Origin of the sequence: Campylobacter sp. BCW_4321 (assembly GCF_001763075.1) — a bacterium.
In the GTDB taxonomy this organism is placed as follows: Bacteria; Campylobacterota; Campylobacteria; order Campylobacterales; family Campylobacteraceae; genus Campylobacter_D; species Campylobacter_D jejuni.
Window position 1 is genome coordinate 1 of record NZ_MJYA01000066.1, and the last position, 115343, is coordinate 115343.

Here is a 115343-nt window from a genome sequence, read left to right on the forward strand (position 1 = left end):
GGGGGGGGTACATAACATTATTTAAAAAACTTTATAAAATTAAAAAACAACACAAAAAAGAACAAAAAATTTATCAACAAAGCATACAAGTTTTTCCTCAACTCAAATATCCAAGTTTAGAAACATGCAGTGATTATGAGCAAGCTTTAAGATATAAATTTCATTTATCCTATATGCTAGGTGAAGTTTTAATCAAGGCTGATAAAACCTGGTATAAAGGAAGTGGATTTAAACTAAAAAATGATATTGAAAAAGCTAAAAAAGAATTCCAAATTTTTAGAGAAATTTTTAAAGAATTCGATCAGATTAGCTCTAGCATCCTTGAAGGATTGATAGATAATAAACAATTATTTTTAAAAAAATTTCTAAGAATAAAAAATATATTAAAAATTCATCAAGACTATAAAACAATATTAGATAATATCTTTCACAATTTTAATTATTTTATACAAAATTTTGATCTTATAGAAGAATGGTTGTTATCAGATGATTTTAATGAAAGATATAAAAAAGGAAATCATCCTTACCCTTCTTTACTTGATCCTAAGAAACTAAATGATGAAAATGAAAAAATCAATTATCATAACATACCTGCTGAACTTGCATGGGATATGAATTTACCCTTACCTGATGGGTATAAGTTTGTGTTTATGCATGATCCAGGTTCTGGGCATTTAGCAATGGAAAGATTTTTATATGAGTGCAATATTAACCTAATAAGCTACTATTTTAGACAAACTACAAAAGAGATGTATCATGTAATTTACGAACAATCAAAAACAAAAAATGCTTTGGCACTTTATGGAAATTTTTGGATAAAAGGAAATTATTTTTTTGATACTTTATCCTTAAAACCTACATTATATTTAACAAGAGATCCGTTATCCAGAATGAAAGCTTATATTAACCACGCTTATCCAAAAAATGATCGTTTTATTCATAATATTTCACTTGAAGATAATCCTTTAAAAGTTTTAGATTGTGTCTGCTACGCTAATGGTTTAGATATAATTTCTATCCAATTATGTAAAAAATATATTTTTGAAGATCATGAGAAGTTATTTTGGGTTCAAAAACATTTTATACATTTGCTAAATCGATGCAATGTATCTTATATAGATATGGAAGAAATTAATTTAAAAAATGCATTCAATACAATGAAAAAACTTGCAAAAAAATTTAATTTTTCACAACCTGATATAAAAAATTTAATTGTATTCCAGACAAGAATGACTGGTATTTTTGATTTTATACTTCCCAAAACTCTTGATATACCAATTGGTAACAAAAAAATTCAAATTATTATAACTACTAAAAATAGAACTGTGGGAAATTTTATTGATATTACAAACAAAATCTTTGATAAAAAATTAAAAAATAAAAATATAGCTTTATACATCACTCAGAAACACTTTAATAAATTATCTAAAAATCATAAAATATTTAATCAATGTCAAGAATATTTATCTTTGTTTTTAATCGAGTTAGAAAAAAAAGTTGAAAATGAACAAAGTAAAAAAATCAATGAAATGAATATATTGGAATATCTTAAGCAAGATTGTGAATCAAGAATAGAATTAAAGAAAATTCTAGATAAAGAACTAATCCACATCAAACAACATCGTCCAGATATAGTAGCTTCTTGGAAGTATTATCAAGAATTTGAAAAAATGTGTAAGGAGTTAGATGGATAAAATTGTTTGCAAAACTTTTTCTAAAGAATTTGCCTTAGGGATTAAAAAATTATTTTTAAAACTATTATAGTTTTGCAGCTTCATTTTTAATTCATATAATAGATTATCTATATCTAAAACTACAGTTCCAAATCCATCTTTGTTATAGTTAAAATAGCCTTGAGCATAAGTATGTTTTGTAAATAACTCATCTTTATCAAATTGATAATAAATCACAGGCTTTTTTAAAACAGCCATCTCAAAAGCCACACTTGAATAATCCGTTATCATTAAAGATGATTCACAAAAAAGCTTTTGCATACTTATTTCAATAGAAGGTATTATAATATAATTTGGTAAATCAAAACCTTCCACATAAGGTCTAATTTGTGGATGAGGATTAAAAACTATTTTATAATCATATTTTTCATATAATTCTTGTAATTTTTTACTGTATAAAAAAGAACCCCATCTATAAAAATACTCACTTTCATAAAATTTTGGATTAAATCTTCTTTTCATTAATTTTTTACTATAAGAACCTACTATATATTCTCTCCAAGTAGGCATAATAAGAATTTGTTTAGTGTTTATTTTATTGTTTTTAAGTAAAGCATCCCATCTAGGAAATCCTGTTAATTTTACCTCTTTGGGAGTAAATTTATAACGATTAAAATCTCCTACTATAGAATTATACTCATCTTGCATTCCAGTAATAAATAAATCAATTTTTCTTTGATTCAACCAAGAAGATAAATCATCTTTTGTGATCCCATGTTGTAAAAATATGAAATCTTTAGTCTTTAAAGTATTTTCTCCCAAGGCTTCAAAAAAATACCTATCAATATGTGATGAAATGAGTTTATCAGCCTTAAAAACCAAATATTTAAATTTAAAACTTTTTGGATCAACCAATTTAAAACCTTCTTTTTTTAGTCTTTTATAATCATGAGAATTTTTTCTAAGGACAAAGACGATATTTTTCTCAGGATGATTTTTCATAACATAGCGATATAAATGTTCAGCATTATCATCAGCCCTAAAGGGCATATCAGCAAAAAGCCATAATGATTTATTTTTAGCCCTTCTTTTTTTTAACTTTTTAATCTCATAAGAAATATCATAAAAAGTACATCTTTTTTCTTGATAGATTATATCAACCTTTTTATCGTTAATAAAACAAATCATATTTTTAGCATCTATAAAAAATTTAAGCCAAATTCTTCTTTCATAGATAAAAACTCGGTTTAAAAAATCATATTGTCTGATTTTTGAACAAGTGATTTTAGCCAACCTATCATCAAAAAGCATTTTAATTTCATCATTAACATCTGCTGTATAAAATTTAATCAAAATTTCATCATTTTTATCATCCATTTGTTCAATAAAAACTTTATCTATAAGTACTTTTTCTTTTTTAAAACAATGCAAAAATCCCATTTTGTGTAAAAACAAAAAAGAATTGAAATTAAATTTTATTATATTTTCATTATCAATAAAATAACAAATTTGATCAAGTAAATCAAGATATTTATGAATTTTAGCTTGATTTATAAAAGATAATTTTTCAGGATGATTAATCAGTTCTTGCACCTGCCAAAATAATTCATACAAAATAACATTTTGTATGAAAATAGGAATTTTATCTTGCTTTGCTACGAAATTTAAAAGTTCCAAATATCCTTTTTCTAAAATTTCCAAATAGTCAAATTTATTTTCATTTTTTTTATCCAAAGTGGAACTTTTATCAAATCTTTTTCTATAAAAATATCTTGCATTTTTTAAAAATATAGATTTTAGATTTAAATTTTTAAATAAATAAGTATTAATAAATTTTCCATCTTCAAAATTTAAAGTCAAATTTTCATCAAAAAAAGTATCTTTAAGATAATCACATCTTAGAAAACATGATGCAGCTGAAAGTTGAATATTTTCATTTAATTTTATATTATCATAAACACTTTTTTTTCTTTTGAATTTAAAATTTAAAGCATGAGTATCTTTATATAAAATCTTTCTTTTTTCTCTATAAAAAATAATATTTGTAGCCACCATAACTATATTATTTTGTTTTTTTAAAAAACTATCTACCTCATAAAAATAATCCCTATCTAAAAAATCATCAGGGTCAGTAAAGGTTACCCAAGGAATATTTAAATCATTTTCTTTTAAATATTTTAAACCTAAATTCCTCGCACTTGCTTGACCACCATTTTTTTTGTATAAATAGATAATATTTTTTGGGTGTTTATTTTGATATTTTTTAATGATATTAGCTGAATTATCAGTAGAGCCATCATCAACACAAATTAGATAAATATTACTTTTAAAATCCAATCTTTGATTAATTATAGACTTAAAAAAATCATCTAAATATTTTTCCACATTATAAACCGCTGAAACTATGATATATTTATTATAGGCTTTGTATTTTTTAGGTTTAAATTGTTTTAGAAAATTTTCTAAGGAAATTAACAAACTTTTAAAGAAGAAAGATATATTTTTTTTATACTTTGTTTTTAACAACATATCAATTTCTAGCATTTTTAGCTCTCAAATCCTCAAAAAACCCCTTAGGATTAAAAAACAATTTTCTTGCCAAACGATAAAATTTAGTATGTGAAATCATAGCGCCAAGATACTCTAAACCTAAAATTTTCATCAAAAATGAAAAAGGTCTTATACTCTTAAGCTCATACAAATAAGGTTTATAAACAAAAGATCTTAAAGGATAAAAGCTTTTATCATGTTTTTGCGCCATCAGCATTTTTTCTTTATCAATGATGATTTGATAAAAAATCCCATCATGCTCAAAACTATAAACTTCGTTAATCAAATAATAAAGCATTTCATACAAATCACACTTATCATTATTATTTTGGCTTAAAAAATCCAAGATAACTTTTTTTTTATCCTCCTTTAAAGTTAAGAAATATTCTTTCACTTGATAAAGTTTTTGCTCGCTTAAAATTAAATCTTGTTTATAATCTAAATCTAAATTTTTTGCAAAAAACCAAGAATGAGGTAAAATTCCTTTTTGAAAATAAAAAATATCACAATAATCTATACCATCAATTTCTTCTTTTATACTTGCATCCAAAAATATTTTAGTGATTTTTTCTTGTTGTAAAAAATCCAACAAAAGTTCATATTTTAACTCCTTAGCTATAAAAAAATCACTTATATTTTTATAAATGATTTCTCCCACATAAACACTAATATCCTTAAAATCATAATTTTGATCTTTAAAAAGCATTAAAACTTTTTCACCTTTGGCTTTAAAAACTTGCAAAGGTTTTAAATCGTGTTTTTTGATATTTTTTAAATGCTTATAAAAAAGCTGATGATTCTTATCTTTATTTTGCATATAAGCATTTTGATTGGGTTCTATATGATAAAAATGATACATATAAATTCCATAAAAACAAGCCTCATAACCAAGTAATGAAAACCAAGATCTAAAACCTTTAAAGTCAAAAAAATTCCAATTTCTAGCATCATAGCTTAAATTAACAGGCATTTTTTCAAAACTCACACAAGTTTTTAAAATTCTAGCAAAAAGATCAAAATCTTCATAACCATGTCCGATAAAATTTTCATCATTTCCGCCCAATCTTAAAAACTGATGTTTATTTATCACGATACTTGAAGTAGAACTTGGGGAAAAAAATTTTACCCAAGTATTTTTTGCTGTAAATAAATCCTCTTGTATTAAAATATCCCAAAATTTATCATCGTATTGTTTTAATTTTTCATTAGCTTCTTTACTAAGATACACTACGGGTAAAACTATCAAAGCATTGATATTTTGAGAAATATTTTTAATTTGAATTAGTTTTAAAATTTTTTCAAAATTATCCAAAGAAATATAACAATCCACATCCAAAAACAAAAGAACATTTGAATGCGCATAACTTGCTCCTAAATTCCTACATCTTCCTTGAGAAAAAGCTTTTTGATCCATATCTTTAAGATAAATATGATGGTTTGCTTGGATAAAATTTTTAAGCTCGTGATCTTTAGATGAATACCCTTCAACGAAAATAAATTCTATATTCTCATCGCTTTGAAAAGATTTAGCCTTTTTAACAACCCTTTCTTCTATATAAGGACGCTCCTTACTTAAGCCAAAAGGGATAATAACAGATAAAAGAGCCATTAAACATTTCCTATAGCATAAAGTTGGATAATCCCTACAACTTTTTCTTCTTTCCCTACTATAATTTCTTTAATTTTATGTTTTAGCATGATTTCTTCTGCTTCACTTGCCATAGCATCAGCATCGACTACTTTAGGATTAGTGCTCATGATTTCTTTAGCTTTAAAATCAAATCTTGGCTTATCACTTGCCTTTAAAGCACGACGCAAATCTCCATCGGTAATAATGCCAACCAATTTTTCATTTTCAAGCACCACACAAAGCCCTAGCTTTCCACTAGTCATCACATCAACAAGATCATTAAATTCGGTATCAGGATGCACTATAGGAAGGTTACTTGAAACCATAAGATCTTTTACCTTGGTTAAAAGCTTACGTCCCAAACTTCCCCCTGGATGAAAAAGGGCAAAATCATCGGGCTTGAAATTTCTTACCTTCATCAAAGCAGCCGCTAAAGCATCCCCCATAACCAAAGTTGCCGTTGTCGAAGACATAGGAGCAAGCTGTAAAGGACAAGCTTCCTTTTCCACAGCTATATTTAAAAATATATCGCTTTGCTTTACAAGGGTAGAATTTTTTTTACCACACATTACTATAAGTGGAATTTTACGCTTTTTTATGGCTGGAATGATTTTTAAAATTTCTTCAGTTTCTCCTGAATTTGAAATAGCAATTAAAACATCTTCGGAAGTTAACATTCCAAGATCTCCATGCAAAGCCTCTCCTGGATGGATGAAAAAGCTTGGCGTTCCTGTACTTGCTAGAGTAGCTGCTATCTTAGCACCTATATGGCCTGATTTACCCATACCACTGACTATACAACGCCCTTTGGTATTTAGCATCAAATTCACAGCTTGATTAAAATTTTCATCTAAGTTTTTAGTCAAATCCAAAATAGCTTGCGCTTCTTTTTCAAAAACTTCTTTAGCTATTTCAAGAGTATTCATTTTTAAACCTTAAAGATTAAGCACAACATTGGTTGCGATAGCAATTTGATAAAGAATTTGAGTTAACATTGAAAAAATTTGCAAATTCTCACTATCCACTTTTGGCAATACCAACACAGAATCGCCTGGTTTCATATCTATACCGCTATGATATTTTTCAGCTTTTCCATTGCTTCGTATCACCAAAACTTTTGAAGTATCCGCTCTTTCTCCATAACCTCCTGCAAGATTGATATAATATCTTAAATCTTTACCCTTATCATACACAAAAGCCCCAGGTAAAGAAACCTCGCCTTGAACTATGACAAGATTATTCTTACTTGGTACATTAATAGTATCACCATCTTCTAAAATAACCGAATTATAAGATTTTGGATTATCGATGACAATTTGGCCTTTTGGTTGCACTTGCTTAGCTCTTTGGATAAATTCTAAAATCGTTTTTGCTTGTTGAGCTCTTATAGCTGCACCTTGAGATGTAACAGAACTACTAGTTAAAGCTAGAGTTTCAAGCTCTTTAAGCTGAGCATTGATAAGTTCTTTTTGAGTTCTAGCTACACTTTTTCTAAATACTTGCAAAGCTTGCATGTTTGATTGCGGATTAGCTTTGATTAGTTTAGAAATATCTTCTAAAGTCGTTCCTTTACCCACAACCAAAGTTTTTAAACCATTATGCTCACCATTTATACTTATAGTTATATTTTCAGAAACATACTCAGGGCGAAATTCTACCTCATCTCCCGTTCTAAGCAAAACTTTTGAAAATTGCATTTTATTATAAGCACTGACATCAAGTTTATGATCTTCACCATAACTTTTTACGATAGCATTAGTCACGATAGGTTTAGCACCTGATACTCTAGCTAAGTCAGCTAAAGTTTTAATATCATTAGAAAGTTCAAAACGAAAAGGTTTTTGCACATCACCGTTAACAAAAGCGTAATTTTGAACATTTCCCACTAAGATAACATCTCCGCTTCTAAAAGGAAAAAGATCCATTTGCCCCTTTAGTAAAAAATCATATAAATCTATATTTTTTATCACGCTGTTATTGCGCAAAATTTGAATATCTCTAAAACTTCCATATTCTAAATTTATACCCCCTGCTTTATCAAGATACTGTATTACTGAATCCGAACTAAGTCCTTGATAAAGTCCTGGAGCATTAACACTTCCTGTTACAAAAACACTGACATTTTGATAAGCATTCATATCTGCATAAACAAAAACATTGCTTTTATAGATTTTATTAACACGTGCTTTTATAACACTTACAAGAGCACTATTTTTCACACCTAGTAAATTTACGGCTCCTACTTTAGGGATAAAAATATTTCCTTGAGAATCCACCACTAAAACTTGCGAAAACTCAACAGCTCCCCAAATTTTAAGACTGATTTGATCACCAACTGCGATCTTATAATCTGGGTTATAAACTCTTTGATTGTAATTTTTAAAATTTCCATTAAAAAGATGAGCACCAAATACTAAAATTTGATGAATTTTTGTAAGATTATTTTCTTTATTTGCTATATCATAATTTGAGCTTAAATTTTGATCTATACTAGTTGTAATAGAACCTTGATCTTCCGCTGAAATGATTTGTGAAACATCTACAGCTCCAAAACATAAAATACAACTAAAAAATAAAATTAATATTTTTTTCATTTTAATACTTATGCTCCTCTATTATCATTTTAATAAATTTAACAATCCCAAAAATCAAAGATAATACAATAAATGCTGTTAAAATATCATAAATTCTTTCAGGATATTTTGCGCTTTCTGGAATATCTGGACTTTGAATGATAACAAGTTGTTTTATTTTTCTTAATGCTTCTATTCTAGCACTTTCATAAGCTTTTAAAGCTGCTTCATAAGCTTTTTGCGCAAAAGTAGCTTCTATAGTTAAATCCTGAAATTTAGCAGCCAAATCATTAAGCTTTTGAGAAGAATTGTTAGCTGAAATTTTAGATTTTTCCCTTAAAAGTTGTTTTTTGATTGCTTCAATTTCTGCTTTAAGTGCCACTACTTCAGGTGCTGCATCGTTCATATAGCTTTGTAAAGTTAAAAGTTTAGCTTCTTTTTGAGCTAAATTAGCCTCAATTTGCGCAACCAAGCTTGCTTTGGTTTCAGCTTGCTTTAAAGGATTAAAAACTCCATATTTATTTTGAAAAGCAATCAAATCATTTTGTGCTTTTTGATAACGTTCTTTGTATTTTTGTACTTCATTTTCAGCAAAAGCCATTTGTTCCCTAGCTGCTTTATGAGAAATTTCATTGATAAACTTTTCGCTTTCTTGCATAATAGTTTGAGCAATCAAATGAGCTGATTTAGGTGTAAAACCCTCTACTTCAACTTTTAAAAGTTTAGTGGTTTCATCCGTATGAACCTTAACTCTTGCTTGATAGTATTTAAGATAAGATTCTATCGAACTTGAATCCCAAATTTTAAAAGGTAAATCTATATGTTGTTCTTGATAAAGATTTTTAAGTTTGATTTTTTCATCCAAAATCTTTAACATATCACTTGATTCTATATAACCTTTTAGATAATTTAAATCTTCGCTTGCTGTAGAAGTACTACTAAGCAAAGACAAGATTCCACTTGTTTGAACACTTTCTCCACTTGTTGATCTAACATCTAAAATCATCGTGCTTACATATCTTGGTGCTGCAATCAATGTATAATAAATCACAACAAAAATCATTATAAACCAAACAATTTTAAAAGAATCAAATATGCTTAGATCTTTGATTTTTTCTAATAAAGTTTTATTTTCTTCCATTAAGCTTTTCCTTGATATACAGATATTCCTTCATCTATATCATCATAAACCGCAATTTGTCCATTTTTCATATAAATTATTTTATCACACCATTCTTTAATTTCAGCTACATCATGAGATACCATAATCACTTTTGATTTGCTTAATCTTTCCCTATATAATTTCACGCTTTTTTCCCTAAAAGCAGGATCTCCAACAGCCCCTGCTTCATCGATCAAATAATAATCAAAATCAAAAGCCATACTAAGTCCAAAAGCTATCCTAGCACTCATTCCCGAAGAGTAAGTCTTCATAGGCTCATCAAAAAATTTCCCAAGTTCTGCAAAATCTTCTACGAATTTTACTTTTTCTTGAAGTTCTTTACCCTTATATCCATACACTCTAGCTACAAATTTAGCATTATCTCTAGCGGTTAAAGAACCTTGAAAAGCTCCATTTAAACCCAAAGGCCAAGATAATTTTTTATTGGTAATTATCTTACCACTATCAGGAAGCTCTGCTCCACTTAAAAGTCTCATAAGAGTGGACTTACCTGCGCCATTACCTCCCATCAATCCTATACTACAATTTTCAGGGAATTCAAAAGTAAAATTTTTAAAAACATAATGCCTTCCACCGCTAAATAAAGGATAAGATTTAGTTAGATTAATTAGCTTTATCATTCTTTTTTTGCCGCCGTTAAAGCTTGTCTGTTATAGTAATAGACAAAAAGTCCTATAAACAAAACAAGTAAAATCCAAAATATAGCATAAAAATAACTATATTCATCTTGCAAAGGATAATTCTCAAAAAAATTAAATCTTAAAAGCTCCATTATGTGAAGCAAAGGATTATAATAAAATATATCAAGTAAAGGTCTTGGCATAAGCCAAGTAGGAAATATAATCCCAGAGCTCCAATAAAACACTATGCTAAAATAAGCTAATAAAATTCTTAAAGGCTCTACAAAATGCCAAATAATAGCAAAACAAATCCCCAAAGCAAAAGCTGAGCACATAAGTAAAAAAATACAAAATAAAACTCCAAGTAAATGAACAGGAAATACATCAAATCTAAAAAACCATCCCGCAAAAAAAAGCACAGTGATAAAAATCACAAAATAAATACAAAATTCAAGCAAAGTTCTAGCAATAAATACATGTATAGGCTTTACAGGTTTATAAGCAAAAAGAGCCAAATTTGCTTGAGTACCATTCATAAGTTGAGTTACTATACTTCTAAACATAAAATAAGGCATAATACCTGAAGTCAAAAACATAAAAATAGAAATTCCTTCAGGCATAACTTGATGATAATATTCTCTTATGATAGTGACAATTACCGTGATGGCAAGTGTTATTGACATTGGTTCTCCAACTACCCAAAGATAACCCAAATGCCTATTAGCGCCAAATCTAGTTTTTAACTCTCTAAAAAATAAAGCGTGAATTACATTTAACATTTATTTTCTATACCTAACAATTTACATAAAATATAATCATAACTCATTTTTTTAAACAAAACAATAAAAAATTACTTTCTGTAAAATTCAAGCTTTTTACTAAGTCCTAAAGCATTGTTAGTAAATTTAAGCCAAAAAAGCTCTAAGGCATAAATTTTTACACTTTTATCAAACTTAGCAAAGGGAAATTTAGAAAAATAAATTTTCATTTGTTCCTTGTTTGCGATTCTAAACTCGGCCTTAGCTTGCACACCTTTTAAAAAGGCTATTTTATTTTCTTTGGCTATATTAAGTGCTACACTTGAATTTTCACTGGCTAATCTTATGTGCTTAGTATCTTCATGAGAAGCGATAATAAAAGCTAAATTCTTCTCATCAAAAACATAAAAAGCACTAGCTGTATAAACACCTTTTTCATCAATCATAGCCCAAGATAAAAGCTGCTCATTTTTTATAAATTCTAAAATTCTTTCATCCATATTGTAAAAATTATACTAAAATATTTTTAAAAATAACCGATTTTTAATTTAAACTATAAATATAAGGGGAAGAAATGCAAATTGATGTTAGCAAAAACCAAAGTTTTTCGATGGATTATACAACAAAAAGTGGCAAACATTTAGCCCTTTCTATGTATGACAATCAAAACGTAAGTTATGCAAATAATGAAGAAGGTAAAACTCTTAATCTTAAGCGTCAGTATGGCTTTAGCTTTACTTTTGAAGGCTCTAAACTCACACAAAATGATCTTGATGAAATTAAAAATGCTATGAAAGAAGTTGAACCCATGATCAAAGACTTTTTAGCAAATTCTAAAGTCGGAGAGTTAAAGCCAAAAGAAATTATAGAATCAGCTATGCAAATGGCAAATGTTCTACCAACACCAAATGATGTAAACCATCAAAATGCTATTATGAATAATTTTACAAATAAACTCAGTGATTTACTAAAACAAAATCAAACAGATGATAAAGATATCAACACTTCTATGCTTGAAGATAGCAAAAAACTTCTCGATGAAGTTTTAGAACAAATGAAAAAACAACTTGAAAAACAACAAGAAAAAGCCAAGGAAAATCAAGATAAGACAGATGATAGTTTAAATCTTTACGCTTAAATCATATAATATTAAAAATTATCAAGGAGTTTTTAAATGACAAATATCGAAATTTTAGAAAATATGCTCAAACTCCAACAAAAACTCAACGATGAAACCAATGGCTTAAATTGGGAAAATGGCTATACCAAAGAAGGAAAACTGATCAGTTGGAGACGCTGTGTATATATGGAATGTGCAGAACTTATAGACTCTTTTGCATGGAAACATTGGAAAAACATTTCAAGTCCGACAAATTGGGAAAATGTACGCATAGAGATTGTCGATATTTGGCATTTTATCTTAAGTCTTTTACTTGAAGAATATCGCAATAAAAACGGAAATGATTTTAAAATTATAGCCAATGAAGTGATTTCAGTGAGTGTATTTCAGGATTTTTGCAAAGAAGAAGAATATCCTAGCGAAAGCGATATTTATGGTATTTTAAATGATATAGAGCTTATTATCCACAAATGCAGTGGCTTTGGATTTAATCTTGGAGAATTACTTTCAACCTATTTTACCCTAGCTATTAAATGCGGGCTTAATCTTGAAATTCTTTATAAAACCTACATAGGAAAAAATGTTTTAAATATTTTTAGACAAAACAATGGCTACAAAGATGGCAGCTATAAAAAAACTTGGAATGGCAAAGAAGACAATGAAGTTTTAGCTCAAATTTTAGAACAAGAGCTTGATTTTGATACTATTTATAAAAAACTAGAAGAATGCTACAAAAAGGCATAATTTGGATATTTTAAAACTTGCGATCAAAGATTTTTTAAGTCTTAAATTTTTAAAATTTGCCTTAATTCCTTTGATTTTTAGCCTTGTACTGATACTTTTTTTAGGAATACTTGGCTTTTCAGCTTTGCTGGATTATTTTAATTCTTTATTTAGCGTTGGAGAGGATTCGTTTTGGGCGTGGTTTTATGCCCTTCATTTTGTGCAAATTTTAATCACCATCATAAGTTTTTTATTTTCAGGTTTTATTGTTGTTTTTGCTTCGGTTTTTTTAGCCCTTTTTATCACTTCTTTTCTTACCCCTTTTATCGCTAAAGAAATCAACCAAAAATATTACCATTATGATAATACAAACGAAGTTTCAACCCTAAAAACTATCTTTAAATTTTTTAAAATATTTATAAAATTTATAGGGATTTTATTGCTTTGTACCTTGACTTTATTTTTACCTTTTATCAATATTTTTGTATATTATCTTGCCTTTTATTATCTCTTTCACAAACTTTTAATGATTGATATTACAAGCACGATTTTAGACAAAGAAAGTTTTAAAAATTTTCATTCTGATTTTTCGCCTTTAGAGTTTAAATTTAGCACTCTTTGTTTTTATCTACTCTCATCAGTACCACTTTTAGGACTTTTTTTGCAAGTGTTTTTTGTGATTTTTCTCACACATTTAGCCTATCAAAGAATTTTAAAACTAAAAGCTAAGACTTGAAATATCGATTTTATGATTATATAAATAAGCTCTTAAAAGCTTTGGAATTTTAGCTATTCTGCACTCTTCTTTAAAATTTTTAGGTAATTTTTGACAAGTTTCATACTCAAAAACAATAGCTTGTTCGTTTTTATATACAAGTGCTATTTTACCACCTAAAACACAATCACCCTTTAAAAGCTCTTTTCTTTGTGCCGTACTTAAAAGTAAACCTTTCATTTTCACCGCTCTAGCGATCAAGCTTTCATTTTTAGGGCAAATAAGAAGTCCTTGAATTTCTTTGATATTTTCAAAATCATAAAGTTTTTTCCTATCTTCATCAAGATAAAAAAAGCTTCTTTTTAAACCCTGATGAAATTCACTCACAAAGGCATTAGAAAAATTTTTTCTCATATAATTTCTAAAATATTTTTCATTTTCATTACTTTCATCATGAAAATAAAAAATATCTTTTTCTTTTAAAAAAGATGAAATTTCATCTTTACTTATAAAGAGTAAAGGGCGTAACAGTGTATAATTTGAGCGTTTTTCACACTCTTGCATACCTAAAATTTCAGCTAAACCTGCGCCACGAGAAAGTTGCATTAAAAACCATTCAAATTGATCGTTTAAATGATGCGCTAAGATAAGATGATCATAATCTTGCTCAAGACAAATTTTTTCAAAAAAATCATAGCGAAAATCTCTAGCTTTTTTTTCAAAATTACTTTGAAATTTAGGAGCGTGTTTTATAAAAATTTTTTTATGAAATTTCAAAGCAAGTTCTTTAGCTTTTAACTCTTCTAAATCACTATTTTTTCTAGTTTTATAATTTATCATCACAAGATCAAAGTCGATCTTTTCTTGTATTAGAAGATAAAAAAGCGCACTAGAATCACTTCCATAAGAAAAAGCGAGTAAATTTTTACCCCTTTTTAAAAGGGCTAAAATTTCATCTTTAATTTGCATCTACTTTTCTTAAAGCCTTAGCAAGGAGCTTTTTATCAAGGTTTTGTAAAATTTCACATTCATAAATTTGCCCCATTTCTAGATTTCCACATTCGCTTTCATTGATAAGAATTTCCCCATCAATCTCTCTATCCCATCTTAAATCTTTAGCTGCAATGAAAAACTCTCCCTCACTACTTTCTCCCGTGCAAACTACTAAACACTTTTGCCCTACTTCTTTTTCAAAACTTTTTTCTATCACTTTATCAACAATTTTTTCTATGATTTTAAGTCTTTTATTAATCACTTTAAAAGGCACTTGCTCCATATCAAAAGCGGCCGTATCTTCTTCCTTAGAATACGCAAAAACGCTTATCCTATCAAAACCAAAATCTTTAACAAACTCACAAAGCTCTTCAAAATCCGCCTCACTCTCACCTGGATGTCCTACGATAAAGCCCGTGCGTAAAAAACTATTTGGCGCACTTTTCATTAAATTTAGCATTTCTTTAAGTCTTGTGCTATTTGCCCCACGCTTCATGATTTTAAGCATATTATCACTTATGTGCTGCAAAGGCATATCAAAATAATTTACAAAAATTTCAGAAGCTATAATGCGTTTGATCAAAGCTTCACTCGCACTCGTAGGATAAAGATATAAAATTCTAGCCGCTCTTATGCCTTTGATTTTTTCTACCTCATCGATCAAGCGTATAAGCCCATCTTTTTCACCCTTATCAAACAAATAAGAACTCGTATCTTGTGCAATAAAAGAAAAGTCCTTATAACCTCTAGCCACCAAATCTTTAAGCTCAGCTATAATGCTACTTATCTCACGAGATTTTAACTTGCCTTTAAAACTTGGGATGGCACAAAAAGAGCATTTTTGATTACAACCTTCGGCGATTTTTATAAAAGCATGGGAATTTGAACCTGTGATAATACGTTTGGAATTTTCACTTTGCAAATAAGTCGAATTGGAAAATAAATTTGTTTTTTTAAGTATCATTTCATCGATTCTTTCATAATCACCCACACCTGTGAAAAGATCAACCTCAGGAAGTTCTTTCATAAGTTCTTCGCGGTAACGCTGCATCAAACAACCCGTAACCACCAAAAGAGAATCTTTTTTTCTTTGTTCGTGCAAATCTAAAATCGCATTAATACTTTCTTTTTTTGCACTATCGATAAAACCACAGGTATTTACGATTAAAACATCGGCTTTGCTTGGTTCATCGCAAAGCTCATAAGCACTAAGGCGTCCTAGCATGATCTCACTATCGACTAAATTTTTATTACAACCTAAAGACATAAGATAAAGTTTTGACATTTTTTTCCTATATTAAAGTTTTCTTTTGATATAATTTTTGATTTTAAAAATATAATTATAGCAAAGAAATTTTATGGATAATTACGAATTTAGCGAACTTTTAAAAACTTTAAAAAACAAAGTCGGCAACATAGCCTCCATCATCAAGCCTGAAAATATCCAAACAAGGCTTAAAGAAATCGAAGAACTTGAAAATTCTCCTTCTTTTTGGAGTGATGTCAAACAAGCAGGGATCATAGGCAAAGAAAAAACCAAAATCACCAATCTACTTAAAAACTATGAAAATGCTTTTAACACTCTAAATGACGCAAGCGAACTTTTCGATCTAGCCAATAGTGAAAACGATACAGAAACGCTTGAAGCTTTATTTAACGACGCACCAAAACTTGAAGATACCATCACAAGTCTTGAAATTTCCATGCTTTTAAGTGGGGAAAATGATGGTAAAAATGCCATTGTTTCTATTCACCCAGGTGCAGGTGGAACGGAAAGTAATGACTGGGCAAGCATACTTTATAGAATGTATTTAAGATTTTGCGAAAGAGAAGGTTTTAAAGTCGAAACTCTAGACTTTCAAGAAGGCGAAGAAGCAGGGCTTAAAGATGTGAGCTTTTTGGTTAAAGGCGAAAATGCTTATGGTTATTTAAAGGCTGAAAATGGCATTCATCGTTTGGTAAGAACTTCTCCTTTTGATAGTGCAGGACGCCGTCATACAAGCTTTTCAAGTGTTATGGTAAGCCCTGAACTTGATGATGATATAGAAATTGAAATCGAAGAAAAAGACATAAGAATAGATTATTACAGAGCAAGTGGTGCAGGCGGACAACATGTTAATAAAACAGAATCAGCTGTGAGAATCACACATTTTCCAACTGGTATAGTTGTACAATGCCAAAATGACAGAAGTCAGCACAAAAACAAAGCCACTGCTTTTAAAATGCTAAAATCTCGCCTTTATGAGCTTGAACTCATGAAACAACAAGATAGTGCTAATGCTGGAGAAAAAAGCGAGATAGGCTGGGGGCATCAAATCCGCTCTTATGTACTTTTCCCTTATCAGCAAGTCAAAGACAATCGCAGTGGAGAAGCTTTTTCTCAAGTGGATAATATCCTTGATGGAGATATTAAGAAAATGATAGAAGGCGTTTTGATTGCTTTGAAAGCAGAATGATAAAAGGATTAAAATGACTTTCAATCTTACCCATCTAAGACAACTTGAAAGTGAGTCTATTTTCATCATGCGTGAAGTAATATCTGAATTTGAAAAGCCAGCTATGCTTTATAGCATAGGTAAAGATAGTTCAGTGATGCTTCATCTTTTACAAAAAGCTTTTTATCCAGCCACTCCTCCTTTGCCTTTAGTGCATGTAGATACGACTTGGAAATTTAAAGAAATGATAGAATTTCGTAATAAAAGAGCTAAAGAACTCGGTATGGAACTTATCGTTTATACTAATCCAAAAGGCAAAGAAATAAATATATCCCCTTTTATACATGGCTCAAATATGCATACAGATATCATGAAAACTCAAGCTTTAAAGCAAATGCTTGATTTATACGAATTTGATGCTGTTTTTGGAGGAGCTAGACGTGATGAGGAAAAATCACGAGCAAAAGAGAGAATTTATTCCTTCCGTGATGAAAATCACACTTGGGATCCTAAAAATCAACGCCCAGAACTTTGGAATTTATATAATGGACGCCATAAAAAAGGAGAATCCATAAGAATTTTTCCGCTGAGCAATTGGACTGAACTTGATATTTGGCAGTATATATACCTTGAAAATATTCCTATACCAAGTCTTTATCTTGCCAAAAAAAGACCTATAGTTGAATACATGGGAACAAAAATTTTAGTTGATGATGATAGAATGCCAAAAGATTTAGCAAAAAATGCTAAAGAAGAAATGGTAAGATTTAGAACCTTAGGTTGCTATCCTCTAACCGGAGCCATAAATTCAAATGCCACAAGTGTTTTAGATATCATAGAAGAACTGCTTCTAGCTACAACCAGTGAAAGACAGGGAAGACTTATAGATAGTGATGAAGAAGCTAGCATGGAAAAGAAAAAACAACAAGGATATTTTTAATGCAAAGTGTAGAAAATTATCTAAAAGAACATGAAAATAAAGAACTTTGTCGTTTTATCACTTGTGGTAGCGTTGATGATGGAAAATCCACTCTTATAGGAAGATTGCTTTATGATACTAAAGCTCTTTTTAGCGATCAATTAAGCACTCTAGAAAAAGATAGTAAAAAAATGGGGAATGCCGGAGATAAACTTGATTTTGCACTTTTAGTAGATGGGCTTGCAAGCGAAAGAGAACAAGGCATTACCATAGATGTGGCTTATAGATTTTTTACCAGTAATAAACGCAAATTTATTATAGCTGATACACCAGGGCATGAACAATACACTAGAAACATGGCAACAGGAGCAAGTACAGCAGATATTGCTATTATTTTAATTGATGCAAGAAAAGGGGTTTTAAAGCAGACTAAAAGGCATTCTTATATAGTGAGCTTACTTGGTATTAAAAATTTTATCATTGCCATTAACAAAATGGATCTAGTTTCTTACGAAGAAAAAATCTTCAATGATATTTGTAAAGATTATGAAAAAATCATCCCTTATTTGCAAGAAGGTATCCAAACACATTTTATTCCCATTTGTGCTTTAAATGGTGAAAATATCATTCAAAAAAGTAGAAATTTATCTTGGTATAAAGGCGAAACTCTACTTGCACTTTTAGATGAAATTAAAATAAATAAAATCATTCAAAATGATTTTATCATGCCTGTGCAGTATGTTAATCGCCCACATTTAAATTTTCGTAGTTTTTGCGGAAATATAGCAAATGGTTATGTAAAATTACAAGATGAAGTTATAGTCTTGCCTTCTATGCAAAAATCTAAAATTAAAAGTATCATTACAAATGATATTAAAGATTTAAGAGCTTTAGATGAAAATGAAATCATTCCAAGTCAAAATGAAGCTTGTGTTAATATGGCCGTAAGTTTATGTTTAGAAGATGAAATCGATATTTCTAGAGGCGATATTTTGACATCTATCAACCATGATCTTAAAATGAGCAATGCTTTTGAAGCTATGATTATATGGATGAGTCAAAAACAATTAAATCTTAATGAAAATTATCTTATAAAAAGAGCTCATAATCTTTGCAATGTTAAATTTGAAAATATTAACTATAAAAAAGATATCAATACTTTTAAAGAAGAAAATGCCTCAAATTTAATACTTAATGATATTGCAAATTGTACTTTAAAACTAGATAAAAATTTAGCACTTAAAGAGTATAAAGATAATAAAACCTTAGGATCATTTATTATCATCGATAAATATAGCAATGAAACCTTGGCCGCAGGTATGATAATAAAAATTTTAAATTCACAGCAAAGCCAAAGAATTTACACTCAAGCTGAAATAGAATTTAACGCTTTTATAAGAAAAAACTATCCAGAATGGGGGTGTAGAAAAATATGAAAATCATAGTAGGTATCACGCTTTTAATTCTACTTATATTGCTCATACGCAACAAAATAAAGCCTGCTGTTTTATTTGGAAGTTTGGCAGGATTTTACTACGCTTTAGGTTATCTTGATTTTAAAACTTGGATAAGTTCTTATACAAATGATTCTTTAATTTCACTCATGTTACTACTTTTAGTTTCTATCGCTGTTGAAAAAACTATCATTATAGAATGGGCAAGTAAATTTATCATAGGAAAAAATTATAATCTTTCTCTTTTGAGATTAGGTGTAATTACTTGTGCGGTTTCAGCCTTTTTAAACAATACCGCAGTAGTAGCAAGCTTTATGGGTATAGTAAAAAACAATAAATTTCAAGCTCCTTCAAAGCTTTTAATCCCTCTTTCTTATTTTGCCATAGTAGGTGGTGTTATCACTCTTGTGGGAACTTCTACAAATTTAATCATCAATTCCTTTGTGGTGCAAAATGGACTACCAAGTCTTAAAATGTTTGATTTTTTTTATATAGGTATAGCTTTAAGCATAGGAATGATTTTGGTTTTGATGATTTTTAGTAAATTATTGCCCCATTATGAAAATAAAGATAAAAATATAAAAGAACATTTAATCGCTTTAAAAGTTTTAGAAAATAGCTCTTTAATAGGTAAAAGCATAGAAGAGAACAAACTTAGAAATTTAGAGTTTTTATTTTTAGTAGAAATTCAAAGAAACAATCAAAGCATCACCCCCGTTTCACATAATGAAATCATAAATGCAAAAGATACACTTATATTTAGTGGAGATATTTCACAACTTGAAACTCTAAATAAATTTGATGGCTTAAAACTTGCAGATGGTTATGAGTTAAAAGAAAGTAAATTTATCGATGCAATCATTTCTCCAACTTCTAATTTAATTGGAAAAAGCGTAAAAGAAGCTAATTTTAGATCTAAATTTGACGCAGCTATTATTTCTTTACAAAGAGGAGATGTGCATATCAAAAAAATTGGCGAAAGTGTTTTGCAAGCTGGAGATAGAATGATTTTAGCTGTGGGTAAAGATTTTATCCTAAGGGATAATTTGGCTAAAAATTTTTATTTACTTTCAAATATCAAACAAAACGAAAAACTTGATGCTAAAAAAAGCTTATTGACTATAATGGCTTTTTTAAGTGTTATTGTTTTTTCGGCTTTAAATTTTATCTCTTTTACCAAAGCTTTGCTTATTTGTTTGGGCTTTTTACTACTTTGCAAATTTATCAAGCTTGATGAAATAAAAAGGCGTTTTCCTTTTGATATTTTTATCATAGTAGGCTCTTCTTTAGCAATTACTAAAGTACTTGTAGATAGCGGACTTGCCAAAGATTTAGCTCAACTTATCACAGGTTTTTTTGGACATTATGGAGTTTATGGAAGTTTTATAGGAGTTTATCTTTTAACCCTACTTTTAACCGAATTTATTACCAATAACGCTGCTGCGGCCTTAGCTTTCCCTATAGGTTTTGCCACAGCTCAAACCTTGGGAGTAAATCCTTTGCCCTTCATCTTTGCTGTAGCTTATGGTGCTAGTGCTGGGTTTATGATACCACATGGATACCAAACTCATTTAATGGTTAGCTCGCTTTGTGATTACAAAATGACAGATTTTATAAAAATAGGTGCCATTGTTTCTATCGTATATAGTGCTATAGTTCTTATAGGCGTACCTTTAATCTTTAATTTTTAGGATATTTATGGATAAAAATCTTACTTGGCATAACACAAATATCACCAAAGAACAAAGATCAAAACTTAAAAATCAAAAACCTTGTGTACTTTGGCTAACAGGACTTAGTGCAAGTGGAAAATCAACCATTGCCAATGCTTTAGAACAGAAATTACACGAGCTTGGTTTTCATACTTATTTGCTTGATGGAGATAATATTCGCTTGGGTTTAAATAAAGACTTGGGCTTTGATGAAAACTCAAGAGTGGAAAATATAAGACGCATAGCAGAACTTTGCAAACTTTTTGTTGATAGTGGTTTGATTATACTAAGCGCTTTTATCTCGCCCTTTAAAAGCGATAGAGTTTTAGCAAGATCTTTGGTAAAAAAAGATGAATTTATAGAAATTTTCGTAGATACACCTTTAGAACTCTGTGAAAAAAGAGATCCTAAAGGACTTTACAAAAAGGCAAGAAATGGAGAAATAAAAAATTTCACAGGCATAGACAGTCCTTATGAAAAACCTCAAAATCCTGAAATTCATTTGCAAAATTCCAAAGCCAAACTTAATGAAAATGTAGATATAATCTTAGACTATCTTAAAGAAAATGGATATATTGATGCTTGAAAAAATTTATGTAGAAAATAAAAATATTTGAGTAAAAAATTTTTACATAATAAATTTTAAAAATTCTTGTTTGATGGAGTTAAATATTGTTTAAAGATTATCACGATAAATATGGTTGTATCTTTATCCATGTGCCAAAAGTTGCTGGAACAAGTATAGAACGAGTTGTTTTTGAAACAGACAAATGGCTTGTTGGACATGTAAGAGCATTAGACTATATCAATCAAGATAAAAACAAATTTGAAAGTTATTTTTCCTTTGCTTTTGTAAGAAATCCTTTTGACAGAATGGTTTCTGCATTCCATTATCTTAAAAAAGGTGGTGGAAATGATTATGATAAAAATTGGGCAGATGAAACTTTAAAAAACTTTGATACTTTTGAACAATTTGTTTTGGCTTTAAAAAATAAAAATATCAAAGATAAAATTCTATCTTGGCAACATTTTACTCCGCAATATAAATTTATCTGTGATGAAAATAAAAATATTTTAGTTAATTTTATAGGTAAATTAGAAAATATAAATAATGATTTTAAAATAGTTAAAAACGAATTAAATTTTGATAGAAATTTAATTCATTCAAATTCCAGTAAACATGAAATTTTCTCAAATTATTACAATGAAAAAACATACAATATAATAGCAGAGCTTTATAAGGAAGATTTTGCATTATTTGATTATGATTTGGAGTATAAAGAATCTATTTATAAGAATTCAGATGTACAATTCTTATTAAATATGTACAAAGAAAAATTATTTTCAAAAAATAAAGAAATAGAAAAACTTAGATTATCACAATTTAAAAAAATAAAGAAATAAATTCCCAAAATAATATAATCTTACAACAAACTAATCAAATTCATAATTTAAATACAACCTTAGAAAATAAAAATCAATTATTAATTGCAAAACAAAACCTGCTAAATTTCCAAAATCGCTATGGAAAAGCTAAAATAAGAATTCAAAACCAACTTTCTTATAGACTAGGACAAGCTTTGATTTTAAATTCTAAAAGTGTATTGGGTTTTTTATCTTTGCCTTTTATAATATTAAGCATTGTTATTTCACATAAACAAGAACAAAAGGCTTATAAATTTAAAGTAAAGAAAAATCCAAATTTAGCTTTACCTCCTTTAGAAACTTATCATGATTATAATGAAGCTTTAAAAGAAAAAGAATGTTTTACTTATAAATTAGGAGAAGAATTTATTAAGGCTAGTAAAAATTGGTATTGGGGTGGGTATATTAAATTTTGGTTAATTAACATACAAAATTTAAAAAGGAAAAATTAATGAAACTAAAACAATGGCTATTATCACTAGTAAAAAAACTACAAACTAAAAAGAAATATAAGCATATTTTAGAATTGCAATCTAGAATTACAGAACTAGAAAAAATAAATAATATTTTATTAAACAATATGACAACGGGGGGGGGTATAACAGAAAAAATTAAAAAAATTACTCCTAGGCCTTTTTTACACGGTATTAGTTTTCATTTAGCAGAACACTGTAATTTAAATTGTTTTAGTTGCGATAATTTCTCTCAGATAGCTAAAAAAGGCTATTATGAATTAAATCAATTTGAAAAAGATGTGCAAAGAATATTTCACATTACCGAAGGAATGGTAGAACAGTTTTATTTAGCAGGAGGGGAACCTTTGATGAATAAAGATTGTAAAGAATATTTTTATATTTTAAGGAAATATTTTAAAAATAACTCAATTTGGTTAATTACTAATGGAATTTTACTCCCAAAACAAGATAATTCTTTCTGGAAAGCTTTAGAAGAAAATACATCCTAAGACCTACAAAATATCCCTTGAAAATTGACTGGGAAAATATTAAACAAAAATGCAAAGAATATAACATAACACTATCTTTTTTCAATGATGAAAACATAGAAAAAACCAGTTTTAAAACAGCTTTAAATTTAAAAGGCGATAGCGATCCATTCGATAATTTTACAATTTGTCACAGAGCTAATATAAGAATACAAATAAAGGATGGTATAGTATACCCATGTCCTATAGTAGCAAATATCAAATATTTTAATAGCTACTTTAAACAAAATTTGCAAATTTCTAATAGAGATTATCTTGAACTTAAAAAAATTACAAGTTACGATGAAATATTAAACTTTATATCCAAACCTTTGCCATTCTGTAGATATTGTGCCATTTCAAAAATGGATTGTAGACCTTGGTGTCATAGCACAAAAAACATAACAGAATATGCAGTTAACTAAAGATTGTATTATGCAAAATTTCTTCTAAAACTACAGTAGCATAAGAGCCTTTTTGTAAGAAAAACTCTATACAAAAATGAGCTTTTTCTTCATCATAACGCCATTTTAACTCTTCTAAATATCCCCACATAAAGCGTCTTGAACCTTGCATTTTAGCCTTAAACTCCAAAGCATCTTTAAAAATTTCATTTTCTAAATTTAAAGCCAAACCTTCTCCTGTTTCATAAGCCTTAGCACCGATTAAAAGTCCCATAGCACTAATATCTCTTGCTCTAAAACGCTCAAGCTCAGCTCTCAAATCCTCACATAAAAAACACTTTCCAAAAGGATAATGCCCTAAAACCTCGCCTTTTAAAAGTTTAAAAAATTGCTCTTGTTTTTTAAGTTCCTTAGCTTCTTCTTTAGAAATTTTATAAATTTGGATCAATTCTTTTTCGCTAAAATCATTTGCAAAATGTGATAACTCCACTCTTTTACTTAAATAGCGATTAAAAAGCTCACTTTGAAAAGCTGAAATTAAAAACTCTTTCATTTTTACATTTTTCATCTTTTTGCCACGCAAAATTTCAAGCCCTTCTTTATAATTATCCCCAAATTTTCCAAAACGCTGATAACCAAAATAATTCGCAAAACCTTGTTTATCCAAATTCATCAAAGCTTGTTCTAGTTTTAAAACATCACTTGGCATTACTTTTTTTAAGCGTATGAAAAAAGAATTTCCTTTTAAATGCCCTATTCTTAGCTTGTTTTCATGGATAAAAGTTTCTAAAATTTTAAGTTTAGGATGAGAAAAATTTGACAAAAAACTCTCAAATTTTTTAGGCATAGAAAGGTATTGAAAGGTTGATCCTTGCTTGTCTTTAAGCCCTGCATAACCAAAATCTTTTATTTTAACCCCGCTTACTTCGCTTAAAATTTTTAAAGCTTCATTTGTGGTTAAATCTTTTTTATTGATATGTAAAATAAGATGCTCACCCTTACCGCTAAATTCATACAAAGGCTTTTCACGCACTACAAAATCATCGCTATTTTTACTAAAATACGCATTAATAGGACTGTGTTTTAAACTATACAAAGGCTTAAAAATGGTGTTCTCTTCCGCTAAATTCATATTTTCCCTTCACTGCTTTTCCAAAGATATTTAATTTCACGCCGTATTTTTTGGCTATTGTTTCTATATTTTGCCGTTCTTTTTCATCAAAAGCAAATAAAATTTCATATTCTTCTCCGCTATAAAGCGTATAATCATCAAGTTTTTTAAACCAAGAAATACCGCATTTATTTAAGGCTAAAAGTCTTGATAAATCCTTACTTAAACCATCTGAAATATCCATAGCACAAGAAATCAAAGGTGCGATTTCATAAAAAAAACTAGCTCTTAATTTTGGCTTTATAAATACATGGTTTGGTTTTAAAGTGCCCCCATTTTGTAAAATTTCAAGCCCTTTTAAACTTTGCCCTAATTTTCCTGTATAAGCAAGCAAATGTCCCTTTTTTAAACCTTTTCTAAAAACGGCTTTATCGTTAATCTTTGAAATGATAGTAAGACTAATGTCTATTTTATCATTGCTTATAGTATCGCCGCCTATGATTTTTATATTAAATTTCCTAGCTGTTTTTAAAAAACCTTTTTGCAAGGCTTTGATCTCATTTTCGCTTAAATTTTTTGGTAAAGCAAGTCCTAAAAGTGCGTATTTTGGTACAGCATTCATTGAAATAGCATCCGAGATATTGACAAGCATTGCTTTTGTAGCGATTTGCTCTAAGCTAAGCCACTCTCTTTTAAAATGCACATTTTCAAAAAACAAATCCTTGCTAAAACACCAATCATCAATAATAGCTCCATCATCGCCATTTTTTTCATTTAAAAAAGCTTTGATAATAAAATCTTCTTTATTCATAATGCGTGATTTTATAAAATTTCCTTTTAAATTCTAGTGAATTTTAGAAAAATTTTATATAATATAGAAATATTTAAGGAAAAACCATGAAAAAATTAGAATTAAGAATTTTTAGATTTGATAAAACCAAGGATTATGAGGCTTATTATAAACCTTATATTTATGATAATTATGAAAATTTTGCAAGCTTTTATGATTTGCTTTTGCAAGTTCAAGATGATGATATTTATTTTGATTTTGATAAAGATGAAGACACTTACATAGTGGTAAATAAGCAAATCATACCACTTTTTACACCTTTAGAAAAAATAGCAAAAGAATTTGATTTTAATCTTTGTATCGAGCCTTTAAGTACAAAAAGAGCTATTAAAGATCTTATCATCGATAAAAATGATTTTTTAGACAAATACAAATATCTTGAAAAATTTGGCGATGAAGAGGATAAAAAGCTTTATGCAAAATATGATTATTTATATTATGCAAGTGAAATTTTAGACTATCTTCCTGAATATATGGGTGATGGAGTGTTTTATTTGGCCTCAAAAATGATAGAAAAATATCCTGAAAAAAAGATAGAAATTTTAAAAACTCTAGCAGATAAAGAAAAGGGTATTTTTTATCATCTTGAAAGCAAAAATGAAATTTTAGAAACAACGATCAAAAACCTACAAAATGAAATTTTAAATTTAGGGCTTTTTGATAAAAATATTTTACACTTTGATTTACCTAAAACCAATGCTTTTGATAATGAGATCAAAGAACTTAAAGAAATTAAACATAATTTTAAAGATTTCAATATAGCTTTTTATGGTTTTAATGCTTGTGATACTTTAAAATCCAAACTTGAGGCTAAATTTATTTCCTATGAAAACAGTACAAAAAATAATGGCTTTACTTTACTGAATTTAAATCCCACACTAAGCTATAAAATGGCTGCAGATATTGTTTTGGACGCTTATGATAGCGGGGCTGATTTTATGGTAGTAAAAGAAGAAAAGGATTTTTATCTTTTTGATACTTGTGCTAAAAAACTTATGCAAACAAGTGGGAGAGAATTTGAAGACTTTTATATTTTAAGTCGTTTTGAGTTTTTAGCCCTTATCCAAGGTATACAAGCTCCATCATTAAAAAATCACACTTTAAAGGTTAGTTTGATATGAAAATCTCTTTAGAATGTAAAGACCTCATCATAGAAAAAACTTTAGAACTTTTTTTAAAAGATCATTTGGTAATGAAAAAAGATTGTGATTTTATCATTAGCGATGAAAAAATTCACACCGCAAAACCCTTATTTATCATCTCTAAGAACTCTCCATTTTTAAGCGTGCCATTTAGCAAAGAAGCCTTGTTTGAGTCTTTAAATGAATTTGACAATGCTTTAAAAGCAGCAGCTTTACAACTTGCACTTGAACAAAAAAGACTGCTTGAAGAAAAAATTGACGCTATTGCTTTGGAATTTAAAAAAGATTATGAAAATAAAATCGATCTTGCCATAAAAGATCTTAAAAACAAACTCGTAAAAGCACTTAATGATGAATGATGAATTTATAAGCGTTAAAGACTTTTTTAATCACAATGAAAAAAGAAAAAAATTTCTTCAAAAACAAGAAATTAGTTCCCCTAAAGAAAAAATAAAAAAAGTCAAAGAAACAAAGCTTTATACAAATATAGAAAGTGGTAAATACAAAGGGAAAAAACTACTTTTACCTAGTCTTACAACAACAAGAAGTACTAAAAGCATAGTAAAAAGTTGTGTTTTTAATGTAATAAGGGAAGATTTAAGAGATAAAATTTTCATTGAAGCCTTTGGTGGAAGTGCTTTAATGGCGGCTGAAGCACTAAGTAATTATGCTTTAAAAGCTTATGCTATAGAACTTGATGTAAAAGCCTATAAAATTGCTTTAGAAAATGCTAAAAATATAGATCCAAATTTAGAAGTTATCCATGCAAATACTTTTGAAATTTTACCCAAACTCATAGAAAATTCAAAAAATAAAATCATCTTATATCTTGATCCACCTTTTGATATTAGGGAAGGTTTTAGCGATATTTATGAAAAAATTTATCATTTTTTAGAAAATTTAGATTTAAAGGCTTTAAATTTAATCATTTTTGAACACCACTCAACCATAAAAACTCCCGAAAAAATCCAAAATTTTCAAAAAGTCAAAGAAAAGAAATTTGGATCAACTAGCTTAAGCTTTTACGCTTCTTAACTTACTTGGAACACTTCTTGCTTGATCTATCATCAACAATAGATTAAAGGAAGAATCCATGAGAGTTTTAACGATATTTTTACTCTTTATGACAAGCATTTTTGCAGTACAAATCAAGGATGTAGCAAACACTGTAGGTGTAAGAGATAACCAACTTATAGGTTATGGACTTGTTGTAGGGCTTAATGGAAGCGGCGATGGAACAAGCTCTAAATTTACACTACAATCCATCTCAAACCTTTTGCAAGGTATGAATATCAAAGTAGATCCTAACGATATCAAATCAAAAAATACCGCAGCCGTTATGGTTACAGCCAAACTTCCAGCCTTTGCAAAAAGCGGAGATAAACTTGATATTACCGTTTCATCTATGGGTGATGCAAAATCTTTACAAGGCGGAACACTTTTACTGACTGCACTTCGTGGGATTGATGGTGAAATTTATGCTATAGCACAAGGCTCTATCTCAACAGGAGGTTTAACACCTAGACCAGGAGGAGCAGGTTCTCACTCAACTGCTGCAACCGTAATGGGCGGAGCTAATGTAGAAAGAGAAATTCCACAAAATTTTAGTCAAAATAATGATCTAACCTTAAGCTTAAAAGTAGCAGATTTTAAAACCGCAAACGATATAGAAAGAGTTTTAAATACTGTCTTTGGCGAAGAAGTGGCTAAAGCCATCGACTCTCGCACAGTAAAACTCAAAAAACCTGAAGATCTTTCAAATGTTGATTTTATGGCAAGAGTTTTAGAACAAGATATAGCTTATAAACCACAAAGCAAAGTTATCATTGATGAAAGAACAGGAACAGTGATTGCTGGAGTTGATGTAGAGGTAGAACCTGTTTTAATCACTCATAAAGATATCACCATAAAAATAGATCCAAATAATAACTCAGTAGCTAATCAAAATGAAATCGATATGAAAGACGGTGGTTTTGTAGATCCAAGTTCAAATACCTTAAGAATCAACAATGCAAAAAGCACAGTTGCAAATATAGCTAGAATGCTTAACAAACTTGGAGCAACCCCAAATGACATTATCGCTATTATGGAAAATTTAAAGCGTGCAGGTGCAATTAACGCGGATTTGGAGATCATCTAATGAAAATCGATAATTTTTTAAATACTTATAGTATGAATAGTGCTTTACTTGATCGTGCAGCTAAAGCAAGAAGTTTAGAATCAAGCATCAAAATAAATGATAATGATATAGTTACAAAGAGCAAAGAAGATGAAGCCTTAAAAGAACAAACGGATGCTTTTGAAGCATTTTTTTTAAAGCAAGTTTTAGATGTATCTTTAAAAAGTCAAAATTCACTCTTTGGAAAAGATGCCAGCGATGAAATATACTCTTCCATGTATAACGATACCATGAGTAAAGCTTTAAGTGGAGGTATGGGTTTTTCAAAATTATTATACGATTTTTTAAAAGAAAGGGGTTAAGTTTTTTAAATTTGGGTCGATATAGTTTGTAGAGGATTATAACTAAGATCAAGGAGGCAGAAATGATCAATCCTATACAACAAAGTTATGTGGCAAATACCACATTAAATACAAATAGAATAGATAAAGAAACAAAAACAAACGATACTCAAAAAACGGAAAATGATAAAGCGAGTAAAATCGCAGAGCAGATTAAAAACGGTACTTATAAAATCGATACAAAAGCTACAGCTGCTGCGATTGCTGACTCTTTAATCTAAATTTTCATTCTCCTTTTTTTGAGAGAGAAAAGGAGAAAATATGCTTAAACAAAGACTTGATGAAGTAAATGCTATCTTAGCAAAACTTATTGCTTTAACCGAAGAAGATATAGAAAATATCAAAGTGGCTAAACATGAGAGTGTAACGCCAAGTGTAGAAGAAAAAAACAAACTTATCGCCGAATTTATTACAGCTAAAAAACAACTTGATGTTGCCTTGGTTGAGCTAAATAATAGCTCTACAAAAGGGCTTAGTGAACTCTTAGATAATGAAGATAAACAAAAACTAGATCTACTTAAAAAAAATCTTCAAAACCTTCATAGTAAAAACAAAGAGTATGCTAAATTTGTTCTTATTGTCAAAGATTTTCTTGATAGCTTAGTAAATAAAATGTTTGATATCAATGATGGAACAAATAATGCTTATGGAGATAAAAAGACAAATCCAGAGTCAATTTTCAAGATCAATGTATAAGGATTTATAATGGGTATTTTTGGAACATTATACACAGGTGTTACAGGCTTAAAGGCAAGCGAAGTTCAAATCGCAACAACTGGAAATAATATCTCAAATGCTAATGCAACTTTTTATACACGCCAAAGAGTAGTGCAAACTACAAATGGGTATATTACCACAGGTGGAGTTCAAGTAGGCACAGGAACTGCTATAGAAAGTATAGTGCGTTTGCATGATGAGTATTCTTACTATAAATTAAAAGGTGCATCAAACCAACTAGAATACACTAAATATATGGCTTCAACCTTACAAGAAATCGCTCAGCGTTTTCCAGACTTACAAAATACTGGAATTTTGAAAGATTTAGAAAATTATAACAAAGCTTGGAATGATTTTGCATCTAACCCCAATGAAAATGCCACAAAAATAGCCCTTGTAAAAGCTTCTCAAACCTTAACAGAAAGCATTAATAACACTTTTGCAACCTTGGATAAAATCCAAAAAAAAGTAAATGATGATATTAAAAATACGGTTGATGAGATTAATAGAATCGGTGAAGAAATTGCTACTATAAATAAACAAATTTATGGACAAGAAGCCTTACCAACAGAACACGCAAATGAGCTTAGGGATAGAAGAGATGAACTTGAACTTACCCTTTCAAAGCTAGTTAGTGCAGTTGCAAGCAAAAATGAAATCAATCAAGACAATCGCCTTGATACAACCATCACTGATCCAGGACATCAATACAATCTAAGCATAGAAGGTTTTAGTATAGTAGATGGGATAAATTTTCATCCTTTAAAGCTTGATTATGATGATAAGAATAAATCTTATAGCATTTATTATGAAACTCCTGATGAAAAAGTTCGCGATCTTACTGCAAAGATTAACGGTGGACAGCTTGGTGCTCAACTTGACTTACGCGGTAGAAACTATAGCAAAAGCGAAGGAAAATATGAAGATGGAATTATCCAAGGTTATATGGATTCTTTAGATACTTTTGCTAAGACCATGATCAACGAAACTAACAATCTTTATGCGAGTTCTGCGAAAAGTTCTGTTACTTCTGATTATCTATCTGGACTTAAGGGAGATATTCCTTTAGTTAATTACGACAGAACCATACAACCAGGAAGTTTTGATATAGTCATTTATGATGATAAAGGCGATAAAAAACTCACCAAAACCATCACCATAGATGTAAATACAACCATGAATGATATCATGCGTCAAATCAATGCTAATACAGATGATAATAACGATCACAATGCAAATAATGATGTTGATGATCATATCAATGCAAGTTTTAGCTACGATGCAAAAACTGGAGATGGTTTATTCCAAATCAATGCAAAATCAGGCTTTAAGGTAGCCATTGAAGATAAAGGCACAAATTTCGCAGGTGCGTTTAGCATAGGTGGTTTTTTCAGCGGAACCGATGCAAGTGACATGAAAGTAAAAGATGCTATCTTAAATGATCCAAGCACAGTAAGAGCAAGCTCAAATGGGGTTGATAGTGGCAATGACATGGCAAATAAAATCATCCAACTTCAATATGATAAAGTTAATTTTTATAATGAAGATGGTACTATCGATAATCTTACTATGGAAGAATATTACCGCAAACTTACAGGTAAAATAGCCTCAGATGGTGAAAATAACAATGTTGTAAATTCAAGCAATGAAACTCTTTATAATTCTGTTTATAGCGAGTACCAATCTAAAAGTGGTGTAAATACAAATGAAGAATTAGCCGCTCTTATACAATACCAATCAAGTTACGGTGCTGCAGCAAAAATCGTCTCAACTGTAGATCAAATGCTTGATACCTTACTAGGACTTAAATCTTAAGCTCTAGTAATATCAAGTGAAAAATTTTATCCATCTTAAAGCCAAGCTTGATTTTTTAGCCAATCAAAAAAACACCAATCATTCCCTTTTTGAAACTCCAGATCCTTTGCAAATTGCTAAAATTCACAATGATGAATTTACTGCCTTAATTTGTGCTTTATTTGCCTATGGAAATGCTAAAAATATAGTAAATTTTCTAAAAAAACTTGATTTTTCTTTATTAAACCTTCAAGAAAAACAAATAAAAAAAGAACTTAAAAATTTAAAATACCGCTTCCAAAATGAGAAAGATATACAAGAAATTTTTATCACTCTTTCAAGACTTAAAAATGAAATTTCACTCTACGAACTTTTTTATCAAGCCTATCAAAAAAGAGAAAATACCACAGATGCCATCTTAGCTTTTATGCAAAAAATCAAAACCTTAAATTCATATTCAAGTTATGGGTATGATTTTTTCTTTGGAAAAATTTGGCAAAACACCCCTACTTCACCTCTTAAACGCTATAATATGTATCTAAGATGGATGGTTAGAAAAGATGAACTTGATCTTGGACTTTTTACCAAAATTCACACCAAAGATCTTTTAATTCCACTTGATACACATACACATAAAATTTCCTTGACTTTAGGACTTCTAAAGCGTAAAATATATGATTATAAAAGTGTTTTAGAACTCACGCAAAATTTAAAAAAATTAGATGCAAATGATCCCATAAAATATGACTTTGCACTCTATCGTTTAGGGCAAAGTAAGGAAATTGACAAATTTAAGGAGTGAAAAATGGGCTTTGAGCACTTAGATACAATTTATTATTTCATACTTTTTTTTGTAGCTCTTTTTGCTGGTTTTATAGATTCTATTGTAGGTGGAGGAGGGCTTATTACTCTACCAGCGCTCATAGCCTGTGGGATTCCTGCGCATTTATCTTTAGCAACAAACAAACTCCAAAGCGTCTTTGGTTCTTTTACGGCTACTTTAACTTATTTTAAATCCACCACTCTACCTCATCTTGCTTGGGGTGTTTTTTTTACAGCCTTAGGAGCAGCTATAGGAAGTTATAGCGTTCTTTTTGTAAAAGATGAGCAATTAAAGCTTATTATCTTAATCTTTTTAACTCTTACTTTCTTATATACAGCCTTGCGTCCTAACTTAGGTAAACACGAAAGCGAACCTAAAATAAAAAATATCAAAATTTTTCATTTAATTTGTGGCTTAACTTTAGGATTTTATGATGGATTTTTAGGGCCTGGAACAGGTTCATTTTGGATTTTTGCTTGTGTGATGCTACTAGGTTTTAATATGAGAAAAGCAAGCATTAATACTAAAATTTTAAATTTCACTAGTAATATTATTGCCCTTGCTATATTTTTATGGCAATACGAACTTTTATGGGCTGTAGGCTTGCTTATGGGTGTAGGACAAGTTTTAGGAGCTTATTTAGGCTCAAAACTTGTATTAAAAACTAATGGAAAGTTTATAAAAACTTTATTTTTAATCGTTGTAGGAGCTACTATCATTAAAGTAGCTTGGGATTATTTTAGTTAAAATTGACCCCTGAGCTAAGCTCCCACATAGGCAAGAATATACCTAAAGCCAAAAACAAAACTAAAAGCGCTACAAATAAAGTCATCATAGGTTCTAAAAAAACCAAAAATCTATCCATCAAATTTTCGCTTTTTTGTTGATAATATTTGGCAATTTCTTCACTTAATACTTCAAGTCTTCCACTTTTCATCGCAACACTAAGCATAGAAAATACCAAAGAATCAAAAATATCAATCTTTTTAAAAACCTGACTTAACTCAAGACCAGAATCTATAAAACTAAAAAGTTTTTTATACTGAAAAATTAAAAATTTATTTTCAAGCCCTATAATAGCTAAATCAAAAGCTTTAGATATTGAAATTCCATTTTTTAAAAGTAAAGAAAAAGCCATAAAAAAATAATAATTTTGATTATAAATAATCAAACGAGAAATCAAAGGTATTTTTAAAAATAAAAAATCGCAAGAAAAAGCAAAAGAATGAAAATTTTTATAAGCTAAAATAAGCATAACAATAAAAATAACAAACAAAAATATGCAAAAAATTCCATAGTCATCTAAAAAATTATAAATTTCTAACATTACATGCGTGATAAAAGGTAAACTCGCGCCTAAATTTTCAAATAAATCTTTAAAATTAGGCACTACAAAAAGCATTAAAAACAAAAATGCTCCGATAATACTTAAAAAAACCAAAGTAGGATATCTAAAAGCCTTTTTTAATTGTTTTTGAGTCTCTAAGCTTTTTTCTCGAAGTTTAGAAATTTGACTAAACACTTCACTGATTTTTCCTGTCTTTTCAGCCGTTTTAATCAAAGCTAGCTCCGCACGATTTAATCCAAAATTAGCATTTTCAAAAGCTTGATTTAAATTTTGGGCTAAAATTAAATTGTCTAATATTTTTTTCATAATCTTGCAAGAATGCATAAGATATAATTCTCTAATCGCTTCTTGAACACTTAATCCAACTTCACACAACAAAGCCAGCTCTTTAAAAAAGAGTATGAAATTTTCATCTTTTAATCTCTGAAAATTAGATTTTTGAATTTCTTTTATATCAATGATTTTCCAATTCTTTGATAAGGCTTTTGCTTGTGCTGTATTTAAATTTTCAGCTTTTATAGTTTTTATATAATTTTGATTGTTTTTAAGAAATTCTACTTCATAAAACTTCATCTTACAACCCTTAAAAGCTCATCTATACTTGTAAGACCTTCTTTGGCTTTTTTTAAACCTTGTTCAAACATAGTTTGAAAGCCATATTTTTTTGCAAGCTCCATTAAAATCGTTTTATCTTGATTTTCCCTAATTGCACAAGCTAAATCTTCATTGATCTCTAAGCACTCAGCGATTAATTCTCTGCCAAAAAATCCACTATGATGACAACGCTCACATCCTTTTGGTTCAAAAAATTCACCTTCAAATTCAATATAATGTTTTTTGCTTACACCAAGGACAAAGTTTTCTAACCAAACGCTGTGCTATAACAAGACTTAAAGCCGATGCTATCAAGTAACTTTTTGCTTGCATATCCAAAAGCCTATCAATGGTACTAAGAGCATCATTAGTATGCAAGGTGCTTAAAAGCAAATGACCTGTTAAAGAAGCTTTAATTGCAATATCTAAACTTTCTTCATCGCGGATTTCTCCTATCATGATAATATCAGGATCTTGCCTTAAAATTGCTCTTAAAATACTATTAAACTCGACTCCAACTTTTGAATTAAGCAAAATTTGCTGCACTAAAGGAATTTTATATTCTATAGGATCTTCTGCTGAAATAATCTTTTTTTCAATACTTTTCAACTCATTTAAACACGCGTATAAAGTTGTACTTTTACCACTGCCAGTAGGGCCGGTTAATAAAATCATTCCATTGGGACGATGTAAAATCTTTTTTAAAATTTCTAAATTTTTATCTTCAAGATTTAGTTTATACAAATCCAAAATTTCTTTATCATGTTTTAAAATTCTTATAACAACACTTTCGCCATAAATCAAAGGCAAACATGAAACACGAAAATCATATCTTTCATTTTCAAAATCTAATTCAAAACTTCCATCTTGTGTTTTTCTTGATTCAGCTAAATTCAAACAAGCTAAAAATTTGACATGAAAAACCAAAGCTTCATAAACATCCTTCTCAAAAATAGCAAATTCACGCAAAATTCCATCAACCCTAAACCTAATCAAAGCGTCATCGTTCCTTGCTTCTATATGAATATCACTCGCATGAAAAGATAAAATTTCATGTAATAAAAAATCAAAAATTTGACTGATGCAACTTTGATCATCTCTTTTTTGATTTTCTTGCCATTCAAGTCTAAGCTTAATGCTTAATCTTTTAATCTCCTCTTGAATGCGAATTTGATTTAAAATTTTAGCTATCTTTAATTCATCGGCAATTGCAGTGTCGATTTTTTCACAAATCATAAAAGTCTTAACTTGCTCTAAAAGCTCTAAAGAACAAGGTTTGGATCTAATAATCATAAAGCCGTCATTATTTTTAATAAGCAGAAATTTAAATTTTAAAAGTAAAGAAAAAGGTATACCTTCATAAATAAAATCATTATCTTCATCTAAATCAACAAAATGTAAATTACAAAAATTTGCTAATTTTTTAAAAAAATCCCAAGAAGTGATATTAAATTTAGTGCAAATTTCATCAAGACTTATTTCATTATCAATATAAGCTTGAAAAATTTTATCCATTCTACTTTCCATCTAATTCCATTAAACCATAATAATTTATATAAGCATCTAAAGCACTTTGAGCTTCTTTTTCTTCACCTAAAGCTCTTTTAGCCTGAGCAAAAATCAGCCAAGAATCTTGTTTTTGCTTGTCAAGTTCATTGGCTTTTAAAGCCCAAAATATTGTCTTTTGATAAGCTTTAATATCAAAATACTTCTTAGCTAAATTTAAAGCCTTTTCATAGCTTGGATTTTGATAAAAAGATTTTTTTAAATCAGAAATATTTAAAATTTTAGAATCAATTTCTATCTTACTAATATGTGTATTTTCCTGCACCGCTTTAACTTCTTCTAGTTCTTTATATAACTTTTCCCTAGAAATCTTATTTTTTTCTTGTAAAATTTGCGCTTGAAGAATCTTTTGCTCTAAATACTTTTTATGTTCAATAGCTTGCAAATAAATATTTTTTTGCTTATTATATTTTTGCATTAGCACAAAAAAACAAAATGCTATCACTAAGATTAAAACAATTAAAAATAAATATTTTAAATATTTTTTAAGTAAAAAATATTTATACCTAAGCTCAAGTTCTTTAATTCTTTCTTGCATACCTTACCTTAATAAGCCATTCTCTAAAGCACTAAGCTTTAAAATATACTCTTGACTTTTGTTTGTATCAAAAAAACTATTTATCTCATAAAAACTTTTTAAAGTTTTATCAATATATCTTAAATTTCCTTGAGAAATTTTTTGTAAAAACTTAAGACATTTATTTGAAAAATTCATTCCGAATTTCAATTTAATATAATCATCAAGCTCTAAAAGACTAATATTTTTCAATTCAAAACAAGCACTTAAACGACTTTTAAAATGCTCTTTTTTAAGTATATTTAACTTTTTATGAGAACTTAAAACAAAACTTATAGAATCACTATAAATCCTAATGCTTTCTAGCATTGCATAATCATACATTCCTACTTCATCAAGAATGATTAAACTCTGACCTTGTGAAATCAAAAACTCAATTTTTTCTTTTAAGAAACTCTGATCTTTAAAATTTTCATTAATAAAATCAACATTATATTTTTTTGCCAATCTTTGCAACAATACACTTTTACCGCTACCACTTTTTCCCCATAAAAAAATAAAAGCTTTTTGGCTTTCTAAAATTTGATTGATTTGATGAAAAATTTCTTCTCTAAATGGAATAATTTTACTCATAATGCTTAAATCCTAGATCTTTAAGACTTGGAGCGTTTACACTATCTACTATACTTGGAGTGATAATAAAAACAATTTCAGTTGCTTTAGAATTTAAAACTTCTCCTTTAAACAAAGAACCTAGAATTGGAATTTTTGATAGAAAATTGATAGAATTTTTCTCATTAGATTTATCGTGAGAAATCAATCCACCTAAAATTAAAGTTTGATTATTCTCCACTTGCACAACACTAGAAAGCTTTTTTTGTATGGTATCAGGAGCAATAGTTCTTGGTTCTTTTTGTCGTTTATTATCTTCTGGATACTTAAAATCACTTAAGCTTGGATTAATCCTAAGCATTATTTTTCCATCATCAGAAATTTCAGGCAAGATATTGAGTAAAATGCCTACAAAAATAGAATAATTATTATAACTTTCACTAACAGTAGTCCCATTTTCAGTGCCTTTAGAACTTTCTTTAACTTGATAATTTATAGTATCACCTACAGAAATAATGGCTTGTTGGTTATTTAAAGCCATAAGCTTTGGATTAGAAAGCACGCTAGTTTTTCCATTTTGAGAAAGAAAGTTAATAATAGAATCAAAATTTAAATTCGCCCTTAAACCCAAATTCTTAACAAAACCTTGCCCATTTTGAAACTGAATAAAAGAATTTTCATTATTTACTTGCGAATTTAAACCTATATTAAAATTTTGCCAATTAATCCCACTAGAATGGCTTTCATTTAAACTCACAGCAAGTATGCTAACATCGATAATAACTTGTTTTTTAAGACGATTTTCTAGTTTTTGCAAATAATTTTTCACACTTTTTAACTGAGAATTTGTTCCAGTTACTATAATAAGACCTGCATTGGGATTTATGATGGGAGTTTTAGCCTCATAATCTTCATGAGAATTTTTTAATAATACAATAATCTCTTTTTCTATATTTTGCCAAAAATCAAATTTTTCCATACTTTTAATCATATTGTCTTCTGCATCATCAAAACTACCGCTATATTCACTTTGCCTTGGTTTAGCGTCTACAGACGCTTTAGTTATGCTTTGTCCTTCTCTGATAGAAGTGATATAACTTATCTTAAAAATCTTCGTATCAATACCTGAAATTCTTAAAATTTTACCATCAAAATCATAGCTAAGATCATGCTCTTTGATAAAAAAATTAAAAATTTCGTCTAAACTCATTTGATGAATATTGACAGAGTTTTGCAACGTTTCTAATTTTTCTTTGGCAATTTTATCTTTAACAATAATACTAAAAGAACAATATTTTGCAAGCTCATCAAGACTTTCTTGTATGCTTAATTTTTCATTAATACTGATATCAAAAAGACGCTTTTGACAATCTAAAGCATAAAGATAATGGCAAAAAAGAATGTTAATTAATATTAATCTTATCATTTTTATTTATTTGGATTGCAATTTCTAAATTATCATATTGGAATTTAATCTCTTTAGTATTTATTTCATGTATTATAGCATCATCAATCATATCACCTTTTTTATACCATCGATCATAAATTTTTACTTTATCAAGCATAATTGCAGTAATTTTAATATGTCTTAATTTTTCAAAAGTAGGATTCACAAATGGGTTTTGAAGAGTATTAAAATTTATGCGATTTTCTTTATCTATAAGTTTAAAATACTCTTCAAAATTATCTTGTGCAAACAAAGTGCTAAAACACAATGTAGCACTAAAAATATATTTTATCAGCTTTCAACCTCATTACTATAATCAGCCATAGCGATACGCTTAAGCTGTCTATAGCGACGTTGAGCGTCTTTTTTATTGCGTTCAAAAAGCTCAGCAGCATGTTCAGGATTTGCTTTTTTAAGTGAATTATAACGCACTTCATTCATCAAAAATTGCTCATATAAATCCCAATCAGGCTCTTTTCCTGTTAGAGTTAAAGGATTTTTTCCTTGCTCTTCTAAACGAGGATCAAAGGTATAAAGTGGCCAATAACCACATTTTGTAGCAAGCTCACCTTGCTCTCCTGAGTAACCAAGCCCACCTTTAATACCATGGGCTATACAAGGAGAATAACAAATCACCAAAGATGGTCCATCATAAGCTTCAGCTGCAGTGATAGCTTTGATAAGATGAGTATAATTTGCCGTTGAATTTACTTGTGCTACAAAAATATAACCATAAGTCATAGCAATTTGACCTAGATCTTTTTTCTGTATAGGTTTGCCTGCTGCTGCAAACTGTGCTACAGCTCCTGTTCTAGAAGATTTTGAACTTTGACCGCCTGTATTAGAATAAACTTCTGTATCAAGCACTAAAATATTTACATTTTCTCCACTTGCTAAAACATGATCAAGTCCGCCATAGCCTATATCATAAGCCCAACCATCACCACCAAAAATCCAGTGAGATTTTTTACTTAAATACTGTTTAAGCTCTAATATATCTTGTACGGCTTTAATATTTTTATTTTGCTCTAAAATAGGGATCATTTTATCTTTAATTTCCACAGACATAGCACCATTGTCTTTATTTGCAATCCAATCTTTAAAAAGGGCTGATAAAGCATTTGGAACTTCTTGCATACTTTCATTCATGATATATTCAATGCGGTGTCTTGTATTTTCAGTTGCAATTTTCATACCCAAACCAAACTCAGCATTATCTTCAAAAAGTGAATTTCCCCAAGCAGGACCGTGTCCATTTTTCACACTTTTTCTATAAGGAGTTGATGGAGCTGAACCCCCATAAATCGAACTACATCCTGTCGCATTAGCCACAATCATTCTTTCGCCAAACAATCTTGTAATTAAAGTAATATAAGGAGTTTCCCCACATCCAGGACATGCCCCATGGAATTCAAATAAAGGTTGGGCAAATTGCGCTCCTTTTGTGGTTTCTTTATTTAAAATATCATCTTTATAAGTAATTTCTTTAAATAAATAATCCGCATTCTCTTGCTCACCAAAATCGATCTCTTCTTGAAGTGGTACCATAACCAAAGATTTTTCTTTAGTAGGACACTCATGAACACAAAGCTCACAGCCTGTACAATCAAGTGGAGAAACTTGAATTTTAAAGCTTAATTTTTCTCCTTTGGTCCCTTTAGCTTCTAAAGCATGATCTTTTACACCACGAGGTGCATTTGCCATTTCTTCATCATTAATCAAAAATGGTCTAATAACAGCATGTGGACAAACTGAAGCACATTGATTACATTGGATACAATTTGCTTCTATCCATCTTGGTACCATAACCCCAACACCGCGTTTTTCGTATTCGGTTGTGCCGTGTTCAAAACTTCCATCTTCATAACCTAAAAAGGCTGAAACAGGTAAATCATCACCCTTAGCTGCGTTCATAGGTTTTACGATTTTTTCAACAAATTCAGTGCCTTTATAGGCATTGGTTTGTTCTTTTTCTTTAAGCTCTAAATTTTTCCAATTTGAATCCACTTCAACTTTTACAAGTCCATCAGCACCCACATCAATAGCTTTGTAATTCATTTCTACAATAGCATCGCCTTTTTTACTATAAGATTTATACGCAAGCTCTTTCATGTATTTTTGTGCGTCTTCATAAGGAATGATTTTTGTAAGTTTAAAAAAGGCTGATTGCATAATGGTATTTGTACGATTTCCCAAACCTATATCACGAGCTAATTTGGTCGCATTGATGATATAAAAATTTACTTCTTTTTCAGCTAAAGTTTTCTTTACTGCATCTGGAAGTTGTCTTATGGTTTCTTCAGCATTCCAAATACTATTTAAAAGGAAAGTTCCACCTTTACGAATTCCTGCTAAAACATCATAAATTTCCAAATAAGCCGCTACTGAACAAGCGATAAAATGCGGAGTTGAAACAAGATAAGTTGAACGGATAGGTTTTTTAGAAAATCTTAAATGGCTTCTTGTATAACCCCCTGATTTTTTGGAATCATAAGCAAAATAAGCTTGAGCGTAAAAATCCGTTTTATCCCCGATGATTTTAATCGAGTTTTTATTTGCGCCCACAGTTCCATCAGCACCAAGTCCGTAAAATAAACATTCGATCGTACTTTCATCTCCAAGTGAAATTTTCTCTCCGGTACTCAGTGAAGTATGAGTTACATCATCAACTATACCTACAGTAAAGCCATCTTTTGGATTATCAAGTTTAAGATTTTCAAATACTGCTATCATTTGAGCAGGATCAACATCCTTTGAAGAAAGTCCGTATCTTCCACCCACTATAACAGGAGCATTTTCTCTTCCATAGAAAGCTGATTTTACATCAAGATAAAGTGGCTCCCCAAGACTTCCTGGTTCTTTGGTTCTATCTAAAACTGCGATTTTTTTCACTGATTTTGGCATAACATCAAAGAAATATTTTAAGCTAAATGGGCGATAAAGATAAACTTTTAAAATCCCTACCTTTTCACCCTTAGCATTAAGATAGTCTACCACTTCTTCAAGTGCTTGAGTCACAGAACCCATAGCAACAATCACACGCTCTGGCTCTTTGTGTCCATAATAAGTAAATGGTTTATATTCTCTACCTGTGATTTTTGAAATTTCTTGCATATATTCATTAACAACATCAGGCAAAGCATCATAAAAACGGTTACTTACTTCTCTAGTTTGAAAATAAATATCATCATTTTGTGCTGTTCCACGTGTTTTTGGATTTTCTGGATTTAAAGCATTATTTCTAAATTCAAGCAAAGCTTCTCTATCTAATAATCTATCAAAATGCGCATAATCCATTACTTCAACTTTTTGAATTTCATGGCTTGTTCTAAAACCATCAAAAAAATGTAAAAATGGCACTCTTCCCTTAATTGCAGCTAAATGTGCTACACCAGCTAAGTCCATGGTTTCTTGCACAGAATGCGAACAAAGCATAGCAAAACCAATTTGTCTTGCCGCATAAATATCTTGATGATCACCAAAGATAGACAAAGCTTGAGCAGCCAAAGAACGCGCTGCTACATGGATTACACAGGGGAGTAATTGACCTGCTATTTTATACATATTTGGAATTTTAAGGAGTAATCCTTGAGAAGCTGTATAAGTTGTAGTCAAAGCCCCAGCCTGTAAAGATCCATGCACACTACCTGCAGCACCTGCTTCACTTTGCATTTCTACGATTTTTACAGGAACTCCAAAAAGATTTTTTTTACCTGCAGCTGCCCACATATCGGTGTAATCAGCCATAGGAGAACTAGGTGTAATAGGATAAATTCCAGCAACTTCAGTAAAAGCATACGCAGCGTATGCAGCAGCCTCATTTCCGTCCATAGTTTTCATAATTTTACCCATTGAGACCTTCCTTTATATTGATAATTTTTATAATTTTTTAGCTATCAATTTACTATAAATTCTCTTAAAAGGCGTTTAACGAAAACTTGAAATTAGTTTAATCTAGCTATATAATTAACAGCCTCATATGCATTTAAAAATACCATAGAATGAGCTTTTAATTCATTTTCATTGCCATAGCCACAAGTTAAGGCCAAAGGAGTGATATTAGCAGAAATTGCAGCTTGAATATCTAGTATTGTATCGCCTATCATATAGGCATTTTCTTGAGTTTTATTGAGTCTTTTTAAAGCTAAAATTATAGGTTCAGAACTTGGCTTTGGATTTGTGACATCTTCAAGAGTAATTAAAGTTTTAAAGAATTTTTTAACTCCCAAATAATCAAGTAAAATCGGAGTAAATTTACCTCCTTTTGTTGTAACTATGCCAAGATCTGCAATTTTGCTTCCAAGTTCTAATGCTTCTTTTACTTTAGGCAAAAGAGTGGTTTGTTCTAAATAAATTTGTGCATAAATTTCACGATAAGCTAATACAAATTCTTTACTTAAATTTACTTTATCTGGATAAAGCATTCTAAACATTTGCTCTAAAGGATAACCTATGAGATTTTTGATTTCTTCATTATTTTTAGAAGTTAACCCAAGGGCTTTAAAAGCTCCTCGGAAAGAATTTAAAATAGCATCAGTAGAATCAATTAAAGTGCCATCTAAATCAAATAAAATAGTTTTATTCATTATCTTAAAATAAATTTAGCATCCACTCTTCTATTATCCGCTCTACCTTCTTTAGTATCATTGCTTGAGCGAGGATTATCTTGACCATAACCTACTGTTTTTATGCGACTTTTTTCTACACCATATTTTTCAAGTTCATTAGCAACACTTTTAGCACGTCTTTCTGAAAGCTTTTGATTATAAGCCCTTGAACCGATATTATCTGTATGTCCTTCAAGAATAGTATCATATCTTTCATTTTCATCTAAAACTTTTGCAATTTCTTTGATTTTTTCTTGAAAAGTTGGATTTATAGTAGTTTTATCAAAACCAAAATGACCTTCCAAAGAAATAGTTTTTTCGCAACCATTTTCATCTAACAAAGCACCTTCTCTTGGTTCTACAGGACATTTTGTTTGTGGAGCTGGACGAGTATCAGCAACTTCTTCTACAGCTTTTTCCTTTTTGCCACCAAAACCAAAACTAATACCTAAAGTTGAAACCCAATTATGGTTTGCATGGTTAAAATTAATTTGATCTCTAGTTTCAAGTCTTAAAGCCAAAGAATCACTAAGACGGAATTTTACACCCGCGCCATAATGTCCAAATCCACCGCTTTTATTATCATAAGCAGCATTTGAAAAATCCTCATATCCTCCACCTGCTAAACCATAGAAATAAAATTTCTCACCTACATCAATACCTTTAATAGCACTCAAATAAGTTCTTGTAATATCTGTAGTTTTATTTGTATTTGTATATTTAACATCAGAATAATGCTCTAACCCAAATTCTAATTGATCAAGCCAAAAATCGTCAAAATGATAACCAAGTCTAATCCCTGGTGCATAGCGATTATCCATATCTAAATTACCTTCAAAGTAATTATAGTTTAAAGTTGGAGTGATTTCAAATTTTACATTGTTATCAGCACCGAATAAAACACTTGCCAAACCTAAACATAATAATATTTTTTTCATAGAAAAAACCTTTCATTGTGTTATAAAATAAAAATTTAAATTTTGCAATTATATCATAAATGACAGAAAAAAGGATAAGTTTTATAAAAAATTGTAGAAAGGTGGGAAAATCCCACCAAAAATATTAACGTTTAGAGAATTGCGGGCTTCTTCTTGCTTTGCGGCGTCCATATTTTTTACGCTCAACAGTTCTACTATCTCTAGTAAGAAGTCCTTTAGGTTTTAATAAAGCTCTAAAATCAGCATCCATAGCTGCTAAAGCTCTTGAAATTCCATGTCTTAAAGCTTCAGCTTGAGCACTATAGCCCCCGCCTAAAGTAGTTGCTTTAATATCCATTGAAGTTTCTTGTTTAGTCACAAGTAAAGGTTGAACCACTTTAAGCTTAATCGCCTCGTGTCCACCAAGCCAAGTGTTTAAATCAACACCATTAACACTAATTTTACCACTACCTGGTTTTACCCATACCTTTGCGATAGCAGTTTTTCTCTTACCTGTTGCGTATGTTGTTGCCATGATTATTTTCCTTCTTTAGCAATTTGCGCAGTGTGTGGGTGCTCACTACCCGCATAAATTTTTAATTTTTTAAGCATAGCTCTGCCCAAATTTGTTTTAGGAAGCATACCTCTAACTGCTAATTTATATAATTTTGCAGGATTTTTTTCAAGTAAATCACCAAATTTTTCGCTTTTTACACTTCCAAAATATCCTGAATGTCTATGATAAAGCTTATCTTCTGCTTTATTAGCACCTGTAAATACAGCTTTTGAAGCATTGATGATAATTACATAATCACCACAATCAACATTTGGAGTAAAGCAAGGCTTGTTTTTACCTCTCAAAATTGTTGCTACTTCAGTTAAAAGACGACCAAAGCGTTTGCCTTCTGCGTCTAAAACAATCCATTCTCGTTTTACTTCGTTTGGCTTTGTTATCTTTGTCATAATTTTTACCTTTGCCAAAAATTTAAAATGTGATTGTATAAAAAATAATATTAATTTTTACTTAATTTAAGTAAAAATAAAGTTTATATTTCCAAAATTTGAATTTCATTTTCCAAACAATAAACTATAAAAGCACGCACTTTATCTTTTTTTAAAATTTCACTAATGGCAATCTTATAAGTTCTTACTTGCTCTTTATGTTTATCTTGCATAGCAAGACCTGTTTTATAATCAATTATAAAAGCTTCTTCATCTTTTAGAGCAAGCAAGTCTAATTGTTTAATTTCTCCATTAAAACTCAAAGCTTGCTCTTTTAAAAGCTTTCCATCGCTAATTAAATTTTGAAATTGAGTATTTTTCAGCAAAATTTCAATTCTTTTAAAAAGCTTTTCAAAATCACTCTCATCTAAAAAATGCCTAAATTTGCTCTTGCATCTTTGAGTAAGTATTTGAAAATTTTCACCCTTAGGGAGTTTTAAATTTTGCATAAAAAAATGAAAAGCATTTCCAAAATATAACTCTTTACTATCAAGCCTTTCTTCACTTTGAACTTCTTGTGGGCTAATTTTTTCAAATTTTTGTAAAGCTTGAATACTTTCTTTTTTAACACTTAAAATTTGTTCTTTGCTTTCTAAAAAACCTCTTTCTTGAGAGTGTATATTTAAAAATCCCCCCTTAAAATAACTTGGATAATTTCCATTTACACTTTCTTCGTTTCTTTTTATGATAATCAAACTTTCCTTAGCTCTTGTAAAAGCCACATAAAGTTTATTGATATCATCTTCATAATTTGCTCTTGTAATATTTTCTTTAAAAAGGGTATAAATAGGCTCTTTAGTAAGCTCTCGAATTCTATCTTTAATATGGAGTTGCCAACCTTGATTGATATCATATTCAAGCATGATATCTTCATTGTTTGAATTGTTTTTAGATAAACTATCTAGCAAAATCACATGATCAAATTCCAAACCCTTAGATTTATGCACACTCATAATACTAATACCCATATTTTGTTCGCTTACTATTTTCAAAGTACAAGGCTCAAATAAAAGCTTTAAAAAATTTTCCTTAGTTTTAGCATATTCGATAAATTGCATTAAAGCGATATCATTTAAATCAAGTTTTAATTCTTTTATTAAAAAAAGTACATTTTCCATAGCATTTTTTGAAAAATTAAGGGCGATTTTTCTCGGCTCAAAACCTAAAAGTTCTTTTAAAAATACCAAGTAAAACTCATCACCAAAAATACAATATTTAGCATATTCTAAAACAAGTCTTACGCTTGCTTTATTTTCAAGTAAAACATTGCTTTGAGTAAATGCAGGAATATTTTGCTCTCTTAAAAAATCCAAAACCATATCTGCATCGCTATTTTTCCAACACAAAATACAAATATCATCATAAGAAATATTTTTAGATCTTAAAAAATTAACTTGCTCAAATAAAGTTTCTAAAGTCTTTTCCTTGATTTCTTGAGCTTGGTTTTTAACCTTTTGTTCTTTAGATTCCACAATACGCACAAAACCGCCTTTTTTACTTTCTAAGGCAAATTGTTCTTTATAATCTTTGATTTTTTCTTTAAAAGTTTCATTAACAAAATCAACCAAAAGCTCTTTAGAGCGATAATTAGTATTTAAACTATCACTTTTAATTTGACTAAATTCTTGTTTTAACAAATCAAATAATTCTTTTTTTCCTTTACGAAAGCGATAAATACTTTGTTTTTTATCTCCTACATAAAAAAAAGTGCGATTTTTCTTAGCCCCTTCTCCTGAAACAAGCTCAGCGATCAAAGGGCGTAAAATTTGATATTGGATCACACTCGTATCTTGAAATTCATCAATAAGCAAATGCGAAATAAAGCCATCTAAACGAAAATAAATCATATCCTTAAATTCACTGGTTATTAACTCATAAACTTTTTTACTCACATCTTGGAAATTTAAGGTATTTTTATCTTTATGAAATATATTTTTAGCTTCACTATAATGATTTAAAAGATTCATTAAATTAGCAATTTTATAATTTTCAAGCTCTATAGCATAAGTATTTAAAGCATTTATAAGCTCCATTCTTTTTGCGCTAAAATATAAGTTAGTGCTTTCTAAATCTTGTAAATATTTTGTACTTTCAAATTTTGTCATAAAACTTGATTGCATAAACACGGATAAATCTAAAACTTCGCTTTTAAAATTGTCACACAAGTTTTTATAATTTTTTACATGAGTAAGACCCAAACAATAACTTCTTAACTCACTATAAGCTTTATTGATATAAGCTTTAGATGGATTTGGAATTTTAGGAAGATTTTGAAAATAAGCATTCTCATAAAATTTTTCAAGCTCGTTAAAAAAATTTTCTTTCTCATCAACTAAATTAATATAATAAGCCAAATCTTTTAATTCATCTTTTTTAAGAAGTTTTAAAAAAATCTCTCTTACATCAAGCTTCTCTTCACTCATTGTAAAATCACTACTTAAGCCCAAATTTAAAGCAAAAACACGCAAAATTTTTCCGAAAAAAGCATCAAAAGTACTGATTTTTAACTCTGTTCTTAAAAATTCTTCTTTTTTAGCATCTCTTAAAGAAATAAGCTCTTCTTTATCTTTACCTAAAAGCTTGCAAAGTTCATTGCATTCACTGGTTTTATTTTCTTTTTCTAAATTTAAAAAAGTCTCAATAATTCTTTTTTGCATTTCATTAGCAGCTTTTTTGGTAAAAGTCAAAGCTAAAATTTCATTAATCCTAACCCCTTTTAAAATAAGTGCTACAAAACGCACACTCAAAGCAAAGGTTTTTCCACTTCCCGCACTCGCTTCTAATGCCAAAAAAGGCTCAAATTGACTCATTTTAATTCCTTTTTATAAATGAGTTTATAAGGACAGTACTCATCTTGTTCATTTTCAAACTCTATTTCTTCCTTGCTCATAAGAACTAAGTCTTTAAGTCTTTCTCTTAGCTCATCTAAACTTTTAGCTTTTTGATGCAATATTTGCATACTATTTAAATCATAAAAACCCACGCTTGCATTTTCATCATATAAAGCTTGGTAAAAAGCAAGTTGATAAGAATTACTTGGTACTTTTCCACTTTTATAATCAATGATCAAATTACCTTCTTTTGAACTATCGATACGATCTATAGTGCCCTTAAGTTTTATACTATCTGCTCCGAGCTTTAAAATATTATTTAACTCAAGCTCTGTATGTGCGACATAAAAGCCTTTTAAAAAATGCTCTTTTTCATTTTTAGCAAATTGTATAAATTTTAATTTAAATACTTCAAGATCAAGTTCACTGATATTGTATTTTTGATATTCTTTATTCAATAAATTTGCAAAAACTTTTATATCAAAATCATTATTTACATAATTTTTATAATAAATTTCAAGCATTTTATGGATGAAATTTCCTTGATTTTTCGCTTTACTTTCCTCGCTTAAAACCCTAGGTTCTGCTAAATTTAAAATATAACGATAATAATAAGTTCTTTTTTGATTTTCCAATAAATTAAAACGACTAAAAGAAAGCGGAAACTCGAAAGGATTATGCTTTAAAATAGGAGCTTTTATAGGAGTTAGATTAGGTTTTATACCTTCATAGTCTAATTTTAAAGCATTAAGATAAGCTTTTTGGTGAATATGGGTTTCATAAAAAAAGTCAAAATCAAGTTCATCTAAAAAACGTGATTTGCTTTTTTCTTCATTTTCCACAAAGCAAATACTTATTTCTAAAGCATTCTTCATCAAGCTTTCATAATAAAATCTTTGTAAATTTTCTCTTCTATCATAGCTAATCAATCCTGCTTTTTTACGCACTTCATTGTTTAAAAAAAGTTCATTAACACTTCTTTTGGGAATAAATTCTTCATTAAAATCAACCAAAATCACCCCATCAAAACAAAGCCCACGACTTTCTAAAAGTCCCATTACCGTAACCTTACCTCCACCTACATCACTAAGGGAAAGTTGTGAAATTTGGATGAAAAAAAGATGGATCAACTCTTTAAGAGTTAAAGACTGATTTTTTAATAAATCTTTAATAAAATAAAGTTCTTTTCGTATCAAATAAATAAGCTCTTGCTTTTCATTTTCTAAAAATAAAGCAAGTAATTTTTCAAAATATTCAAAATCACATTTCTCATCAAAATACTTTTTAAACTCTATAAAATCAAGCTTTAAAGAATGTAAAAGCGTATTGTGATAATCAAAAATCATCTGCGTGTCTTCAAAATAATCCTCTTGATTTTTATAAACAAAAGAAGCACTACTAGCACTTTCATAAAGTGCTTGAAATTTTTGATAAAATAAACTTTCTTTAATACTAATCCCACTTGCAAAATTAAGCATATTGTCTTTATCAAAAAGTCTTAAAAACTCACAAAAACTTTCATCTGGAGTTATAACTACAATATTTTCAGACTTTAAACCTTTGCGTACAAAATGTGAAATTTCATCCATAACAAAAGCGCATTGTAAAGCCCTTAATTCAAAAGATTTGAGTTTAATTTTTGAATTTTTTGTTTTAAAAATTTCTTCTTTTAAAATCTCTTGTTTTGAAAGATTGATTTCATAATGAGTGTTTATTTTTAAATCAAATATTTTTAAAAAATCAAGTTTTGAAAGATATTCAAGATTAAATTTACTTGTTTTAAAACTTAAAACCACTTCTTTAATCTGAGAAATTTCACTTAATAAATTTTCTTCAAATTTACTCAAAAAACCTTGCAAATCATAAACTATAGCTTCATACTCATCTAAAAAATCTTTATTAAGAGTGTAATTTTTAGGTAAAGAAAGATCATCATAAAAAGAATTTTTTTCAAGTAAAGCAAGATAATTTTTATATACCTCATCTAAAATTTCTAAATGTTCATTATAGGTGGCATAATAATCATTATTTTTAAGATCTTCTATGCTTTTTTTTTCTAAACTAAGTTCTTTGAAAAAGGAAAAAAGATATTCGTTATTTTTCAAAAAAGCAAAAAATTCTACCGAAATTCCTAGTTTTTTTTCTAAATCCTTACTTTTTAGACAAGCTTCTTGCATTAAAAGTAAGCTTTCATAAGAACTTGCCTTATGAAAATTACTCAAACAAACTTTATCTAAAAATTCACCTATATGAATAGCACTATCTAATAAAGCATTTTGCTGTTTTTTTTGGTTATAATACTCTCTAATTTGTCTTGAAGAACTAAAAATTCTTAATTTCATTGAGCATTTAATTCGTAGCTAAAAAAACCCACTGTTTCTTGATTTGCATAAAACTTTAGCTTAAGCTCCCATCTACCTTTATCTAATTTAGGTAAAGCGATACTTAAAATTCCATTTTTAACTTGTCCTTCTAACTTTTGATCAAAATTTTTAGTGAATGGTCTTGTAAGAAGAACTTGAACTTTTAAATCATCAGAATTTATATTTTGTAATGCAGAAATTTTAAAATTTGCAACATAGGAATTTTGATCCACTTCATAACTAGGAATTTTTCTTTTACCTATAAAAGTGATTTTATCATTTTGAAAATTTACTTTAAAAAATTTATCAAAATTTACTTGTTGTTTTTGTATTTGATTGTAATTATTTTCAACATTTTGATAAGAGTCAAAATAAAAATCATCCTCATATACAGGATGGTGACTTGCTATAAAAATCGTTACAATACAAGCAATAATTATAGCCAAAAGTGAAAGCAAAATACCATAAGGCCAAAAACTTCTTTTAGTTTCTAACATTTTTTTTCCTCTTTATTCTTCTTTGTGCATAGTATAACAATGCAAAGCAAATAAATCCATAGATAAGTATTCTTAAGATATTGATAGTATCACGATTTGCATTACCTATAGAATGTTCTAATTGTAATCCCAAGGATTTTGCCACACGATCTACAATATCTGCATAACCATTAAGTATAGCAGCATTATAAATATCACCTTTATTTGTAGCTAATATCGGCAAAATAGATCCTGTTCCAGGATAAGGACTAAGCACGGATTCTTTATCAATCAAAGCTAAAGCACCTTTTGAGCCCACTATATCAACTTTGTGAGAATTTTTTGACAAAAGAAGCAATATATAAGATTGAGGAAGTTCTTTTTGTTTATTTAATAAAGTTTCAATTTCAGTTTCATCACCAACCATAACGCCGATAAAAATATTACTTTTTTGGTAAAGCTCTTTTCCTATAAGATTAATCTCATTACTTACTTTTTGACTTAAAATATTTTCATTAAAAAGTACAGCATCAAGAGCAAAAACCCTAGAAGGCAATAAAACAAAGAAGAAGATGGCTAAAAAAAAGCCATCTTGTAATATTTTTTTCATCCTATATGAAGATGATTTACAGTTAAAACCGACCAAGCGGTGATTGCAGCAGCAACAACTAAACCAATAACAATTAAATATTCCAAAGCCTTACTCATTGTGCTTCCTTTATACTTCTATGATCTTGTTCTTTTGAACCAAACATCTTTACACTTTGTGCATCTTTAAGACTATATGGCTTTTGCATCACTTCTTGCTGAGCTTTAAGACCCCAAATAGTTAAAACTACTAAGATAGCAAGTAATAAAACCGTAGCAATTAACATACCTGTAACACCTGAAAGAGAAAACACGCATCTATTATTATTTTCCATCATTCACCCCTTGAAAGAGAAATTACATACTCGCCAACAGCTTCTTTTTGAATATCATTAAGTGTTGGAAAACTCGGCATTGTTCCTATAAAACCAGCCTTACCACTATGTAAAACATCTACTACAAAAGCTGCAGAACCATATTTTGTAAGATCTGGGAACATTCCATCTTGACCTTTTCCATCTTCTCCATGGCATGCTGCACAAGTTGCATAAGCTTCTTTACCTTTTGCTACTAAATTTTCATTTGCAGTTTTCTTAATAGCTGAAAGATCTTTTGCTACATAAGCAGCAATAGCAGGAATATCTTCTTCTGCCACACCTAAATCAGCAGCACCAAGCATTTCTCCACCTGGAAAATTCATACCTTTTGAACCATGTTTAATTACATTGATTATACCTTCTTCGCTACCCCAAATATTTAAATTTTGAGCTTTACCATTGATACCATCGCCTGTAATTCCATGACAAGCTGAACACTGAACTAAAAAGATATTTTGACCCATTGCTATTTTATCTTCAGGAGATAAATTTTTAAATTTTTCTTCGAATTTTGTATTATGAGTTGCTACTTCTTCATTGTATTGACCTATACTTGAAAAAGAATTTAAAGGATATCCCCATAGAAAATACCAAATAGCCCAAACAATAGTCAGGAAAAATACCACAGCCCAACCAGTAGGAACAGCATTTTTATACTCTCCTATTCCATCCCAACTATGTTCACTAAGCTCTGACTCGCCCTTTTTTTCTTTCATTTGCTTAAACATTCTACTCACAATAACTAGTGTGATTAAAATGATAAGAATAGCTCCAATTAAAGATAAGAGATTAACATTATCTTCTAAATTTAACCATTGCATTAAGCACTCCTTTTACTTTCTAATACACTATCATCAATATCATCTTTTAAGGCAAGGTTTGCATAATTTTCATAATTTCTCTCACCTTTTTTTTCTGTTCTATATAAATGATACCAATACGCATATAATACTATTGACAAAAACATCACGAGTGCAAAAAAACCATAACCTTGAAAAATCTCCCACTCATGTTTTTGAACTGTTGCTAAATCAAATGTGATTAAATTTTTAATCACATCAAAAACTATTGATAAATGTTCCATCATCTTACTTTAAGCTATTTAAATAAGCGATCAAAGCAACTATTTCTTTGATTTCACCTTTAGCAAAAGCATCTTTTACTTCTTGATTTTTCATTTGATCAACTATAGCCTGAGCTTCAGCTTTTACTTCAGCTTGCGCATCCTCCCAAGAACCAAGTTTTGTTCCATTTTCTGTATCATAAGGAACATTGAAAACTTTTTTCACGGTTAAAGCCTCAGCATAAGCAGTTTCAATATCTGCATTATTTTTAAACATATGCTTATATGAAGGCATAATAGAGTCTGGGACAACAGAAGTAGGATCCCACATATGATTTTCATGCCAATCAGCTGTTCTATAATTTCCTACACGAGCAAGATCAGGTCCTGTTCTTTTTGAACCCCAAAGAAAAGGTCTATCATAAGCAAATTCACCACTTACAGAATACATACCATAACGATCTGTTTCTGATTTAAATGGACGAATAAGCTGTGAATGACAAGCATTACAACTATCTTTAACATATACTGCACGCCCTGCAAGTTGTAAAACCGTATAAGGTTTTTTACCTTCAATTGGTCTTGCATTTTCTGCAAAATTTGGTAAAACTTCAACTATGCCTGCATAAGCAATCACTACAAAAACAGCTACAGCAAAAAAGAATGGATTTTTTTCTAACCAACTAAACATATTTTCTCCTTTTTATGCTGCCATAGGCGAAGCGCTTTTTGGTTCTTTATCAAGCACTCTTCCACAAGCAATTGTTTTGTAAATATTATAAGTAAACATAAAGAAACCGATAAGATACAACAATCCACCAATCGCTCTAATCCAATAATAAGGAACAATAGCCACAACAGTATCAATAAAGCTATAAAGCAAGTTACCATACTCATCTGTCGCTCTCCACATCATACCTTGAGTAATACCCGCAATCCACATTGAAGCAAAATAAAGAACTATACCTGTGGTTTGGATCCAAAATTGAGCTTCCATTAAAGATTTGCTATAAAGCTCTCTTTTGAAAACTCTAGGAGTCATATGATAAAGCGCAGCCATAGTCATAAATCCTACCCAACCTAATGTTCCATCATGAACATGTCCTGGAATCCAATCTGTAAAGTGTGCTAAAGCATTAACAGACTTAATTGAAAGAATTGGCCCTTCAAGTGTTGAGAACATATAGAAAGTTGATGCCAAAATCATAAATTTAATCAATGGACTCTCGCGAAGCTGGCTCCACTCACCTTTCATAGTAAGTAAGATATTAATCGCTGAACCCCAAGAAGGTAAAATCAATACTATAGAGAAAACCGAACCCATAGTTTGCATCCAATCAGGTACAGTTGAATAAATCAAATGGTGACCACCTGCCCAAAGATAAACAAACATTAAGCCCCAAAATGCAAATAAAGAGAGTTTATAAGAGAAAATCGGCTGACCACTTTCTTTTGGCAAGAAGTAATAAATTTGAGCAATAATACCCACAGTAAATACAAATGCCACAGCATTATGTCCATACCACCATTGTACTAAAGCATCATTTGTTCCTGCATACATTGATACACTATGCCACCATTTACCCATTCCAGTAACAAAATAAGTTGGTACTTCCATGTTGTTAAAAAGATAAAGCATAGCTATACCTAAAAATGTAGCTATATAATACCATAAAGAAATATAAAGAGTTTTTTCACGGCGAATTCCAATAAGTCCAAAAATACTTACACCCCATAAAACCCAAACAAGAACAACAAGAATATCTAAAGGCCACTCAAGCTCTGCATATTCTTTAGATGTAGTCACACCCATAAACAAAGATATAACAGCTAAAACCATAGTAAGCATATAAAGCCAAAAATGAAGCTTGCCAACAGCCATTAAAAATCTTGACTCAGCCATACTTACCTTAAGAACACGCTGACCTATATAATACCAAGTTGCCCAAATCCCTGAAAGCATAAAACCAAAAATCACACCTGAAGTATGAAGTGGTCTAAGTCTTGAAAAAGTAGCATATTCTCCTGCTAAATAATTTAAGTTAGGATATGCCATTTGAAAAGCTATAAGAGTTCCTATAGCCATACCAACAATGCCAAACAATACGGTTGTAAACATAAAATATCTTGCAACCGTATAGTCGTAATTTAATACATTACCTGGATGCATCGACTTTCTCCTTAAAATTTTTGATAATAAGAGAATATTATAGAATATTAATTATACATTTTTTCTTAAAAATGATAATTTTGTTAATCATTTGTTATGCTTTATATTTTAAGGCTAAATCAGTCTTATTTATTGATATTTATCTTATAACCTAAACTTGGCACATTTTTTATAAAATCTTCACCCACTTTATCTCTTACTCTTTTAATAAAAGTTCTAACAGCAGTATCACTCACATGTTCACCTATCCAAACATTTTTCTTTATATCTTCATGCAAAACCAAAGCCCCAGGTTGCTTTAAAAGCAAAGAAATAAAAGCTAATTCTTTTTTAGTTAAAACAATTTCTTCACCATTGTAAATCAAAGTTCTTTTAGTTTTGTTAAATTGATATTCTTCAGAAATTTTTACAAGCATATTTGCTTCAATTTTTTCGCCTATCAGATAATCTAAAACTTTAAACAACTCTTCTATATCAACAGGTTTGATCAAATATTTATCTATACCAATATCAATAGAACGCAAAAGTCTCTCTTTCTCTGAATACGCACTAAGAACAACAATTGGGACATCATCTGAAATTTCCTTAATCTCTCTTGCCATATCAAGCCCATCCATAATAGGCATAGCAATATCTGTGATAACTAAATCCGGCTTAAATTTTTTAAATTTTTTAAGCCCCTCATCTCCATTTTGAGCTCCGATTACTTTACTAAAGCGTTCGCTTAATACATTAATCAATGATTCTCTAGTCTTAATTTCATCTTCAACTACTAATATTATCAATTCTTTACATTCTTGTGACATTTCTACTCTACCCTCTCTTTTAGTTTTAAAAATACCTCAAAACAAGCCCCATCTTTTCCATTCTTAACTTTTATTTTTCCTTGGAAACTTTCAATAATTTGTCTACTTATATAAAGTCCTACTCCTATACCCTGACTGGGATGTTTTGTTGTAAAATAAGGTTGAAAAATTTTATCTAAATTTTCTTTATCAATCCCACCAGCATTATCTTTTATTGTAATTTTCAGATAGTTTTTTCCAAATTTTGAAAAATTTATTGTTATGATTTTCCTTTTTTTGTTTTTAAATGCCTCTATTGAATTTAAAATCAAATTAAGAAAAACTCTTATTAAACCATTCTCATACGCCAAAACTTCATAATCACTTTTCGAAACAATATTAATATTTACATGATTTTTTTCTATAGTTTCAAAAGCAATTTCTAAGGCTTTATTTAAAGTCTCTTTTATAAATACACACTGCTCTACTCCTTTGTTAAACAAAGTTCTAAACGCATCAATTGTTTCTGACATATTTTTAATCATATCTTTTGATTGTGAATAAATTTCAGCAAATCCTTTTTCATCTTTAAGATTTTGCTTCATTTGAAACATGGCAATACCAAGCTCATTTAACGGTTGTCTCCATTGATGTGCTATATCACTAATCATTTGTTCTAATGAAGATTTCAAAATCTCTTCATATGCTATTTTAATATCTTTTTCATTTTTTTCCAAGGCAATTTTCATTTTTTTCTCAAATTTTTTACCTAACTGTATAAATTCTTGTTGGTGATTTTTAACTGTATTTTCAAGATTAATACTTAATTCTCTTAATTTAGCGTGATTTAGAGCAAGCTCTTCATTAAGCTTAAAAGAATTACTAACATCATGAGAAAGCGCTACTATTTCTATTAATTCATTATTTTTATCCAATATGGGGATTAACAAAGTTTCAAGATAGAAGGTTTTGCCTAATTTATCAATATTTTTAAAAATAACCTGATAAGGCTTTTTATATGAAAGATCTTTTAAAAGCTTCTCAACATAACATTCATCAACATCTGGATGTTTAAATATTGAATGTTTTTTTCCTATAAGCTCTTTTTTGCTATATCCACTTATTTGACAAAGCTTATCACTGACAAAAATTAAATTTCCTTGCACATCAGCTCTTGAAAAAATTGTATTTTTTTCCAGAGCTTTAAAAAACTGATCTTTAAAAAAATCTTTCATTGAAAAGCCTTAAAACCTATATAGGCAAGATTTATACCGTAACAAACAATAATGCCATACGATAAATAATTAAACAAATTTTTCAAAAAATCACTAAAAAATTGTGAAATTTTAGAAAAAAATAACATCGCAGGTAAAGTTGATATTCCAAAAATCATCATTACCAAAATACCTTCAAAAATATTTTGCTTACTTATTGCATTGGCTATAAAAAAATACACCAATCCACAAGGAACAAAACCATTTGAAAATCCTAAAAATATAGCTGATTTTAATCCTTTAAAATTTTTAGATTTTTTAATAATTTTCTTTACAAAACTATCAAAAAAAACATTATTTTCAATAAAAGATAACATATTGCCTCTAAAAATAAGAGCAAAACCCAAAATCATCATAAATATACCAAGAATAAAAAATGACAAACTTTGAACCTTAGCATTGATTGCCAAGATATTCCCAAAAGTCCCAAAAATTATCCCTAAAACAATATAAGCAAAAATTCTAAACAAATGATAAATAAAAGTTAATAAAAATAAATTATTGCTTTTTGAATTTAAATTTATAAAAAGTAAATTAAAACCACCACACATAGAATAGCAGTGTCCAAAACTAGATAAAAAAGCAACGCTGATAATAGCTAAAAAATCTATACTCACATCAAATTCATAAATTCTTTAAAAATGTACTTACTTTCATGAGGACCTGAAGAACTTTCCGGGTGATGTTGCACTGAAATAATAGGATAGTCTTTATATCTTACTCCTTCAACATTATCGCCAAATAAATTTCTATGAGTGATATGAGCCACTTGAGCTAATTCTTCTGGAACATTATAATTATGATTTTGTGCGGTAATTTCTACCGTTTTTGTATCAAGATTGATCACAGGATGATTTGCTCCATGTTGTCCAAATTTCATTTTATAAGTTTCATATCCAAAAGCATTACTTAAAAGCTGGTGACCTAAGCAAATTCCAAGCATAGGAATTTTAGCTTCTGCAAGTTTTTTAATCTCTGCAATCTCTTGTTTTAAAATCCTTGGCTCACCTGGACCATTAGAAAGAAACACGCCTTGAATTTCACCTTTTTTATACAGAGTAATCAACTCATCTGCTTTAACATTATATGGATAAACTTCTACTTCAAAACCTACTTCTACAAGTTCATTTAGGATATTTGTTTTAACACCATAGTCTATAACAGCAACTTTTTTCTCACTTCTTTTAGCATCATTAAATTTTTGAAAACTAGCGTTCCAAACACCTTGTTTATGAGAATAATTTTTCTTAGTGCTAACTTCTTTTACAAAATTTACTTCATCAATTTTTGCTGATTTTTCTAAGGCGATTTTTAAATCTTCTTTATTTGAAATTTCAGTTGAAATTACAGCTCTTAAATTGCCATTATTTCTTATCATTTTTACTAGATATCTCGTATCAAGTTCATAAATTCCTATTTTTCCATGTTTTTCAAGATAATCTTGCAGACTTTCTTTAGCGCGAAAATTTGAAAAACTGGAACTTAATTCACGCATTAAAACACCGCTTGCAAAAATTTCCTTACTTTCATTATCATTTTCATTAGTTCCCACTATACCAATTTCTGGCATGGAAAATACGATAAATTGCCCTGCATAAGAAGGATCTGAAATAATTTCTTGATATCCTGTTAAAGAAGTGTTAAATACAAGCTCTCCAAAAAAAGTACCGCTCTTTCCAAAAGCCTTAGCACTTAAAAAAATATCATTTTCTAAATAAATATAAGCCTTCATTAAAACATACCTTTTTTTCTAAGCTCTTCTTGATAGAGTTTTTCAAAGATAAGATCGTATTCTTCACTACCTGAAATAGGTTTTGTTTTATAATTGCTAATTTTCTCATAAACCTCATCTTCAAGTTTTTCATAAATTTTAAGATAAGACTCTATGCTTGAAAAGATTAAATTTTTAACTCTATTTTCGCTCACTATAAAATTAATATAATCATTCTCTACAAGTTCTTCTAAAATTTGATGCGCTAGATGATTATGTCTATCTTCAGAATCTAAAATCACATTAAATTCGGGAGCTAACTTTTTCTTCACAAGCCAAAACATATTTTTACGATCTACTTGCATAAGTTCCATTTCATCTTCTTGTTGCTCTAAAAGTTCTTTTACTCTTTCATCTAATTTTCTTTCATTTAGAATATCTTTCTCTAAAACTTCTATTATACATACCTTAAGCTTTTCTAATTGATCTTTAATTTCTACAAAAGAAGAATTAGCTATATCTAACATCATTTTATTTGCGATATAAGGAATATGTGGTAATTTTATACGCATCTTGAAAACCTTTTATTTAATAATGTTTGAAATAATAGCTTATTTTTGGTAAAAGAATGTTAAAAATGAAAAATTTTCATTCTTTTAATCACCTAATTACTAGCATTATTATCTAAATTTTTCAAAAGCAAAGTAAGCTCGCTAGCTTTTTTTGGATCCATTTTAGACAAAACACCTGAAATTTTACGCGATTCCAAAGAAAGCATTATTTTACTTGCATCCTCTGCATCCATTTGACTTAAAACATCTGCAATGGCTGCATCTTTCATTTGGGAATAAATTTCTTTAACCCTACCTTGAGTTTTATCATTGATTGAATTTAAAATCTTTTGTTGTTCTTCTACAAGCCTTGCGTTTTCAAGCTTTAATTCTTCAATTTTTGCCAAAGTTGCATTAACCTCAGCCTCTTTTTTTTCTAAATTTTCAAGCCTTTCTTTTTGCAAAGCTTCAAAAGAGGCTTTATAAGCTTCTAAAGATTGTCTTGCTTCATCAAATTCTCTAGTTTGCAATTCAATTTGAGCTTTTCTAGCTTCAAAATACTGCTCACAATCTTGTTCAGCTCCAAAAACTACACTTGAAATAAAAACTAACAATATAATTTTTTTAATCATCTTTTTCCCCTTTGAAAAAACGACTGATTGCAATTTCATCTAAAAATTTTTCTTCAGCCTTCGCAAGTTCTTTTTGTTTTTGTTTAATTTCTTCAGTTTCCAAAGCCTTCATTTTTTCATAATCTAAATGCGCTTTTTGATATAAAAACTGATAATGGTTCATTTCTTTTTTAGAAAGTTCTACTTTCTCCTTAGCTCTTGCCAAAGCCTCGCGTCCTACTTGCGCCATACTTAAATTTGATCTTAACTCTGCTATAGATCCTGATTTTGGCAATACGCCTAAACTTTCACACTCTTGGCGTGAAAGTTCATAAGCTTTTTCATGTTCAAGCTGTCTTTGTTTGGCTTGATTAAGATTTGATTCTGCTTTATCAAGTTGTTGTTTTCTTACTTTTATAACAGAATTATATTTACTTTTCATAAGATGATAGTATCATCTCTTTCAGGGCTAGTGGAAATATACTTTACTTTAACCCCTGCAAGCTCTTCAAGTCTTGCTATATATTTTTTAGCATTTTCTGGCAATAAATCATAATCTTTTATACCAAAAACTTTATCCCAACCATCCATTTCTTCATAAATAGGTTGAACATTTTCTAAATCACTTGGTATGTAGTCGATTTCCATACCCTTATATTCATAAGCACGACAAATTTTTATCTTTTCAAAACCATCTAAAACATCAAGCTTCATCAAAGATAAAGCATCAAGACCATTAAGCCTTGCTGTATATCTTACAGCAACCGCATCAAACCATCCACAGCGTCTTTTACGTCCCGTGCTTACGCCAATTTCTTTTCCAATTTGCGCAATTTTTTCTCCATCTTCACCCTTATCCTCAGTAGGAAAAGCTCCATTTCCCACACGCGTTGCATAAGCTTTTACAATACCTATAATATTTCCCGCTTCTTTAGGATTTAACCCAAGTCCTGTTAAAGCGCCTGCTGAAATAGTACTTGAACTTGTAACATAAGGATAAGTTCCATGATCAATATCAAGCATAGAGCCCTGAGCTCCTTCTAAAAGCACTCTTTTATCTTCATCTAAAGCCTTCCAAAGCATTCTTGTAGTATCTGTAATATAAGGAGTTAAAATTTCATTAAAGCGTTTTAAATCAGCAAGCAATTCTTCAGCACTTGGAATTTCAATTTCAAGCATTTCAAAAAAAGTTTTATTAGCTTCAAAATCTTTCATCAAAGCCTCACAAAGTCTTTGTGGCTCTAAAAGCTCTCCAACTCTATGTCCTGTACGATTAATCTTATCTGCATAAGAAGGTCCTATACCCTTACCTGTTGTTCCTATGGCATTTTTACCTTTGAGTTTTTCTTTTGCAATGTCTATTAAAGAATGATGTTTTAAATTTAAATGAGCTCTATCGCTGATATATAATCTACCTTTTAAATTTTCAAATTGAGCCATTTCAGCGATCAATACTTCAGGAGAAACCACAACTCCATTTCCGATAATATTAATACATCTTGGATGCAAAACTCCACTTGGCATAAGATGAAGCGCATATCTTACACCATTTACCCAAATCGTATGCCCTGCATTGTGTCCACCTGCACTTCTGCAAACAAAATCATAATTTTCACATAATTTATCAACTACCTTACCTTTTCCTTCATCGCCCCATTGAATGCCGACAATAATATCTGCTTTGCTCATAAAAATTTCCTTGATTTTACTTAATATTGGCGAGAAGATGAGAGAATCGAACTCCCCAAAGAATAGTCAACTATCCTTTCATCTGATTTGAAGTCAGTGGCGATCACCAGATACGCTAATCTTCCAAAGTGATAATTATAGCGATTTTTAATGAAAAACAAAATAAATTTATCAATATTCTTTTTGACTTCATATTAAATTTAAGCTATAATCTCACTCTTTTTTAGCATCAAGTTTTGATGATTACATTTTTAGGATCTTTCTTTGAATTCTTTTAAACAAAAATATTTAATCAATTTTTGGGACAATTCCCGTTCTATGATTGCACTTGGAATTTTAAGCGCAGTGTATTTTGGGATTTTTGGTGGCGTTTGGGCTGTTACTGGAGAAATGACGCGTTGGGGCGGTGAATTTTTAGAGCTTTTAGGTATGAATTTAGATGGATATTCTTATTACCAAAAGCAAAATTTAAATGGAACCCCTTTAACAAGAACTGATGGTATTATGCTCATAGGTATGTTTATAGGTTGTTTAGTAGCCGCACTTTTAGCTAACAAAGTCAAATTTCGTCTACCTGCTAGCAATATAAGAATTTTTCAAGCAATAGCAGGTGGAATTCTTTCAGGATATGGAGCAAGACTTGCATTTGGATGTAATTTAGCTAATTTTTTTACAGGTTTACCTTATTTTTCTTTACACACTTGGCTTTTTACTGTTTTTATGGTTTTAGGAATTTATCTCGGAGTGAAAATTTGCAACACTTCCTTTTTTAAACCTAAAGCTAAATTAGAACGTGTAAATAAAGAAAACTTGCCGCTAAACAAGCAAAGTTTGCGTACAAAACTATATTTTAACTTAGGCATATTGCTTTTCATGGCCTTTTTAGTTTGGGTGTTTTATCTTGTTTTTACAAATGGCAATATCAGCACACAAAACAAACAAAGCCTTCTAGCTTTAGCACTGATTTTTGGTTTTGTTTTTGGCTTTGTTATTTCTAGAGGGCAAATTTGTTTTACTTCTTGCTTTAGAGATTTATTTTTATTTGGTAGAGATAATGCTATAAAAGGCGCATTAATCAGTATGATTATCGCCTCTTTAATCGCTTTTGCTTTTATCTTGCAAGGTCATACTAGCAAACTCATAGAACTTTCTCCTGCTGTAGCTGTAGGAGCATTTTTGTTTGGTTTTGGTATAGTTTTTGCCGGAGGTTGTGAGTGTGGTTGGGCTTATCGTGCCTTTGAAGGACAAAGTCATTTTATGATAGTAGGAATTGCAAATATAATAGGAACTATGATTTTAGCTTTAAGTTATGACTTTTTACCAAAAGCTTTTAAAGAAGGTATAAAAATCAATCTTTTAACTGAATTTGGCAATTTAAATGGATTTTTTATCAATCTTATTTTATTCATCTTAATGTTTGTTTTTGTAGTATTTTACAAAAAACACTTCTTTAAAAATCAACTTAAAGGATAAACAATGAAAATTACTTATAGTTTAAATTTACAAGGTGAAGCTTGTCCTTATCCTGCTATAGCAACACTTGATGTCTTGCCTAAGCTTCAAAGTGGAGAAATTTTGGAAGTGCTTTGCGATTGCCCACAAAGTATCAATTCCATACCTCAAGATGCAAAAAACCGCGGTTTTAAAGTGCTTGAAATCGATCAAAGTGGGCCTACACTAAGATTTTTAATCAAAAAGCCTTGAAAATATTAATTTTTAAGCTTTAAAAAAATAGTGAGAATATTCATCTAAAATTATTCTCACTCTAAACCTTAATCATTCAAGCTCACGCACCAAGTTATCAATTCTATTTCTTAAAACACTTTGGCGTTTTACAATCTCTTCTATTTCTTTATTTAGTGCTTTTATGTCGATTATCTCTCTTGTATCTTTTGCTTCTACATAGCTTGATACGCTTAAGTTATAATCATTTTTTGCGATCTCTTCAATGCTTACAAGCTTAGTTAAATGTGGCACTTCTTTTCTATCTTTATAAAGTTTTAAGATATTTTCTAAGTTTTCCTTGCTTAGCATATTTTTATTAGTTACTTTGATAAATTCTTCATTTGCATTGATAAATAGTGTATTTTTATCAGTTTTATTCTTTCTAAGCACCAAAATACACACCGCAATGCTTGTGCCAAAAAAGAGATTTGGTGCTAGAGAGATCACACAATCTACAAAGTTTTCTTCTATCATATATTTTCTTATATCTCTCTGCTCCACCTCTATACATTACCCCAGGAAAGCAGACAATCGCTGCACTTCCTTTCTCGCTAAGCCAAGAGAGTGAGTGCATCACAAAAGCCAAGTCAGCTTTTGAAGTGGGTGCTAAAACCCCTGCTTTGTTAAATCTCTCATCATTGATTAAAAGTGCATTGTCTTTGCCCTCCCATTTGGTACTATAAGGCGGATTGCTAACAATTGCGTCAAAAGGCTCTAGCTCTTTATGATTTTCACTAGGATTTATCAAAGTATCGCCGTGTGCGATATCAAAGCGTGTGTAATTTACATCATGTAAGAACATATTCATTCTAGCAAGGTTGTAGGTAGTGATATTGATCTCTTGCCCAAAATAGCCCTTTTTAGGATCGCTTTTTAGTGATTTTTTGTATTGCAAAAGTAGCGATCCACTCCCACAAGCAGGATCGTAGACTTTATTTGGCTTAGCATTATTATACAAAGTAATTTCTACCAAAAGTTTGCTTACTTCTTGTGGAGTGAAAAACTCTCCCCCGCTTTTACCCGCATTACTTGCATACATTGTCATTAAAAACTCATACGCATCACCAAAAGCATCGATCTCATTTTCATTATAGTGCAAATCAAGCTCACTTATTGTTTCCATAATCTTTAAAATCTTTTTATTACGCTCTTTATTATCCGCTCCAAGTTTATTAGAGTAGAGATCCAAATCATCAAAAAGCCCTTTAAAGCTCTTTTCGCTCTCACTTCCATTAGCACTAGATTCTATCTCTTTAAAAACTACACTTAGTTTTTCATTTAAATTTTCTAAATTTGCATTTTTAAACATATTTGAAAAAAGATGGCTTGGCTTTATAAAAAATCCTTTAGCATTAATGATTGTATCTCTACCATTTTCTGCCATCTCATCGCTTAAATTTTCATAATCTTGCTCAAAAGATTTTAAAACATAATTTTTTAGATTCTCGCAGATAAAATAATAAAATAAAAATCCCAAAACATAACTTTTAAAATCCCATCCATCGACACTTCCACGCAAATCATTTGCTATCTTCCAAATGGTTTTGTGTAATTCTTCTCTCTCTACAACGCTTTTCATATGGCTTCCTTAAAAGTTAATAATTGATTTCTATAATATTCATATTGCTTTTTTCTTGCTTCTATCTCTGCGGGGATTCCACTTTGTAAATCCGTGGTAAGTGCGTGGAATTGATCTAAAATATTTACAATTTTTTCTTGTGTTGCAAGGGGTGGGATTGGGATTTGAAATCTATCTGTATCAGCTACTGCTAATTGTGGGATTTTAACCGCATTAGCTCTTGCTATTTTTTGAAAATATTCAACTTTGTTTTTAAGGTAGTAAAAAATAAATTTTAAATTTATATCTTTTGTATCTGGATTTAAAGAGTAAGACCACAATTCATTTTTATGTGTAAAAGGTTTTGCATAATATTCAAAATCCACATAACCGCGAGATTTTACAATTATGCTAGTTTTTTTAAGAATATTTTGCTCTTGCAATAATTCCATCTTGGTATCAATAAAAGTTTTACCACCTGCAAAGATTCTAATATCGCCATTTTGGATTGCGATTTTTTCCATTTCTCCCGCAGTGATATTGATACCTTTTTGTCTTTCACATATTTCACCTAGCATTTTTAGCTCATACCCCCCCCCCATTAGTTTTTAGATACTCAAAAGATAAAAGCTTGTTGCGATAATACTCATATTGACGGCGGCGCGCTTCTAGCTCTGCTTCTAGCTCTGCTTCTAGCTCTGTAAAAGTATCTAGAATCTTAACTATCTCTTCTTGAATTTCAAGCGGCGGAATTGGGATTTGGAGATTTTTCCACTTGGGTTGAGTTAAACCAAATCTAGTAATTCCTTGTGCATTTTTTAAAATTTGTTTTCGCAGATTCTCAGAATCAAAACAATATCTCAAAAAATAAGGATTAATTTGTCTATTGAAAATCCTAAAACGCATAATATGATAACTATAACAAACATTAGGCATATCTTCAATTGCAACAGAAGCAAAACCAATTTCATTAATATTCTCAGACGATGGAGTAATAAATAAATCATTTTTTAAAATATTACATTTTTGTATTTCAGCTTCTGAGGCAGTTACTTTCATTGAAGGAATATTTTTATTAATATAGTGATTATTCATCACATCTAAAAAATTTAAAAGAAAAACTTCTTTTTGGTTTTCTCTTATTTTTTTATCAACTCCTGTATTTGATAACTCCCCAATTTCCCATAAATTCTTAAACTCCACGCCATTAGGACAAAGCTCGTTTAATAATTTTTCTATTTTATTCATTCTCTTCCTTTTTAAGAAAAACTACAAATTTATCAAAAAAACTTTTAAGTTTATCAATGATTTGCTGTCGTTTTTCGTCATTTCCTTCACTCTTTGGAGCAAAAGGATTAATAAGCGGTAAAAGTCTTCCTATGCCCTCTCCTTTATCTTGGAAGAAATTTAGCTCAAAGGCTTCATCTAAATATTCTTTTGTCAAATTTCCATTTAAATTCTCATCTTTTATGATTTGTTGTAATTCTTGCTCTTTTTTTCTTTGCATAAAACTCTCAAAAAGGCTTTTATAATCGCTATTTTTATTATGATCAATCTCGTTTAAAAACTCTTGTATTAGCTCTTTTTTATCCCTTAAGCTTGGGTTTGAAATAATGGTTTTTAAAATATTTTCTTTTGTCTTTTCTTTGGAATCTTTGTGATACTCTTCAAGCAAGAACAATATAAAGTCTACATTGATCTCATTTTGTTTAATCAGCTCGATTTCAAAGATTAAATCATCATTGATATTTTCTTTTTCTTTCTCTTTTCTTAGAGTGTTGTAAAGCTCTAAATAATGGCTTTGATAATCTTGCTTATCTCTGATATCTAAAGGATTTTTAAATTCATCAAAAAGATTTAAAATATTTTCAAGCTTTAGAATCTCATTGAAAATTTTAATGAATTCTCGTTGCTCTTTTTCGCTTTTTAATGGAAAATTTAAAAGTTCAAATTTTTGTTTTAATTCATCCACTAACGCACTATATTTTTCAAAATAAAAAGCAAAATTTTCTAGCAAAACAATGCTTGATGCTTTTTCATCACCAAACATTTTTAAGCTTTCATTTGTGGCATTTTCTAAATCTCTAAAACACACGACATTGCCGCAATTTTTTTGCTCATTTAAGATTCTATTGGTGCGTGAAAAAGCCTGGAGTAGTCCGTGGTATTTGAGATTTTTATCCACATAAAGAGTATTGATCGTTTTAGAATCAAAGCCTGTTAAAAACATATTAACAACTATAAGCAAATCTAGCTCTTTATTTTTAAGCTTTTGGGATATATCTTTATAATAATTATCAAATTTTTCTAAGCTAAAATCACTTTTAAAATAGCTATTATAATCTTTTATCGCATTGCTTAAAAACTCTTTTGCACTTTGACTATCACTTGCAAACTCATCTAAATCTTCATTTTGTTCATAAGAGTAAATAATGCCAACTTTTAAATCTTGTTTGTTTTGTTTTAATTGTCTGCTAAATTCTTCATAATATTTTTTGGCAAAATCCACACTAGCGGTAGCAAAAATAGCGTTAAAACCTTGCACTCTTTGATTTTTAAGCGTGTAGGCACTTTGTCTTTTGGTATGGCGGTTAAAATTCTCTAAAATATAGCTTGTGATTTTTTCTATTCTTTCATCATTTAAAAGGCTTGATTCTCTATCAATGGTTAGAATTTTCTTATCTGAATCACTTTCAATTTGCTTCATTGTAGAATGATAACTTACTTTAAAAGGTAAGACATTTTTATCTTTTATCGCATTTAAAATCGTGTAAGAGTGCAAACAAACACCAAAAGTGCTTTGAGTGGTTTTAAGCTCTAAATTTTTATCATTATTAACAAAATAATTTTTGCTAGCATTTTCTTCAAAAATCGGCGTGCCAGTAAAACCAAAAATATAGTATTTTTTAAATTTTTTGATAATTTGTTCGTGCATTAAGCCAAATTGACTTCTATGGCATTCATCAAAAATAAAGACGATTTCAGAATCAAAAATGCGAGAATTTTCATATTTTTGCACGAATTTTGAAAGCTTTTGAATTGTGGTAATGATAATTTTCTCATCTTCTTTTGTGCTTTCTATGCGATGCTTTAGCTCATTGGTATTTTTAGTGGCATTAGCTGCACCTTTTTCAAATTTATCATATTCTTTTTGCGTTTGATAGTCTAAATCTTTCCTATCTACAACAAAAAGCACTTTTTGAATAAAGTTTAGTTTTGTGGCTAAAATCGCTGTTTTAAAGGAAGTTAAAGTCTTTCCGCTTCCTGTGCTATGCCATATATAGCCCCCTGCTTCTACACTGCCATAATGTTTGTGATTATGGGCGATTTTAATTTTATCTATAATCCTCTCACTTGCTGCGATTTGATAAGGACGCATAATAAGCAATTCATCATCTGCATTAAAAACACAATATTTTGTAAGGATATTAAGCAAATTTCTTTTAGCTAAAAAGGTTTTTGCAAAGTCTTCTAAATCTTCGATAATATTGTTTTTAGCATCTGAAAAACTCATACAAAAAGCATAATTATCGTTTTGTGATTTTTTAGCTTTGTGCTGGTTTGTGTTGCTATAGTATTTAGTAAGTGTGCCATTTGAAATAATAAAAATTTGCACAAATTCATAAAGTGCATTGCCCTCTAAAAAGCTTTCTTTTTGATAACGCCTGATTTGATTGAAAGCTTCTTTTAGATTCACCCCACGCCTTTTTAGCTCAATATGCACTAAAGGCAGTCCATTTACTAAAATGCTAACATCATAGCGATTTTTAAATTCTCCATTTTCATTTTTTAACTGCGAGATAACTTGAAGGTGATTATTAATAGGATTAACTCTATCTATCAAAATAATATTTTTCTTGCTTCCATCTTCTTTTTCAAGTGTAAGTGTAAAACCATCACTTTGAAGCATTTTAGTTTTATCTTCAAAAGTTAGCTTAAGATTAGTGATATTTTGCCTATAAAAACTTTCCCATTCTGTCGGTGAAAAAGAGATATTATTAAGCCTTTGAAGTTGTAATTTAAAATTAGATTCAAGATCGTTTATATCGCTTAAATTTAATCGCTCATAGCCTTGAAGTGTAAGTTCTTTAATAAGAAATCTTTCTAAATCCTCTTCGCTTTGATAAGCTTTTGGCTCTTTTGGTGTGAATTTGTATTCTGTAATAATAGTAGTGTTGTCATTTTGCGTCATTAAATCATTCATAAAAAGCCTAAAAATATAATTTAGGAAATTATACACAATTATCCCTACAAAAGTAGGGATTTTTAGAGATTTTCAAAGCTCTTTTAACATCCTTTCATAAGCAGCTTTAGTTCCTGAGCGGACATTAGTAAGTAAACTTGCAATAATAATTACCACCGAAGCTGCTAAAAACCCTGGAACTATTTCATAAAGACCCGAATTTGCAAAATTCTTCCAAAGTACCACAGTAGCAGCTCCTGTTATCATACCTAAAATCGCTCCTACTCTTGTCATCCTACTCCAAAATAAAGAAAAAAGCATTACAGAACCAAAAGAAGCTCCAAATCCAGCCCATGCATAAGAAACTATACTCAAAACACTTGAATTTTTATCAGTAGAAATCAAAAACGCTATTACAGCTACCAGTAAAACACCTAATTTACCTAAATTTAATACAACATGACTTGGCGCATCTTCTCTAAAAATCTTTTTATAAAAATCTTCTGCTATAGTAGAACTTGAAACCAGCAATTGTGAACTTGCCGTACTCATAATAGCCGCCAAAATAGCACTGAGTAAAATACCTGCTATCCAAGGATTAAATAAAAGTTGCGACATCACGATGAAAATCTTTTCAGGATCTTGCAAACTTAATTCAAATTTATGCACATAAGCTATACCCAAAATACCTATCATACAAGCACTTAAAAGACAAACCACCATCCAAGCAATACCTATAAAAGTGGCCATAGGAATATCTTTAGTAGAACGAATCGACATAAAACGCACTAAAATATGTGGTTGACCAAAATAACCCAAACCCCAAGCAAGTGCAGATATAATGCTTATAACTTCTACTCCTTCGCCCATAGATAAAGCTTGTGGCTTTATTTCTCTTATTATATTCATCGCTTCACCAAAGCCACCTAAATGATAAAGCATAACCAAAGGTACAATAATTAAAGCCATCATCATTAAAAGCCCTTGTATCATATCCGTCCAACAAACTGCCTTATATCCACCTAAAAAAGTATAAGCAACAATAATAATCGTTCCAGTAGTTAAAGCATAATCGTATCTGATACCAAAAGTACTTTCAAAAAGTTTTGCTCCACTTACAAGTCCTGATGAAACATAAAAAGTAAAAAATATCAAAATTACCACCGCACATATGATGCGCAGTATATGTTTATCATCATCAAAACGAGTTTCAAAATAATCAGGAATAGTCAAAGAATTTGCAATCACACTGGTATAAATTCTAAGTCTTTTTGCCACAAAAATCCAATTTAAACTAGCTCCTATAGTAAGTCCAATTGCAATATAAGAATCTATAAAACCACTTATGTATAAAGCTCCTGGTAAACCCATTAAAAGCCAACCACTCATATCAGAAGCCCCTGCACTAAGTGCAGATATCACAGGCCCCATAGTACGCCCACCTAGAAAATAATCTTCTGAATTTTTATTTTGTTTATAAAAATAAAAACCTATATAAAGCATCAATAAGGCATAAACTACAAACATCACTGCTATTGGGGTATTAATTTGAACTACTTCCATCAATCTCTCCTTGATCATTAAGATATTGCTCTAATGCCTAAATTTCCATAGCGATGAAAAGATATACTTAAAGCTTTTTCATTAAAATAATTTAAAAGTTCAAAACGACCATTTAACAATGGCTTTTCTCTTATGATGATTTTAGCAAGCTTTGCAGCCTCTTTATAAATCTCATCATTTACATCTGGCTTTGCCAAATAACGCACTCTTTCATATTCTTTAATACTCTTGATAAAATTTTCTTTATTTTCTTTTAAAAATAATACTTTTGCTCCTATGCTTTGAACAATTCGTTCTATCATACTAACATCTTGTTCATCATAACTGATACTTAGATCAATATTTACAATATTTGCACCTAAAATCACCCCTAAAACATCTTTTAAGCTTTCATTTCCACAAAGTCTTAAAACCATATTCTTTATTTTAGTATAAGAAAAAAGATTATCTTCTCCACGAATATTGACATAATCTTTTGAAACACTAAACTCATTTTTATAATGATAAGCATAAGATTGAGACATTTTAATTAAATCGTTCATAAAATCTTGTGATTCTTTTAAATCTATTTGTGCTAATTTTTTTGAAAATTTATCTTCAATTAAATGATCATCAAAATCTTCTTGCTTAATCTCTAAAAATTGAGTGATATAGTTGTAAATTCCTACTTTTCTACCCAAACCTATAGCTGATTTTTTAATTCCACCAAAAGGTTGACGAAGCACTATAGCCCCTGTGGTTGGTTTGTTGATATAAATATTTCCTGCTTCTATATGAGTGTGAAAATACTCCCATTCTCTTTCATCTAAGCTTTCAAAACCTGCAGTTAAACCATAACCTGTGGAATTTACTATATCAATAGCTTCTTTTAAGTCTTTAGCCTTCATCACACTTAAAATCGGTACAAAAAGTTCATTCATATGAGTAAAATCACCCTTTTTAGTGCCATATTTTATGCCTGGCGTCATTAAATAAGGATTATCCTCTAAAAACTTAGGTTTTAATGCCCATTCTTCATAAGGTTGTAATTCATCTAAAGCCTTTTGAACTTTAGAACTTGGCTTATCAGCTAAAGCACCTAATTTATTTTTAAATTCAAAAGGACTGCCCACTGCCATAGAACTTGCAGCATCCACTAAAGTCTTTTTAAATTCTTCATCATTATAAACCTCTTCTTCTAAGACTAGCAAAGAAGTAGCTGAACATTTTTGACCGCTATTGCTAAAAGCAGAATGAATGATATTTTTAATCGCACTATCACGATCAGCAAATTTAGAAACTATAGTCGCATTCTTTCCTCCCGTTTCAGCACTTAAAAGCAAGGTTGGATTAGCTTTTAACATAGCATAAGCAGTATCCTCTCCTCCTGTAAGAATTGAAAATTTAATCGCTTCATCAACAAGTAAATATTTAGAAATATCGCTTCCTTTTGAAGGTAAGAAAATCAAAGCATCTTTTGGAATACCTGCATCCCAAAAACACTTACAAAGCATATAACCTGTTAGGGTTGAAAGTGAAGAAGGTTTATAAATCACCACATTACCTGCAGCTAGTGGTGCAGCTATAGTACCTACTGAAATCCCTATAGGAAAATTCCAAGGAGCTATGGTAACCCCTATGCCTTTAGGTGTGAATTTAACTTTTGGATTTTGTTTTTTAAGCTCTTCTAAAGAGTGCGGATAAAATTCTATAAAATCAATAGCCTCGCTTACTTCAGGATCGATCTCTAAAAAGGTTTTGCCCACTTCTAAAGCTGCCAAACCTATCAAATCCCCTCTTCTTTCTCTCATCAGTTTTGCACTTTTGGCTAAAATTTGATAAATTTCATCATGACTTTTTTGTGTAAATTTGGAATTTTTAGCTACTTCTAAAGCTTGTTTGATTTCTTTTTCTCCTGCTAAATAAGCCTTTCCTATAACTCTATCTTCGATCTTATCTTTAACTTCTAAAACATTTAAATTTTCTGCTTTAAAATCAAGTTCGCCTATAACAGGATAAACATCATAATCTTTTAAATTTTCATATTTAGTTTTAATTTCTTTAGCCCACGCTCTATTTTGTGCTAAAATAAAATCCGTATCGCTTTCATTGCTAAATTTTTTACTTTCATAAGAACTTATGATATTTGATTCTTTATTTCTATCTTGCTTACGATGTGTAGTATTATCAAGAATTTTTATGCCTTCTAAAGATTTTAAAAAAAGTTCTTTTTGGATATTCCAGTTCTTATCTCCTACTTTAAGATTGAAAAAATAACGCATAAAATTATCTTCACTTGTATTTTCATCAAGGCGTCTTACAAGATAAGCAATGGCATTGTTAAAATGTGCTTCATCGCAAACTGGGGCATAAAGGATTAGATCATGCATTTTAGATAATTCATAAGAACATTGCAAACTCATACCTTCAAGCATTTCAAAAGTAAAAGAATCCAAAGCACCCACTTCACTTATGCGTGTATAAGCATAAGCAATCTCAAAGATATTATGACTTGCAATTCCTATGTTGATGTATTTATAATTATCTCCTTCAAGAATAAAATCAAGCATTTTATTATAATTACTATCAGTATCTATTTTTTTGTAAAAAGTAGGAAGCTCCCAACCCCTTTGAGACGCAATGGTTTCTTCACTTTCCATATTAGCACCCTTAACAAAACGGATCTTAATAGGCTTCATACCTTTTAAAACCCTCTCTTTTGAAAAAGCAAAAAGTTTTTTAAGATACTTATAAGAATCAGGAATATAAGCTTGCAAAACAATCCCTGCTTTAATATCAAATTTAGCCACACTTTCCATAAAAGCTGCAACGGTGAGCTCTAAATCCCTAAATTCTTCCATATCAAGATTGATAAATTTAGATACACCTTGTTTTTTCTCTTCTTCTAAGGCTAAAGCATAAAGATAATCTAGTCTTTTTACGACCTCTTCTTTAGAATAATTAAAATCTATAATATTAATTTGTGAAAAAATAGTAGTAATTTTTATGGAAATATAAGTGATATAGCTTGATTTTAAGGCTTCTTCGTATTTTTGCATACGATATTTACTCTCAGCTTCACCTAAAACCTCTTCGCCGATTAAATTCACATTTAAGGTAATTTTATCTTGCTCTTTTCTTTTCTTAATATGTGGTTCTAAAACACTAGGATTTGCATCTAGAACCATATCTTTAGTATCTTCTCTTAAATGTTTGACAAAAAAAGGTACACTTAAATTAGGAGCAAATTTGCCAAAATTTAAAAAGCTAAAAAGTAGGAATTTTTCAAAAGTGCTAAAAAAATCCGCTATGCCATATTTACTCAAAGTATATTCTATAAGCTCAAAACTTGCATTTTTATCTTTACATCTAAAAGAACGATCTAAAAGCTCTATAAGCATAACTTTATTTTTGGGATTATTAAGAAGTTTTTGCATTTTAGCATGAAATTCTTTTTCAGAATTTGAAATATTGGCTTCTATTTGTCCTTGTAATTCTTCAGCTAAGGCTAAAGCTTTTTGTATCATTTCGTATCTCCTAAGATAAAATAAATTTTAATAAATAATATATAAATAAGATAAAAAATAATATTTTAAATCATAGAAAATGTATAAAAAATGATAAAAAAAATTTTAATGGGTATATAAGTAACAAAAATTAAGAAATGATAATATCATTTTCTTGCTTATTTACAACCTTAGCAATAATTTTAGCTTGAATATTTTCATCTTCTAGTTTTTTTAAACATTCTAAGGAATCTTTTTCACTTATAGAAATTAAAAGTCCTCCTGAAGTTTGTGGATCGCAAAGTAATAATTTTTCTTCATTTAAATCAGGGGTAAGTTCTTTTATAAATTCTAAATTTTTATAAGCTCCAGCAGGAATTAAACCCATATTAAAATACTCTTTTACTCCATCTAAAAAAGGAAGTTCACTTTCAAAAATTTCAAAAGAAATATTTTTATTTAGCATTTCTTTTAAATGACCTAAAAGTCCAAAACCTGTGACATCACTCATGGCGCTTGGGTGAAATTTAAGAGCAATTTGACTGGCTTTATAATTTAACTCCATCATACTTTTAAGCATTATATCTAAATGTTTTTGATTTAGCATTTGTGCCTTTAAAGCTGTACTTAAAATTCCTATTCCTAAAGGCTTGGTTAAAATGATACAATCTCCAACTTTAGAAGTATTATTAGCAATAAATTTACTAGGATGTACTTTCCCTGTAACACTAAGTCCAAAAAAAAGCTCAGTGCTTTCTATAGTATGGCCACCCACAACTAAAGCATTGCATTCTTGAACCTTATCATTTGCACCTTCTAAAAGCTCTTTTAAGATATTTAAATCATGATTACAAGTATCAAAACCTACTATATTTAAGGCATTAATCGCCTCTGCACCCATAGCAAAAACATCGCTTAAAGCATTTGTTGCGGCAATAGCACCAAAATGATAGGCACTATCTACTATAGGAGTGATAAAATCAAGCGTTTGCACCAAAGCTAAATCGCGGCTAATTTGATATACGCTTGCATCTTCATTATTTCCGATATCGCTAAGTAAGGCAGGGGTTTTTTGCATGAAATTTAAAATTGTTTTAAGACCACCCGGGCTTAATTTCGCTGCTCAGCCTGCTGCTTTAACAAAATGCGTTAAATTTTGATTTTTATATTGCAGCATTTTTCCTTTACAAAGTAATAATTTTTGCTTTACCAAAAAGCTCATTTAAAATTTCATAAGCATTGCCTATATTTCCTATTTTAAGCTCTTTGCTTTTATTAAAAAATTCCAGACAAGCTCCGCAACTTATGATCTCAATACCTAAATTTTCAAGTTCTTTCATAGCTAAATGTGCTTTATGATTTTCATCAACATTGATTAAAACACTTTCATTTACGCAAAGAATTTTACTTGGAGCATGATCTAAATTTTTTAAGGTACTTAAAAATCCTACAAGTAAATTTTGTCCCAATTCACCCTCACCCACTTTGTCGGTTTTTAAAAATAAAACATTATAATCGTGAATATTTACTTCACTAGAATTAAAATTCTTTTTTTGCACTTTGATGCAAAACTCTTGTGCATTTTCATCTATAATAGGATTTAAATTTAAAGAGTTAAGAAATTTTACAACATTATTTTTTGAAATAATAGAATTTAAAACAATTTCTAAAATTTCATTTTCTTGAAGTTTTTCAAGAGCGTTTTTTGTTTCAACTATAGGCTGAGGACAAGAAAGATTGCGACAATCAATTTTCATTATTTTTCCTTGATATTAGCTTTGAAAAATAATATTATTTTATTACTTGTTTTGTGTTTAAAAATTTTAAATAATATAGAAAAAATTCAAAAGCTCAAAAATGAGCTTTTTTTAAAATCTTTTTTTATTCACATCTTCAAGAATTGCCGCAGCAATTTGATTGACTTCATTTGTTATATTATTGGTAACATTTGCAACTTCGACATTTTCCTTAGTTACAGTTTCAAGTTGTGCTATAGCATCGTTAATCTGTGTGATTCCTGCTGTTTGTTCTTTTACAGATTCTGCTACTTCATTTACGCTTTGAACAAGTATATTAATATTTGCCTCGATTTCAGATAAGGATTTTCCTGTTCTTTCCGCAAGCTGTCTTACCTCATCTGCAACAACTGCAAAACCACGCCCATGTTCTCCAGCACGTGCAGCTTCAATAGCTGCATTTAAAGCAAGAAGATTCGTTTGCTCAGCGATATCTTTAATCACATTGACAATATTTTTTATATCATCAGCTTGCGAAGCAACCTCAACTGTTTTTCCACTTACATTTTGCATAGAAGAATTAATCTCCTCTACAGCTGCAGCCGATTGTTCTAAAGAACTCGCTTGTGCATTAGAGCCATCAGCAAGTTTTTGCATAGAATTTTTTAACTCTTCTGACTGATTGGCTAAATCTTTAGCAAAATTTGAAGAAGCTACAAGCATCTTTTTAATTTCTTTACCTAAAATATTAGTTGTAATCTCAACTTCGCCTTTAGCATCAAGCACCTCTGTGCTAAAATCAAGCGCTTTATAACTATCAAAAACTCTATTAATTTCATTCATATTAGAACCAATTTTACTTTGCAAAACATCAAGCATTCTATTAAGAACATTTTTAAGTTCTACTAATTGAGGGTTTATAGGATTTTTAGTAATTCTTGCAGTTAAATTACCTTTTTCGATTTCTTTAGCAGTTTGCACCGATTCATCTACAGCATTTTGATCTTGCTCTAAAGATATTTGAATCTTTTCAATATTTTCATTTATGATTCTTCCCATTGCCCCTAATTCATCATTGGCTCGAATTTTAATTAATTTTAGCTCAATTTTTTCATGATTTAAGAAACGGAAAAAAGATTCTAAAGAGTTAAGAATAATTGGTAATCTTGTTGCAACAATTTTTCTTACGCAATAATAAACCACTCCCAAAACAACAAAAATAAAAATAAAAGATGCGCTAATAATAATTAATTGTAATTTTTTCAAAGGTTCAAAAACTGAATATTTAGGGGCAGTTACCAAAACTGTCCAAGAGCTATCTTGCACTTTAAAACTATTAATCGCGGCATAAGAATCATCACCATCAAAAGCTATATAGTTAAAAACTCCATTTTTTCCTTCGCTCATAGCCTTATAAGTCTCTTGTGCGCCTTTGTTAGGATTGACATCTTTTAAATTTTTTAAAACCAAATTTTTATTAGGGTGAATTGCAACAAGACCATCTGAATTTAAAAGAACTCTTAATTCTCCATCATATTTTTGACTCTTGGGATCTAAAAGATAAGTAGCAATAGCCGAAAAATTCAAAGTCATACCGATAACACCTACAACTTGATTCTTTCGGTCAAATATAGGCATAGCAATATTTACAGCATCAAAATCTTGACCTTCTAAATTCATCCTAATAGGACGTCCTATATATACTTTATTTTCCCCATATTTTGCTTTTTTTAATATATCTTGCACAACTTGTAAATTAGCTATTTCATCACTAGCTTGTATTGCTTTTATCCCGCCTTTACTATCTTTTTCTTCATCAACATAAAGCATAACAAATTTTCCACTTTGAGTATTGAAAAATTTACTCTCCTCTTTAAAATATTCTGGCGGATCGATAAGATACAAATAAGTAAAATTAGAATAAGCACTATTATCAAAAGTATTGGTTATAATATTTGTTATACTGTCTATATCTAAATTTTCTTTTGAAGTTGATCTAAACATTTCTGTTAAAGTACCTGAAATACTTTTATTTAAAGCAATCATTTCCCCAAAAATTCCTTGAGTTTGGGTAGCATATTCTTTCGTGATAGAAGCTAGAATATCTTCTGTATTTTTGGTAATATTTTGACTTACTTGTTTTGTGATTAATGAAATTAAAATAATAAGCCCAATAACAACAACAGTTGCTACAGAAAAAATAAGTTTTAAACCTATATTTAAAGATTTAAACATCTTAATAACTCCTAAAATAAAATTTTGGATTTTATATTTTAACATATTTTTTAAAAAAATACCATTAATTAATTATAAAAATATTATGTATTAGTATTTTTTGATAGAAGATTTATTTTTTTCCTTTTAAGAACAATTCTTTAAAGCGTTTATTAGCGTATTCTTCTATGTCCTTTTGCAAAATAGAGTAATTTTCCATTAATTCCAAAGCTCTAGGAGTAAGTTTTGTTCCTGATTCTTTAGAGCGTCCTTGTCGTGTGCTAACTAAAATTTCTTGAGAATTTTTTTGTAAGGTTTGTAAATGCATCCAAGCTTTTTTATAATTAATCCCCATAAGTTTAGAAGCATGCAATAAACTACCTGTTTGTCCGATAAGCTCTAAAAGTTCTGTTTTTCCTCGTCCAAAAAGCAAATCTCCATCCGCATTTTCAATCCAAGTTTTTGTTCTTACTATAAATTGCTTACCTTTTTTTTCTTTAAAACAACCAAGTTGACAATACTTTACATCAACCTTATAAGCTTTTAAAGCTGAACGCATACTTTTAAGTCCACAACCTTCTTTAGCAATATCTCTTGCATCTTTACAAAAAATTCTACGCTTTTCATCTAAACTAGGTTCTATTTTTTTAAGCACTTCAATCTTTGCTTTTTCAAAATCTAAATGTCCAAATTGCCCCAACTCGCAATTATCAATTCTCATGTGATTTTCATCGGCTAATTGTCCGATTTTTTCTATATTTATATTAAATTTCTTTGCAATTTTAAAAGCCGTACCACAATCTAATTTTTCATTACTATTTAACAATTCTCTCATGTATGAGATGATTTCTTTTTCTTGATTTTTATCCATGAATTCTAAATTCTCCACTATAAATATTGATCTTATTTTCTCTAGCAAAACCACAAAGCGTTAAATCAAATTTTCTTGCTATCATAACCCCTAAACAAGTAGGAGCCGTGCGTGAAACAAGCACTGGAATTTTATGCATAACTGCTTTAGCTACCATTTCAGAACTTAGCCTTCCACTAACCATTAAAAAACATTGACTTAAATCAACCCCAGCTAAACGTGCTTTTCCTAAAGCTTTATCTATGGTATTATGTTGAGCTATATCTTCACCTATAAAAAAAGTTTTCTCATCTACAAAAAGCTTAGCCGTATGCACACAGCCTGTTTTCTCGTAAAGCTCGCATTGAGTATAAAAAGTACTCATTTGTTTTAAAATTTCATCTTTGCTAAATTTTACATCAGAACTAATTTTACTCGCTTCAATGGCTTCTAAATCGATATTTGCAGTATGTGCTCTACCACAACCACTTATAACTACGCCTTCAGCATTAAGCTTTGCTAAATTTTCTTTATCAATCTTTGCTTTGATATGCACACTCATACCATCATCTTTTGTTTCTATGTTCTCAATATCGCTTACTTTTGCAATGATATTTTCGCTCATTAAATACCCTATTGCTAATGCCTGTTCATCTACAGGAGTTGCCATTAAAGCACCTACTTTTTCATCATTAATAAAAATTTCAAGCTTAATTTCACGTACTAAAGTATCATCGCATGTAAAAGATTCATCACCTTTATATTTTAAAATTTGGGTTGTAAATAATGGATCCATACCTTATCCTTTAAATATCTTTAAATAATATTATATCAAAAAAACATAAATAACAAATTTATATATGGAAAAATAGATTTTAGATTCAACTTATAAAATAAAATTCGTTCTATTTATTTCAAAAAAGCTTAAAACTACCGCTATGCAATAACATAGCGGTTAAAGATTAAATTTTTACATTAGGATCATAAGAAAAACTAGGTTCAATTTGCTTTTTATTGCTTAATTCTTTATACCAATAAGAATGTAAAATATAAACCTCCTCTTCTTCCTTATAACCACTAATCATAGAATGGATACTGCCTTTGATTGCAAATACTGCCATATAAATATGCACACCAAAAAACACTGCACACACTATACCCAAGAAATTATGCACTATAGCTGAAATTCTTAAAAGTTCAATTTGAGTTAAACCAAAAAGACCTTGAATTGCCGTGGAATTAAAATCAAGAAAATACATAAATCCACCTGTAATTATCATCAAAAATCCACCAAAAACAGCAATATAATACCAAGATTTTTGACCAAAATTAAACTTACCTGCAGGTACAGGACGTTTTACTTTGCTTAAATAACCACCTACTATCATCATCCATCTGATATCATAACTTGCAGGAAGCATTCTTTTAATCCACCATAAAAACATAGGGATTATAGAGATGATAAATAAAACCGTTGCAAAAGCATGTAAATTTTTACAAACTCTTACAAAAAGTCCACCTCCAAAAGTCGCCCCAAACATCATCACAAAACCAGTTGGCACTAAAATCACCCAAGAAATTGCCGCGATAAAATGAAAAAGTCTTTCAAATAATGTAAAAGCATAAATTTTCTTTCCATCGTGTGAAAATTGCTTAGGTCCTATAACCATATAATGCAAAGCAAATGCAGACAATACCGCAATAATAGCGATTAAAGCTATAGTAGCTATATATTCACCTTGCAAAGTTGTCCAAAGTTTGCCAAAAGTATCATAATTTGGGATATTTGTAATACGATGAAAATCCCAAATTTGGGTATCTTGTCCCATTCTCTCGCTACCATAAGCAAATAAACTTACCACGCTTAACAAAAGCGTTACAAATACTTTTCTCATAAGCGTTCCTTTCCTGTGTAAGCAATCTTCCACTCCAAACTTTCTGAAGGATTTGGAATGCCATAATTTCTATTCATAAGTCTATTATGATAAATCTCTTCTATTTTAGAACTTTCACCTACTAAAAGTGCTTTTGTCGAACACATCGCAGCACATACAGGAACTTTTCCTTCTGCGATACGATTTTGACCATAAAGTTCTCTTTCTTTTTCTGAATTCGTTGCTTCAGGGCCACCTGCACACATAGTACATTTATCCATAATGCCTTTATTTCCAAAAACACTATCTTTTGGAAATTGTGGTGCACCAAAAGGACAAGCATAAAGACAATATCCACAACCTATGCAAATTTCTTTATCGTGCAAAACAATACCATCAGCACGGATGTAAAAACAATCCACAGGACAAACGATAGAACAAGGAGCATCATCACAATGCATACAAGAAATAGAAGTTGAAACTTCTTTTCCTTGAATTCCTTCATTTAAAGTAATCACACGGCGGCGGCGAATATGAATAGGAAGCTCATGTGCTTCATCACAAGCTACCGCACAACCATTACAATCAATACAACGCTCATTATCACAAAAGAATTTCAAGCGTTCTTTTTCTAAATTTGCAAAATTTACCTTACTCATTTTCCATCCTTACTGATTCTACAAAGCCCACCTTTAGTCTCTGGAATCTGACACATGATATCATAACCATAATTTGTTACCGTATTAGCACTTTCTCCGCTTGCATAAGGCTTAGTTCCTTCTGGGAAATTGTGCGTTAAATCCACGCCTTGCATAACTCCTGTAAAATGGAAAGGCAAGAAAATCATATCTTTTGCTACACCTGGATTAACCTTCACTCTTACATGAATTTTAGTGCCTTCTGGAGAATGTACCCAAATCATATCTCCTGCTTTAATGTCTTGCTCTTTTGCTAATTCAGGATTGATCTCACAAAACATTTCAGGTGTTAAACGCGTTAGATACATAGACGCTCTATTTTCCATACCTGCACCATTTAAATTCACAAGTCTTGCGGTAACAAGATTAAGCGGGAATTCTTTAGAATAATCCTTAGCTTGTTGCACAGAAACAAATTTAGTATCCACGCGATAAAGTGCTTTTTGATCTTCAAAACTTGGATATTTTTGCACCAAATCGTTTCTTGGAGAATGTAAAGGCTCACGGTGGAGTGGAATTTTATCTTTAAAAGTCCAAACTACAGCTCTAGCTTTAGCATTTCCATAAGGAACTATGCCTTTTTCTATACATTTAGTTGCTATGATATTGCTATCATCATAAGACCAAGTTGATCCCATTTTTTCTTTTTCTTGGGCACTTAAAGTAATGCCTAAAACTTTTTCTATATTATCTTTAGTAATTTGTGGATAACCTGTATCAATAGGCGAATTTAAAGGCGCATTTTTAGCAAGTAAACTCTCTCCTTCATACTCAAGTCCAAAATTGTTTCTAAAGCCCATACCACCTTTTGCTACTTCAATGTCGGTATTATAAAGCACAGGAGAACCTGGATGCTTATCACTCCAACAAGGCCAAGGAAGCCCGTAATACTCGCCAGCAACTTCGTCTTTTCCTTCTAAAGTTACCTCATCAAATTTATCCCAGTATAAAGTATGTTTTTTAAGCCTTTCAGGACTCCAACCATTAAGCCCTATACTTCTAACTGCTTTTGCAATTTCTCTTGTTGCATTTTCAGGCCAAACGATCTCACCTTTTTCATCGCGTAAAGTCTTGGTAAAGTCTTCATAAAAACCTAATTTTTTAGAAAGCTCAAATAAAATTTCTTGATCTTCCATGCTTTCATAAAGTGGATCTACAACCTTAAATCTCCATTGTCCACTACGATTTGTAGCTGTTACACTTCCGCTTGTTTCAAACTGTGTTGCTGCAGGTAAAAGATAAATCCCATCTTTTCTTTCTGCGATAATCCCTGCTTCATTTACAAAAGGATCAGCCAAAACTAAAAGCTCTAAAGCTTCCAAACCTTCTTTAACTTTTACTTGTTGTGCGGTTGAAGTGATACCATTTCCCATAACTACTAAAGCTTTTAAAGGCGTTCCTGCATTATCGATAGCATCATTTCCATCTTTTCCATTTAAAGCTGCTGCCCACCATCTAGCAAGTGAAAGTCCGGTTTTATGCATCCAATCTTTACTTACAAAATTTCCTAAAAGCCATTCATAATCCACACCCCAAATTTTGGCATAGTATCTCCAAGTCGCTTCATTTAAAGGATAATAACCAGGTAAATTTTCACTCAAACAAGCCATATCCGAAGCACCTTGAACATTATCGTGTCCGCGTAAGATATTAACTCCGCCACCAAATTTACCTATATTTCCAAGTACCATTTGCACAATAGGTGCTAAACGTGTATTTGAAGTTCCTACAGTATGTTGAGTTAAACCCATAGCCCAAATAAGCGTAGTTGGTTTGTTTTTAGCTACTTCGTGAGTGATTTGCACCAAAAGTTCTTTAGAAATTCCCGTAACATTTTCTACTTCTTCGGCTGTCCATTTTGCTGCTTCTTCGCGAATTTTATCAATTCCAAAAACTCTTTCATCAAGATATTTTGTATCTTCTAAGCCTTCATCAAAGATGATTTTTAGCATTCCATACATGAAAGCAATGTCAGTTCCTGGACGAATTCTTGCATAAATATCCGCTTTTGCTGCACTTTTTGTAAATCTAGGATCTACAACGATAAGCTTTGCACCTTTTTCTTTTGCTTTTAAGAAATGTCTAAAACCCACAGGGTGATTTACCGCTGGATTTGCTCCAATGATAATGATACATTTACTTCTTTGGATGTCTCCAAGATGGTTTGTCATAGCGCCATAACCAAATGTATTCGCCACACCGGCGACTGTTGCGCTGTGTCAAATTCTAGCTTGATGATCTACATTGTTCGTTCCAAAAAATGCTGCAAATTTTCTTATATAATAAGCTTGTTCATTATTAAGTTTTGCAGAACCTAAAAACATAACACTTTCAGGATTTTCTTTACGATAAGCAGCTAGTTTTTCTCCGATCTCACTTAAAGCTTGCTCATAACTTATGCGTTTCCATTCTCCATTTTCTTTTTTCATAGGATATTTTAAACGCACATGTGAACGCACCATATCGATCATATCAGATCCCTTGCAGCAATGTCCACCTGAACTCACAGGATGATCTTGAGCGATTTCTTGACGCACCCAAACACCATTTTGCACTTCTGCAATAATCCCACAGCCTACAGAACAGGCTGTACAAACTGTTTTTACTTTTTTACTACCTTCATAAGCTTCTTTAAGCTCATCAGCACTCGCTTCTCTTAAAGTTTCACTTCTAGCAAGCAACGGTGTTGCTAGGCTTGAAAGTGCTGCCATTTTAAGAAAAGAACGACGCGTAAGCTTGATATTTTCACCTACACTTGACATTACTCAGCCTTTATATAATAATTTTCCCAATTAGCACTTCTTTGAAAAAGCACTTCTTTTTTCTTACTTTTACCTTTAACCAAATCTTTTCTTTCTTCATCTTTAGCTAGAGCTAAAGTTGTGCTACCAAGCACTCCAGCAGCCCCTAAGGCAAAAGCGGATTTTTTAAGAAATTCCCTGCGATTTTTCACGAGTCCTCCTTTGTTTATTTGCTTCTCTTCTTAAAAATTCTGAACGCGATAGATCGTTTTGCACTTTTTTAGAATTTATTTTTGCAGGTTTTTCCACTTCAAAGCAAAGTCTTTCAAATTCCATAAAAGCCGATGCAATACTTGCAATTTCCTTATATAAATTCGCATTTTTATTCATGAAAACATCGCCTAAAAACTCATCAATGCTTTTATTGATCACTTTTTCAAAAAGCTCTTTGGCTAAATCATCTTCATTTTGCCTTAAAAATTCACTCATCAACAATAAACAAAATCCAACACTATCTTCACTTTCTTTAAAAAATTTTTCATTGCGTCTTATTTTACTTTTGACTAAAATTTGACGCACGCAAAGTAAAGGATTTGAATTTTCAAAACCTTCTTCTATGTAAGAAAAAGTCGTTGGAATACTATTTTTAAGACTTAAAAAAAGCAAATCATATTCTTTAAAAAATGCTTGTATAGAATTTTCATCATCTAAATGCTTAAGCAAGATATCAAAATTTGATTTTAAATTTTCATCAAATAAACATTCTTGCATTGTCTTTAAATACTCTTGTAATTTTGACAATCTTTCTTCAGAAAATGAAAAAACAAAAAGCTCTCCTAGACATTGATAATAAAGACTTCTAGCTAATCTTAATTTTTCCAAATCCATTAAAGCCCCCATGCATTCAAAATTTTCAAAAATAGCTTTAAATTTTGCTTGAATGAATATTATGCAAAATATACCTAATATTCATTTTAAAGCCGATTTTTAAATCGATTTATCTTAATACTATTTGATTTAAAAATCACTGAATTTCAATAAAATTCCACAAGGATTTAAAATATTAAAAAATCATACCAAAATATTGAAAATTAGATATTTGAGTTGATTTTATATTTGAAAAAATAAAATACTTTGCATAAAATTTATATCTTTGATTCTCTTCCAAATAAAATTAACATTTTATGCAAATTATAAATAATACTAATTTCTTAAAGAATAATCCTTATAAGAAAATTCTCTTATCATTTGAAGTTCATTTTTTGCATTTAAAAGCATGAGATTTGGAAGTCTTATACCATTAAAAGTTGTGTTTTTTACAATGGTGTAATGAATTTGATCTAAAAAAACAATTTTATCGCCGATTTTAAGCTTTTTATCAAAGGCGTATTCTCCCATTACATCACCCGCTAAACAAGTATTTCCAGTAAGCAAATAGGAAAATTCGTTCTCTTTTAAGTCTGAAATTTTTTCATTTTCTCTTGTGGCTAAAATTCTAGCATTTAAAACTTCACTTGTATAAGGCATGATGATAGTATCTGGCATATGTGCTTCGCTTGAAGTATCTAAAATGGCAATTTGTTTTTCATTTTCTATGATATCTACTACACTAGCCACCAAATTTCCTGTTTGCCAACCCACCGCTTCACCTGGTTCAAGATAAACTTGTACACCATATTTATCACTGAAATTTTTACACAAAGCAATAAGTTTTTCAACATCATAGCCTTTTTTAGTGATGTGATGTCCTCCTCCAAAATTCACCCATTTCATTTGCCCTATCCATTTACCAAATTTCTCTTCAAAGACCTTTAAAACAGCTTCTAAAGCGTCAGCACTTTCTTCACAAAGTGCGTGAAAATGAAGTCCTTCTATAGCATTTAAATCCACATTTTCAAAATCTTTAGCACGAATTCCAAGTCTTGAGTATCTTCCACAAGGATTGTAAAGTTCTTTTGGGGCTAGAGAAAATTCAACATTACAACGAAGACCTAAGGAATTTTTTTGTGTTTTGCTTTGAAATTTATGAAATTGAGCTAAAGAGTTAAACACTATATGATGAGATAAACTGGCTATTTCACCTATTTCATCTTCTTTAAAAGCAGGTGAATAAGTATGAATTTCTTTATCCATGTATTCTTTAGCAAATTTTGCTTCCCAAAGTCCGCTACAAGTACAACCTTTTAGGTATTCTCCAACAATTTTCATCGCTCCTGAAAAAGCAAAACCTTTTAAAGCTAAAAGCACTTTAGCACCACTTTTTTCACCAACACTTGCTAAAAGCTCACAGTTTTTTCTTAATTTATCTTCTTCTAAAATATAAGCTGGAGTTTGAATTTTTTCATAAAACATTATTTTTCCTTGATTAAATTGCTAAAATCATAACAAAATTAAACCAAATTTTCAAAATAAATATTTACTAAAACTAAAAAAATAATGACTATAATACAAAAAATCAAGCAAAAGGAAAAACTAATGAATAGAAGAAATTTTTTAAAATTTAATGCACTCACTCTAGCAAGTATGGGTGTAGCCTATGCAAATCCTATGCATGATATGCACTCCATGCATAAAAATCATTCTATAAATCATGACTTAGATACTTCTTTTATAAACTTTGCTCCAAAAAATTTAAAGCTTTTAGATCCAAAACAATTCCCCCAAGGAGAAATTTTAAAAGCCTTGCCTTTACTCAAAAATGAAAGTAAAGAAAAAAATATTTTTCGTGCTACCCTAGAAATCAAAGAAAATCATATAGAGCTTATCAAAGGTAAAAAAACCTTATTTTATACTTACAATGGTCTAGTACCTGCTCCAAAAATAGAAGTTTTTGAAGGAGATAAACTTGAAATTTTAGTCAAAAACAAACTCAAGGAAGCTACAACTATACATTGGCATGGCGTTCCTGTGCCACCTGATCAAGATGGAAGCCCACATGATCCTATCTTAGCAGGAGAAGAAAGAATATATCGTTTTGAAATTCCTCAAGATAGCGCAGGAACTTACTGGTATCATCCACACCCTCATTATACCACTTCTAAACAAGTTTTTATGGGTTTAGCAGGGGCTTTTGTGATCAAAGCAAAAAAAGATGCTTTAAGTCATTTAAAAGAAAAAGATTTGATGATTAGCGATTTGCGTCTTGATGAAAACGCTCAAATTCCAAACAACAACCTAAATGATTGGCTAAATGGTAGAGAAGGAGAATTTGTACTCATCAATGGACAATTTAAACCTCAAATCAAACTCGCCACAAACGAACGCATACGCATTTATAATGCTACTGCAGCAAGATATTTAAATTTACGCATACAAGGAGCTAAGTTTATACTTGTTGGTACTGATGGTGGACTTATAGAAAAAGCTATTTATAAAGAAGAACTTTTCTTAAGTCCTGCTTCTCGCGTAGAAGTTTTAATCGACGCTCCAAAAGATGGGAATTTTAAGCTAGAAAGTGCTTATTATGATAGGGATAAAATGATGGTAAAAGAAGAACCTAATACCCTATTTCTAGCCAATATTAACCTAAAAAAAGAAAATGTAGAACTTCCAAAAAATTTAAAAATTTTCAAACCTTCAGAAGAACCTAAGGAATTTAAAGAAATAATCATGAGTGAAGATCATATGCAAATGCATGGTATGATGGGAAAAAGTGAAAGCGAATTAAAAATCGCTCTTGCGTCTATGTTTTTAATCAATGGCAAAAGCTATGATTTAAAACACATTGATTTAAGCTCCAAGCTTGGAGTAGTTGAAGACTGGATAGTGATAAATAAATCTCACATGGATCATCCTTTCCATATACATGGCACGCAATTTGAACTCATCTCATCAAAACTCAATGGCAAAGTTCAAAAAGCCGAATTTAGAGCCTTAAGAGATACTATAAATGTGCGTCCTAATGAAGAATTAAGACTTAGAATGAAACAAGATTTTAAAGGACTTAGAATGTATCATTGTCATATTTTAGAACATGAAGATTTAGGAATGATGGGAAATTTAGAAGTAAAGGAATAAAATGGTAAAAGTGGAATTTTTAGGCCCTATAAATAAAGAAAATTTAGAACTTGAGGTAAAAAATTTAAAAGAATTAAAAGAAATTTTGCAAAAAGATGAGAGTTTAAAAGAATGGCTAGAACTTTGTGCCGTATCTTTAAACGATGAAATCATTTTTGATGAAAACACTAAGTTAAAAGATGGTGATAAAATAGCACTTTTACCGCCAGTTTGTGGGGGTTAAATGGAACATTTTACACTCTATCAAGGCTCTTTAGATATTCCTAAAATTTATAGCCAATGGTATGAATTTGCCAAGGATAAAAACTGCGGTGCTTTGCTGACTTTTTGTGGTATTGTGCGTGAAGAAGGAGGCATTGAGGCGCTTAGTTTTGATATTTATGAACCGCTTTTAAAAAAATGGTTTGATGAGTGGCAAAAAAGAGTAGATTTTGATGGTATTAGCTTGCTTTTTGCTCACTCTATAGGCGATGTGGCGGTTCATGAAAGCTCTTATTTTGCAGGAATTTTAAGCAAACAAAGAAAATTAGGACTTAAACTCCTTAATGAATTTGTTGAAGATTTTAAAGCAAGCGCACCTATTTGGAAGTATGATGTGATAAACAAAGAAAGAATTTATGCTAAAGAAAGATCAACCAAACTTTGCGGTGCAGGACTTTTAAAAGGATAAAAAATGTTAATGTCTTATGAAGAAAGTTTAAAAATTTTACACTCTCATATCAAAACCTATGAAAAGATTGAAAAAATAGCTCTTACAGAGTGTTTAGGACGCATTTTAGCTCAAGACATAAAAGCCCCTAAAAATCAGCCTGAATTTCCAACCTCGGCTATGGATGGTTATGCGATCAAATTTGAAGATCAAGATAAGCCTTTAAAAATTTTAGGCCTCACACCTGCAGGCACTATGCCACAATTTAGCGTGCAAAATGGCACTTGTGTAAAAATCTTTACGGGCTCACTCATGAGCGAAGGAAGCGATACTTTAGTCCCTGTTGAAAATGTACGCGTAGAAAATGATGCTCTTTTTATAGAAAAAAAAGTTCCCCAAGCTTTTGCCGTGCGTGCGGTAGGAGAAAACTATAAAAAAGATGAAATTTTACTCAAAAAAGGCACAAAGTTAAATTATAGCGAGATAGCTCTTTTGGCTGAACTTGGATTTTTTCACATTAGTGTGTTTATAAAGCCTATTGTAGGGGTTTTAAGTAGTGGAAGTGAGATAAAAGATCTAGGAGAAGCCTTGGAAAATCCTGCTCAAATCCGCTCTTCAAATCATATCGCCATAGCTAATTTAGCTAAAAATTTAAATTGCGATACAAGGGTTTTTCCTCTTTTAAAAGATGATGAAAAAGCCACTTTTTCTACCCTTGAAAGTGCTTTGCAAAGTTGTGATATTTTAGTTACAACGGGCGGGGTTTCTATGGGGGATTTTGACTTTTTAAAAAAAGCCATCAAAGAATACGAAATCATCATCGATAAAGCCGACATAAAACCAGGTAGACATATCAAAATAGCCAAGGCTAATGAAAAATTCATTATCGCCTTACCAGGTTTTCCTTACTCGGCTATGGTAATGTTTAATCTTTACGCAAGAGAGATTTTAAACTCTTGGTTACTTCAGCCTAAAGACTATATTTGCAAAGCCTTCTTACAAGGAAGCTACAAGAAAAAAACACCTTATTTGGAATTTGTCGCTTGTAACATAAAGTTTGAAAATGGACGCATTTTAGCTAATCTTGAAGGTAAAAAAGAAGGCTCTAGTGCGATTATAAACAATCTTAACAATAAAGCTGCCCTTATGGTGGTGCCAAAAGAATGTGAAATGTTAGAAAATGAAAGTTTAGTGGATATTATCTTTATGCCTTAAAATTATTTAAATAATTTTATTTCGATTTTAATCAACCATAAATTTCAATAAATTTCAAATTTGCAACCTCCTTTTAGTGGAGTAATTAGCCCTAGCGGAGTTTCAATCCACTAGGGTTTTTAGTCCCTTTTTAAATTTCTTTATGGAAAATAATAAAGCTAATGCAAAAGTTGAAAACAAAGTTTTAGTCCCTTTTTAAATTTCTTTATGGTAAAATTCAAGTCTATATGTTTGGTTACTTGGAATTGTTTTAGTCCCTTTTTAAATTTCTTTATGGTAAAATAGATATTTACCAGATAATGAAAATTTCAGGGTTTTTTAATAAAAATAGCAAAAATTATGCTATAATCTCATAAGAAATTTAAAAAGGGACTAAAATAAAGAGTTTGCGGGACTCTGCGGGGTTACAATCCTCTAAAACCGCTTTTAAAATTCAAATAAATTTTGCTGGTGATATTTTTCTTGTTTTTTGTTTATTTGAATTTCTTCATTATTTGAATTTTTGTATTTAAATTCTCCATGACTATCTATATCAAAAAGCGTTAAATTAGTTTCGTTATTAACTTTTTCGTTAAAAACTATGCCACCAAGCAAAAGCTCCATTTTATCAAACTGCTTTTCAGTGATGATTAAAGCCCTTACATTTCCATAAGGTGGCAAAATCTTTTTTACATTTTCAATAGAACTTTTTGCGGAACTTAAACCCTTGCAAATACGCATATAAACGCTAAATTGCAGCATAAAATAACCTAATTTTATAAGATTGTTTCTAAATTTACTTGCTAGTTTTTGCTCTTTTTTACTTTTAGTTGGCACATCAAACATCAAAAGCACACGCATAAATTTATCTTCAATCATCAAATTTCACTATCTTTAGTTCATCTTCATACAATAAAGCATTTTTAAAATTTGCCACATAATGATTTATCACTCTATTTAAAGGATAATTTTGCCCATCAAAATTGATTTTGCTTTGTAAATGACCAATCAACGCTCTTTTGTCATCTTTGCTTAAAAACTCACTTTCACCCACAAGTTCTAAAACACAATCATCAACACTAGCCCTAAACACTTCTATCAAATCATCACAAAGCGCAAAAGAATTATAAATATTATTGTGCTTTATGCCAAGCCAAGGCAAAAGTCCACTGATACAAACTGCTCTAATAATACAAGCCCTAATGATTGCATAGCCATAATTTAAAGCAGAATTTTCAAAGCAAAGCTCATCTCTTGAAAAAGAAGCACCAAACAAAGTTTTAAAATACAACACCGCCGCAACAGCTTCAATATTTTTACTATCATTTAAGGTTACTTTTTTAGCCAAATTTACAAGCTCATTGCTTTGCTCTATTTTATTGTGTTTTTTCAAAACAAAGGCTTGATTTAGGATTTTGTTTTTAATGATTTTTTGCCATAAAATAGCCTTTTTTTGAGCACTTACATTCATTTGCTCTTTTGCGATTTTTGCACTTTGAAAATGCCCTAAAAAAGGAGTAAAAACACCATTTATACTATGAGTTTCATCACAGGTTAGCAAGATGATTTTATGCTTTGCAAAAGCGTTAAAAAGTGCGGAACTCAGGCTTGCTTGCAAGCTTTCTAAAACGATGATGTTTATATCTTTTAAAAACAATTTTGCTACATTTTCATCTTGCTTAATCACAAGATGATTTAGCTCTAAATTTAGCTTGGCATTAGAGCTAATAAGTAGTGTTTTAAAAGCTTCATCGTAACTCATTTTTTAAAATCTTCTCTTTGTCTAAACTCAGCCTTTGTCACTTCTCCAAGTGCTGAAACTATGTATTTTTCAAATACTTTTAGATTTTGAATTCCTATGCTTTTTGCGATTACTTCTTTTTCATTTGCATTTTTAAACAATATTTTTTGATTTTTGCTTAGCGTTTCAAATTTATTATCGTGTTTTGAAACAGTTAGGCTAGCATTTGAGCTATCTAGCCTTTCATAATAAACAAGTTCTGGCTCTTGCATATCTTTAGTTTGAATTAAAATCAAACTATCTTTGTATAAAGAAAAGCAAAACTCATAATTTTCATCCATTAAAATCCAATCTTTTATAAGACCTGACTTTTTATCTTTACCTTGCACCACGGCTTTATTTGGTAATACTTTTAAAGCAAAATCCATGGTATAAATTGGCACAGCATAAAATTTATTTGTCTTTTTGTGTTTAAAAATATCCACTCTAAACATATCACCATTGCTAACGATTTTACCATTTACTTTGCGGATTTTACCAAGCTCTAGGGCTTTTAAAACTCCTTCTTTTCCGCCGTATGATTGATAGAATTCTTCTTCTTTTCTAAATGTTTCTTCATGTAAAGCTCCACTTGGCTTTTTTCTCTCAGGTTTTGAGACAAAAATTTCATCAATTTTATCTAAAAGCTTTTGCCTAAAACCACTAAAAGGCTCAAAAAACTTCCTTTTGTTTTTATAATCTAATTCACTAATTTTTTTGCATAAAGTTCTGCAGTGTTGCTTTCTTGCTCTTTTTTAAAATCTGAAAAAGCCTTTACGATAGAGTTGTTTGCATAAGTAATAATTGCTGCATCGATGGCGTGATGAAGATGATTGTTTCTATTCTTAGTGCTAAAGCCCCAAGTGTGCCTTAAAGCGGATGTTAGCATACCGCTTTTTGCTTCTACATATACTTTTGAGACTTTTTGTGTATCGTTTAATTTTGTATTTTCATCATCGCTTAAAGGTAAAAAATCTAAATAATCTTTAGTATAGTTTAAAACAAGCCTTGCGATGTAGCGAGTATCGTTTAGATTTATATCTTTAAAGTCTTTTTGCTCTTTGTCTTTGTAATTTTTATCTAAAATTCTTTTTTGCTTTTTAATAGATAGGTTTTTTGCTAAAACTTCAATTTTCTGCCATTTTGCACTATCATTGCCAAAGGCTTTAAAGGGGTTTTATTAAGTTTTTCTTGATTTTGCTTGGTAAAAACTAAAACTTTATTCATGTAAGAATCATCAAAACTTCTAGAATAAGGGTAAATATGGTCAATTTTAAGCATTTTTTTATCTTGCAAATCACTAATTTTAATCTTTTCCCCACTATAAACACAAAATTCTTTTTGTTCTTTAAATAATCTTAATTTTAAAATATTTTTACTATTTTTTTAAGCCTAGTTTTTCACATTCAAGTTCAGCGTCTTTTTTGGCCTTGTAGTTTTCGTTTTGCTCTTTTTCTATTTTAGCTCTTTAGTTGTGATTTTTATCTACTTCTCTTGCTAATTCAATGTTTATTTTATGCACTTTACCATATTTTTTAAGCAAGGCATTTAAGACCTTTCTATATTCTTTAATCGCCCTTAAAACCACAGGATTAGTTACTTCATCTTTGTAATAAGTTTCATTAAATGCGGGCAAAAAGTCTTTTTTATCTTCATTAAATGCTATTTTTAAATTAAGCTCACTGCAAGCTTCATCGTATTTTTTAAAGGAGTGATAAGTTTTAAGGCTTTAAAACTTATATTTAAATGGTTTTTAAATTCCAATTTGCTTAAGCTATCAATTTGATTTTGATTTAAATCATATTTTGCTAAAGCCTTTTTAAGCTTAATCTCATCTTTTATAAGGGTAATACTTTTGCTATTTCATTTAAATCATCTTGGCTTAAGCTATGCTCACCTAGGGCTTTTACAAATTCTTTATATTTTTTAAACTCAATAAAATAAGTTCCTTTTTCTCCTTTAAATTCATAATCATCACTTAAAACTAAAAGCTTTTTTTGTTTGTTTATAAGTTAGAGTGCCATTTTTTAAAACTTCATTTAAAAGCGTGTTTAAATCATCTTTTGTATATAAAATTCCTTCAGTATTTTTAAGATTATTTAAAAGATTGATAATTCTTGTAAGTACTACAAACATAAAGGCTAAGGGCGAATTTTTTGGCACTCATTTTTCACCAGTAAAAAACTACAATTTTCCACCAAATGAGAAAAATCCTTTAAAGCCCTTTTATAAAATACTACACTAAGCACCTCTTCTTCAAATTTTTTTGAAAAAGAAAGACCAAATTCTCTTTGCTTTTGAAAAATAAGCTTTAATTCATCTTTTAAAAAACTTTGCACTATACAGCGTTCATAACTTTCTTTTTTATTTCTAACATTTATAAATTCTTTGGAATTTTCTTTGAATTTTTGAAAATACTCTTTATAAAGATACTCGCCTACACTTTGATAACTTACTAATTTTTCTTCATTTTGCTTGATAGCTTTTAAAATCTCGCCTTTTTCTTCATCACCATTATTTTTAATATCATCATAGCCACGCCTTTTTGCAATATGTAAAATCACTCTTGCAAAATCTTACTTACTTAAAAGCTCGTTTAAAGCTCTAAATCTTAACTCATAAGGGCTAATTAAAGAGCCTTTATAAGCCTTAGCTAAACTCTCATCAAAGCTTTGATAATCTTCGTAATTTAGCGATTAAATGTCTAAGTAATTTAGCCTTGCTTTGCTTCTAGCAAGGTGTTTTCTAGCACTTCTTGCAAGGCGTCTAAGGCTAAGGATTCTCCTGTTTTAGGATTTTCAGCTTTTGTAAAATCCTAGCTCCACATTCTTTTAACTCATCATTTTCGCTAAATACCCAGCCAATAGAGCTTATACCTATATCAAATGCCAAAATTCTTGCCATACTAAATCCTTTGTGACGTTTATGATTTATTTATAATTATAATACAAAAATCATTTTTTATGCAAATATGAATTTTTCAGTAACCAAACTATACATATGTTAATTTTGCAATACAAAAAATAAGTAATTTTTAAATAAAAAATATTTTTTATTTAAAAATTTAGCTAAAATTAAATTCATAAGCTGTAAATTCAGGAGAAATCATGCCAATTTTTATGATATGTTCTACACTTTTAGCGGTAATTGTCGTTGCTTATTATATACTCAAAAAATACAATCCCATTTTTGTATTTTTTCTTTCAGGTATTATCTTGCTTATTTTTGCTTTTTACATCACAGGAACACCTATACCAAAAGCCCCAAGCAGAGAACATGCAAGCTTTTTGAATGTTTTACTTGATAGCTATGCTTTTATCACAGCAACTTTTAAAAGCCAGCTTTCTGGAGTAGGACTTATTATCATGAGTGTGGCAGGTTTTGCTGCTTATATGAAACATATCAATGCTTCGGCAAAACTTGCTTTTTTAGCAAATAAACCCTTAGAAAAAATCAAAAATAAATACTTGATTTTAAGTGGAACTTTTGTTGTTGGAATGGCTTTAAAAATTGTCATTTCTAGCTATGCTGGATTGCTTTTGCTTTTGTTAGCATGTATTTATCCTGTTTTAATCTCACTTAAAATCCGTCCTATTACAGCTGTATGCGTGCTTTCTTTAATTGCACTTGATTATGGTCCAAAAGATGGAAATTCAATCAATATGGCAGATATGGTAGGACAAAGCGATAATGTCGTAGGGCTTTTTTTAAATTACCAAATTTATAGTGTGATTGCCTATGTTGTAGTTATTGCCATCTTGATTCCTTTTTATTTTGCTTGGATTGATAAAAGAGATAAAGAAAAAGGTGTTTTAAATGATGAAGTTGAAATTCCGCAAATCATTGATCCTAAATGTCCCACTTTTTACATACTCTTTCCTTGGTTACCTGTTGTATTTTTATTTACAGCGTATTTTTTTACTATCAAGCTCGATGTTGTGACAGCAAATTTTGTAAGTATTTCTTTAGTTTTTCTTGTTGAATTTGCAAGACACAGAAATGCTAGAAAATTAGGCGAAGATATGATGGTGATTTTAAAAGCTATGGCTGAAATTTTTATCTCAGTCGTAAGCATAATCATCGCTGCTGGAGTATTTGCTGAAGGCATTAAAGCACTTGGTGGAGTTAATATCCTTGCTAACGCGGTTTCAAATCTTGGAACAGGAAATTTTGCATGGTTTGGAATTCTTTTGAGTATAGCTATTTTAAGCTTTTTAGTTTATTTTGCCACAGTGATTATGGGAAGTGGAATTGCTGCTTTTAATGCTTTTGGAAAACTAGCTCCTGATATGGCTACAAAATTAGGCGTTGCACCTATTACTCTAGTTTTACCTATAGAAATTGCATCTTGTTTAGGTCGTGCAGCTTCACCAATAGCAGGCGGAATCATAGCTTTAGCTGGATTTGCAAAAGTAGCTCCAATGGATATTATAAAACGAACCACTCCTCTTTTACTTATCGCTATGCTTGTAAATGTACTCGTAGCCTTTTATCTAGCACAAACCAATCCTTTGCCAAAAGAACAAAACACTACAAAAATAGAACTTAAAATACACAAATAAAGCGTATTGACGCTTTATTTTCACTCTAAAACAATACCTTCATTAATGCAAATTTCGCCGATAATAAAGGCATCTGAATTTTCTAAAACCCTACTTACATTAGAAGGATCTACAACCATTACTAAACCCACTCCCATATTAAAGCTTCTATACATTTCGCTTTCTTCTACAGCCTGTCCTATAATATAAAAAATTTCAGGAGTTTTAAGATGATGTTTGCGTATAGTTGCACCCATACCACGAGGTAAAACGCGTGGTAAATTTTCTACTAAACCACCCCCTGTAATATGAGCTAGAGCACTGATATAAGGCTTTAATGTAAGAAAATCACGCACATAAATCCTTGTAGGTTCTAACAAAATATCAATTAAATTTTTACCCTCTATCTTGTCATCAAATTTTAATTTTAAACTTTCAAAAAGTACTTTTCTAGCTAAAGAATAACCATTTGAATGAAGTCCTGAACTAGGAAGTGCCAATAAAATATCACCATTTTTAACAAATTTACTTCTATCGATCTCATCTTCTTCAGCCATACCCACAGCAAAACCCGCAAGATCAAAATCATCTTTTGCATACATTCCAGGCATTTCAGCAGTTTCTCCGCCAATTAATGCACAATTTGCCATCTTACATCCCTTGGCAATGCCTGATACAACAGCCTTTGCTACTTCTACTTCAAGCTTGGCTGTAGCATAATAATCTAGGAAAAACAAAGGCGTAGCAAAATTACAAATCAAATCATTCACACACATTGCTACTAAATCTTGCCCTATAGTATCATATTTTTTAGCATCAATTGCCAAGCGAAGCTTGGTACCAACCCCATCTGTTGCACCTAAAATCACAGGCTTTTTAAAACCACTTGGCATTCTAAAAGCACCAGCAAAAGAACCAATTCCACCTACAACATTATCATTAAAAGTTTCTTTAACCAAAGGTTTTATAGCCTCTACAAAGGCATTTCCATTATCTATACTTACGCCTGCATCTTCATATGAAATTTTCATTTATTTTCCTTTAAGAACTAAAAAGGTATTTTAACGAAAAAAGTTTTAATAAGGCATAAGATGAAAAATGCTTTTTTTGTAACCGCTTCAATTGCTTGTGGCAAAAGCACTTTTATAGAAATAGCGAATTCTTTAGGCTTTAAAAGCATTAGTGCAGACAAAATCGCTCATAAAATTTTAGATGAAAATGCTTTAGAACTTGAAAAGATTTTTTCTCCCTTTAACTTAAAAAATTTACTCACAAAAGAAAAGAAAATCGATAGAAAAATCCTTGGAGAAATTGTTTTTAACAACAAAGAAGCTAAAAAAACCTTAGAAAATTTCACTCATCCTAAAATTCGAGCTAAAATTTTAGAACAAATGCAAATTCTAGATAAAGAAAATAAAGCTTTTTTTGTAGAAATTCCTCTTTTTTTTGAAAGCGGTGCTTATGAAAATTTAGGCAAAGTCATCGTAATTTACACACCTAAAGAATTAAGCCTTAAAAGAATCATGCAAAGAGATAAACTCAGCTTAGAAGCTGCAAAAGCAAGACTTGATTCTCAAATAGATATTGAAGAAAAACTTAAAAAAGCAGATTTTATCATTAAAAATACTAATTCTTATGCCGATTTTAGGCAAGAATGTGTTAAAGTAATACAAGAAATTTCTAAAGGAAAAATGTGAAATTTTATAAATATTGTGCAAGTGGGAATGATTTTGTCATCACAAATGCTGATAGAAAAGAAGATAGAAGTGCTTTAGCTAAAGAACTTTGTAATCGTTATGAGGGTATAGGTGCGGATGGCTTTATCGTGATATTGCCTCATGAAAAATACGACTTTGAATGGGAATTTTATAATAACGATGGCTCAAGGGCTGCTATGTGTGGCAATGGCTCAAGGGCTGCGGCACATTTTGCACATCATATTAACAAAATAAATCCTAACATGAGTTTTTTAACCGGTGCAGGAGTAATAAAAGCAAAGGTAAATCAAGATAAAGTTGAAGTATCTTTAGGTAAAATAAAAAGTGTACAAAATACTTTTGAAGAATTAGGAAAAACTTGGCAACTTTGCGACACTGGAGTTCCACATCTAGTACATTTTTGTCAAAATTTAGATGAATTTGATACAATGCTTTGTCAAAAAATGAGACAAAAATATAATGCCAATGTTAATTTTGTAAAAATTTTAGATGAAAATCATTTAAAAGTTCGCACCTATGAACGCGGAGTTGAAGATGAAACCTTAGCTTGTGGCACAGGAATGGGGGCTTGTTTTTATCTGGCATTTTTAAATAAAAAAGTACAAAATAAAGTTAAAATAACTCCTAAAAGTGGTGAAGAGGTAGGGTTTGCATATAAAAATGAAGAATTGTTTTTTGAAGGAAAGGTAAAGTATTGTTTTGAAGCCAATTATAATTTTTCTTAGTCTTTTTCTAATCCCACTTTTTGCTGCTGATGATCTAAAGAATGGATTTGGAGAGGAATATTACAAACTTGATATAGATCAAAAAAGACAAATTTTTTTTATAAAAATGAATGAAATGTTTGATCAAAGCTTTAAAAAAATTGAACAAGAAAGAGCCTTTATCGAAGCTTTTTTTAAAGATGCTTACAAAACAGGCTTTAGGACTTCAAACCAAACAAATCTTGAAAAACTTATCATGATAAAAAACAAATATCGTATTGAAAATCTTTATGATTTTGCAGAATATAAAAAACGTATTCAAAAAATTCCAAAATCCATGGGTATAGCCCAAGCTTTAGTTGAAAGTGCTACAGGTACCAGTCGCTTCGCAAGAGAAGCAAACAATCTTTTTGGAGAATGGACTTGGGGTGAGAAAGGTTTAATTCCTGATTTAAGACATCCAGATAAAAAACACAAAATTAAAATTTTTGATAGTCTGCAAGATAGTGTTGACTCTTATGTTTTAAATTTAAATCGTCATTTTGCTTATGAAAAGTTTCGCGATGCAAGAGCTAAATTTGAAAGCGAAGGCAAAGAGATAACAGGGCTAGAGGCTATTAAAACTTTAGATTCTTATTCTGAACGCAAGGGATATTATATCAATCTTATTACAAAAATCATCAAACGATACAACCTTGAAAAATACGATACAAAATCAAACAACGCCTAAAATCCAAGTGAAAATTTATCAAAAGATATGATTTCAAATTTAATCCCTTGCTCAAAAAAACTATCCTCGCTTGAAAGAGTGATAAAAATCACATGAAAAATTCCAAGTTCTAAAGCCTTTGGTAAAATTTTCTTAGCACGTAATTTAATCAAATCAATATCTAAAGTTGGACTTGAAATATAAGCAACTTTAGATATTTGACTATAAAAGTTAAAGTATTTGTTATAAAAAAATTCTTCTTTAAATTTAAACAACTCGCTTAAAACTAAATTTTCAAATAAATGTGAAAAATCTTTTGAAATACAAAGATTATTTCTTAGGCCAAAATCTTTAAAATAAATCTTTTGAAGTTTTTTTTCATCATGTTTTAAAGTATAAATCACATAAGTATTTTCTAATTTTTTTATAGCTTGATAAACACTATCTTTTGAAGTTTTTAATCTTTTTTTGAGTTCTATAAATATCTTAGAAATACTGATTTGCTGACCCAAATTTAAAGCTAAATACTTTAAAATTTCTAATTCTAAAAGAGTAAAGCTTTGTCTTAAAAGTATGTTTTTTTCTCCAAATTTACTCCGTCCACTTTGCAAAAAAAGACCTACTAAATTATTTATAGGTAAATTTTTCTTACTTACACTAATAAATTCTTCAAAATCAAAATAATCAAGTTCAAGTTCTTCAAACCCATTTACATTTAAATCTTTTATATTTGTACTTAAGATGATGGGAATTTTAATTTTTTCTAAATTAGGGATAAAATCCAAATTATAAAGGCAAAGAATTTTAATTTGTAAATTTTCATTCAGAAAATCAGAAAGTCTTTCTAAACTTTGTTTTTCAAAACGTGTATCATATAAATCTAAAAACAAAATTTCACTTGCTTTAAATTGAGATAAAAAATTAAAAATAAGCGTTTTTTTACCACAAAATCGTGGGCCTTTTATGATAATATTTAGTTTTGAAATTTGAATTTTTCTTTCATAACTTACTTCAAATTTAGGATGGTTTTCATAAAAAAAATTAAGTACTTTCAATTTTATCCTTTAAAAAAAGGATATTATAACCTAGTTAGTATAATTGGGGCATAAAGCCCCTTAAATTACATTTTGCAAGCACCTTGTAAAGTAGCGCCTATCATCCAAAGACTTTTTTCATATTTTGCGATATTTTCTTGCGCAAAAGCAACTGTTGTGGTATCACTTTCTTTTTCTGCTGCTTCATTGAGTTTTTTAAATTCTGCTAAAAGATATTCATAATCTTGTTTGATCAGTTCTATGACTTCAAGCGGAGTAAAGCAATCTTTTGCAACTTTTGGACTTTTTGCATTTTCCATTAAAACTTTTTGGCAAATGATAGCTTTTTCGCCAAGTTGTAAAACTCTTTCAGCACAACTATCAAAAAGTTCTGCCATTTCTTCATAAGCTTTTTCTGTGTACTCGTGTATAGAAAAAAATTGCAAACCTTTTACATTCCAGTGATAATTATGAAATTTAACCCATAGATGATGAGCATCTGCTTGCATTTGTAATAATTGTTTTGTAACTGACATGATTGACTCCTTTTTTTGATTTTTAAAATTATAGTATAAAATTCTTAAATAATAATTATTATTAATTAAAAATTTTTATTATAATTTTAACTTAAAATTATTATACTCTTTTTTTAATGAATTTTGATTAAGAAATTAATATATTTTTTAAGATCAACTTTCCAACTTCCACACCAGGTTGATCATAAGTGTTAATCCCTAGCATAACACCGCAAGTTGAAGTAAAAAGTTCATAATAATACATCAAATATCCCGCATGCCAAGCGTCAAGTTTTTCAAGTTCTATCACATCAACACTCAAATTTTCGGCGATTAAAGCATGCATAGTTGCATCACATTGGGCGTTTAAAAGTTCGTGAAGATTGACTTTATTACTTAAAGAATCTAAAAATTTAAAATGAATATCAGGGATAATAGGTGCTTTTTGAGCGTCTTTGATTTTTAAAAAAGTTACAGTTTTATTTTTAGGTCCATCCATGATGAGTTGTAAAAAACTATGCTGATCTCTTGCTCCAATGAGTGCAACAGGAGTTAAACCTATGCGTTTATAGCCTTGCTTTTTACCTAAACTTTCAGCAATAAGCTGGATATACCATTCGTTAAAGCCTTTAAAAGCATCACTATATGAAAAAAGCACATTGATATTGGCATTTTTGTGTGTGCAATAATGATAAGCCTTTTGTAAAATTTCATCTTTTTTGCGAGTAAAAAAATCTTCAAAACAAGCTTTAGCTCCTTCTAAAAGAGCTTTGGCATTATAGCCACAAAAACAAAGTGGAACTATACCCACGGCTGAAAGTATGCTAAAACGACCTCCTACATTTGCAGGGATAAAAAAGCATTTAATACCTAAATTTTCACCTTCTTGATGAAGTTTTGAATCCTTATCGGTAATAAAAACAAAGTATTTTTTTAATTCTTGCATATCAAGTTTAAAATGTTCAATAAGAAGTTTAAAAAGCGATACAACTTCTATAGTGCTACCTGTTTTACTGATGATTAAAAACAAACTTTCTTCAAGCTTGATTTTTTCTAAAGTCTTATTAAAAGAATGTGAACTTGTGTTATCGAGTATAAAAAGTTCTCTTTGATTACTTTTTTCATTAAAAAGCATATCACGCAAGGCTTTTACACCGCAACTTGAACCACCCATTCCCACTAAAACAATATTTTTTATGTGTTCTTTGTCTTTGATAAAAGCCAAACTCTCATCAATCAGGCTTAAGCTCGTGTCAATAAGATGATAATACCCTATATCTCCACTTTTTACCTCATCATTAATACGATTTGCATAAGAGCTTATAGTGTGAATTTCACTTTGTTTAAAAAAAAGTGTATTGTTTAACATTTACTTTTCTCGTAAAAATAATTTGTAGCCTCTACAAAGCCTTCTACACTTCCACAATCAAAGCGTTTCCCTTGAAATTTATAAGCTAAAACCATACCATTGGTTGCTTGAGTTAAAAGTGCGTCGGTAAGTTGAATTTCTCCATTTTTTCCTGCTTTAGTATTTTCTAAAATTCCAAAAATATCAGGAGTTAAAATATATCTTCCTATGATAGCAAGATTACTTGGAGCTTCATCAGGACTTGGTTTTTCTATCATAGAATTAACCATGATAAGATTTTCTTCTACAAAATTTCCAGAAATTACTCCATAGTTTGAAACTTGCTCTTTTGGTACTTCCATCACAGCTATGATGGTGCAGCGATATTTTTCATAAATTTTTACCATTTGAGCCATAACATTTAAGCCTTCTTCATTGACACACAAATCATCAGCCAAAATTACACCAAAAGCTTCATCGCCAACCAAAGGTTTACCTTTTAAAACCGCATCACCTAAGCCTTTCATTTGATTTTGTCTTGTAAAAGTAAAGGTGCAACGATTGATCAAAGAGCGAATTTCATCAAGTAAGTATTCTTTTTTTGTACCTGAAATTTGATGCTCAAGTTCATAAGAAATATCAAAATAATCCTCTAAAGCTCTTTTTCCACGTCCTGTTACAAATCCCATATTTTCCATTCCTGCTTCCAAAGCTTCATCAACCCCATAATGGATCAAAGGTTTGGTTAAGATAGGTAACATCTCTTTAGGTAAAGTTTTTGTTGCAGGTAAAAATCTCGTCCCATAACCTGCCGCAGGGAAAATACAAGTTTGAAGCATAAAAATTTCCTTTTATTTTTTTTATCATTATAGCTTATTTTTATGAATTTTTATGCAACAAGGCAAAGTTCTTTTTGCTTGTTATTCAAACTCTGCCTTAGCTAATTTAACAATGGTTTCTACTACTCCAGAATCTTCGAGCGTTGAAATATCTTGTTTGATTTCTTCACCTCTTGCTATAGTTCTTAAAATTCTTCTCATTATTTTACCACTTCTAGTTTTTGGTAAACCTGGAGTATAAAGAATTTTTTCTATTTTAGCTATAGGTCCTATCTCTACTCTTAAAATGTCATTAAGTTCTTTTAAAGTTTCTATAGCTCCGCCAAGATCACAACTGGATGCAGGACTTAAAACCACAAAAGCAAACAATGACTCGCCCTTAATCGCATCCAAAATACTCACTACAGCTGATTCTGCTACACTTGGATGTTTAGCAATAGCGCTTTCAATTTCAGCTGTTCCTATACGATGTCCTGCAACATTAACCACATCATCTGTTCTTCCTGTGATGGTAATATAACCATTTTTATCGTAAAAAGCACCATCGCCACTAAAATATACAGCTTTTCCATCTTTTTTAGCTTGAGAAAAATAACTTTCTATATAATGTTCATCATTACCCCAAATTCCACGAATCATCGAAGGCCAGGGTTTAGTTATACAAAGCAATCCATCTTCACCCTCATCTTTTTTATTGCCTTCTTCATCAATAACTTCTGCAAAAATTCCTGGTAAAGGCAAGGTGGCACAACCTGGTTTTAAAGGAGTAGCGCCTGGTAAAGGCGTGATCATATGTCCACCTGTTTCTGTTTGCCACCAAGTATCGACTATAGGACTTTTAGTTCCCCCTATTTCATCATAAAACCACTTCCAAGCACTAGGATTTATAGGCTCTCCAACCGTTCCAAGCACTTCAAGCGTACTTAAATCATATTTTCTTGGCTCATCAGGCGCATCAGCATGAAGCATTCTTATGGCAGTTGGCGAAGTGTAGAATTTGCTTATTTGATACTCTTCTATCATTCTCCACCAACGCCCAGAATTTGGATAAGTAGGAGTCCCTTCATGCATTATAGTCGTTGCTCCACATGCTAAAGGCCCATAAACTACATAAGTATGTCCTGTAATCCAACCCACATCAGCACTACACCAATAATTATCATAATCTTTAATATCAAAAACCCATTCCATAGTCATTTGTGCCCAAAGTATATATCCTGCACTTGCATGCATAACTCCTTTTGGCTTGCCCGTTGATCCTGAAGTGTAAAGCAAAAACAACAAATCCTCGCTATCCATGATTTCGGGTTCACACTTATAAGATTCATTTTTCACAAGTTCGTTATAAACATAGTCCCTTCCTTTAATATATTCTATAGGCTCATTATTGCGTATAACTATAAGTACTTTTTCTACACTTTCACACCCTTCACTTAAAGCCTTATCTACTGCAGGTTTTAACATATAAGGTTTGCCACGACGAAAAGCACCATCAGCCGTTACTACAAGTTTAGCTCCTGCATCTATAATTCTATCTCTTAAGGCTTCAGGAGAAAACCCTCCAAATACCACACTATGAATAGCCCCAATCCTTGCACAAGCTAACATTACTATAGCTGTTTCTGCAATCATAGGCATATAAATTACAACCCTATCGCCTTTTTTTACTCCGAATTTTTTAAGCAAATTGGCTGCCTTGCAAGTTTCATGCAATAATCTTCTATAAGTATAAACTTCATAATCCCCCATTTCACCTTCAAAAATCAAAGCAGCTTTATTGCGTCTTGTTTTCATATGACGATCAAGACATTGATAGCTTACATTTAAAGTTCCACCTTCAAACCATTTATAAAATGGAGCTTTATCCTCATTTAGCACTCTTGAAAAAGGCGAAAACCACTCGATCTTCTCAAGTGCTTGTCTTTTCCAAAAACCTTCAAAATCTTCCTTGGCTTCATCGCATAAATCATAGTATTCACATAAATTTTTTATACGAGCATTACGAGAAAATTCTTTACTTGGCTTAAAAAGCTCTTGATTATTTTGATTAAGCATAAAAACTCCTTTATGATTATTTTTAAACATTATATAAGAGTTTATTTGTATTAAATACAAATTTAAAAAATAATTAAGATAAATTTTATAAAAAATGAGAATATTTGTAATATTTTATTTAAATTTTATAATGTATGTTAATTTAAGAAACATATTGCATCTTCATAAAAATAAAGACTGAGTTCTTTGTATAATTTTAAATCGAATTTTAAAAATTCTTGTTTTTCTAAAGCAAATTCTAAAATTTTATCCATACAACTTACCCTTATAAAAACATCACTTTTCCTACTTCTAAGTGCTATAATATAACATTTTTCTAAAATAAACTCATAATTATTTTTTGGGATATTTTTAGAATTAAAAAAAGAAATTTTATAAGGATCAATCGCAATTTTACTTGGAGGTTTTTTAAAATCTTTATATTTTTTACAATTACTAAAATCTATAAAATTACAAAATTTTACACCTTGATTTTCTAGCTCAAAAACATTAGTATTTTCAAATTCTAAAATTTCTCCACTGTGTAAATAAAGTTTTTTTTGAGCCAAAGAATCTAAAAAATGTTTATCATGGCTTGCGATTAAAAAACCTGTATTGAAATTTTCGTGCATTTTAAGAATAGCTTTTTTAAATAAAAGCGTAGTATTTTTATCCAAAAAAGCACTCGGTTCATCAAGTAAATAATACTTCGCTCTTACGCTTAAAGCTATAGCAAAAGCTATTTTTTGACTTTGTCCTGATGAAAGTTCATTAGGATATTTACTTAAAAGACTTTCATCTAAATTTAAAAACATCAAACTTTCTTTTATACGTTCTTCGATATCTTCTTTAATCCCATAAGTTTTTAAAGTAAATAAAAAATTTGCCCTTACGCTACGATTTAACAAAATAGGCTCTGGAAAAAGCAAATAAATTTCACGCTTTTGTTTATTATTAAGTTTAAAATTTCCAAAATAAGAAATATTTTTTGAAAAATCTCCTTCTAAAAATTTTAATATTCTTAAAAATGTAGATTTTCCACTTCCATTCGTTCCCATTAAGATGCTAATTTTACTTGTATCAAGTTTTAAATTTTTAATTTTTAAAACTTCTTTGTTTTGATAGTTGAAAAAAAGATTAGAAATTTCTATCATTTTATGTTCTTTTAAGTTTGTGTGTAATGAAATTTAAACAAAAGGCAATGAGAATTAAAACCAAAGCCAAAGCTATACCACTAGCAAATTCGCCTTTGTTGGTTTCAAGAGAAATAGCCGTGGTTATGGTTCTAGTGTCGTATTTAATATTTCCACCCACTATCATCGCTACTCCTACTTCTGCTACAATGCGTCCATAAGCTAGTGCAACGACGCTAATCAAAGCAAAGCGTAATTCATAAATCATCATTAAAACAAGTTTTAAAGGACTTAAGTGAAAAGATTTTATAAGTAAAAAATGTTTTTTATTCATATTTTCTATCAAATTTGAAAAAAGTGCGATCACTATAGGAAGTGCTAAAATAAACTGCCCTAAAATTAAAGCCTTTATAGTAAAAAGTAGTCCAAATTCTCCCAAAGGTCCTCGACTTGAAATCAGTGCATAAAGTATAAGTCCTACCGCAACTGTTGGAAAAGAAAGGCTAGTATCTATGATAAGTTTTATAAAGCGTTTAAATTTAAAATCAAAAAAGCCTAAGATAAATCCCAAAGGAAAACCTATGAGCAAAGCTAAAACTATAGAAATACTTGAGCTTAAAAGTGTAGTTTTTATAGCTGAAATTACACTTTCATCAGCATTAAAAAGTAAAAATAAAGCTTGTTTAAAACCATCAAAAATATAATCCAAAAATATCCTTTTTAAAATAAGTAATTTTAGCATAATTATGCTAAAATATTTTTTTATGTAAATTTATAAGGAGAAAAAATGAAAAAAATCATTTCTTTAGCCCTTGCTTTAGCTTTAAGTGCAAGTGCAGCAGAACTTAAAATGGCAACCACAACAAGCACTGACAATACAGGACTTTTAGATGCTCTAAAGCCTCTTTATGAACAAGAAAGCGGCAATACCTTAAAATGGGTTGCAGTAGGAACAGGTGCGGCTTTAAAAATGGGTGAAGATTGCAATGCTGATGTACTTTTTGTACACTCTCCAAAAGCAGAAAAAGAATTTATAAAAAAAGGTTTTGGCGTGGATAGAACCCCTGTGATGTATAATGATTTTATCATCATTGCGGATAAATCAATAGCTTCTAAATTTAAAGGCAAAAATTTAAAAGAAAGTTTAGAACTTATCAAAAATGAAAAACTCACTTTCATCTCAAGAGGCGATAAATCGGGTACTGATAATAAAGAAAAAAGTCTTTGGAAAGATCTTGGTGGTGTGCCTGAAAAAGAAAACTGGTATCAACAAAGTGGACAAGGTATGCTAGCAAGCATTAAAATCGCTGAAGAAAAAAAAGGTGTGATTTTAACTGATCGTGGCACTTATATCAAATATGAAGCCAGTGAAAAAGGAAATCCAAGTTTAGTCATTGTAAATGAAGGTAATGATAGCCTTAAAAATTTTTATTCTGTTATAGCAACAAATCCTAAACATTGCAAAAATGTTAATTATACTGAAGCTAAAAAATTTATCAATTGGCTTACAAGTGACGATACTTTAAGTTTTATTAGCGGATTTAAACTGCTCTATAAACCTTTATTCGTAGTTGATGCAAAAACAAGGAAAGATTAAAATTAAGCAGGTTTTAGCCTGCTTAAAATATTATTTTTACTTATTGTAACTTTTTTATTTATTTTTCAAAACTTTCAGCTTATTTAAAATTCTTCTTTAGATACAATAAAATCAATAATTAAATATACAAGGTCAAATAATGTTCAAAGTAGATTTAAATAGTGATTTAGAGGAAAGTTTTGACACCTATAAAATGGGAATGGATGAAAAAAATTTTAAAAATTTGTAAGCTCAGCAAATGTCGCCTGTGGCTTTCATGCGGGTGATCCTTGTGTAATGGATAAGACCTTAAATTTAGCCAAGCAAAATGGTGTTTGCATAGGAGCACACCCATCTTATCCTGATCTTTTGGGTTTTGGAAGACGCAATATGCAAATAAGCTTTGAAGAAGTCAAAAACCATGCCTTGTATCAACTAGGAGCTTTGGCTTTACTAAGACAAAAGGTATGAAAATACAGCATTTTAAAGCTTATGGCACACTTTATAATATAGCAGCTATTGATAAAAATTTAGCGATAAACGCGTTGTAAAAATGATAAAAGAAGGCAAAGTTACAAGCATAAATGGCAAAGAAATTGATTTAAAAGCGGATAGTATTTGCGTTCATAGGGATAATGTAAAAGCTTTAGAATTTGTTAAAAAAATCAAAGAAAATTTAGAAAAAGAACAAATTCAAATTTGTGCTTTGGAAAATTTTATATAGGTTTTAACAATGTTTAGTGTGCATTTTAGTGGAAGCAAGGCTTTGCTTTTGCTTTTTATTAAACAAGAAATTTCACCTCAAATCAATGCTTATGTTTTAAGCACGAAACAAAGGATACAAAAAGCCCTAAAAGAAGGTGAAATTTTATGGTATTGATGAGTTGATAAGTACTTATGCAAGCTTGCTTATATACTTTAATCCTTGTATACTTTCTTTAAATTCTTTGCTTGATTTTTTGAAAAAAATTAAAAAGGATATTAAACTTACGGAGCAAAACTCAAGTCTTTGTATAGAAGTTCCACTTTGTTATGATGAAGAATTTGGACTGGATTTAGAATTTCAATCAAATTTAAAAAGAAGAACTTATATCTCTTCACACTAAGCCTTACTATCTTGTTTTTATGCTAGGTTTGGCAGGTTTTCCTTATCTTGGAGGTTTGGACAAAAAACTTTTTACCCCACGCCTTTCAAGCCCTAGAGCAAAAATAGAAGCTGGAAGTGTAGGTATAGCCAATAAACAAACAGGAGTTTATCTTATTTCAAGTCCAGGGGATTGGTAAATCATTGCTAGAACATCTTTGGAATTTTTTGATAAAGAAGATGAAAAAATTCCACTCTTTTAAAAGCGGGTATGTTTTTAAAATTTAAAGCCATTTCAAAAGATGAATTTTTTGAGTTCCAAGAGCAAGTTGCTAAAAAATCTATCAAAAGGAAATTTATGAGTATAAAATCATTGAAGCATTTATAAATTCGAGTTTGCAAGACTTTGGTAGAAAAAAATTTGCTAAATTTGGCATAGCAAGAAGTGGGGCTATGGATGAAGATGCCTTAAGAATGACAAATATCTTACTTGGAAACAAACAAGATGAAGCAGGAATTGAGCTTTATTTAAAGGGTGGAAAATATAAATTTTTAGATGAGAATTATTTTGTTTTAAGTGGGGCTGAATTTGAGGCAAAGCTTAATAATCAAAAAATAAAAACTTGCAAGGTATATAAAGCAAATAAAGGCGATATTTTAGAACTTGGTTTAGCAAAAATAGGTTTTCGTGGGTATTTATGCGTAGCAGGTAGCTTTGAAGTAAAAAGTTTTTTAAACTCTAAATCCAGCGATGCTAAAATGAGAGTTGGAATTTTTAAAGGAAGAGCTTTGCAAAAAGATGATATTTTAAATACTCATAATACTTTTATACCTTTTAATTTAGAAGCTAGAGAATGTGAAAATCCTATTTTTAAAAGCTCAAAAGATCCTATTATACGCGTTATTTTAGGAACAAATAAAGATGTTTTTACTCAAAAAGGCATAGATGCTTTTTTAAATACTAGTTATAAAGTGTGATAGAATGGTGATTTATACAGAATCTAGCAAAAGTATAGAGCATAAAAACTCAACAGATATTATTTCAGATCCTGCAGTTTTTGGAAGCATACAGGTACCAAAAAGTGGTATTCCTATCATTTTAATGGCAGTAGGACAAAGCACAGGAGACTATACAAAAATAGCCACGGTTATAGAAAATGATCTAAGCTTTTTTGCCATAAATATTGATAAAATATATAGCACCTATAGCCAAGGCACAACCTAACAAGGTAAGTGCATTTGGCACCTCATCTAGTATAAAATAGCTGCAAATTAAAGCACTAGCAGGAGTGATTAAAACAAAAGAATTTGCCTTAACACTCCCTAAAATGTGAATCCCATAATAATAAATACTAGTACCTATAATAGTTGATAAAAAAGCAACGACAAACATACTGATCCAAAATTTAAATTCAAAATGAAAAATTTCATAACTTTTTACATCAAACAATACCCAAGAAAACATTAAAACAGAAATGAGATTAATATAAAAGTTAATCGCCAAAGGGTGAGCTCCTTTGGCTTTATGATTAAACACTGCTATCAAAGCCCAAATAAAAGAACAAGTTAAAAATAAAATATTAAATTTACCAAATAAATCTTCTAAACTCCCTAAATTTAACAAACAAAATCCAGATAATAAACCTAAAAATAATCCTAAAATTTCACTCTTTGTGATCTTGTGAGTTGATTTTTTATCTTTTTGAAATAATATCGCTATCATAAATATAAAATAAGAAAAAATAGGAATCATAGTTGTAACCAAAACACCGCCTTTTCCAGCTAAACCATGCTTAATGGCAATAAAAAATACAAAAGTATAAAACCCATTTAAAATTCCTGCTATCAGCACCCATTTTAAAATAGATTTTTCAAGCCTTAAAGGAATTCTTAAAAAGCCTAATACCATCAAAGAGCCTAGCAAAACAAAGAAAAAACGCCAAAAAGTAATCACAGAAGTATCAGCATAAGCTGATAAAATCTTAGAAGTAGGCCAAGATGAGCCCCATAAAAACATAGCTAAAACAAGCAAGATATACAAATACTTTGTTCGAGTCAATGTTACACCTTGAAATTTTTAAGTCAAATTTTTTAAAAAATTTTTTTCAAGTGTAGTTCATACTCGTTTAGATATTTTTCCACTTGAGGATTTTTTACCACATCATTACACATAAAAGTTGGTAAAGCTTTCATACCTATAAATTCATGAGCCTTATGCAAATGCCAATACACCATATCTACACCCTTTCCTTCAAAAAATTCATTTTTATCATTAAAGGCTTCAAGAGGTGCATTCCAAGTGAGAGAAAACATGTATTTTTTACCATGATCTAAACCACCTTTTCCGTAGTTTTTACTAGGATTTTCATGAGTTCTTCCATCATTTTTAAAAAGCACTCCAGCACCCAAACCAAACACTTCATCGATATATTTTTTAACTATCCAAGGCTCGCCCATCCACCAAGCTGGCATTTGATAGATCACAGCATCAGCTTTTATAAATTTTTGTATCTCTTCTTTAGGATCATATCCTTGATCTATGTGAGTTTGATCTACTTCGTATCCTAATGTTTTTAAAATTTCTAAAGCATGATTATGCAATGTTAAATTAAGCTGTCCTTTTGAACTTCCAAATTCTTTAGCACCATTAAGCAAGAGTATATTTTTCATTTTTATCCTTTTTTAAATTTTATGATACAATTATAACTTAGCATAATATCATTTTCAATACAGAAAATAAAGTAAGATACTATACTAAAGGAATGTTAAATGACTAAAGAGAATTCTCAGTGCAATTTCGAAGAATGTGGATTTAACTATACTCTAGCATTAATTAATGGAAAATATAAAATGAGTATTTTATACTGCTTATTTCGCTATGAAATCGTGCGTTATAATGAACTCAAACGCTTTTTAAGCTCCATATCTTTTAAAACTTTAACCAATACCTTAAGAGAACTAGAAAATGATGGTTTAATTATCAGAAAAGAATACGCTCAAATTCCACCCAAGGTAGAATATAGCTTATCCAAACGCGGACAAAGTTTAATTCCCATTTTACAAGCTATGTGCAAATGGGGCGAGAAAGACAAAAAGGAAAAAAATGCTTGAATTAATTGGCGAACTTTCTTTACAAAATTATATGGGAGAATGGCTTGAAATGGCTAGAAAACCCGCCTTTTTTCAAAAATCTTGCCTAAATTCAAAGGCAAAATACGAGCTTAAATATAAAAATGGTGTTCCTTATGTAGAGATTGAGAATTTTTGCAGTAAAGAAAATGAAATTTCAAGCATAAAAGGTAAGGCAAAAATCGTTTCAAATAGACAATTAGCAGTGAGATTTAATATCTTTATGAACCTTTTTAATAGAGTAAATTATGAAATCATTTTTATTGATAGCGAGTATAAAGTTGCCATTGTGGGTAGTCCTGATAAAAAATATCTTTGGATTTTAGCAAGAAATATAATAGATGAAAAAAGCACAAAAGAGCTTTTAGACATCGCTAAGCAAAGAGGATTTGACATTAGCGATGTAGTTTTTGATAAGTATTAAATTATTCTTTTGTCATATCAATAACATAGCGAAATTTAGCCTTTCCTGAGGTTAGATTTTCATAAGCTTTATCGATTTCTTGTGGGGTAATAAGCTCGGTTTCTGGATAAATTCCATGTTTTAAAGAAAAATCAAGCATTTCTTGAGTTTCAGCAATACCGCCAATTAACGAACCATAAACCTTTTTGCCTGCCTTATGTACAAGCTCGTTTATGCCTATATTTACCTTATCTTCCACAGGAGGTAAGCCAACTATAGCCATTTCGCCACCAAATTTAAGTAAATCCAAATAAACAGCAGGATTATAAGGCGTTGGAATGGTTGAGATGATTAAATCAAAGCGTTCTTTTACGGCGTTTTTATCGCAGCTTGTGTAAAATGAGCTTACACCCATAGCCAAAGCATCGGCTTTTTTGTTTTCATTTCTAGCAAAAACGCTAACCTTTGCACCCATTTTAACAGCGTATTTTACAGCCATCATACCAAGTCCGCCAAAGCCTGCTATAGCAACGCTTGAGCCTTCTTTTATCTTAGAAAATTTTAAAGGCGAGTAAGTGGTAATACCCGCACAAAGCAAAGGTGCAACCTTATCCATCGGTGCACTTTTTGGCACACAAATGGCAAATTTTTCACTTACAACTATGTTGTTTGAGTAGCCCCCATAAGTGTTTTCATTGCCATGAAATACATCGCAACTATTGTAAGTAAAGATGGTTTTGCCATTTTCGCAAAACTGCTCTTGTGAGCGTTTGCAAGCATCGCACTCACCACATGAATTTACCATACAACCAACCCCTGCGTAATCTCCTACTTTAAATTTACTCACATTTTTACCCACAGCGATAACTTCTCCTGCTATCTCATGCCCAGGCACGCAAGGATAAGTAGCTTCTCCCCACTCGCTTCTTCGGTGTGAATATCGCTATGACAAATGCCTGCATATAGGATTTTAATCAAAATATCATTATCACCAATAGCGTGGCGGCTAAATTCAAAGGGTGTAAATTTCGCATCCTTGCTAAGCATTGCATAACCTTTACTTGCAATGCGATTGTTTTCTAAAATTTTGTATTGCATTTTTGCTCCTTTTTTGATTTTTTATAATTATAAAACATTAGAGTAGCTATAAGTCAAGAGAGAAAATAATTTTTTAAAAATTAGAAAAATACTTGATGTGTTAAAATTTTTTTGATTTTTTAACGTATTTTTTTATAATGTTAAAAATCTTTAGAAATTTTAAAATATAAAAGAATTTATACAACCAAAGCTACTTCTAAATATAAAGAAATTGTGTGATAAAGGGGCGATTTAAATGAATGGAATATATAAAATAAAACAAATTTTTATAGCGAAGATTTCTTAGAGATTTTATTTTTTTATCCTTAAACAAGGATAGAATTTTTAATAAAGTATTAAAAATTTATAAAAATTTAATATTTTTAAAGTATATCAAAATGGATAAAAATCATTATTATATAAATATAAAACTTTTAAGATTTTTTTTAAAAGGAATTTTTAGATGCAAAGCAAAAAAAGAATTTTAGAAAAAATTAAAAATATTGCTTTTATTTATAAACAAATTCGTCTTATAACACTTGAAGGTTCAAGAGTAAATAAGAAAGCTAAAAAGGATAAATATCAAGATTATGATATTTCATTTTTTCTAAAATCTAAAAATTTGAGAAAATTATTAAACCTAAACAAAAGCAAAGATATCAAAAAAGCAAAATTACCTAAATTTATTAAAAATTTTGGAAAAATTTTATTTTATCAAGCGCCTGAAAGCTTTGAATTCTATAAAGCTGATTTGCCTAAAAATTGGGTGAGTTTTTTGGTGATTTTTAAAAATGGAGTGAGAATAGACTTTAAATTTATCCCCTTAAAATCATTGAAACATTATTATAAATTTGAACCTTTAAGCAAAGCGCTTATAGATAAAGATCAAAGATTTAAGAAAACTCAAAATGAGAATGTTTTTTGCATTAAGAAACCAACAGAAAAAGATTTTGATGAAATATGCAATGAGTTTTATTTTACTTTTACAAAATTAGAAAAAGCTCTTTTAAGAAAACAATTTATAATGTCAAATTATTTGTTAAATTCTATGCGTGAAACACTTTTTGATATGCTTAGTTTTAAAGTGGGGCTTAAATTTGGTTTTGAAATTTGGCTAGGTAAACAAAATACTGATATTCTAAACTTTTTAAAGCAAAAAGAAATAAAAATTATCTTAAATTCTTTTAATACTACTTCACTTGAACAAATTGAAAAAACAAGAAAAAAGCTTGAAAATTTATTTCACAAAAACACCAAATTTGTAGCAAAAAAGAATGACTTTAAGCTTTTTTCTTATCGAAAAAATG

The 115343-nt window shown here is 30.0% G+C and carries 104 protein-coding genes, 1 tRNA gene and 9 pseudogenes (1 of these 114 running past the window's edge); 41 read left to right on the plus strand and 73 right to left on the minus strand.

Annotated features, from left to right (window positions below; genetic code table 11):
* Window positions 1–639, plus strand: a pseudogene (locus AJN58_RS10600) (sugar transferase); the annotation flags it as partial.
* Window positions 640–1157: 518 nt separating this feature from the next.
* Window positions 1158–1694: a DUF2972 domain-containing protein gene (locus AJN58_RS10605; protein ID WP_410002401.1), complete on the plus strand. Its 537-nt coding sequence runs from the start codon at window positions 1158–1160 to the stop codon at window positions 1692–1694.
* Here the strand turns inward: AJN58_RS10605 and AJN58_RS09070 are convergent.
* The 8 genes from AJN58_RS09070 to AJN58_RS09105 all read right to left on the minus strand — a co-directional run bounded on the left by AJN58_RS09070 (window position 1683) and on the right by AJN58_RS09105 (window position 11487).
* Complete coding sequence (locus tag AJN58_RS09070) at window positions 1683–4202, minus strand: CDP-glycerol glycerophosphotransferase family protein (RefSeq protein ID WP_044779303.1); 2520 nt, start codon at window positions 4200–4202, stop codon at window positions 1683–1685. The genes AJN58_RS10605 and AJN58_RS09070 overlap by 12 nt on opposite strands.
* Before the next feature lies 1 nt (window position 4203).
* A complete protein-coding gene (locus AJN58_RS09075; protein ID WP_002870911.1) occupies window positions 4204–5832 on the minus strand; it encodes a glycosyltransferase in 1629 nt (542 codons plus the stop codon).
* The gene (locus AJN58_RS09080; RefSeq protein ID WP_044779285.1) at window positions 5832–6779 is read right to left on the minus strand and encodes an SIS domain-containing protein; all 948 of its coding nucleotides are present in this window, start codon (window positions 6777–6779) and stop codon (window positions 5832–5834) included. The genes AJN58_RS09075 and AJN58_RS09080 overlap by 1 nt, the downstream gene beginning before the upstream one ends.
* Before the next feature lie 9 nt (window positions 6780–6788).
* Window positions 6789–8447 carry a polysaccharide biosynthesis/export family protein gene (locus AJN58_RS09085; RefSeq protein WP_044779286.1) on the minus strand — a complete coding sequence of 553 codons (1659 nt, stop codon included), beginning with the start codon at window positions 8445–8447 and terminating at the stop codon, window positions 6789–6791.
* 1 nt (window position 8448) lies between these two features.
* Window positions 8449–9567, minus strand: a complete 1119-nt coding sequence (locus AJN58_RS09090) for a capsule biosynthesis protein (protein WP_044779287.1) — start codon at window positions 9565–9567, stop codon at window positions 8449–8451.
* The gene (locus tag AJN58_RS09095) at window positions 9567–10229 is read right to left on the minus strand and encodes an ABC transporter ATP-binding protein (RefSeq protein WP_044779288.1); all 663 of its coding nucleotides are present in this window, start codon (window positions 10227–10229) and stop codon (window positions 9567–9569) included. Before AJN58_RS09095 ends, AJN58_RS09090 begins: the two co-directional genes overlap by 1 nt.
* Window positions 10226–11008: an ABC transporter permease gene (locus AJN58_RS09100; RefSeq protein WP_044779289.1), complete on the minus strand. Its 783-nt coding sequence runs from the start codon at window positions 11006–11008 to the stop codon at window positions 10226–10228. The genes AJN58_RS09095 and AJN58_RS09100 overlap by 4 nt, the downstream gene beginning before the upstream one ends.
* Window positions 11009–11079: 71 nt before the next feature.
* The gene (locus AJN58_RS09105) at window positions 11080–11487 is read right to left on the minus strand and encodes a hypothetical protein (protein ID WP_044779290.1); all 408 of its coding nucleotides are present in this window, start codon (window positions 11485–11487) and stop codon (window positions 11080–11082) included.
* A gap of 74 nt (window positions 11488–11561) precedes the next feature.
* Between AJN58_RS09105 and ciaI the strand changes: the two genes are divergently transcribed.
* From ciaI to AJN58_RS09120, 3 genes are read left to right on the plus strand one after another with little or no spacing between them, the layout of a single operon-like run.
* A complete protein-coding gene (gene ciaI, locus AJN58_RS09110) occupies window positions 11562–12125 on the plus strand; it encodes an intracellular survival protein CiaI (protein WP_044779291.1) in 564 nt (187 codons plus the stop codon).
* 36 nt (window positions 12126–12161) lie between these two features.
* A complete protein-coding gene (gene dut / locus AJN58_RS09115) occupies window positions 12162–12851 on the plus strand; it encodes a dUTPase (protein WP_044779292.1) in 690 nt (229 codons plus the stop codon).
* 1 nt (window position 12852) lies between these two features.
* Window positions 12853–13566: an EI24 domain-containing protein gene (locus tag AJN58_RS09120; protein WP_044779293.1), complete on the plus strand. Its 714-nt coding sequence runs from the start codon at window positions 12853–12855 to the stop codon at window positions 13564–13566.
* Here AJN58_RS09120 and tilS read toward each other — a convergent pair.
* Both tilS and rimO read right to left on the minus strand, forming a co-directional pair.
* Window positions 13549–14514: a tRNA lysidine(34) synthetase TilS gene (gene tilS, locus AJN58_RS09125; protein ID WP_044779294.1), complete on the minus strand. Its 966-nt coding sequence runs from the start codon at window positions 14512–14514 to the stop codon at window positions 13549–13551. The genes AJN58_RS09120 and tilS overlap by 18 nt on opposite strands.
* Window positions 14504–15823: a 30S ribosomal protein S12 methylthiotransferase RimO gene (gene rimO, locus AJN58_RS09130; protein WP_044779296.1), complete on the minus strand. Its 1320-nt coding sequence runs from the start codon at window positions 15821–15823 to the stop codon at window positions 14504–14506. Before rimO ends, tilS begins: the two co-directional genes overlap by 11 nt.
* 73 nt (window positions 15824–15896) lie before the next feature.
* Between rimO and prfB the strand changes: the two genes are divergently transcribed.
* The 9 genes from prfB (at window position 15897) to AJN58_RS10240 (ending at window position 23890) form a co-directional block, all read left to right on the plus strand.
* Window positions 15897–16994 carry a peptide chain release factor 2 gene (gene prfB, locus AJN58_RS09135; RefSeq protein ID WP_044779297.1) on the plus strand — a complete coding sequence of 366 codons (1098 nt, stop codon included), beginning with the start codon at window positions 15897–15899 and terminating at the stop codon, window positions 16992–16994.
* A 13-nt stretch (window positions 16995–17007) separates the two neighbouring features.
* The gene (gene cysD / locus AJN58_RS09140; protein WP_044779298.1) at window positions 17008–17913 is read left to right on the plus strand and encodes a sulfate adenylyltransferase subunit CysD; all 906 of its coding nucleotides are present in this window, start codon (window positions 17008–17010) and stop codon (window positions 17911–17913) included.
* On the plus strand, window positions 17913–19328 hold the full coding sequence (gene cysN, locus AJN58_RS09145; protein ID WP_044779300.1) for a sulfate adenylyltransferase subunit CysN: 1416 nt from the start codon (window positions 17913–17915) through the stop codon (window positions 19326–19328). Before cysD ends, cysN begins: the two co-directional genes overlap by 1 nt.
* The gene (locus AJN58_RS09150) at window positions 19325–21037 is read left to right on the plus strand and encodes an SLC13 family permease (RefSeq protein WP_044779301.1); all 1713 of its coding nucleotides are present in this window, start codon (window positions 19325–19327) and stop codon (window positions 21035–21037) included. The genes cysN and AJN58_RS09150 overlap by 4 nt, the downstream gene beginning before the upstream one ends.
* Window positions 21038–21044: 7 nt before the next feature.
* Window positions 21045–21644, plus strand: coding sequence for an adenylyl-sulfate kinase (cysC, locus tag AJN58_RS09155; protein WP_044779302.1), 600 nt, complete (start codon window positions 21045–21047; stop codon window positions 21642–21644).
* An 86-nt stretch (window positions 21645–21730) separates the two neighbouring features.
* Window positions 21731–22462, plus strand: coding sequence for a sulfotransferase family protein (locus AJN58_RS10445; RefSeq protein WP_261665686.1), 732 nt, complete (start codon window positions 21731–21733; stop codon window positions 22460–22462).
* Window positions 22463–22638: 176 nt separating this feature from the next.
* A complete protein-coding gene (locus AJN58_RS10450) occupies window positions 22639–22935 on the plus strand; it encodes a hypothetical protein (RefSeq protein ID WP_261665687.1) in 297 nt (98 codons plus the stop codon).
* A complete protein-coding gene (locus tag AJN58_RS10235) occupies window positions 22935–23447 on the plus strand; it encodes a radical SAM protein (protein WP_052521779.1) in 513 nt (170 codons plus the stop codon). The genes AJN58_RS10450 and AJN58_RS10235 overlap by 1 nt, the downstream gene beginning before the upstream one ends.
* A gap of 17 nt (window positions 23448–23464) precedes the next feature.
* Window positions 23465–23890, plus strand: a complete 426-nt coding sequence (locus AJN58_RS10240; protein ID WP_052521780.1) for a hypothetical protein — start codon at window positions 23465–23467, stop codon at window positions 23888–23890.
* Here AJN58_RS10240 and truD read toward each other — a convergent pair.
* The gene (truD, locus tag AJN58_RS09170) at window positions 23883–25001 is read right to left on the minus strand and encodes a tRNA pseudouridine(13) synthase TruD (protein ID WP_044778875.1); all 1119 of its coding nucleotides are present in this window, start codon (window positions 24999–25001) and stop codon (window positions 23883–23885) included. The genes AJN58_RS10240 and truD overlap by 8 nt on opposite strands.
* The gene (locus tag AJN58_RS09175) at window positions 24970–25791 is read right to left on the minus strand and encodes a thiamine-phosphate kinase (RefSeq protein ID WP_044778876.1); all 822 of its coding nucleotides are present in this window, start codon (window positions 25789–25791) and stop codon (window positions 24970–24972) included. Before AJN58_RS09175 ends, truD begins: the two co-directional genes overlap by 32 nt.
* Window positions 25792–25877: 86 nt before the next feature.
* Here AJN58_RS09175 and AJN58_RS09180 point away from each other — a divergent pair, with 86 nt between their 5' ends.
* The 10 genes from AJN58_RS09180 to AJN58_RS09225 all read left to right on the plus strand — a co-directional run bounded on the left by AJN58_RS09180 (window position 25878) and on the right by AJN58_RS09225 (window position 33573).
* Entirely contained in the window at window positions 25878–26951 is a 1074-nt protein-coding gene (locus AJN58_RS09180) for a DUF5644 domain-containing protein (protein WP_044778877.1), read from the plus strand.
* A complete protein-coding gene (locus tag AJN58_RS09185) occupies window positions 26948–27331 on the plus strand; it encodes a hypothetical protein (RefSeq protein ID WP_002870895.1) in 384 nt (127 codons plus the stop codon). The genes AJN58_RS09180 and AJN58_RS09185 overlap by 4 nt, the downstream gene beginning before the upstream one ends.
* Window positions 27324–28007: a 16S rRNA (guanine(966)-N(2))-methyltransferase RsmD gene (rsmD, locus tag AJN58_RS09190; protein WP_044778878.1), complete on the plus strand. Its 684-nt coding sequence runs from the start codon at window positions 27324–27326 to the stop codon at window positions 28005–28007. Before AJN58_RS09185 ends, rsmD begins: the two co-directional genes overlap by 8 nt.
* 58 nt (window positions 28008–28065) lie before the next feature.
* A complete protein-coding gene (locus AJN58_RS09195) occupies window positions 28066–29112 on the plus strand; it encodes a flagellar basal body P-ring protein FlgI (protein ID WP_002870893.1) in 1047 nt (348 codons plus the stop codon).
* Window positions 29112–29453, plus strand: coding sequence for a hypothetical protein (locus AJN58_RS09200; protein ID WP_002862122.1), 342 nt, complete (start codon window positions 29112–29114; stop codon window positions 29451–29453). Before AJN58_RS09195 ends, AJN58_RS09200 begins: the two co-directional genes overlap by 1 nt.
* Before the next feature lie 62 nt (window positions 29454–29515).
* On the plus strand, window positions 29516–29713 hold the full coding sequence (gene flgM, locus AJN58_RS09205) for a flagellar biosynthesis anti-sigma factor FlgM (RefSeq protein ID WP_002792053.1): 198 nt from the start codon (window positions 29516–29518) through the stop codon (window positions 29711–29713).
* A 40-nt stretch (window positions 29714–29753) separates the two neighbouring features.
* Window positions 29754–30188 carry a flagellar protein FlgN gene (locus AJN58_RS09210; RefSeq protein WP_044778880.1) on the plus strand — a complete coding sequence of 145 codons (435 nt, stop codon included), beginning with the start codon at window positions 29754–29756 and terminating at the stop codon, window positions 30186–30188.
* A 9-nt stretch (window positions 30189–30197) separates the two neighbouring features.
* The gene (gene flgK / locus AJN58_RS09215; RefSeq protein ID WP_044778881.1) at window positions 30198–32024 is read left to right on the plus strand and encodes a flagellar hook-associated protein FlgK; all 1827 of its coding nucleotides are present in this window, start codon (window positions 30198–30200) and stop codon (window positions 32022–32024) included.
* Window positions 32025–32040: 16 nt separating this feature from the next.
* Window positions 32041–32805 (plus strand): TIGR02757 family protein, encoded by a 765-nt coding sequence (locus AJN58_RS09220; RefSeq protein ID WP_044778882.1) that lies wholly within the window; start codon window positions 32041–32043, stop codon window positions 32803–32805.
* A gap of 3 nt (window positions 32806–32808) precedes the next feature.
* Window positions 32809–33573: a TSUP family transporter gene (locus AJN58_RS09225; RefSeq protein ID WP_002855301.1), complete on the plus strand. Its 765-nt coding sequence runs from the start codon at window positions 32809–32811 to the stop codon at window positions 33571–33573.
* Here AJN58_RS09225 and AJN58_RS09230 read toward each other — a convergent pair.
* From AJN58_RS09230 to AJN58_RS09375, 30 genes and pseudogenes are all read right to left on the minus strand, one after another.
* Window positions 33566–34747 carry a type II secretion system F family protein gene (locus AJN58_RS09230; RefSeq protein WP_044778883.1) on the minus strand — a complete coding sequence of 394 codons (1182 nt, stop codon included), beginning with the start codon at window positions 34745–34747 and terminating at the stop codon, window positions 33566–33568. The genes AJN58_RS09225 and AJN58_RS09230 overlap by 8 nt on opposite strands.
* Window positions 34744–36295: pseudogene (locus AJN58_RS09235) on the minus strand (GspE/PulE family protein). The gene AJN58_RS09230 and the pseudogene AJN58_RS09235 overlap by 4 nt, the downstream one beginning before the upstream one ends.
* Window positions 36285–36872 carry a hypothetical protein gene (locus AJN58_RS09240; protein ID WP_044778885.1) on the minus strand — a complete coding sequence of 196 codons (588 nt, stop codon included), beginning with the start codon at window positions 36870–36872 and terminating at the stop codon, window positions 36285–36287. Before AJN58_RS09240 ends, AJN58_RS09235 begins: the two are co-directional and overlap by 11 nt.
* Before the next feature lie 3 nt (window positions 36873–36875).
* Complete coding sequence (locus AJN58_RS09245; RefSeq protein WP_002921280.1) at window positions 36876–37484, minus strand: ATP-binding protein; 609 nt, start codon at window positions 37482–37484, stop codon at window positions 36876–36878.
* A complete protein-coding gene (mshL, locus tag AJN58_RS09250; protein WP_044778886.1) occupies window positions 37477–38889 on the minus strand; it encodes a pilus (MSHA type) biogenesis protein MshL in 1413 nt (470 codons plus the stop codon). Before mshL ends, AJN58_RS09245 begins: the two co-directional genes overlap by 8 nt.
* Complete coding sequence (locus AJN58_RS09255; RefSeq protein ID WP_002862131.1) at window positions 38867–39178, minus strand: hypothetical protein; 312 nt, start codon at window positions 39176–39178, stop codon at window positions 38867–38869. Before AJN58_RS09255 ends, mshL begins: the two co-directional genes overlap by 23 nt.
* A gap of 23 nt (window positions 39179–39201) precedes the next feature.
* Window positions 39202–42762, minus strand: a complete 3561-nt coding sequence (nifJ, locus tag AJN58_RS09260; protein WP_070292209.1) for a pyruvate:ferredoxin (flavodoxin) oxidoreductase — start codon at window positions 42760–42762, stop codon at window positions 39202–39204.
* Window positions 42763–42854: 92 nt separating this feature from the next.
* A complete protein-coding gene (locus AJN58_RS09265) occupies window positions 42855–43496 on the minus strand; it encodes an HAD family hydrolase (RefSeq protein WP_044778888.1) in 642 nt (213 codons plus the stop codon).
* The gene (gene cadF / locus AJN58_RS09270; protein WP_070233839.1) at window positions 43496–44455 is read right to left on the minus strand and encodes a fibronectin-binding outer membrane protein CadF; all 960 of its coding nucleotides are present in this window, start codon (window positions 44453–44455) and stop codon (window positions 43496–43498) included. Before cadF ends, AJN58_RS09265 begins: the two co-directional genes overlap by 1 nt.
* Window positions 44456–44579: 124 nt before the next feature.
* The gene (rpsI, locus tag AJN58_RS09275) at window positions 44580–44969 is read right to left on the minus strand and encodes a 30S ribosomal protein S9 (protein ID WP_002851459.1); all 390 of its coding nucleotides are present in this window, start codon (window positions 44967–44969) and stop codon (window positions 44580–44582) included.
* A gap of 2 nt (window positions 44970–44971) precedes the next feature.
* Window positions 44972–45397 carry a 50S ribosomal protein L13 gene (gene rplM / locus AJN58_RS09280; RefSeq protein WP_002779321.1) on the minus strand — a complete coding sequence of 142 codons (426 nt, stop codon included), beginning with the start codon at window positions 45395–45397 and terminating at the stop codon, window positions 44972–44974.
* 83 nt (window positions 45398–45480) lie between these two features.
* The gene (locus AJN58_RS09285) at window positions 45481–48246 is read right to left on the minus strand and encodes a RecB-like helicase (RefSeq protein WP_070292211.1); all 2766 of its coding nucleotides are present in this window, start codon (window positions 48244–48246) and stop codon (window positions 45481–45483) included.
* Window positions 48243–50609, minus strand: a complete 2367-nt coding sequence (locus tag AJN58_RS09290; RefSeq protein ID WP_070292213.1) for a PD-(D/E)XK nuclease family protein — start codon at window positions 50607–50609, stop codon at window positions 48243–48245. Before AJN58_RS09290 ends, AJN58_RS09285 begins: the two co-directional genes overlap by 4 nt.
* Entirely contained in the window at window positions 50606–51127 is a 522-nt protein-coding gene (locus tag AJN58_RS09295) for a FixH family protein (RefSeq protein WP_002862138.1), read from the minus strand. The genes AJN58_RS09290 and AJN58_RS09295 overlap by 4 nt, the downstream gene beginning before the upstream one ends.
* Window positions 51114–51716 carry a hypothetical protein gene (locus AJN58_RS09300; RefSeq protein WP_002870878.1) on the minus strand — a complete coding sequence of 201 codons (603 nt, stop codon included), beginning with the start codon at window positions 51714–51716 and terminating at the stop codon, window positions 51114–51116. The genes AJN58_RS09295 and AJN58_RS09300 overlap by 14 nt, the downstream gene beginning before the upstream one ends.
* Complete coding sequence (locus tag AJN58_RS09305; RefSeq protein WP_002858872.1) at window positions 51713–51814, minus strand: hypothetical protein; 102 nt, start codon at window positions 51812–51814, stop codon at window positions 51713–51715. Before AJN58_RS09305 ends, AJN58_RS09300 begins: the two co-directional genes overlap by 4 nt.
* Entirely contained in the window at window positions 51811–52032 is a 222-nt protein-coding gene (locus AJN58_RS09310; RefSeq protein ID WP_072223679.1) for a DUF4006 family protein, read from the minus strand. The genes AJN58_RS09305 and AJN58_RS09310 overlap by 4 nt, the downstream gene beginning before the upstream one ends.
* Window positions 52029–52892 carry a cbb3-type cytochrome c oxidase N-terminal domain-containing protein gene (locus AJN58_RS09315; protein ID WP_002870877.1) on the minus strand — a complete coding sequence of 288 codons (864 nt, stop codon included), beginning with the start codon at window positions 52890–52892 and terminating at the stop codon, window positions 52029–52031. Before AJN58_RS09315 ends, AJN58_RS09310 begins: the two co-directional genes overlap by 4 nt.
* Complete coding sequence (locus AJN58_RS09320) at window positions 52892–53155, minus strand: cytochrome c oxidase, cbb3-type, CcoQ subunit (RefSeq protein ID WP_002851307.1); 264 nt, start codon at window positions 53153–53155, stop codon at window positions 52892–52894. The genes AJN58_RS09315 and AJN58_RS09320 overlap by 1 nt, the downstream gene beginning before the upstream one ends.
* A gap of 4 nt (window positions 53156–53159) precedes the next feature.
* Window positions 53160–53825 carry a cytochrome-c oxidase, cbb3-type subunit II gene (ccoO, locus tag AJN58_RS09325; protein ID WP_070233849.1) on the minus strand — a complete coding sequence of 222 codons (666 nt, stop codon included), beginning with the start codon at window positions 53823–53825 and terminating at the stop codon, window positions 53160–53162.
* A 12-nt stretch (window positions 53826–53837) separates the two neighbouring features.
* Complete coding sequence (ccoN, locus tag AJN58_RS09330; protein WP_002862142.1) at window positions 53838–55304, minus strand: cytochrome-c oxidase, cbb3-type subunit I; 1467 nt, start codon at window positions 55302–55304, stop codon at window positions 53838–53840.
* Window positions 55305–55429: 125 nt separating this feature from the next.
* Entirely contained in the window at window positions 55430–56110 is a 681-nt protein-coding gene (gene bumR / locus AJN58_RS09335; protein ID WP_002862143.1) for a butyrate response regulator transcription factor BumR, read from the minus strand.
* Window positions 56111–56112: 2 nt separating this feature from the next.
* Window positions 56113–57324, minus strand: a complete 1212-nt coding sequence (bumS, locus tag AJN58_RS09340; protein ID WP_070292214.1) for a butyrate sensor histidiine kinase-like phosphatase BumS — start codon at window positions 57322–57324, stop codon at window positions 56113–56115.
* On the minus strand, window positions 57321–57980 hold the full coding sequence (locus AJN58_RS09345) for a sulfite exporter TauE/SafE family protein (RefSeq protein WP_002870873.1): 660 nt from the start codon (window positions 57978–57980) through the stop codon (window positions 57321–57323). Before AJN58_RS09345 ends, bumS begins: the two co-directional genes overlap by 4 nt.
* Window positions 57977–59095 (minus strand): glutamine-hydrolyzing carbamoyl-phosphate synthase small subunit, encoded by a 1119-nt coding sequence (carA, locus tag AJN58_RS09350; protein ID WP_002851156.1) that lies wholly within the window; start codon window positions 59093–59095, stop codon window positions 57977–57979. The genes AJN58_RS09345 and carA overlap by 4 nt, the downstream gene beginning before the upstream one ends.
* Window positions 59095–59646, minus strand: a complete 552-nt coding sequence (locus AJN58_RS09355) for a DUF507 family protein (RefSeq protein WP_070292215.1) — start codon at window positions 59644–59646, stop codon at window positions 59095–59097. Before AJN58_RS09355 ends, carA begins: the two co-directional genes overlap by 1 nt.
* Window positions 59647–59738: 92 nt before the next feature.
* Window positions 59739–60257, minus strand: coding sequence for a MotE family protein (locus tag AJN58_RS09360; RefSeq protein WP_070286419.1), 519 nt, complete (start codon window positions 60255–60257; stop codon window positions 59739–59741).
* Window positions 60250–60678 carry a flagellar export protein FliJ gene (locus AJN58_RS09365; protein ID WP_070287170.1) on the minus strand — a complete coding sequence of 143 codons (429 nt, stop codon included), beginning with the start codon at window positions 60676–60678 and terminating at the stop codon, window positions 60250–60252. The genes AJN58_RS09360 and AJN58_RS09365 overlap by 8 nt, the downstream gene beginning before the upstream one ends.
* Window positions 60675–61925: an adenylosuccinate synthase gene (locus tag AJN58_RS09370; protein WP_002862151.1), complete on the minus strand. Its 1251-nt coding sequence runs from the start codon at window positions 61923–61925 to the stop codon at window positions 60675–60677. The genes AJN58_RS09365 and AJN58_RS09370 overlap by 4 nt, the downstream gene beginning before the upstream one ends.
* A gap of 27 nt (window positions 61926–61952) precedes the next feature.
* Window positions 61953–62050: transfer RNA gene (locus AJN58_RS09375), tRNA-Sec, on the minus strand.
* A gap of 139 nt (window positions 62051–62189) precedes the next feature.
* On the opposite strand from AJN58_RS09375, the gene yedE reads away from it, so the two are divergent.
* Entirely contained in the window at window positions 62190–63398 is a 1209-nt protein-coding gene (yedE, locus tag AJN58_RS09380; RefSeq protein WP_070233853.1) for a selenium metabolism membrane protein YedE/FdhT, read from the plus strand.
* A 3-nt stretch (window positions 63399–63401) separates the two neighbouring features.
* Entirely contained in the window at window positions 63402–63629 is a 228-nt protein-coding gene (yedF, locus tag AJN58_RS09385) for a sulfurtransferase-like selenium metabolism protein YedF (protein ID WP_044778896.1), read from the plus strand.
* Window positions 63630–63701: 72 nt separating this feature from the next.
* Here the strand turns inward: yedF (AJN58_RS09385) and AJN58_RS09390 are convergent.
* The 17 genes and pseudogenes from AJN58_RS09390 to nspC form a co-directional block, all read right to left on the minus strand.
* Window positions 63702–65229, minus strand: a pseudogene (locus AJN58_RS09390) (type I restriction-modification system subunit M).
* Window positions 65226–65786, minus strand: a complete 561-nt coding sequence (locus AJN58_RS09395) for a restriction endonuclease subunit S (protein WP_004306559.1) — start codon at window positions 65784–65786, stop codon at window positions 65226–65228. Before AJN58_RS09395 ends, AJN58_RS09390 begins: the two are co-directional and overlap by 4 nt.
* A gap of 7 nt (window positions 65787–65793) precedes the next feature.
* Window positions 65794–66456, minus strand: coding sequence for a restriction endonuclease subunit S (locus tag AJN58_RS09400; protein WP_070263749.1), 663 nt, complete (start codon window positions 66454–66456; stop codon window positions 65794–65796).
* Entirely contained in the window at window positions 66449–69412 is a 2964-nt protein-coding gene (locus AJN58_RS09405) for a type I restriction endonuclease subunit R (protein ID WP_070292216.1), read from the minus strand. Before AJN58_RS09405 ends, AJN58_RS09400 begins: the two co-directional genes overlap by 8 nt.
* A 72-nt stretch (window positions 69413–69484) precedes the next feature.
* Window positions 69485–70954: a sodium/proline symporter PutP gene (gene putP / locus AJN58_RS09410; RefSeq protein WP_070292217.1), complete on the minus strand. Its 1470-nt coding sequence runs from the start codon at window positions 70952–70954 to the stop codon at window positions 69485–69487.
* 17 nt (window positions 70955–70971) lie between these two features.
* Complete coding sequence (locus AJN58_RS09415) at window positions 70972–74460, minus strand: proline dehydrogenase family protein (RefSeq protein WP_070292219.1); 3489 nt, start codon at window positions 74458–74460, stop codon at window positions 70972–70974.
* A 130-nt stretch (window positions 74461–74590) separates the two neighbouring features.
* Entirely contained in the window at window positions 74591–75613 is a 1023-nt protein-coding gene (selD, locus tag AJN58_RS09420; RefSeq protein ID WP_083265194.1) for a selenide, water dikinase SelD, read from the minus strand.
* 10 nt (window positions 75614–75623) lie between these two features.
* Complete coding sequence (yedF, locus tag AJN58_RS09425; RefSeq protein ID WP_002867054.1) at window positions 75624–76196, minus strand: sulfurtransferase-like selenium metabolism protein YedF; 573 nt, start codon at window positions 76194–76196, stop codon at window positions 75624–75626.
* A gap of 111 nt (window positions 76197–76307) precedes the next feature.
* Window positions 76308–78410 (minus strand): aspartate chemotaxis receptor CcaA, encoded by a 2103-nt coding sequence (gene ccaA / locus AJN58_RS09430; protein WP_002862158.1) that lies wholly within the window; start codon window positions 78408–78410, stop codon window positions 76308–76310.
* A 112-nt stretch (window positions 78411–78522) separates the two neighbouring features.
* Window positions 78523–79260: a winged helix-turn-helix domain-containing protein gene (locus tag AJN58_RS09435; RefSeq protein WP_002862159.1), complete on the minus strand. Its 738-nt coding sequence runs from the start codon at window positions 79258–79260 to the stop codon at window positions 78523–78525.
* Entirely contained in the window at window positions 79253–80035 is a 783-nt protein-coding gene (fdhD, locus tag AJN58_RS09440) for a formate dehydrogenase accessory sulfurtransferase FdhD (RefSeq protein WP_052858392.1), read from the minus strand. The genes AJN58_RS09435 and fdhD overlap by 8 nt, the downstream gene beginning before the upstream one ends.
* Window positions 80036–80201: 166 nt before the next feature.
* Entirely contained in the window at window positions 80202–81134 is a 933-nt protein-coding gene (locus AJN58_RS09445; protein WP_044778902.1) for a formate dehydrogenase subunit gamma, read from the minus strand.
* The gene (gene fdh3B, locus AJN58_RS09450; RefSeq protein WP_002851264.1) at window positions 81131–81772 is read right to left on the minus strand and encodes a formate dehydrogenase FDH3 subunit beta; all 642 of its coding nucleotides are present in this window, start codon (window positions 81770–81772) and stop codon (window positions 81131–81133) included. Before fdh3B ends, AJN58_RS09445 begins: the two co-directional genes overlap by 4 nt.
* Window positions 81769–84573: a formate dehydrogenase subunit alpha gene (locus AJN58_RS09455; protein ID WP_079264430.1), complete on the minus strand. Its 2805-nt coding sequence runs from the start codon at window positions 84571–84573 to the stop codon at window positions 81769–81771. The genes fdh3B and AJN58_RS09455 overlap by 4 nt, the downstream gene beginning before the upstream one ends.
* Window positions 84573–84764: a twin-arginine translocation signal domain-containing protein gene (locus tag AJN58_RS09465; RefSeq protein WP_002851537.1), complete on the minus strand. Its 192-nt coding sequence runs from the start codon at window positions 84762–84764 to the stop codon at window positions 84573–84575. The genes AJN58_RS09455 and AJN58_RS09465 overlap by 1 nt, the downstream gene beginning before the upstream one ends.
* Window positions 84739–85452 carry a molecular chaperone gene (locus AJN58_RS09470; protein WP_002851502.1) on the minus strand — a complete coding sequence of 238 codons (714 nt, stop codon included), beginning with the start codon at window positions 85450–85452 and terminating at the stop codon, window positions 84739–84741. Before AJN58_RS09470 ends, AJN58_RS09465 begins: the two co-directional genes overlap by 26 nt.
* Before the next feature lie 303 nt (window positions 85453–85755).
* The gene (gene nspC, locus AJN58_RS09475; RefSeq protein WP_044778903.1) at window positions 85756–86904 is read right to left on the minus strand and encodes a carboxynorspermidine decarboxylase; all 1149 of its coding nucleotides are present in this window, start codon (window positions 86902–86904) and stop codon (window positions 85756–85758) included.
* 123 nt (window positions 86905–87027) lie between these two features.
* On the opposite strand from nspC, the gene cueO reads away from it, so the two are divergent.
* Genes cueO through AJN58_RS09495 form a run of 4 tightly spaced genes read left to right on the plus strand, consistent with a single transcriptional unit; the run spans window position 87028 to window position 90433 of the window.
* Window positions 87028–88569, plus strand: a complete 1542-nt coding sequence (gene cueO, locus AJN58_RS09480) for a multicopper oxidase CueO (RefSeq protein ID WP_070292223.1) — start codon at window positions 87028–87030, stop codon at window positions 88567–88569.
* Window position 88570: 1 nt separating this feature from the next.
* Window positions 88571–88792 (plus strand): MoaD/ThiS family protein, encoded by a 222-nt coding sequence (locus AJN58_RS09485; RefSeq protein ID WP_002779488.1) that lies wholly within the window; start codon window positions 88571–88573, stop codon window positions 88790–88792.
* A complete protein-coding gene (locus AJN58_RS09490; RefSeq protein WP_002855371.1) occupies window positions 88793–89239 on the plus strand; it encodes a molybdopterin synthase catalytic subunit in 447 nt (148 codons plus the stop codon).
* A 3-nt stretch (window positions 89240–89242) separates the two neighbouring features.
* Window positions 89243–90433: a molybdopterin molybdotransferase MoeA gene (locus AJN58_RS09495; protein ID WP_070292225.1), complete on the plus strand. Its 1191-nt coding sequence runs from the start codon at window positions 89243–89245 to the stop codon at window positions 90431–90433.
* Between the two features lie 426 nt (window positions 90434–90859).
* Here the strand turns inward: AJN58_RS09495 and cas2 are convergent, their stop codons facing one another.
* The 3 genes and pseudogenes from cas2 to cas9 form a co-directional block, all read right to left on the minus strand.
* Window positions 90860–91291, minus strand: a complete 432-nt coding sequence (cas2, locus tag AJN58_RS09500; RefSeq protein ID WP_002797817.1) for a CRISPR-associated endonuclease Cas2 — start codon at window positions 91289–91291, stop codon at window positions 90860–90862.
* Window positions 91284–92174 (minus strand): type II CRISPR-associated endonuclease Cas1, encoded by an 891-nt coding sequence (cas1, locus tag AJN58_RS09505; RefSeq protein ID WP_070292227.1) that lies wholly within the window; start codon window positions 92172–92174, stop codon window positions 91284–91286. Before cas1 ends, cas2 begins: the two co-directional genes overlap by 8 nt.
* A pseudogene (gene cas9, locus AJN58_RS09510) lies at window positions 92171–95096 on the minus strand (type II CRISPR RNA-guided endonuclease Cas9). Before cas9 ends, cas1 begins: the two are co-directional and overlap by 4 nt.
* 203 nt (window positions 95097–95299) lie before the next feature.
* Here cas9 and dcuC point away from each other — a divergent pair.
* Window positions 95300–96754, plus strand: a complete 1455-nt coding sequence (gene dcuC / locus AJN58_RS09515) for a C4-dicarboxylate transporter DcuC (RefSeq protein ID WP_070284003.1) — start codon at window positions 95300–95302, stop codon at window positions 96752–96754.
* Between the two features lie 20 nt (window positions 96755–96774).
* Here dcuC and purM read toward each other — a convergent pair whose 3' ends face one another.
* A complete protein-coding gene (gene purM / locus AJN58_RS09520; protein WP_002871123.1) occupies window positions 96775–97764 on the minus strand; it encodes a phosphoribosylformylglycinamidine cyclo-ligase in 990 nt (329 codons plus the stop codon).
* 60 nt (window positions 97765–97824) lie between these two features.
* Here purM and coaE point away from each other — a divergent pair, with 60 nt between their 5' ends.
* The 3 genes from coaE to AJN58_RS09535 are packed head-to-tail and all read left to right on the plus strand — an operon-like array spanning window position 97825 to window position 99885.
* Window positions 97825–98430: a dephospho-CoA kinase gene (coaE, locus tag AJN58_RS09525; protein ID WP_002909035.1), complete on the plus strand. Its 606-nt coding sequence runs from the start codon at window positions 97825–97827 to the stop codon at window positions 98428–98430.
* Window positions 98427–99176 (plus strand): diaminopimelate epimerase, encoded by a 750-nt coding sequence (gene dapF / locus AJN58_RS09530; RefSeq protein WP_070284001.1) that lies wholly within the window; start codon window positions 98427–98429, stop codon window positions 99174–99176. The genes coaE and dapF overlap by 4 nt, the downstream gene beginning before the upstream one ends.
* The gene (locus tag AJN58_RS09535; protein WP_070278705.1) at window positions 99151–99885 is read left to right on the plus strand and encodes a glucosaminidase domain-containing protein; all 735 of its coding nucleotides are present in this window, start codon (window positions 99151–99153) and stop codon (window positions 99883–99885) included. The genes dapF and AJN58_RS09535 overlap by 26 nt, the downstream gene beginning before the upstream one ends.
* On the opposite strand, the gene AJN58_RS09540 is transcribed toward AJN58_RS09535, so the two are convergent.
* The 7 genes from AJN58_RS09540 to tupB form a co-directional block, all read right to left on the minus strand.
* Window positions 99882–100919 (minus strand): DUF4143 domain-containing protein, encoded by a 1038-nt coding sequence (locus AJN58_RS09540; protein ID WP_070278706.1) that lies wholly within the window; start codon window positions 100917–100919, stop codon window positions 99882–99884. The genes AJN58_RS09535 and AJN58_RS09540 overlap by 4 nt on opposite strands.
* A 65-nt stretch (window positions 100920–100984) precedes the next feature.
* The gene (locus AJN58_RS09545; protein ID WP_070243204.1) at window positions 100985–101434 is read right to left on the minus strand and encodes a Dps family protein; all 450 of its coding nucleotides are present in this window, start codon (window positions 101432–101434) and stop codon (window positions 100985–100987) included.
* A 127-nt stretch (window positions 101435–101561) separates the two neighbouring features.
* Complete coding sequence (locus AJN58_RS09550; protein WP_070278707.1) at window positions 101562–102782, minus strand: glucose-6-phosphate isomerase; 1221 nt, start codon at window positions 102780–102782, stop codon at window positions 101562–101564.
* Window positions 102776–103600 (minus strand): UTP--glucose-1-phosphate uridylyltransferase GalU, encoded by an 825-nt coding sequence (gene galU / locus AJN58_RS09555; protein WP_002871129.1) that lies wholly within the window; start codon window positions 103598–103600, stop codon window positions 102776–102778. The genes AJN58_RS09550 and galU overlap by 7 nt, the downstream gene beginning before the upstream one ends.
* A gap of 81 nt (window positions 103601–103681) precedes the next feature.
* Window positions 103682–105655 (minus strand): acetate--CoA ligase, encoded by a 1974-nt coding sequence (gene acs / locus AJN58_RS09560; protein WP_070278708.1) that lies wholly within the window; start codon window positions 105653–105655, stop codon window positions 103682–103684.
* A gap of 137 nt (window positions 105656–105792) precedes the next feature.
* Window positions 105793–106788, minus strand: a complete 996-nt coding sequence (gene tupC, locus AJN58_RS09565) for a tungstate ABC transporter ATP-binding protein TupC (RefSeq protein ID WP_044778913.1) — start codon at window positions 106786–106788, stop codon at window positions 105793–105795.
* A 1-nt stretch (window position 106789) separates the two neighbouring features.
* Window positions 106790–107476: a tungstate ABC transporter permease TupB gene (gene tupB / locus AJN58_RS09570; RefSeq protein ID WP_002871132.1), complete on the minus strand. Its 687-nt coding sequence runs from the start codon at window positions 107474–107476 to the stop codon at window positions 106790–106792.
* A gap of 78 nt (window positions 107477–107554) precedes the next feature.
* Between tupB and tupA the strand changes: the two genes are divergently transcribed.
* The 4 genes and pseudogenes from tupA to AJN58_RS10000 all read left to right on the plus strand — a co-directional run.
* On the plus strand, window positions 107555–108364 hold the full coding sequence (gene tupA, locus AJN58_RS09575; protein ID WP_002862184.1) for a tungstate ABC transporter substrate-binding protein TupA: 810 nt from the start codon (window positions 107555–107557) through the stop codon (window positions 108362–108364).
* Window positions 108365–108503: 139 nt separating this feature from the next.
* Window positions 108504–109067 (plus strand): annotated as a pseudogene (locus tag AJN58_RS09580) (5-oxoprolinase subunit PxpA).
* Between the two features lie 9 nt (window positions 109068–109076).
* Window positions 109077–109796 (plus strand): annotated as a pseudogene (locus AJN58_RS10205) (5-oxoprolinase subunit B family protein); the annotation flags it as partial.
* Window positions 109782–110604 (plus strand): annotated as a pseudogene (locus AJN58_RS10000) (biotin-dependent carboxyltransferase family protein); the annotation flags it as partial. The pseudogenes AJN58_RS10205 and AJN58_RS10000, both read left to right, overlap by 15 nt.
* On the opposite strand, the gene AJN58_RS09595 reads toward AJN58_RS10000, so the two are convergent.
* Together AJN58_RS09595 and AJN58_RS09600 are read right to left on the minus strand one after the other, a co-directional pair.
* The gene (locus AJN58_RS09595) at window positions 110590–111486 is read right to left on the minus strand and encodes a DMT family transporter (RefSeq protein WP_070278709.1); all 897 of its coding nucleotides are present in this window, start codon (window positions 111484–111486) and stop codon (window positions 110590–110592) included. The pseudogene AJN58_RS10000 and the gene AJN58_RS09595 sit on opposite strands and share 15 nt — an antisense overlap.
* Before the next feature lie 32 nt (window positions 111487–111518).
* Window positions 111519–112097, minus strand: coding sequence for an NAD(P)H-dependent oxidoreductase (locus tag AJN58_RS09600; RefSeq protein WP_002867872.1), 579 nt, complete (start codon window positions 112095–112097; stop codon window positions 111519–111521).
* Between the two features lie 99 nt (window positions 112098–112196).
* Between AJN58_RS09600 and rrpA the strand changes: the two are divergent.
* Together rrpA and AJN58_RS09610 are read left to right on the plus strand one after the other, a co-directional pair.
* Window positions 112197–112543 (plus strand): annotated as a pseudogene (rrpA, locus tag AJN58_RS09605) (MarR family transcription factor RrpA).
* Window positions 112531–112980, plus strand: coding sequence for a lipocalin family protein (locus tag AJN58_RS09610; protein ID WP_070278710.1), 450 nt, complete (start codon window positions 112531–112533; stop codon window positions 112978–112980). The pseudogene rrpA and the gene AJN58_RS09610 overlap by 13 nt, the downstream one beginning before the upstream one ends.
* Window position 112981: 1 nt before the next feature.
* On the opposite strand, the pseudogene AJN58_RS09615 reads toward AJN58_RS09610, so the two are convergent.
* Window positions 112982–114057: pseudogene (locus AJN58_RS09615) on the minus strand (NAD(P)-dependent alcohol dehydrogenase).
* A gap of 442 nt (window positions 114058–114499) precedes the next feature.
* Here AJN58_RS09615 and AJN58_RS09620 point away from each other — a divergent pair.
* Window positions 114500–115343 carry the 5' portion of an aminoglycoside 6-adenylyltransferase gene (locus AJN58_RS09620; RefSeq protein ID WP_070274150.1) on the plus strand. It continues 35 nt past the right edge of the window, so only the first 844 of its 879 coding nucleotides appear in the window; the start codon lies at window positions 114500–114502; the stop codon falls past the right edge of the window.

Bases quoted from the DNA above. Each gene is read 5' to 3' on its own strand.
- AJN58_RS10605 (WP_410002401.1), top strand. From the start codon at position 1,158: ATGAAAAAACTTGCAAAAAAATTTAATTTTTCACAACCTGATATAAAA.
- AJN58_RS09070 (WP_044779303.1), bottom strand. From the start codon at position 4,202: ATGTTGTTAAAAACAAAGTATAAAAAAAATATATCTTTCTTCTTTAAA.
- AJN58_RS09075 (WP_002870911.1), bottom strand. From the start codon at position 5,832: ATGGCTCTTTTATCTGTTATTATCCCTTTTGGCTTAAGTAAGGAGCGT.
- AJN58_RS09080 (WP_044779285.1), bottom strand. From the start codon at position 6,779: ATGAATACTCTTGAAATAGCTAAAGAAGTTTTTGAAAAAGAAGCGCAA.
- AJN58_RS09085 (WP_044779286.1), bottom strand. From the start codon at position 8,447: ATGAAAAAAATATTAATTTTATTTTTTAGTTGTATTTTATGTTTTGGA.
- AJN58_RS09090 (WP_044779287.1), bottom strand. From the start codon at position 9,567: ATGGAAGAAAATAAAACTTTATTAGAAAAAATCAAAGATCTAAGCATA.
- AJN58_RS09095 (WP_044779288.1), bottom strand. From the start codon at position 10,229: ATGATAAAGCTAATTAATCTAACTAAATCTTATCCTTTATTTAGCGGT.
- AJN58_RS09100 (WP_044779289.1), bottom strand. From the start codon at position 11,008: ATGTTAAATGTAATTCACGCTTTATTTTTTAGAGAGTTAAAAACTAGA.
- AJN58_RS09105 (WP_044779290.1), bottom strand. From the start codon at position 11,487: ATGGATGAAAGAATTTTAGAATTTATAAAAAATGAGCAGCTTTTATCT.
- ciaI (WP_044779291.1), top strand. From the start codon at position 11,562: ATGCAAATTGATGTTAGCAAAAACCAAAGTTTTTCGATGGATTATACA.
- dut (WP_044779292.1), top strand. From the start codon at position 12,162: ATGACAAATATCGAAATTTTAGAAAATATGCTCAAACTCCAACAAAAA.
- tilS (WP_044779294.1), bottom strand. From the start codon at position 14,514: ATGCAAATTAAAGATGAAATTTTAGCCCTTTTAAAAAGGGGTAAAAAT.
- rimO (WP_044779296.1), bottom strand. From the start codon at position 15,823: ATGTCAAAACTTTATCTTATGTCTTTAGGTTGTAATAAAAATTTAGTC.
- prfB (WP_044779297.1), top strand. From the start codon at position 15,897: ATGGATAATTACGAATTTAGCGAACTTTTAAAAACTTTAAAAAACAAA.
- cysD (WP_044779298.1), top strand. From the start codon at position 17,008: ATGACTTTCAATCTTACCCATCTAAGACAACTTGAAAGTGAGTCTATT.
- cysN (WP_044779300.1), top strand. From the start codon at position 17,913: ATGCAAAGTGTAGAAAATTATCTAAAAGAACATGAAAATAAAGAACTT.
- AJN58_RS09150 (WP_044779301.1), top strand. From the start codon at position 19,325: ATGAAAATCATAGTAGGTATCACGCTTTTAATTCTACTTATATTGCTC.
- cysC (WP_044779302.1), top strand. From the start codon at position 21,045: ATGGATAAAAATCTTACTTGGCATAACACAAATATCACCAAAGAACAA.
- AJN58_RS10235 (WP_052521779.1), top strand. From the start codon at position 22,935: ATGAAACTAAAACAATGGCTATTATCACTAGTAAAAAAACTACAAACT.
- truD (WP_044778875.1), bottom strand. From the start codon at position 25,001: ATGAATTTAGCGGAAGAGAACACCATTTTTAAGCCTTTGTATAGTTTA.
- AJN58_RS09175 (WP_044778876.1), bottom strand. From the start codon at position 25,791: ATGAATAAAGAAGATTTTATTATCAAAGCTTTTTTAAATGAAAAAAAT.
- AJN58_RS09180 (WP_044778877.1), top strand. From the start codon at position 25,878: ATGAAAAAATTAGAATTAAGAATTTTTAGATTTGATAAAACCAAGGAT.
- AJN58_RS09185 (WP_002870895.1), top strand. From the start codon at position 26,948: ATGAAAATCTCTTTAGAATGTAAAGACCTCATCATAGAAAAAACTTTA.
- rsmD (WP_044778878.1), top strand. From the start codon at position 27,324: ATGAATGATGAATTTATAAGCGTTAAAGACTTTTTTAATCACAATGAA.
- AJN58_RS09195 (WP_002870893.1), top strand. From the start codon at position 28,066: ATGAGAGTTTTAACGATATTTTTACTCTTTATGACAAGCATTTTTGCA.
- AJN58_RS09200 (WP_002862122.1), top strand. From the start codon at position 29,112: ATGAAAATCGATAATTTTTTAAATACTTATAGTATGAATAGTGCTTTA.
- flgM (WP_002792053.1), top strand. From the start codon at position 29,516: ATGATCAATCCTATACAACAAAGTTATGTGGCAAATACCACATTAAAT.
- AJN58_RS09210 (WP_044778880.1), top strand. From the start codon at position 29,754: ATGCTTAAACAAAGACTTGATGAAGTAAATGCTATCTTAGCAAAACTT.
- flgK (WP_044778881.1), top strand. From the start codon at position 30,198: ATGGGTATTTTTGGAACATTATACACAGGTGTTACAGGCTTAAAGGCA.
- AJN58_RS09225 (WP_002855301.1), top strand. From the start codon at position 32,809: ATGGGCTTTGAGCACTTAGATACAATTTATTATTTCATACTTTTTTTT.
- AJN58_RS09230 (WP_044778883.1), bottom strand. From the start codon at position 34,747: ATGAAGTTTTATGAAGTAGAATTTCTTAAAAACAATCAAAATTATATA.
- AJN58_RS09240 (WP_044778885.1), bottom strand. From the start codon at position 36,872: ATGCAAGAAAGAATTAAAGAACTTGAGCTTAGGTATAAATATTTTTTA.
- AJN58_RS09245 (WP_002921280.1), bottom strand. From the start codon at position 37,484: ATGAGTAAAATTATTCCATTTAGAGAAGAAATTTTTCATCAAATCAAT.
- mshL (WP_044778886.1), bottom strand. From the start codon at position 38,889: ATGATAAGATTAATATTAATTAACATTCTTTTTTGCCATTATCTTTAT.
- nifJ (WP_070292209.1), bottom strand. From the start codon at position 42,762: ATGGGTAAAATTATGAAAACTATGGACGGAAATGAGGCTGCTGCATAC.
- AJN58_RS09265 (WP_044778888.1), bottom strand. From the start codon at position 43,496: ATGAATAAAACTATTTTATTTGATTTAGATGGCACTTTAATTGATTCT.
- cadF (WP_070233839.1), bottom strand. From the start codon at position 44,455: ATGAAAAAAATATTATTATGTTTAGGTTTGGCAAGTGTTTTATTCGGT.
- rpsI (WP_002851459.1), bottom strand. From the start codon at position 44,969: ATGGCAACAACATACGCAACAGGTAAGAGAAAAACTGCTATCGCAAAG.
- rplM (WP_002779321.1), bottom strand. From the start codon at position 45,397: ATGACAAAGATAACAAAGCCAAACGAAGTAAAACGAGAATGGATTGTT.
- AJN58_RS09285 (WP_070292211.1), bottom strand. From the start codon at position 48,246: ATGAGTCAATTTGAGCCTTTTTTGGCATTAGAAGCGAGTGCGGGAAGT.
- AJN58_RS09290 (WP_070292213.1), bottom strand. From the start codon at position 50,609: ATGAAATTAAGAATTTTTAGTTCTTCAAGACAAATTAGAGAGTATTAT.
- AJN58_RS09295 (WP_002862138.1), bottom strand. From the start codon at position 51,127: ATGTTAGAAACTAAAAGAAGTTTTTGGCCTTATGGTATTTTGCTTTCA.
- AJN58_RS09300 (WP_002870878.1), bottom strand. From the start codon at position 51,716: ATGAAAAAAATATTACAAGATGGCTTTTTTTTAGCCATCTTCTTCTTT.
- AJN58_RS09305 (WP_002858872.1), bottom strand. From the start codon at position 51,814: ATGAGTAAGGCTTTGGAATATTTAATTGTTATTGGTTTAGTTGTTGCT.
- AJN58_RS09310 (WP_072223679.1), bottom strand. From the start codon at position 52,032: ATGATGGAAAATAATAATAGATGCGTGTTTTCTCTTTCAGGTGTTACA.
- AJN58_RS09315 (WP_002870877.1), bottom strand. From the start codon at position 52,892: ATGCAATGGTTAAATTTAGAAGATAATGTTAATCTCTTATCTTTAATT.
- AJN58_RS09320 (WP_002851307.1), bottom strand. From the start codon at position 53,155: ATGGAACATTTATCAATAGTTTTTGATGTGATTAAAAATTTAATCACA.
- ccoO (WP_070233849.1), bottom strand. From the start codon at position 53,825: ATGTTTAGTTGGTTAGAAAAAAATCCATTCTTTTTTGCTGTAGCTGTT.
- ccoN (WP_002862142.1), bottom strand. From the start codon at position 55,304: ATGCATCCAGGTAATGTATTAAATTACGACTATACGGTTGCAAGATAT.
- bumR (WP_002862143.1), bottom strand. From the start codon at position 56,110: ATGTCACAAGAATGTAAAGAATTGATAATATTAGTAGTTGAAGATGAA.
- bumS (WP_070292214.1), bottom strand. From the start codon at position 57,324: ATGAAAGATTTTTTTAAAGATCAGTTTTTTAAAGCTCTGGAAAAAAAT.
- carA (WP_002851156.1), bottom strand. From the start codon at position 59,095: ATGAAGGCTTATATTTATTTAGAAAATGATATTTTTTTAAGTGCTAAG.
- AJN58_RS09355 (WP_070292215.1), bottom strand. From the start codon at position 59,646: ATGCGTATAAAATTACCACATATTCCTTATATCGCAAATAAAATGATG.
- AJN58_RS09360 (WP_070286419.1), bottom strand. From the start codon at position 60,257: ATGATTAAAAAAATTATATTGTTAGTTTTTATTTCAAGTGTAGTTTTT.
- AJN58_RS09365 (WP_070287170.1), bottom strand. From the start codon at position 60,678: ATGAAAAGTAAATATAATTCTGTTATAAAAGTAAGAAAACAACAACTT.
- AJN58_RS09370 (WP_002862151.1), bottom strand. From the start codon at position 61,925: ATGAGCAAAGCAGATATTATTGTCGGCATTCAATGGGGCGATGAAGGA.
- yedF (WP_044778896.1), top strand. From the start codon at position 63,402: ATGAAAATTACTTATAGTTTAAATTTACAAGGTGAAGCTTGTCCTTAT.
- AJN58_RS09395 (WP_004306559.1), bottom strand. From the start codon at position 65,786: ATGCTAGGTGAAATATGTGAAAGACAAAAAGGTATCAATATCACTGCG.
- AJN58_RS09400 (WP_070263749.1), bottom strand. From the start codon at position 66,456: ATGAATAAAATAGAAAAATTATTAAACGAGCTTTGTCCTAATGGCGTG.
- AJN58_RS09405 (WP_070292216.1), bottom strand. From the start codon at position 69,412: ATGAATGATTTAATGACGCAAAATGACAACACTACTATTATTACAGAA.
- putP (WP_070292217.1), bottom strand. From the start codon at position 70,954: ATGGAAGTAGTTCAAATTAATACCCCAATAGCAGTGATGTTTGTAGTT.
- AJN58_RS09415 (WP_070292219.1), bottom strand. From the start codon at position 74,460: ATGATACAAAAAGCTTTAGCCTTAGCTGAAGAATTACAAGGACAAATA.
- yedF (WP_002867054.1), bottom strand. From the start codon at position 76,196: ATGAAAATTGATTGTCGCAATCTTTCTTGTCCTCAGCCTATAGTTGAA.
- ccaA (WP_002862158.1), bottom strand. From the start codon at position 78,410: ATGTTTAAATCTTTAAATATAGGTTTAAAACTTATTTTTTCTGTAGCA.
- AJN58_RS09435 (WP_002862159.1), bottom strand. From the start codon at position 79,260: ATGGATAAAAATCAAGAAAAAGAAATCATCTCATACATGAGAGAATTG.
- fdhD (WP_052858392.1), bottom strand. From the start codon at position 80,035: ATGGATCCATTATTTACAACCCAAATTTTAAAATATAAAGGTGATGAA.
- AJN58_RS09445 (WP_044778902.1), bottom strand. From the start codon at position 81,134: ATGAGAAAAGTATTTGTAACGCTTTTGTTAAGCGTGGTAAGTTTATTT.
- fdh3B (WP_002851264.1), bottom strand. From the start codon at position 81,772: ATGAGTAAGGTAAATTTTGCAAATTTAGAAAAAGAACGCTTGAAATTC.
- AJN58_RS09470 (WP_002851502.1), bottom strand. From the start codon at position 85,452: ATGGGGGCTTTAATGGATTTGGAAAAATTAAGATTAGCTAGAAGTCTT.
- nspC (WP_044778903.1), bottom strand. From the start codon at position 86,904: ATGTTTTATGAAAAAATTCAAACTCCAGCTTATATTTTAGAAGAAGAT.
- cueO (WP_070292223.1), top strand. From the start codon at position 87,028: ATGAATAGAAGAAATTTTTTAAAATTTAATGCACTCACTCTAGCAAGT.
- AJN58_RS09485 (WP_002779488.1), top strand. From the start codon at position 88,571: ATGGTAAAAGTGGAATTTTTAGGCCCTATAAATAAAGAAAATTTAGAA.
- AJN58_RS09490 (WP_002855371.1), top strand. From the start codon at position 88,793: ATGGAACATTTTACACTCTATCAAGGCTCTTTAGATATTCCTAAAATT.
- AJN58_RS09495 (WP_070292225.1), top strand. From the start codon at position 89,243: ATGTTAATGTCTTATGAAGAAAGTTTAAAAATTTTACACTCTCATATC.
- cas2 (WP_002797817.1), bottom strand. From the start codon at position 91,291: ATGATTGAAGATAAATTTATGCGTGTGCTTTTGATGTTTGATGTGCCA.
- cas1 (WP_070292227.1), bottom strand. From the start codon at position 92,174: ATGAGTTACGATGAAGCTTTTAAAACACTACTTATTAGCTCTAATGCC.
- dcuC (WP_070284003.1), top strand. From the start codon at position 95,300: ATGCCAATTTTTATGATATGTTCTACACTTTTAGCGGTAATTGTCGTT.
- purM (WP_002871123.1), bottom strand. From the start codon at position 97,764: ATGAAAATTTCATATGAAGATGCAGGCGTAAGTATAGATAATGGAAAT.
- coaE (WP_002909035.1), top strand. From the start codon at position 97,825: ATGAAAAATGCTTTTTTTGTAACCGCTTCAATTGCTTGTGGCAAAAGC.
- AJN58_RS09545 (WP_070243204.1), bottom strand. From the start codon at position 101,434: ATGTCAGTTACAAAACAATTATTACAAATGCAAGCAGATGCTCATCAT.
- AJN58_RS09550 (WP_070278707.1), bottom strand. From the start codon at position 102,782: ATGTTAAACAATACACTTTTTTTTAAACAAAGTGAAATTCACACTATA.
- galU (WP_002871129.1), bottom strand. From the start codon at position 103,600: ATGCTTCAAACTTGTATTTTCCCTGCGGCAGGTTATGGGACGAGATTT.
- acs (WP_070278708.1), bottom strand. From the start codon at position 105,655: ATGCTTAATCAAAATAATCAAGAGCTTTTTAAGCCAAGTAAAGAATTT.
- tupC (WP_044778913.1), bottom strand. From the start codon at position 106,788: ATGATAGAAATTTCTAATCTTTTTTTCAACTATCAAAACAAAGAAGTT.
- tupA (WP_002862184.1), top strand. From the start codon at position 107,555: ATGAAAAAAATCATTTCTTTAGCCCTTGCTTTAGCTTTAAGTGCAAGT.
- AJN58_RS09600 (WP_002867872.1), bottom strand. From the start codon at position 112,097: ATGAAAAATATACTCTTGCTTAATGGTGCTAAAGAATTTGGAAGTTCA.
- AJN58_RS09610 (WP_070278710.1), top strand. From the start codon at position 112,531: ATGCTTGAATTAATTGGCGAACTTTCTTTACAAAATTATATGGGAGAA.